The sequence below is a fragment of the Pseudomonas macauensis genome (assembly GCF_047902425.1).
Taxonomy (GTDB): Bacteria; Pseudomonadota; Gammaproteobacteria; order Pseudomonadales; family Pseudomonadaceae; genus Pseudomonas.
In genome coordinates, this window is record NZ_CP138377.1 from 5,368,658 (window position 1) to 5,484,000 (window position 115,343).

Genomic DNA, 115,343 nt, shown 5'->3' on the forward strand with positions numbered 1-115,343 from the left:
AGAGCATTTCCCGCCCACAACAAGAGGGTGGCATCAAACCGGCGAGGCGAGATGCCTGGCGAAGCACTCCCCCAGCCAGTTCGCCGCCGGCCCCAGGGGCTCGTCGCGGCGCCAGACCAGTTCCACCACCAGCGGCGGCGGCGTCCAGTCGCTGGCCAGCTCCACCAGCAGCGGTTGGTAGGCCGGGTACTGGGCGACGTGGGTCGGCAACCAGGCCCAGCCGAGGTCGCGCATCAGGAGTTCAGCCATGGCGTAGAAGCTGTCGGCGCGCCACACCAGCGGGCTGATCTGCTCGCCGCCGGGGTAATGGCTGTCCTGCGGCGCCATCAGCAATTGGCGATGGCGGGCCAATTCGCGGCGGTCGGCGTAATCCAGCTTCGCCAGTTCATGCCCGGCGCCGCACACCGTGACCATCTCGATGGTGCCAAGCCGCTGCCGCTCCAGCGCTTCCGGCATGCCCTCATGGTGGAACAGCAGGCCCAGGTCGGCGCGCCGCTCCAGCAGCTTGCGCGCCACATCGCCCTGGGCGCCGCTGGCCAGCTGCACCTCCAGGGTGGGGAATTCCTGCGCCAGCGCCTGCAACCCAGAGAGTACCGGCTGATAGGGCATCGCCTCGTCCTGCGCCAGCCGCAGCAACGGCTCGGTGCCGCGAACCAGCGACAGTGCACGGCTCTCCAGCCGCTCGCACTGGCGCAGCACTTCCCTCGCCTCATCCAGCAGCGCCCGGCCCTCAGCGGTGAGCACGGGCTGGCGGCCGCTGCTGCGGTCGAACAGGGTCACGCCCAGGTCGCTTTCCAGCAGCGCGATGGACGAACTCACCGCCGACTGCACGCGCTTGAGCTGCCGCGCCGCCGCCGAGAAGGAAGATTGATCGGCGACGCTGACGAACAGTCGCAACTGATCCAGGTTCCACTGCATGACCTATCTCCACAACCTATCTTTAAAGCAGATAGGTAATGACTTTATCCCATCATCCGAATGACTAGAATGCCCACCAGACCGAACACAACCCACGCGCCGCACACCGCGGCGCGTCGCTTCAGGGGAGGACCTGTCATGCCCGGCTATCTCTACCTCGCCATCGCCATCGTCGCCGAAGTCATCGCCACCGCCTCGCTGAAGTCGGTGAAGGGCCTGTCCACTCCCCTGCCGCTGCTGCTGGTGATCGTCGGCTACGCCATCTCCTTCTGGATGCTGACGATCGTGGTACGCAGCATCCCGGTGGGCATCGCCTACGCCATCTGGGCGGGCCTGGGCATCGTGCTGGTCAGCATTGCAGCCCTGGTGCTCTACCAGCAGAAACTCGATACCGCCGCGCTGCTAGGCATGGGGCTGATCGTCAGCGGGGTCGTGGTGATCCAGTTGTTCTCCGGCAACGCGGGCCACTGATGCGGCGCCCTCGGCATTCTGTAGGGGCGAGCTTGCTCGCGAACGCCTTCCGCTGCGGTGGCTGGTTCGCGGGCAAGCTCGCTCCTACAAAAGCAGCCTGAGCCAACGGGCGTTTGCCGCCGCCCTCAAGCGTTATACTGCGCGCTTCGTTTTCCCCTCGAGGCGCTTTCATGTCCGAATCCCTGAGCACCGACATCCTCATCGTCGGCGGCGGCATCGCCGGTCTCTGGCTCAACGCTCGCCTGCGGCGCGCCGGCTTCTCCACCGTGCTGGTGGAGAACACCGCGCTGGGCGGCGTGCAGAGCATGCGCTCGCAAGGGATCATCCATGGCGGCACCAAGTACGCCCTGCATGGCGCGCTGACCGGCGCCTCGGAAGCCATCGCCGACATGCCGGCGCTGTGGCGCGACTGCCTGGCCGGTACCGGCGAAGTGGACCTGCGCGGCGTACGCGTGCTCTCCGACGCCCACTACCTCTGGTCGCCCGGCGGCCTGGCCGGCAACCTCACCAGCTTCTTCGCCAGCAAGGCGGTGCGCAGCCGCGTCGCCCAGGTGAAAGGCGCCGACCTGCCGCCGGCGCTGCAGGACAAGGCCTTCAAGGGCAAGGCCTATCGCCTCACCGAACTGGTGCTGGACGTACCCAGCCTGATCGCCCGCCTCGCCGAGCTGGCCGGCGACAGCCTGCTGGCCGGCGAGCGCATCGAAGCGCTGCGCGAGGGCGACAAGCTCGTCGGCCTGCGCGTGGACAGCCGCGAGATCCGCGCCCAGCGCGTGGTGCTCAGCGCCGGCGCCGGCAACGAAGCCCTGCTGCGTGAGCTGGGCGTGGAACGCCCGGAGATGCAGCGCCGCCCGTTGCACATGGTGCTGGTCACCGCGCCGACCCTCAAACCCCTGTACGCCCATTGCGTGGGCGGCGGGCCGAAGCCGCGCGTCACCGTCACCACCCATCCGCTGAGCAATGGCGACTGGGTCTGGTACCTGGGCGGCGACATCGCCGAAGCCGCAGGCGTGGCCCGCAACGAAGCCGAGCAGATCGCCGAGGCGCAGCACGAGCTGCACAAGCTGGTGCCCTGGATCGACCTCTCCGCCGCGCGCTGGGCCACCCTGCGCGTGGACCGCGCGGAGCCCGCGCAGAACAACCTGCTGCGCCCGGACAGCGCCTTCCTCGCCGAAGACGACGCGCTGCTGGTCGGCTGGCCAACCAAGCTGGCCCTGGCGCCGAACTTCGCCGATCGCGTGCTGGAATCCCTGGAAAAGAACGGCATCCGCCCACAGACGAGCGCCGCGCTGCCCGAGCTGCCGCGCCCGGCCATGGCCCGTCCGGTGTGGGAGGAACTGCTCGGATGAAGACCCTGCACCACCTGCACCGCCCGCTGGGCAGCACCGGCCTCTCCGTCTCGCCGCTGGGTCTGGGCACCGTGAAACTCGGCCGCGACCAGGGCGTGAAATACCCCGAAGGCTTCCGCATTCCCGATGACCGCGAAGCCGCCGACCTGATCGCGCTGGCCCGCGACCTGGGCATCAACCTGATCGACACCGCGCCGGCCTACGGCCGCAGCGAGGAACGCCTCGGCCCGCTGCTGCGCGGCCAGCGCGACCAATGGGTGATCGTCAGCAAGACCGGCGAGGAGTTCGTCGACGGCCAGTCGCACTTCGACTTCAGCGCCGCCCACACCCGCCGCTCGGTGGAGCGCAGCCTCAAGCGCCTGGAGACCGACTACATCGACCTGGTGCTGGTGCACTCGGACGGCAACGATCTGGACATCCTGCAAGGCACCGAGGTCTACACGACCCTGGAGCGTCTCAAGGCAGACGGCCTGATCCGTGGTTTCGGCTTCTCCGGCAAGACCGTCGATGGCGGCCTGCTGGCCCTGGAACGCGGCGACTGCGCGATGGTGACCTACAACCTCAAGGAACAGGCGGAAAAGGCCGTGATCGACCACGCCCAGGCCCATGCTCGCGGAATCCTGATCAAGAAGGCCCTGGCCAGCGGCCATGCCGCCCTCGCCCCCGGCGTCGACCCGGTGCGCGCCAGCTTCGAACTGGTGCTGGGGCACCCGGGCGTGGCCAGCGCCATCGTCGGGACCATCAATCCGCTGCACCTCGCCCACAACGTGAGCATCGCCGCCGAGGTCCTCGACCGCTGATCGGCGGTCATGTGGATTACCTTTTCCTGTGCCATGCTCAAACTCCCCGGCAAAAACCGGGGACGTAGAAAATGTCGCCAACCGGTGATCCACACGCAATAACCTCGGAATCACCCAGCCTTTCAGGGAAAAACCCGGAAATCCCCTGGATTTTCGATGACGCCAGGAGCGGCGCCAGGCTGTCTGCATTCCAGCGACCCCCGAAATCGATCGGCCGGACCGTTCCCACAGACGGTCAGTGTTCACGTCGGCGCGCCCTGATGGGCCCGCCCGGCGCCCTGTACGAGAAGGAGCCCACATGCCCCGTACGCTCGCCCGCAAGGACCCGACCGCCTTCAAGACCCTGCCCCTGCTGGTGGAAGCCGGCACGGACAGCCTCGCCTACCAGACCCTCGGCAAGCCCCTGAACTTCGCCCAGGTGCTGGAACGCCGCCGTCCCATCCAGATCAACGACAGCGGGCGCTTCGTCGCCGAGCTGGCGAATCTGGGGGTCTCGGTGCGCCTGACCCTGAACTTCCAGGGCCGCGACCACTGGATTCTGGTGCGCCAGCGCCGCCTGGACCGTGGCGACACCGTGCTCAAGCTGATTTCCGGTTACGTACCGGCGCACGAACTGAACCTGCCGCTACTCACCGCGATCCAGGAAGTGGCCGAGGAATGCCTGGTGGAAACCGCCGACGGTTGGCTCGGCGGGCGCTTCGGCGACACCTGGCTGCCGACGCCCTATGAAGGTGCCCTGCGCTACCGCGAAGACAGCCACTTCTCCCTGACCCCGCTGTCCGGCGCCTCGCGCCCGGTCCAGGCCGGCGCCCTGCGCCTGCTGGAGCGTCCGCAGGCCTATGTGCACCTGCCGACCGCCTCGCTGCAGCTGGTCTATGACCTGCGCATGGAACTGCCCAAGGACGCCCGCGATGTCAGCCTGTTCCACGTCGACGAAAAACTCGAAAGCGGCCCGCTGGTGGCGCGCCTCGACCGTCGGCGTCCGGATCTCTACCTGCTGCCGCTGGAGCATGGCCGGCCCACCGGCGAGCTCTACACCCTGAGCAAGGGCGAGCTGTGCAAGGCCGGCACCCGAGGCCTGTGGCTGTCGGAAAGTTTCGCCGAGCAGGACGGCTGGCTGGTGCGCGAAGAGCGCATCCGATTCCGCGAATGGATGGAGCAGTGGCCGCCCGCCGCCGGCAATGCCGGCAGCGGGCGGCGCACGGCCTGACTCCACCGACCTGAACCGGCCATGCTGACTCTCGGATCACCCCTACAGAAAAGCGCCCCTCCTCACTTCAGCTGGCTCGAACTCTTGCCCAGGAGCCGCCGCGCCACGATCAGCAACTGGATCTGCTGGGTGCCCTCGAAGATGTCGAGAATCTTCGAATCCCGCGCCCACTTCTCCAGCAGCTCTTCCTCGCCGTAACCCAACGCTCCCGCCAGCTCCACGCATTTGAGCGTCACCTCGTTGGCCACGCGCCCGGCCTTGGCCTTGGCGATGGAGGCCTCCTTGGAGTTGGGCAAACGGTTGTCGGCCATCCACGCGGCCTTCAGGGTCAGCAGGCGCGCCGCTTCCCATTCGGCTTCCAGGCGATACAGCGTGGCCTCGGCATGGCTGGCGGTCAGCAGCGGCTGGCGATAGTCGAAGCGGCACCCTGCTTTCTTCAGTAGCTCGCCGGTGCGATCCAGCGAGGCCTTGGCCACGCCGATAGCCATGGCGGCCACCAGCGGGCGGGTGTTGTCGAAGGTTTCCATCACCCCGGCGAAGCCTTTCTGCACGTCGATCTCGGCGTTGCCCAGCAGGTTCGCCGCCGGCACGCGACAGTCGCTGAAGCTGATGGACGCCGTGTCCGACGCCTTGATGCCGAGTTTCTTCTCCAGGCGGGTGACGGTCATGCCCGGCGTGCCCTTCTCCACCACGAAGGACTTGATCGCCGCGCGGCCCAGGCTCTTGTCCAGGGTCGCCCAGACCACCACGGCGTCGGCGCGGGCGCCGGAGGTGACGAAGATCTTCTCGCCATTGAGCACGTAGTGATCGCCATCGCGGGTGGCGGTGGTGCGGATAGCCGCCGAATCGGAACCGCAGCCCGGCTCGGTGATGGCCATGGCCGCCCAAGTGCCGGAGAAGCGCTTGAGCTGTTCTTCATTGGCCACAGCGGCGATGGCCGCGTTGCCCAATCCCTGGCGCGGCATGGCCAGCAGCAGGCCAGTGTCGCCCCAGCACATTTCCATCACACCCAGGCAGGCGGAGAGGTTGCCGCCATTCTTCACGCCCTCCTCCGCGCCACTCTTGCGCTTACTGGCGGAAGTGGCGCCAACGGCGTCCGGCGAGCCGGCGTTCATACCGTCCAGCAGCGCGGCCAGCAGGTCCAGCTCCTTGGGATAGGCGTGCTCGGCCTTGTCGTACTTGCGGGAGATCGGTCGCAGGTAGTTCTCCGCCACCTGGCGGGCCTGGTTCTGCAGCGTACGGAATTTCTTCGGTGTTTCGAGATACATGGATAACTCCTACAGATGCAGACCGCCGGCCATCAGACTGATCGCGCGCAGGTCGCGGTACCAGCGCTCGGCTGGGTGTTCCTGGGTGAATCCGTGTCCACCGAGCAGTTGCACGGCGTCAGTGCCGATCTTCATGGCCTTCTCCGCGCAGAGCAGCTTCGCGAGATAGGCCTCGCGGTGGAACGCCTGGCCGCGTTCGGCCAGCGCGCAGGCGCGCCAGACCATCAGGCGCATGGCGTCCAGCTCGATGGCGATGTCCGCGACCATGAAGGCCACGCCCTGGCGATGGCTGATCGGCTCGCCGAACGCCTCGCGCTCGTTGCAGTAGGTGATCACATAGTCCAGCGCAGCCTGCCCGGTACCCACGGCCAGCGCGCACCAGGCCAGCGCGGTGTAGTCGAGGAAGGCCTGGTAGTCGAAGCGCTCCGCCGCCAGCCGCTGTTCGGCCGGCACCTTCACGCCCTTGAAGCGAACCCGCGCCGTGCCGGTGGCCTTCAGGCCCATGGCAGGCTCAGTACGCACCTCGACACCCTTGGCGCGGGTGTCGACAAGGAACAGCGCCGGACCATCGCCCGCGTCGGCCGCGACTATCAATTTCTGTGCATCCACGCCGTGCACGACCAGGCACTTTTCGCCGGACAGCATGTAGTTCGATCCGCGCTTGCGCGCCTTGGTGGACAAGCGTTGCGGATCGCCCAGCAGTTGCGGCTCGGTCACCGCGATGGCAATCAGCGGCGCCGCGTCTTCCGCAACGAAGGCCGGCAACCAGCGCGCCTGCTGCTCGGACGACGCCCAGCGGCGAATGCAGTTGGCTGCCGACAGCGGCACCAGCAGCGCGGCGGCCAGACTCAGGTCGCCTTGGGCGAGGGATTCGGCGATCAGCGCGTTGGTCACCGCGGTGCGCTCGCCAGCCATGCCGCCATGCACTTCGCTGACACCGTAATGGGTCAGGCCCAGCTCCTGCGCCTGGGCGAGCAGCTCCAGGCTGAGGCTGGCCTTGGCATCCGCGTCGTGGGCGGCGGGGCGCAGCACTTCGACGGCGAAACCTTCGAGCATTTCCACCAGCATCTGCTGCTCGTCGGACAGGGACAGGTCGAACAGGCCATCCGGGTCGACCTTGCGCGGGGTCTTGGTCTGCTTGGCGGCGCGCTCGCTGACCATGCGAAAGCCCGTGCGGCTGCCGCTGTAGAGCAGTTTCTCGAAGGGTTTGCGCAGCTTCAGGCGATCCGGCCAGTCGGCCTGGGCGACGCGGTTCAGCACGGCCAGGGCGCGGCCCTGCACATCGGTGGTCATGGCATCTCGCTCCGCGGAGGGTGGATGCCATCGATCATGCGCCGGGAATCGGCGGGGGAACCATGACCGCTTTGCCGTCGGTCGCTGGCAGAGCGGTCAGTGGGAGGTCCGCGCGAAGGCGAGTATCTGTAGGAGCGAGCTTGCTCGCGAACGAGTCCGCAGCGGGTTTTGTTCGCGAGCAAGCTCGCTCCTACAGAAAGTGAGGGATCAGCCCTGGTGCAGGATCTTCTCGACGATAGCGGTGGTGGAGCTGTTTTCCACCAGGCCCAGCACGCGGACGTCGCCGCCGTATGCCTTGACGATGTCAGCGCCGACCACCTGGTCCACGCCGTAGTCGCCGCCCTTCACCAGCACGTCAGGGCGGACTTCGGTCAGCAGGCGCTCGGGGGTGTCTTCGCCGAAGCTGACGACCCAGTCCACCGCGCCGAGGCCGGCCAGTACGGCCATCCGGCGGTCGACACTGTTGATCGGGCGGCCCGGGCCTTTCAGACGGGTCACCGAACCGTCGTCGTTGACCGCGACGATCAGACGGTCGCCCTGGGCGCGGGCCTGCTCCAGGTAGGTCACGTGGCCGGCGTGGAGGATGTCGAAGCAGCCATTGGTGAAGACGATCTTCTCGCCGTGAGCGCGGGCGTCCTCGATAGCCAGCAGCAGTTGATCGAGGCTCAGCACGCCACGCTCGGAGCCCTGCTCGCGCTGCACGGCGCGGCGCAGTTCCGGGGCGCTGATGGCGGCGGTACCGAGCTTGCCGACCACGATGCCGGCGGCCAGGTTGGCCAGGGCCACGGCTTGCGGCAGGTCTTCACCGGCAGCCAGGGCACCGGCCAGGGTGGAAATCACGGTGTCGCCGGCGCCGGTGACGTCGAACACTTCACGGGCACGGGCCGGCAGGTGCAGGGCGTTGTGGCCGGGGCGCAGCAGGGTCATGCCGTGCTCGCCACGGGTGACCAGCAGCGCGCCGAGTTCCAGCTCGGTCATCAGTTGCTGGCCCTTGGCGACCAGCTCGGCCTCGTCGGCGCAGCGGCCGACGATGGCTTCGAATTCGGAGAGGTTCGGGGTGATCAGGCTGGCGCCACGGTAGATGGCGAAGTCCTTGCCCTTGGGATCGGCCAGCACCGGGATGTTGCGCTGGCGGGCAGCCTGGATCAGTTGCTGATGGTTCTTCAGCGCACCCTTGCCGTAGTCGGAGAGCACCAGCACGCGGACGTTATCCAGCAACGCCTCGACGTCGACGGAGAGGGCCACGGCGTCGGTGCGGAAGGCTTCCTCGAAGTCCACGCGCAGCAGTTGCTGGTGGCGGCTCATGACTCGCAGCTTGACGATGGTCGGCTGACCGGCGATGCGCTGGAAACGGGTGGTCACGCCCACGGCCTTGAGGCTGTCGGTGAGACTGTCGGCGGCTTCGTCGACGCCGGTGACGCCGACCAGGAAGGCCGGGGCGCCGAGGGCGGCAAGGTTGAGCGCGACGTTGGCGGCGCCACCGGGACGGTCCTCATGCTGCTCGACCCGCACCACGGGCACCGGCGCCTCGGGCGAGATGCGCGAGGTCGCGCCGTGCCAGTAGCGGTCGAGCATAACGTCGCCAACCACCAGCACGGGGGCCTGATCGAATCGGGGCATGGTCAGTTTCATGGGAACTCCGCAGGTCGAAATCGCCGCGGATAATACCATAGCCGCCCAGTGCGACTTGCGCCGAGCACCGGGCAGTCACTGTATTGACTAGGGGACTTTGCGAACCCAGAACAGCTCGTGGCGGCGCACCGCCTTGCGGAAGAACTCGTCCTCGCCGGCCACCGGCCACTGGCGCCCGGCGAGCAGGCGCTGGATCAGGCGGCGCAGGCGCTTCTTGCCGCTGAGCGGGGTCTGCAGGTCGTGCTGCAGGGCGAGCGCCTGGGCCTTGTCGATGCGAGTAGCCGCATCGAGCACCGGGCTCCACAACGGGTCAGCCGGTAATGCTTCGATACAAGGAGGCAGGGCGATGCCGCCGTCGGCCGGGCCCATCGGCCAGCGGTCATTGTCGTGCAGGTGGTTGGCGTAGAGCAGCAGGGTCTGCGGCTTCCAGTTGCTGCGGCCAAGGGCTTCCAGCACGGCGCGGGTGGCGTGGACGTGGTCGGCGTGGGGGTCCAGTTCCGGATGGGCGGTGAGAATGACATCGGGGCGGACATGCTCGATCAGCGCGGTCAGGTCAGCCACCAGGTTCAACCAGGTCGGCGCGCCGTCACGGTCGGCGGGCAACTGCAGCGGGTTGAAGCTACGCGCGCTGCGCACATCGCTTTCGCCGGATTCCCGCGAGCCGAAGGCCTGGCTGGGCTCGGCCGCCATCGCCGGCAGTTGCAGGCAGTAGTAGCCCAGTTGCACGCAGCGCTCAGCGGGCACACCTCCCCAGAGCGGCGCAGCAATGCTGTCCCAGATACGCAGGCGGCCCTTCAGACGGGCGGCGGCGGCCTTGTCCAGGCCCAGGCGCTGGTAGTGCTCGGCCTCGATTTCGCCCTGGGTCAGGGTAACGATCCAGGCCTCCGGGCAGCGGCTGTACTGGCCAAAGGCGGCCAGTTCGGCGTCATCGGCATGGGGCGCGACGATCAGCAGGCGCTGACGGGCGTAATCGGGATTGTTGAAGGCGTGCAGCACAGCGTGTTGCGCCAGGCGGCAATGGCGGCCGCGGAGGCGCAGATGGCCGGCGCGCAGGGCATCGCCCTGGCCGGAGAGGTTGATGTAGCGCTTGCCGCTGACACCACGCTCGAAGTCCTGGCGGTCGCTCTCGCCGCCTTCGATCAGCACCTGCGGGTCGAGCCAGCGTCCAAGCAGGGAAGCCTTGACCTCGACTTCCAGCACAAGGGTTTCCGCGTCCGCCGGCAATGCGCCGTCGGCGAGGTGCAGGCCACGCGGGCCGAGGGAGACCGGCAAGGCCACGCTGCCTTGCGGGAAGTCGTAGCGGTAGTCGTCGCGTGGCGAGTAGAACAGGTGGTCGGCGAACCAGGCTTCGTGGGCGACCCAGCCGAGGATCACGGCCAGCGGCACGCTCCACCAGGGCGCGAAGATGCCGAGCAGAATCAGCGCCAGCAGGGCAATGAGCAGGACCACGCGTTTCTTGCGGCGGTGCTGTTTGAGCAGTTGCTGCTTGCGGGCGGTCATGGTGGTTCTCCGTTAAGTCGGCTGGAGCTGTAGGAGCGAGCTTGCTCGCGAACCCACCGGCGCGGCGGGGCTGTTCGCGAGCAAGCTCGCTCCTACGAAAAGCGGGATCAGACCTGGAATACCGGCACGCGGTGGCACCAACGGTCCTTGTACTCGCGGTCGGCGCGGCCGAACGAGTAGCGCAGCGGCTTGCCCAGCGCCTCGGCGTCGGCCCAGGCCTCCTGCGTGTTGACGAAGCTGAGCACGCTGCCAGGGCTGAAGTCGCGATTCTCCGGGGCGACGCCACCGTTGATGTATTCCACGCTGACCCATTTCGGCGCCTCGACCCGGTAGAGAATCTGGATCGCCACCGGCTCGCCGTCCAGGCGCACCAGGGAGCCGCGCATGAATTCACGCATCAGGCTGAAGACTTCGGCCAGCCGCGCCTTGCCCGGCACCTCGAACTCCCAGCGGCGCTGGAACAGGTCGGCATAGATGCGCGCCTGCTCCTCGGGGCTCAGCTCACTCATGGGCTGCAGCACGCCCCCCGCCTCTTCCAGCAGGCGCTGCTCGCGGCGCTGGTTGTAGCGGAACTTCTTGGAGAAATCGGCCGGCGCACGGTTCATCGCCAGCTGTTCGGGCTGCTCGCGGGCATCGCTCACCTGCTCGCGGTTCAGCTCGGAGAGGTAGCGAACCCGGTGGCGCAGCTCGATCCGCGCACCTTCGGCGATGGGCAGGATGATTTCGGCGTTGCCCAGGTCGAACAGCGCCTTCTTGCCCTCGCGCTTGAGCACGTCCTTGGACAGCGCCAGATTGCGCCCCCAGGTCGGTACGGCGGCGCGCAGTTCGTCGCCCTCGAACCAGCCAAGGTAGCGCACCGGGATACCGGCCAGGCTGGCGAGACGCTCGACCACGTCGGGATGGGTGGCGACGCTGCCACCGAAGGTCTGCCAGGCGACGGCATAATCAGCCGCCGCAATGGGCGTCCAGCCGCGTTCGCGGAAAAGGCGCAGTCGGTTCAGCATGTCAGGAACGTCAAACCGACTGCTCGGCGTTGGAACCTGCCTCGGCCGGCTCGTCGGCAAACTGTCGCGCATGCAGACGGGCGTAGTAGCCATTCTGCGCGATCAGCTGGTCGTGGCTGCCGCGCTCGACGATGTGACCCTGGTCCATCACCAGGATCAGGTCCGCCGCCTCGATGGTGCTCAGGCGGTGGGCGATCACCAGGGTGGTGCGGCCTTCCATGACCTTCTCCAGGGCGGCCTGGATGTGCCGCTCGGACTCGGTGTCCAGCGCCGAGGTGGCCTCGTCGAGGATCAGCACCGGCGCATCCTTGAGCAACGCACGGGCAATCGCCAGGCGCTGGCGCTGGCCGCCGGAGAGCATCACGCCGTTCTCGCCGACTTCGGTCTCGAATCCTTCAGGCAGACGATCGATGAACTCGCGGGCGAAGGCATCGTCGGCGGCCTTTTCCACCGCCTCGCGCGGCTTGCTGGCCAGGTCGCCGTAGGCGATGTTGTTCAGCACGCTGTCATTGAACAGGTTGACCTGCTGGGTCACCAGCGAGATGTGCTTGCGCAGGTTGGTCAGCTTGTAGTCTTCGACGTCCACGCCATCGAGCAGGATCTGCCCGTCGCTGTGGTCGTAGAAGCGCGGAATCAGGTTGGCCAGGGTCGACTTGCCGCTGCCGGAGCGGCCGACCAGCGCCACCATCTGGCCCGGCTCGACGCTGAAGTTCAGGTCCTTGAGCACCTGCTTCTCGGTGCCCGGGTAGGTGAAGCTGAGGTTCTTCACTTCCAGGCGGCCGTTCACGCGCTCGCGCTCGACGGTGCCATGATCCACTTCGGGTTGCTCGTCGAGCTGCTCGAAGATGCTCTCGGCGCCGGCCACGCCCTTCTGGATGGTCGAGCTGACTTCGGAGAGCTGGCGGATCGGTTTGGGCAGCAGGCCGGCCATGGAGATGTAGGCCACCAGGTCGCCGACAGTAGCGTCGCCGCGCAGCAGCAGCACCAGGTACAGCAGCACGGCCATGGCGCTGTAGATCACCAGTTGCAGCATCGGCGTGTAGATCGCCGAGGTCTTGTTCATGCGCAGGTTCTTGCTGGTGTTCTCGTCAGTCACGTTCTGGAAGCGCTGGCGCTCATAAGCCTCGCCACCGAAACTGCGAACCACGCGGTAACCCTGGATGGTCTCGGAGGACACATGGGTCACGTCGCCCATGGCCACCTGGATCTTCTTGCTCTGCTTGCGGAACTTGCGGCTGGCGCTGGTCACCATCAATGCGATGACCGGCAGGATCGCGAGCATCACCAGGGTCAGTTTCCAGTTCATGTACAGCAGCGAGAGGAACAGGAAGACCACGGTCATGCCTTCGCGGATCACTACCTTGATCGCGTCGGTGGCAGCGCCGGTGACCATGGTCACGTTGAAGGTGATGCGCGAGATCAGGTGCCCGGAGTTGTGGCTGTCGAAATAGCGGTTGGGCAGCGTCAGCAGATTGTTGAACAGTGCGATGCGCAGGTCCTGCACCAAGCCCAGGGAGACCTTGGCGATGAAGTAGTTGCCCAGGAACGAGCCGACACCCTGCCAGACCGCGATCAGTACCACCAGCAGCGGCACCGCATACAGCAGTTGCAGGTCACGCAACCAGGCCAGCGGCGCGTTGGGGAACAGCTTGGCGTCCGGATGGGCCAGGCCGTCGACGAAGTACTTGAGGATGCCCGCCAGCATTGGCTGGGTAGCGGCGAAGATCAGGAAGCCGACGATGCTGAGCAGGAACATCCCGATGTACGGGCGTACATAGGAAAGCAGTCGGAAATAAATCTTCAGGCTGGAGGGAGCCTGGGTTTCGTTGCCGGCCATGTAGGAATCGCACGCTTAAAAGGTTGGCGATTATAACACAGCGCTCTCGTTTGCCCGGCGGCTGGGCTACTATAGCCCGCTCTTGAACAGGACCACGCCATGCAAGACCTTGCCCTCCCCGCCTACGAATCGCTGCGCGCCGGCGCCCAGGTGCTGGAAGCCGACAAGCACGGCGACAAGGTCCTGCGGCTGGCGGACGGCAACTTCCTGAAACTGTTCCGGCGCAAGCGCCTGATTTCCTCGGCGGCGTTCTATCCCTACGCCCAGCGCTTCGCCGACAACACCCGGACCCTGCAACGCCTGGCGGTGCCCTGCCCCGAGATCATCGCGGTCTATCGCATCGCCGATATCGCTCGCGACGCCGTGCATTACCGGCCACTACCGGGCGATACGCTGCGTCAGGTCATCGCCGCCGGCGAGGCCGACCAGCAGCTCGCTGCGCAGTTGGGCACGCTGATCGCGGACCTGCACGATCAGGGCGTGTACTTCCGCTCGCTGCACCTGGGGAACGTGGTGAAGACGCCCGAAGGCAGGCTGGGCCTGATCGACCTCGCCGATATGAAGAAGCAGCGCCGGGCGCTGTCCCGTCTGCAGCGCAAGCGCAACTTCGCCCACATGCTGCGTTATGCCAACGACCGCCAGTGGTTGCTGGAGGGCAACACCGACAGCCTGTCGAAGGCCTACCTCGCGCGCAGCCCGGTGCGCTGGAGCCTGCCGGAGCTCAAGCAGATTCTCAGCTCGGCTCCATGACCGCCGGCCGCACCTGCGGCCAGCGCTCCAGGCACAGTCCCAGCAGGATCACGACCCAGGGCATCAGCCACATGGCGCGCGTACGCTCCCACAGGCTGAAGACGTCGAACTGCATGGCCACGCTGGAGAATACCCAGAGCAACATCACCGACAGCCCCAGCGCGCGCGTCCGGCAACGCCAGGCGTGAAGCCCTATCATTCCCCACAGCAGCAGGAACAGCAGCAGTGCCGGCACGCCGTACTGGAGGGCGGTGTGCACCAGGAAATTATGCGCGCCATTGCGGTAGATGATCGTCGCACTGGCTACCGAATAATCGCCCCCCAGCCCCACTCCCGTCCAAAGGTGCTCCTGGATCTGCGGCCAGGCATTGCGTAGCAGATCGAAGCGCTGGGCATCGCCGCGCGCCAGCAACCCCGGTTCGACCACGAAGAGAATCGCCCCCCCCAACAACAGCAAGAACGGCAGCAGCTTGGCGACCCGACCGGGCACCAGGCTCAGGCTGAAGATCGCGGTAACCATCAGGGCCAGAAGCGCCCCTCGGCTCCCACACAACACCACGTAGATCAGCGAGACGGCCAGCAGCATCGCCCAGGGTAACTGCTGCCAGCCCCGGCGAGGCAGTAACGGCACGCACATCACCGTGACGAAGGCGATCGAATAGGCCGCCGCATTGGGGTTGTCGAGGAATCCGCCAAGTCCGTTCAGGCGACCGCCGCCAAATTCCGGCTTCAGGATCAGGGCAGCCACGCTGTAGAAACCGATCACCAGTGCCAGCGAGAGCATGGCCAGGCGTAACCGCCGCTCATCCGCGCGCCCCCAGAGCACCCAACCCTGGATAAGCAGCATGAACAGCGCCGCCTCCTTGAATGAGCCCAGCGGATTGCCGCCACCCTTGGACCAGAGCAGCGACAGGACCGCCCAACCGAACAGCGCCAGCAGCACCCACATTTCCTTGTGGGCCCGAAGCAGATGTCCAAGCTCCTGTCGGCGGGCAATGCACAGCCACAGAGACGGCAGGTAGACGAACAGGATGACCATCTGAGAGTAGAACTTCATGGTCGGCGTCAGCATCACACCACCGATGCTCCAGAGCACTCCGACTCCAAGCATCGCCTCGGCGATTCGGCTACCCCGTCGCTGGCTCGCCCCCATCGGCGTCAGACGCGGGCACCAGGCCCTCCAGGCGTGCGCAATCACATCCTTCATCGAAAAACTTCTTCCTACCCGAACTTGAACAACAAATGGCGAATCCTCCGCCAGGTGACGCGATTCCAACGCCAAGGCGGCAATTGCAGCAGCAGCGACCAGGCGTAAGCCTTGTCCCCGACGACGGACTGCTTGAGCGCCTTGTTGACGATGCAGGTCATGCCCGCGAGGTATGCCGGGTGGTCACGGTAAGGGGCGACTGTCATACAGTCGTAATCGAACTGGCGCCGGTAGGCCGTCTTCGAAAAGTTGCCGTCATGACGACGGTAGCCGCTGACCACGTCCGGTAGAACTTCGACCCGATAGCCCAGGTGGGCGATCTTCAGGGTCATCTGGAAATCCTGGATACGAATCTCCGGATCGTAGCCCCCGACCCGCTCAATGGCCTCACGGCGATACATCGCCACCGTTGCGCCGATGGCAATGGCATGCCCCAGCAGGTCGTCGAAACTGTAGCTGCGTATGCCATTGCGCTGTTCGCCCTTCAGGCGCTTGCCATCAGCGTCGATATAGACGACGCGCCCTCCGAGGCAGCCGACCTCGGGGTGATCCTTCATATAGTTGGCCTGAAGGCTCAAGCGCCCCGGCATCATGATGTCATCGGAGTCCGGCGTTGCCACCAATTCGCCGCGGGCATGGCGCAAAGCCGTGTTGAGCGCGGCGCTGACACCCTGGTTGGCCTGACGGTAAAACTGGAAGTCGAAGCGTTGCTGCAGTGCCTGGATTCTCTCGACGCTGGCATCCTGCGAACCGTCGTCCACCACGATCAACTCGAAGTTCGGATAGTCCTGCTCGAGAATGCTCAGCAGCGTCTCTTCGATGTAGCGCTCTCGGTTGTAACAGGGCACCAATACGGAAATCAGCGGGTATTCCACAGTTCCCTCGGCAGCTGCCATTGGATGAGCCACGGGTCAGACCCTCAACGCCAGGCGCAGGCGTTCCAGCATGCCGGGTTGAGGCCGCTCGCGCAGGGGAGGTGTCATGGCCCGGACGATCCGAGCACCGATCTGCCCGAAACCGAAACCGTCCTGCGCCAGCTTCCGCCCCGCTTCGGCAATCCGAGCCACTCGTTGCGGGTCCTCTCGAAGCATCTTCAGCTTGCTGCGAAGCTGGGCAACGTCGCGGTACAGCACCACGTTGTGCATATCCTGCAAGCCGAGAGCGCGGTTCTCCGCCTCGCCCTGGTCGTAGGCCAGTAACACACAGCCGCAGGCCATGGCCTCGAAATTCTTGATCATGTACTCACCCATGCCGACATCCGCGCTGACGAAGAAGCGAATGCGGTTGAGGGTGTTCAGGTAGTCCTCGCCTGAATTGGTCTTGGTAACCAGCAGGTTTTCCACCTTGCCCAGCTCGTCCAGCAGCGCCTTGCGGCCACTGTAGGCAACGCTGCCAGTGCTCCCCACGAAAGCCAGCTCGATATCGCGCTCGCGACCCAAGTCACGGAGCAGGTCCTGGTCGTAGCCCTTGGGCACGAAAACCGCATCGAAACCTTCCTGGCGCAGCCGCTCGCTGACCATGAAGCCGGAACTGATCACGCGCGCCCAGGGCAGACGGCGATAGTGGGCGCTGAACTTCCCGGTGTATTTGCAGGGAATGTAGTTCTGGTAGGCGTCGTGTTCGAGGATGACCAGGTTGGGCACGCTGCGGATGAAGGCGGCCTGACGCATCTCCTTCTTGAAGCGCAGGAAGAACAGGATGCGGTCGTATTTCGAGACATCCACGTGCTCGCGGAAGTAACGGCGCAGGTTGGCCTGCTCGTCACTGGTCAGCCAGCGCAGGTCGCACTCGCAATGCTCGGCGATACCGTCATACAGCCGATCGAGGATCGCACGTTGTTCTTTTTGGACCAGGAACAGGACCTTCATACCGACTTGCCCACCTCAGGAGACAATGGTTGCGACGCTGCCAAGGCCACCAGTTCATGGACCTGGGCAAGGTTGACCTTGGGGATCAACTCGCCGGGAAGGCGGCTCTCGCGGGAAAGATTGAACACCTGGAACCCGGAGTCGATGACCTGCCGGGCCAGCAGGCTGAAATTTGGCAGGATGTGCCCGTCGAAATCATCGTCCAGGCGGCTTTTTACCTGGACGCCGGCAGGATCGTAGAACTGTCCGAGAGACGAATTCATATCTACGCCCACGAGGAACACCTTGTCGAAACCCAAGTAATACGCCAACTGAATGGCGACATAGGCAATGGTGCGAGCGGAGAAGTAACCCCGACCGAAGTTCCGGCTGAAACCCAAGCGGTTGGCGGCCTGGCTTAGCAAGGACCAGTTCATGACGAAATCCGGGTCCTTCCGGGCCGACCAGGCGAACGCGCGGTCTGAGCGTTGGGGCACATCCGCCCAACGATTGACACGCTCCATCAGCAGAAGGTTCTCCGCCTGCAGCGCCTGCGGCTCCTTTGCGTACAACCGCTTCATGGCCTCCATCCCCAGCGCCGCCCATTGCGACAGGTGAATGCCACTGGCAACGGCAGTGCTTTTCTTTTCGGCCACACCGGCATCGTCGCAAAGGTAGAAGAACGGACGCACGCCCTCCTGCTCGAAGCGGGCGATGGAGCCGTTCATCGCGATCATCGGTACATGGGCGTAGTCCTTCAGGGGAAACTCCGCCACCGATGGCCCCGAGGCGATGATGAAGACCGCCCCGCTGCGACTATTGCGCAGCAGTTGCCAGGACGGCAGACGACGCGCCTGCCCGGAAGGCAGGTGCAAGGTACGCTCGCCGGAAGGTCCGGCCTCCAGAGTCACAACCGTCATGGGGTTTCTTCTATCCCGAGCAACGCCTGGATATCACGGAGCACTGCGACGGACTTGTCGGCGAAGAAGGCGGCCGCGTCGTGGAATTCACTCCAGCCGTCAAGGAAGACGAAATCCAGTCCAGCCTCATGGGCGCACTGGTAATCGAAGCGGCTGTCCCCCAGGAACAGGGCGGGGCCGGCGATATTGCCGCTAGCCAGTTCGCGGGCAAGGATACGGTCCTTCGGCGTCGGGCTACCGAAGATGCCACCATCGAACAGGCGGTCCAGGCCGCGAGCGGAAAACACGTCGCGCAACTCGGCCTCATCACCGCCCGAAACGATCAGCCAACGGCTATCGGGCAACTGCGCTCGCAACGCCTGCAACCCCGGCGCCACGGCACAGTCCAGCAATCCTTGGCGAACGGCGGCAGCGTATTGCTCGAGGAGACCGGGGAGCAATGCCTGAACGTCCTCCGCCCTCACGATGTCCTGCAGGAAATACTCGAACTTGCGATAGCGGGATATGCCGCCGTTGGCCTGGTGATAATCAACGAAGGCCTGCGCAGCGCTGCCCCCGAACGGCAGTGCAACTTCGTGGAAAGCCCGGGTCTTCACTGCGTTGGAGTCCAACACGACGCCATCGCAATCGAACACCAGGCAGCGGTAGTCGGCGAGATTGCGCAGCATCACAGTCCCCGCGCCCGAATGGCCGCCTCGGCCGTCTCGATGTCTTCAGGGTTGTCCACGGCGATGGAGTCCTGCGACAGTTCAAGCATCCGCACCTCCCAACCCAGCTCCAGGAAACGCAGTATCTCGATGTCCTCCAGACTCTCCAGCGGTGTTTTGCTCGTGCAGGCGGCAAAGGCCTCGAGCGCGGCACGAGGGAAGGCGTACAGACAGACCTGACGCCAGGCCTTGATGAACTCGTCCGCCTTGGTGCCGGGAATAGTCGCGCGAGACATGTAGAGCAGGCGGCCATCGGGACGCATGACCACCTTGGGCGTGCTCGTACTACGGAACTGCAGTTCCTGCTCGATGGCGCAGAACCCGTTGAGCACCTCGTCCGGCCATTGGGCGCTGGCCTCGATCATGCGCAGCAGGTCGTCCGGGTTGAAGACTGGCTCGTCACCCTGCACGTTGATGAACACATCCGCATTGAGCTGCTGCGCGCATTCGGCGAGACGGTCGGTACCGGTAAGGCAGTCCCCGGAGGTCATCAGCACGGCAATGGAGTGCGCCTCGCATACCTGGCGAATCCGCTCATCGTCGGTCGCGACGTAGATTCGTTCAGCCGGACAAGCCTTCAGGCACTGCCGGTAGGTACGCACGATCATCGGAACGCCGTTCAGCTCCACCAGCGGCTTGCCCGGCAAGCGGCTGGACTGGTAGCGAGCGGGAATGATCACGGCGTAATCGAGCTGAGCGGACATAGATGACTCAAAGGGCATAGATGGAAGAACAGGGAACCTGATAGCGGGTCGGTGTTATCGCCAGCAATTCGGGCACTGCCTGCTGAGCCTGATAAGCCTCCAGCACGTCGTTGACCTCGACATTGCGCGGATCCTCGCCGGGATAGCCGTCGAAACCCGCCAGCAGAACCCGCCGGGCCTTGCCGCTGGCCGCGATTGCCAACGCATAGGCCGCCACCAGCGACGTCGGCAATGTACAGTGCCGGGCATGGAAACCAAAGCCCTGCCTGTCGATGGACAAACCAAAGTCCAGAAGCGCTTTGCCCTTCAAGGAATTCAGCACATCCTCGGGCAACATGCTCGCCGGCGTGATCAGCGGCTGCGGCAGTTGCACGTGCTCGGCACCATCGGCCATCAGGCGTAACGGATGGCAGGCCGCGCGCAAATGGATCAGCTCAGGAGAAATATCGGTCTGTGTATTGAGCGCCAGCACCACGGGGTTGGCCTTGCGGATGTAATGCTCGATGGCATCACGATGCCTGGCCACGCCGGCACCGCTGCCGAGCAGCAGCACCTCCCGGTCGGCCAGCCTCTCCTGCGGAGCCCACTCACCCCGAGGAGAGCCGTGGTAGAAGTGCCGCGATGCCTCGAGAGTGTCCGGGTTGTACTTTTTACCGCCGCTGGTGCGCAGCGCCTGGATCGCGACCAGCAGATCCGAATCGCTGTAACGCGAGTCAGCCAGCATTTCCTGGACGTAGGTGGGGTGAATGCCATGCATTCCCGCCAGGTAGTAATAAGGATTGGTACCCCAGCCGTAGCGCTGCTGCATCGGCTGGAAGCGCCTCGACACCAGTTGCAGAAGCGCCGAGAGATTGCGCTTGCCATGCTGCATGGCGAGGTATTCGATGCGCGCGTTGCCCGGACCGCGCCCCATGCCAAGCACAGTGCCGTCGACCCAGGTCGCGCCGGCCTCGATGGCTTCAAGCGTGTTGGCGTGGGCCAGTGCGCGATTATCATGCGCATGGATCCCCAGCGGGCCGTCCCATTCGCGACGCAGCAGGGCGATGATCGCGCGCACATCGGCGGGCGAAAGGCTGCCCATGCTGTCGGCGAAATAGAGCACGTCCAGCCCGAACTGCTGCGCCGATGCAGCCAATTGCAGGATGGTTTCGTCAGACTGTTCGGCGATCTGCATCAGGTTGATGCCGACCCGGTAGCCCTGCTGTTTCAACCAGCGGCAAGCTGGCAATACCGCTTGGAACTCATGGGCATGACTGGCGATGCGCACCAGGTCGATCGGGGACTCCTGCGCGCAAGCAAACAGGAGCGCCGCAGCGGCAAGCGGCCCTTCGGCATGCTGGACCAGCTCACTGGCATTGACCATCACGCCGTAGCAGACGCCCGGAACCAGCGGCAAGCTGGCGAGAAAGGCATCGCTGCTGTAGGCGTATCCGCCGCGAAAACCGTGCCGGGGAAAACCGCGCAGACCCAACTCGACATAATCGATACCCGCACTGGCCACAGCCTGCAGGTACTCGCGAACCAGATCCGCGTCGAAGTCCCAGTTGTTGTAGTAACCGCCGTCTCGCAATGTGCAATCCAGCAAGAAGACTTTCGAATCGCGCACGTCATGTCCCTCCAACGCGGTAAAGCGGCAGTCAGCGCTCGGCAACGAGCGCCTTCACCAGCGGCAAGCTCCAGAACTCCCGACGCACGGCGCCGTCGGAGAAGCGCGTCTGCAGGCGTTGCTCCATCTGTTGCGCGCAGGCCTCGCGCTGGCCGCGGTCGAGCGCCGCCATATGTCCAAGGCCTTCGGCCAGGGCTTTCTCGTCGCGCAGCGGGAACAGGATGCCAACGCCTTCGACCACTTCGCTGGCGCCGCCACCTGCGCTCGCGATCACCGGCACGCCCGCAGCCATCGCCTCCAGCAGGACCATGCCGAACGGTTCATGGTCGGAGCTCAGGGCGAACACGTCGAATGCCTTGAAATAACGCTTGGCATCGGGAACCTGGCCGAGGAACAGCACGCGCTCGGCGATACCCAGTTCGCGAGCCAGATCCTTGAGGTCTTCTTCCAGGCGGCCCTTGCCGAGGATCGCCAGCAGACTGTTGTGCGGCAGGCGCGGCAGCGCCTGGGCGAAGCCGCGCAGCAGGGTGGCCTGGTCCTTGTCCGGATGCAGACGGCCGACGTTGCCGACCACCCAGGCGTTGTCCGCCAGCCCCAGGTGCTGACGCGCAGGATAGCGATCGACCTGCTGCGCCTGCAGCGCGTCGACATCGACCCGGTTGTAGAGGGTCTCGATGCGCTCCTGCGGCCAGGCAGGCAGGCAGGCGCGGATTTCGTCGCGCACCGCGTTCGAGACGCCCAGCAGGCTCAGGCGCTCGGCGAAGATGCGCGCGAACAGCTTGCGCCCCAGGCGCTGGAAATCACCGAAGCCGTGGTGCACGCCGATGATCGGCAGCCGGGTGCCGAGCATCGCGATCCAGGTCGGTTTGAAGCGGTGCGCAATGCAGAAGCGGAAGTCCCGGGAGCGGGCGATTTCGCGTAGATCGCGGATCGCCTTGAGCTTCAACCCGCGGATGTCCCGCGAGCTGTAGTCGAGGAACAGCACCTCGTCGCTGGCGCAGCCGGAGGCCACTTCCGGGTCGGGCGCGCCGGTGAGGAACACCGTGGTGACCCGGTAGCCGGTGCCGGCGAACAGGCTGGCATATTGACGGGCGCAATCCAGGAAGGGCCCGTCATAGCCGTGGCAGAACTGCAGGACGCGCGGTTCAGCCGAGCGAGTCATAGGCCGCCGCGCCATCCTTGACCACCAGGATGTCCTGCATGATCAGGTATTGCAGGTCCGACCCGTAGAACATGTTCAGCGCGTCGGTGGGCGAGCAGATCATCGGCTCGCCACGGCGGTTCAGCGAGGTATTGAGCGCCACGCCGTTGCCGGTGAGCTTCTCCAGCTCCTTCATCATGTCGTAGTAGCGCGGGTTGAACTCGCGCTTGAGGACCTGGGCGCGGGAGGTGCCGTCCTCGTGGACGACTTCCGGCACGCGGGTCTTCCACTCTTCGTTGACTTCGAAGGTGAAGGTCATGAACGGCGCCGGGTGGTCGATCTTGAACATCTGCGGGCCGACGGTATCCAGCATCGACGGGCAGAAGGGCCTCCAGCGCTCGCGGAACTTGATCTGCGCGTTGATGCGGTCGGCGACGCCGGGAACGCTCGGGCAACCGATGATCGAGCGGCCACCGAGGGCGCGCGGGCCGAACTCCATGCGGCCCTGGAACCAGGCCACCGGGTTGCCGTCCACCAGCACCTTGGCGATCAGCTCCGGCACGTTGTCGATCTTGCGCCATACCGGCTTGGCCTCGTGGCGGGCGCAGGCGGCGATGACGTCTTCGTTGCTGTATTCCGGGCCGAGGTAGACGTGCTCCATCTTCTCGACCGGCACACCGCGTTCCCAGGACACGTACGCGGCGGCGCCAACGGCGGTGCCGGCGTCGCTGGCCGCGGGCTGCACATACAGCTCCTTGACCTCGGGACGGGCGATGATCTTCTGGTTGAGCTTGACGTTCAGCGCGCAGCCGCCGGCGAAGGCGATCTTGCCGGTTTCGCGGATGATGTCGCCCAGGTAGTAATCCATCATCTCCAGCGCCAGCTTCTCGAACAGTGCCTGGATGCTGGCGGCGTAGTGGATGTACGGATCGTCGGCGATGTCGCCTTCACGCTTGGGACCGAGCCACTCGATCAGCTTGGGCGAGAAGTAGTAGCCCTTGCCCTTTTCCTTGTAGCGACGGAAGCCGATGACGTTGGCGTAGTCGGTGTTGATGATCAGCTCGCCGTTCTCGAACTTGGCCAGGCGGGAGAAATCGTACTTGCTGGCGTCGCCGTAGGGCGCCATGCCCATGACCTTGAACTCTCCGTCGAGCATGTCGAAGCCGAGGTACTCGGTCAGCGCGCCGTACAGGCCACCCAGGGAGTCCGGATCGTAGAACTCCTTGATCTTGTGGATCTTGCCGTTCTCGCCGTAGCCGAAGAAGGTGGTGGCGTACTCGCCCTTGCCGTCGATCCCGAGGATCGCGGTCTTCTCCTTGAAGCCCGAGCAGTGGTAGGCGCTGGAGGCGTGGGCCAGGTGGTGCTCGACCGGCTGGATCTTGGTTTTCTTCAGGTCGAAGCCCAGCTGCTGCAGGCACCACTGGATGCGCTTGTAGTAGCGGTGGTAGCGGCGGTTGCCGAGCAGGATGGCGTCCAGCGCGCGGTCCGGAGCGTAGGCGTAGCGCTTGGCGTAGTGCCAGCGGGCCTTGTCGAAGATGCTGATGGGCGCGAAGGGAATGGCCACCACGTCAACGTCCGACGGCTTGATCCCGGCCTGCTCCAGGCAGAACTTGGCCGACTCGTAGGGCATGCGGTTCTTCGCGTGCTTGTCGCGGACGAAGCGCTCTTCTTCGACAGCCGCGACCAGCTTGCCGTCGATGTACAGGGCGGCGGAAGGGTCATGGCTTACGGCGCCGGACAGGCCGAGGATGGTCAATGCCACAGGGTCTAGCCTCTTTCATCTGGGCGGGTGCCGGGCACCCGCGGTAAACGTTCGTCGAGCAGCTGGTGCAGTGCGCTGCCCTCTGGCCAGTTGCGCAGGAAGCGCGCACGGTCACGGGCATAGGCGCGGGCGAAGCTCGCTTCTCGCGAGTGGCGCTGCATGGCATCGAGGTCGATCAAGGACCATTGCCCACCTTCGCCCTGCTCCTGCCAGAACAGGTTGTGCCCCTTCAGGTCGCCATGGCTGATGCGCTCACGCACCAGCGCCGCGAACAGTCTGTCCAGGGCCACAAGCTCTGTTTCCGGCGGCAGGCCGCCCCCCTCCGGTTGGTCCAGGTAGGGTTTGAAACGGGCGATTATATCCTGACCCGCCAGGTAATCGGTAATCAGGAAGGCCGGGCCACGCAGCCAGAACCAACGACGTTCGAGGACCGCCAGCGGGCGCGGGGTGGCGATGCCGAGGAAGTCCAGGCGATTGCCCTCGCGCCAGGAGCCCCAGGCGCGGCTGGGACGCCAGAAGCGCTTGAACCAGTGCAGCAGGTTCTTGATGTTGTAACGCTTGATGACCAGGGGGCGGCCATCGAGCTCGACCTTGGCGACGGTCGCCGCGCCACCGGTCTTGTAGATGTGCCCCTTGGCGATGAAAGCATCCGGATCGGCCAGCAGCGGCTGCAGGCCGGACTCTTCCTCGCGACGCACCGCGCGCAGGCCGAACGGGCCCTTGAACACGCTGAACAGGCTGCAGTCGCGGGCGATCTTCTTCATCAGGTCGCCCACGCGCCAGCGGCGCACCTTGGCGATTTCCTTCTGCAGGGCTTCCAGCGGCAGCGCGTGCTCGCCGTTGGCCAGCAGATAGTGGATCAGCAGTTCTTCGAGGTACGGATCGAGGCTGGCCGGCAATTGGGCAAAGAACACGCCGAGGTTTTCCAGCACCTGCTTGCGCGACAGCGGCTGGCCGGGCGTTTCCGCACGGATGCCAGCACCATCGATCAGGTACAGCCTGCCACCATGGCGCAGCAGATTGTCCAGGTGCAGGTCCTCCTGCCACAGGCCCTTGGCATGCATCTGGGCGATAGCGGTCAGGGCTTCGGCGATGATCGCGGCCTGTTCATCGGACAGCACCGACTGGCCTTCCACCGCGCGCCAGGCATCCCAGAGGCTCTGGGCGTTATCCAGGAACTCGAAGAGCAGCCAGCCGCCCTCGCCGTCCTTGAGGCCGTCGGCCAGCAGAGTCGGCGTGGTCAGGCCCTGCTCGGCGAGCAGGCGCACGCCTTCGCGCTCACGCTGGAAGTGCCGCGCGGCCTTGCCGCCGACCAGCAACTTGGCCAGCGCCGGGCGGCCGCGCCAATTGGCCGCGCCAACATAGCGCTGTCCAGGCAGAGTGCGAAGCAGGCTATCCAGGCGCAGCTCGGCGGCGCCGGCGCCATCCTCCAGCTCGACGCGCAGCGGCAGCGCGGGGGTGCGGCCGGCGTCGCGCAGGGCAGACAACCTCATGCGCGGCCTTCCTTCTTCTTGCGGCGAGCGCCCAGGCGGCGGTACCAGTCGTCGACCTCGCGGCCGCTGGCCGAGGTGCCGAGATAGGCCGCCAGCAGGTTGCGCACGTCGGTCTCGTTCCAGTCCGGCGCGCGGCGCAGCAGCGGTTCGAGATCGCGCACGCGGTCGCGCTGGCCGAACCACAGCGGACGGGTCTTCTCCAGGTCGATCAGGGTCGCTTCATAGGCGTCGTCCGTCTCGCGCAGGAAAATGTGCTTGGGGTAGAAGCAGCCATGCATCTGCCCGGCCTCGTGCAGGCGGCGGGCAAGCATGCCGCAGGCGTGCAGGATGGCCTGGCGCCGCTCGGCGGAGAGGTTCGACCAGCCCTGCAGCAGGCTGTCCAGGTCGCGCCAGCCATCCAGGGCACGGGTCATCAGGATCGCCCGGCGTTCGCCGCCGACCTGCCGCGCGCCAAAGAAGGCCGCCTGCATCGAGGGGATGCCAAGCTGGTGGTAGCGCTGGATATTGCGGAACTCGCGGCTGAAGGTCGGCTCGCCCATGGGCTTGCGGACGCTGCGGGTCAGGTGATTGCTCTGGCGCTTGAGATAGTAGGCGGTGCCGTCCAGCTCCAGGCGATAGACACTGCTCCAGCCACCACGCTCGGTGTTGGGTTCGTCCACGGCTTCCAGCTCAAGGTTCCACAGGGCATCGAAATCGGCCAGGGCGTTGCGCTCGAGCAGCGCCTGATCGTCGCTGGCAATGAAATCCTTCACTCGCGTCCCTCGAAGAAATGGACGATCTGCCGGACACGCTTCTTGTCCGACACGTTCAATCGTTCGCGGCGCCGGTACAGCAGGTAGAACTGCAGACGCTGCGTGTAGGAAAGATGGTGCTTGGCGACCTTGTCGAGGGTCGCCAGGTCCTTGGTGATGCGGTAGCGCAGCATGAAGCTGACCCAGTAGCCGCCGATAGGGCAATCGATGAAATACACCTTGCCGGTTTCATCCACCAGGATGTTTCGCCACTTCAGGTCGTTATGGGTGAAGTGGTGGTCATGCATGATCCGCGTGTAGCTCGCCAACTGCCTGCTGACGTGCTTGACCCAGGCGCGATCCTTCAAGCGCGGATCGTTGCGCTTGGCCAGGGCGTGCAGGTCCTCGGTGCCGACCAGCTCGCGGGTGATGATCGCGCCACGGGCGAAGGCGCCGTCCACGCGCTCAAGACCATGGGCCACCACCTGCGCCGTGGGGATGCCCCACTTGGCGAACTGCTTGAGGTTCTGCCACTCGGCCTTGACCCGGGGGCGCGGCAGATAGCGGCGAAAGCCCTTGCCCGGCTTGCGGTAGCGCTTGACGTAGTAGCGCACACCCGCGCGCTCCACGCGGATGACATCGGACATCGCATCCTTGGTGATGCGATCGCCGTCGAGGGCGAACACGGCATCCAGGCTGCCGAAGTCGGCGGCCAGGTGCTGGTAGTCGGCTTCGAGTGCCCAGCCGGCCATCAGAGCAGGTCTCCATAACGTTGCTTGCGGTCGTACAGCTTGGCCGCCTTGCGCTCCATCCACGCCAGCAGCGCGGCCTCGTCGCGCAGGATGTCACGCAGCGTCTTACCGAAGTAATCGCGCAGGAAGCGCAGTTTGTCGCGGCGCGTCAGGCCGATGTCCAGCGCGGAGAAGTACAGCGCGGCCAGGTCCTTGTTGCGCCAGCGGCGCGGTGTGGAATCACGGGTCTGGGCGCGGTGCAGGTCGATCACCGACAGGCGCAGGTCATCGGCACTGATAGGGCGATCGGTGTGCAGCAGGAAATGGCAGATGTAGCAGTCGCGGTGGTTCACCCCGGCGCGGTGCATGGTGCCAACCATCTTCGCCACTTCGGCGATCAGCGCGCGTTTGAGGCGCGGCTCCGGCGGCTGCTGCCGCCAGTCCAGCGACAGGACCTCCAGGTCGGTGGTCGGCGCCAGCTCCTCGGTGATGATGAAGGAATGCTGGGCGGCCGGGTTGCCGCCGCGCTCGCCATAGGCCACCGAGGTCATGGTCGCAACGCCGGCCTGGTGCAGGCGCTCCAGGGCGCGCTGTTCCTGGCCCGCGCCGAGCACCGGCAGCTTCACGCTGAACAGGTTCTTGACGATCTCGCCCCAGCCGATGCCACGATGAATCTTCACGAAGTAGCCGCGCCCGTCGACTTCGGTGCGCAGCGTACGGCGCCCTTCCAGCTCGCGGTAGACCTTGCCCTGCAGGCGCTCGACCTCAGTGAAGGGGTCCTTGCCGACCCAGAGGGTCTTGAACGGCTCGTGCAGTTCGAGCTTCATGCGCGCTCCCGCAGGATCAGGTCGGCGGCATGCTGCGGCATGCTGTAGAGATCGGCGGTGTCGGCGAAGCCCAGGCCATTGCGCGACCATTCGGCACGCGCGGCATCGTCCTCCAGCATGTCCTTGAGCATGGTGTTGAAAGCGTCCTGCTCGAAGGGCGACGGCACTACCCGGCCGGCCTTGGCTTCGTCGATGTAGTGGGCGTAGCCGCAGACATCGGTGACCAGCACCGGCAGCCCCGCCACCACCGCTTCCAGCAGCACGGTGCCGGTGTTTTCGTTGTACGCCGGGTGGATCAGCAGGTCGGCGCCCAGCAGGAAGCGCGGGATGTCGCTGCGCCCCTTGAGTATCTGCACGTTGTCCGACAGCCCCAGCGCCTTCACCTGCAGGAGGAAGGGCTTGGGGTCGTCCTGGCCGATGGCGATCAGCCGGGTTCGCTTGCGCAGCGAGCGCGGCAGCGCGGCCAGCGCCTTCAGGCTGCGATCCAGGCCCTTGGTCTTGAAGCCAGAGCCGATCTGCACCAGCAGCAGGTCGTCATCGGCCAGCTTGAACTCGCGACGGAACTCGGCGCGGATATCCGCGGCGTTGGCCGGCGCGCGGCGATCCTGGGCGATGCCCGGCGGCAGCAGATGGAAACGCGCTTCCGGGGTGCGGTAGTGCTTGATGAACAGCGGCTGCTGGACTTCGGAGATCATCAGGATCTCGGTCTTGGACTCGGGCGCGAACACCGCGCGCTCGTAGTCGGCGAAGTGCTTGTAGCGGCCCCAGCGACGGTAGATCGGATTGCGCAGCGTCTGCGCCTTGTCCTCGAAACAGCCGTCGGCGGCGTAGTAGAGGTCCAGACCCGGCATCTTGTTGAAGCCGATCACCCGATCCACCGGCGAGCGCGCGAGATCGGCGGCCAGCCAGGCGCTGAACTTCTCGTTGCGGCGATGGTTGAACAGCGCCTTCACCGGCGCCACGCGCACATCGAAACCGGGCGGAATCTCGCCCTCCCAGATCGGCGTGTAGACGCGAATGGCGTGGCCGCGTTTCTGGCACTCCAGGGCGATGCGCATGAAGTCGCGCTGCAGCCCGCCGAACGGGAAGTATTTATAGAGGACGAAAGCCAGGGTCATCGAAGCGTCTCCGGGGCCAGCAGCAGAGCCTCCAACTGCGTCGCCACACGCTGCGGATTGAGGCGCGTGAAGCACAGGGGCTGTTCATGCCGCAGGTCGAATTGGCGCTTGTCTTCGGCCGTCGGCTGGTAGGTGCAGGTCTTCTGCAAACAGGGCGCGCAAGACCAGTCGCTGGCCAGGTGCACCTGCGAACGCCCGTAGGCGCCGGTCAAGCCCGGATTGGTCGGGCCGAACAGCGAGAGCGTCGGCACGTCCAGCGCGGCTGCCAGGTGTCCGAGCCCGGTGTCGACCGCCACGCAGGCGGAAGCGCCGGCCAGTACCTTGGCCATGCCTGCGAGGCTTAATTTGGGGAGCACCGAGGCATTTTCCAAGCCCTGGGCCAGTCGCTCGGCGCGCTGGCGCTCGGCGTCGTTGCCCCAGGGCAGGCGCACCGACCAGCCGCGCTCGCCCATGCGCTCGGCCAGCTCGCGCCAGTAGGCCTCGGGCCAGTGCTTGGTGACCCAGGTGGTGCCGTGCAGGAAGACCAGGTAAGGCTCGGTTTCCACCGAGTCCAGCAGGCGGCTGCGGTCCAGGCCGTAGTCGCCGGTGCCGCTGGGCAGCGGGTAGTCCAGCGCCTGGGCGAACAACTGGCGCACGCGCTCGACGGCGTGCTGGCCCCAGGCGACCGGGTAGGTGCGGCGATAGAAGCGGCTGGCAGCCGGCTCACGGGCGGACTCGCGGTTCAGCCCGGCGACAGGGGTGCGGCGGCGCACGTAGCGGGTCAGCCACGCGCTCTTGAGCAGGCCCTGGGCATCGATCACCAGGTCGTAGTCGACTTCCTTCAGGCGCCGCTTGAAACGGCTCCATTCGCCGCTCTTGAGCGTCTGCCAGAGGTTCTTGCGCCAGCGGCGGATCGCCACCGGGATAACCTGGGCCACCGCCGGATGCCAGGCGGGAATCTCGGCGAAGCCCTCCTCGACTACCCAGTCGAACTGGATGCCGGGAATGGCTCGGGCGGCGTCGGTGAGCGCCGGCAGGGTATGGATGACGTCGCCCAGGGACGACGTCTTGATCAACAGCACCCTCATTCCGCGCTTTCCACGTCCACCGGGTCGGCGACCAGACGGTCCAGCGCTTCAAGCACCGGACTGGGCTTGAGTTCGCGCAGGCAGTTGTAGTGGCCGAAGCGGCACACGCGGTCGAAGCAGGGGCTGCACTCCAGGCCGAGGCGGACGATTTCCACATGTTCGGCCAGGGGCGGGGTGAACTGCGGCGAGGTGGAGCCGTAGACCGCAACCAGCGGGCGGTTCAGCGCGGCAGCCACGTGCATCAGGCCGGAATCGTTGGTGACCACGGCGCCGGCGCAGGACATCAGGTCGATGGCCTCGGCCAGGGCGGTCTCGCCGGCCAGGTTCACCGATTCCTCGCGCAGACCAGGGATCAGCCGCGAGCGGATGTCCTCGCCGCCGGGATGATCGTTCTTCGAGCCGAAGATCCAAACCTGCCAGCCGGCGCGAATCTTGGCCTCAGCCACCTTGGCGTAGTACTCGGCCGGCCAGCGCTTGGCCTCGCCGAACTCGGCGCCAGGGCACAGCGCCAGCACCGGGCGGTCCAGGCTCAGACCGAACTTGGCCAGGGCGGCATCGCGGCTCTGCGCCTCGATGGACAGGCGGGGCTGTGGATAAGGTTGCGGCAGCTCGGCGCCGGCCTCATAAGCCAGTGCCATGAAGCGCTCGATCATCAGCGGGTAGCGCTCCTTGTCGAGCGTGCGGATGTCGTTGAGCAGTCCGTAGCGCATCTCGCCTTTCCAGCCGGTGCGCCTGGGGATGCCGGCGAAGTACGGCACCAGCGCCGACTTCAGCGAGTTCGGCAGCAGGATGGCCTGGTCGTATTGCCCCTTGAGGGACTTGCCGATGCGCCGGCGCGCGGCGATGTCCAGCACGCCGTGGCCGAGCGGGAAGCTCAGCGCCTGGCGCACTTCAGGCATGCGCTCGAGGATCGGCCGGCTCCAGTCAGGCGCCAGCACGTCGATCACACAGTCGGGATGGCGCTGCTTCAGGCAGTGGAACAGCGTCTGCGCCATCACCATGTCGCCCACCCAGGAGGGGCCTACGATCAGAATTCTCATGCGTTTTCCGAAAAACGACCGGGGAGGCTCTCGCCTCCCCGTACTCCATTCATCCAGCCGTTCGGCGCGGGCCGTTACGGTCGGGTGCCGGGCATCGAATGCCGGCAGTCTAGCCCAGCCGGCGCGCCTGCCGGGCGGATTTCGTCACTCCCTGTGACCTGGCGCAATGGCATCATGCGCCCTGTTCCTGACATCAATTGCTCCCCAACCCCGGCGCTCTCCGCAACGAATGCGCGCTCACAGCGCAAGCCGCTGCGGCGATCGTCATCCCGCCGCAGGCTGGGTATTTCGTGGGAAATCCGCAGCGATTCAGGTCAGCTCGAAGGCCTTCCACATCGACATCACCATGCGCCGCTCCGCATGGAAGTGGTCACCGCTCACGACGCCCGGCTGCTTCTGCAGGGACAGTCGATGGGCCGCCGCACGATACGCCCGGTAGGCATCCTGCAGGCGAAGGACATCTTCACCGGACATCAGGCCAACCCGCTCCAGGCCATCCAGAATGCGGATGTTGTCGGTGAACTCCAGCAGCTCCGGGTGCTGCCACGACCAGGCCAGGGCCGCGTATTGCACCATAAATTCGATATCGACGATACCACCGGCGTCCTGCTTGAGATCGAACGACGACGCGGCCTCGAAGGCATTTTTCGCGGTGCCGGCGGCCGTGCCAGGGGTGCCCAGGTTGTCGCGCATCTTCGCGCGCATCTCGCTGACTTCCTTGCGCAGCTCCGCCAGGTCGCGTTGCTGGCCCAGCACTTTCGCGCGGATCGCCTCGAAGGCGCCGGCCACCCGCTTGCAGCCGGCCAGCACGCGGGCGCGCACCAACGCCTGGTGCTCCCAGGTCCAGGCTTCGCCCATCTGGTAGGCCTCGAAGGCGCGCAACGAACTGACCAGCAGGCCCGAAGCGCCACTGGGGCGCAAGCGCATATCCACCTCATAAAGCGTACCGGACGGCGTCTGCGCGGTAAGGAAGTGAATGATCTTCTGCCCCAGGCGCGTATAGAACTGCGCGCCATCGATGGACTTCTCGCCGTCAGTCTCGCTCTGCGGGTCGCCGTCGTGGATGAACACCAGGTCCAGGTCCGAGCCGTGGCCCAGCTCCAACCCGCCCGATTTGCCGTAGCCAATAATGATGAAGTCCGGATCGCAGGGCGTGCCGTCGACGCGGGTCGGGCGTCCGTGGCGCTGCACCAGTTGATCCCAGGCCAGCGCCAGCACCTGTTCGAGGATCGCCTCGGCCAGCCAGGTCAGGTAGTCGCTGACCTTCATCAGCGGCAGGGTGCCGGCGATTTCCGAGGCCACCACACGCAGGGCATGGGCCAGCTTGAAGTGACGCAGGGTTTCCATCTGCTGCTCGAGGTCATCCTCGGGGATGCGCATCAGCCGCTCGCGCAGCTCGGCGCCCAGTTCGGCGGCCTGCGGCGGACGGAACAGGCGCCCTTCGTTCAACAGCTCGTCGAGCAGGATGGGAAACTTGGCGATCTGCTCGGCCACCATAGGGCTGGCCGCGCAGAGGGTCAGCAGGCGCTCCAGGGCGCCTGGGTTCTCGGTCAGCAGCACCAGATAGGCCGAACGTCGGGCCACCGCCTCGATCAGGGGCAGCGTACGCTCCAGCAGCACGTCCGCCGGACCGCGCTCGGCGATCATGTTCAGCAGGCGCGGCATGAAGGCATCCAGCCGCTCCCGACCCAGGCGCTGCATGGCGCGCACCTGCGCACCGTGGCGCAGGTCGGTCAGACGCTTCCAGGCCGCCGCCGGCTGGGCGAACCCGGCATCGGCGAACTGCCGGCAGGCGGACTCCTCGTCCACCGCCTCTTCCCAGATCGGAATCCACTCGCCGCCGATGGTGGTGTCGACCTTGCCGTCCTCGTCTTCGTCGGGGTCGGCGATGACCTGGTGGAAGTGCCAGTCGATGCGCTCGCGCCAGTGATTGATGGCGTCGTGGAACGCCGACCAGTTGGCGTAACCCATGATGAAAGCCACGCGGATGCGTTCCAGCTCGTCCTCCGGCAGCATCTGCGTCTGCCGATCAGCGATGGCCTGCAGGGCGTGCTCGGCGTAGCGCAGGAATTCGTAGCCCTCGCGCAGCTCGGCGACTACCTGCGGCGGCAGGTAGCCCTGGCCTTCGAGGATCGCCAGCACGCGCAGCAACGGCCGCTGCTGCAGGCTGAGGTCGCGGCCACCGTGGATCAGCTGGAAGGCCTGGGCGATGAACTCCACCTCGCGGATGCCGCCGGCGCCGAGTTTGATGTTCTCGCTCATGCCCTTGCGCCGGACCTCCTGCTGGATCAGCTGCTTCATGGTGCGCAGCGCTTCGATGGCGGAGAAGTCCAGGTAACGGCGGTAAACGAAGGGACGCAGCATTTCCAGCAGGCGCTGGCCGGCATCCTGGTCGCCGCCGACCACCCGCGCCTTGATCATCGCGTAGCGTTCCCAGTCGCGGCCCTGGTCCTGGTAGTACTGCTCCAGCGCAGCGAAGCTGTACACCAGCGGGCCGCTGGAGCCGTATGGCCGCAGGCGCATGTCGACGCGGAAGGCGAAACCGTCGACGGTGATGGCGTCCAGCGCCTTGATCAGCTTCTGCCCCAGGCGGGTGAAGAACTCCTGGTTATCCAGTGCGCGCTTGGCGCCCTGGGTTTCGCCGCCTTCGGGGTAGCCGAAGATCAGGTCGATGTCCGAAGACAGGTTCAGCTCGCCCGCCCCCAGCTTGCCCATGCCCAGCACGATCAGGTGCTGCGGCAGCCCGGAACGATTGCCGATGGGCGTACCGAACTGCTGGCAATGGCGGGCGTACAGCCATTGGTAAGCCTGGTCGATGCAGGCGTCGGCGAGGTCGGACAGATCGCGGCAGGTGCCGGCCAGGTCGCAGCGACGGGTCAGGTCGCGCCAGATGATGCGCACCTGCTGGCGCCGGCGGAAACGGCGCAGACGGCGGCCCAGCTCGTCCTCATCGGCGCATTCGTGCAACAGCGCTTCCAGTTGCGCACGCATCTCGCCCGGCTGCAGGCCGCGCTCCAGCTCACCGGTCGCGGCCAGCTCCAATAGAAAGGCAGGATCGCGCTGGACCTGTTCGGCGACGAAGTCGCTGCCGGCGGTCACGCGGGCGAAATCGGCATGCCGCTCGTCGGACCAGCCGTCGAAACTGGCGATCTGCTCGGGAGAAAGCTGGGAAACGGCGGTGCGGAAATTCTGTTCCGCCCGTTCGGCGAGGGGCTTCAGGGTGGCCGGCACAGCGGCCAGGGACGGCAGGCTCATGTTCTATCCTGAGGGGTCGGCGAGGCGCCGGCATTCCTGTCTTTTCGCGCCCCTGTAGTTTTACTACTAACTTTTTCTGGCAGAGGGATGTATCTGTCAGCGATTTGTAGTAAAACTACAACCCGCCGGGCGCACCCCCGGTGTACTTCCAAGAATTCGCCGCGTCGCCCACGAGGCCGGCGCAGCTATCGGCAACGATCTACTGGCTTCCGATTCTGGAAGCCTTTCCGCCCTGGAGCAAGCCATGCAAGACCTTGATCCCGTCGAAACCCAGGAATGGCTGGACGCCCTGGAATCGGTCCTGGACCGTGAAGGTGAGGAACGCGCCCATTACCTGATGACCCGCATGGGCGAACTGGCTACCCGTACCGGTACCCAACTGCCCTACGCCATCACCACGCCGTACCGCAACACCATTCCGGTCACCCACGAAGCCCGCATGCCCGGCGACCTGTTCATGGAACGCCGCATCCGCTCGCTGGTACGCTGGAACGCCCTGGCGATGGTGATGAAGGCCAACAAGAACGACCCGGATCTGGGCGGCCACATCTCCTCCTTCGCTTCGTCCGCGACCCTGTACGACGTTGGCTTCAACTACTTCTTCCAGGCCCCGACCGACGAACACGGCGGCGACCTGGTGTTCTTCCAGGGCCACGCCTCCCCCGGCGTCTATGCCCGCGCCTTCCTCGAAGGCCGCATCAGCGAAGACCAGCTGAACAACTTCCGTCAGGAAGTGGACGGCAACGGCCTGTCCTCCTACCCGCACCCCTGGCTGATGCCGGACTTCTGGCAGTTCCCGACCGTCTCCATGGGTCTGGGCCCGATCCAGGCGATCTACCAGGCGCGCTTCATGAAGTACCTGGAAAGCCGTGGCTTCATCCCTGCCGGCAAGCAGAAGGTCTGGTGCTTCATGGGCGACGGCGAGTGCGACGAGCCCGAATCCCTGGGCGCGATCTCCCTGGCCGGCCGCGAAAAGCTGGACAACCTGATCTTCGTCATCAACTGCAACCTGCAGCGCCTCGACGGCCCGGTTCGCGGCAACGGCAAGATCATCCAGGAACTCGAAGGCGTGTTCCGTGGCGCCGAGTGGAACGTCAACAAGGTGGTCTGGGGTCGCTTCTGGGACCCGCTGTTCGCCAAGGACGAAGCCGGCCTGCTGCAGCAGCGCATGGACGAGGTCATCGACGGCGAATACCAGAACTACAAGGCAAAGGACGGCGCCTACGTGCGTGAGCACTTCTTCGGTGCGCGTCCGGAGCTGCTGGAGATGGTCAAGGACCTCTCCGACGAAGAGATCTGGAAACTCAACCGTGGCGGCCACGACCCCTACAAGGTCTATGCGGCCTACCACCAGGCGGTCAACCACAAGGGCCAGCCGACCGTCATCCTGGCCAAGACCATCAAGGGCTACGGTACCGGTTCGGGCGAAGCGAAGAACATCGCGCACAACGTCAAGAAGGTCGACGTCGAGTCCCTGAAGTCGTTCCGCGACAAGTTCGACATCCCGATCAAGGATGCCGACCTGGAAAACCTGCCGTTCTACCGCCCCGAAGAAGGCAGCGCCGAAGCCAAGTACCTGGCTTCCCGCCGTGCCGCGCTGGGTGGCGTGATGCCGGTTCGCCGCGAGAAGAGCTTCCAGGTCCCGGTTCCCCCGCTGGAAACCCTCAAGGCCATCCTCGACGGCTCGGGCGACCGCGAAATCTCCACCACCATGGCCTTCGTGCGGATCATCTCGCAACTGGTCAAGGACAAGGAACTCGGCCCGCGCATCGTCCCGATCGTGCCGGACGAAGCCCGTACCTTCGGTATGGAAGGCATGTTCCGCCAGCTGGGCATCTACTCCTCCGTCGGCCAGCTGTACGAGCCGGTGGACAAGGACCAGGTGATGTTCTACCGCGAGGACAAGAAAGGTCAGATCCTCGAGGAAGGCATCAACGAAGCCGGCGCCATGTCCAGCTGGATCGCCGCGGGTACCTCGTACTCCACGCACAACCAGCCGATGCTGCCGTTCTACATCTTCTATTCGATGTTCGGCTTCCAGCGTATCGGCGACCTGGCCTGGGCCGCTGGCGACAGCCGCGCGCACGGCTTCCTGATCGGCGGCACCGCCGGCCGTACCACCCTGAACGGTGAAGGCCTGCAGCACGAAGACGGTCACAGCCACCTGCTGGCGGCGACCATCCCGAACTGCCGCACCTACGATCCGACCTACGCCTACGAGCTGGCGGTGATCATCCGCGAAGGCTCGCGCCAGATGATCGAAGAGCAGCAGGACATCTTCTATTACATCACCGTGATGAACGAGAACTACGTTCAGCCGGCCATGCCCAAGGGCGCCGAAGAAGGCATCATCAAGGGTATGTACCTCCTCGACGAGGACAAGAAGGACGCCGCGCACCACGTGCAACTGCTGGGTTCGGGCACCATCCTGCGTGAAGTCGAGGAAGCCGCGAAGATCCTGCGCAACGACTTCGGCATCGGCGCCGACGTCTGGTCGGTACCGAGCTTCAACGAACTGCGCCGTGATGGCCTGGCCGTTGAGCGCTGGAACCGCCTGCACCCGGGTCAGAAGCCCAAGCAGAGCTACGTCGAAGAGTGCCTGGGCGGCCGCAAGGGCCCGGTCATCGCCTCCACCGACTACATGAAGCTCTACGCCGAGCAGATCCGTCAGTGGGTTCCGAGCAAGGAGTACAAGGTGCTGGGCACCGACGGCTTCGGCCGCAGCGACAGCCGCCGCAAGCTGCGCGACTTCTTCGAAGTGGACCGTCACTGGGTCGTTCTGGCCGCGCTGGAAGCCCTGGCCGATCGTGGCGATATCGAACCCAAGGTCGTGGCGGAAGCCATCGCCAAGTTCGGTATCAACCCCGAAAAACGTAACCCGCTGGACTGCTGAGGAGAGGCACGATGAGCGAACTGATTCGTGTACCCGACATCGGCAATGGTCAGGGTGAAGTCATCGAACTGCTGGTCAAGGTCGGCGACACCGTCGAGGCCGACCAGAGCCTGCTGACCCTGGAGTCGGACAAGGCCAGCATGGAAATCCCCTCGCCCAAAGCCGGCGTGGTGAAGAGCCTGAAGGTCAAGGTGGGCGACACCCTGAAGGAAGGCGACGAGATCCTCGAGCTGGAAGTCGAAGGTGGTTCGGCCGCCGCCGAAGCGCCCAAGGCCGAAGCTCCGGCTCCGGTTGCCGAGGCACCGAAGGCAGAGGCTCCGGCCGCTGCCCCGGCGCCGGCTGCCGCGCCCGCCGCCGGCGCCAGCGTCCAGGACATCCACGTCCCGGACATCGGTTCCGCCGGCAAGGCCAACGTCATCGAAGTCATGGTGAAAGCCGGCGACACGGTCGAGGCCGACCAGTCGCTGATCACCCTGGAATCGGACAAGGCCAGCATGGAAATCCCCTCGCCGGCTGCCGGCGTGGTGGAAAGCGTGTCGATCAAGATCGGTGACGAAGTCGGCACCGGCGACCTGATCCTCAAGCTCAAGGTCGCAGGCGCCGCAGCTCCGGCGGCGGCTGCTGCTCCGGCGGCTGCCCCGGCTCCGGCCGCTGCTGCCCCCGCTGCCGCTCCGGCACCGGCTGCCGCCGCGCCTGCCAAGGCTGCGGAAGTCGCTCCGGTGGGCGCGCCCAGCCGTGACGGCGCCAAGGTCCACGCCGGCCCCGCCGTGCGCATGGTTGCCCGCGAGTTCGGCGTCGAGCTGTCCGAAGTGAAAGGCACCGGTCCGAAAGGCCGCATCCTCAAGGAAGACGTGCAGGCGTTCGTCAAGGAACAACTGCAACGCGCCAAATCCGGCGCGCCGGCTGGCGCTACCGGTGGCGCGGGCATTCCGCCGATCCCGGAAGTCGACTTCAGCAAGTTCGGCGAAGTGGAAGAAGTGGCGATGACCCGCCTGATGCAGGTCGGCGCCGCCAACCTGCATCGCAGCTGGCTGAACGTGCCGCACGTGACCCAGTTCGACTCGGCGGACATCACCGAGATGGAAGCCTTCCGCGTGGCCCAGAAAGCCGTCGCGGAGAAGGCTGGCGTCAAGCTGACCGTGCTGCCGATCCTGCTGAAAGCCTGTGCTCACCTGCTCAAGGAAATGCCGGACTTCAACAGCTCGCTGGCCCCCAGCGGCAAGGCGCTGATCCGCAAGAAGTACGTGCACATCGGCTTCGCCGTGGACACGCCGGACGGTCTGCTGGTCCCGGTGATCAAGAACGTCGACCAGAAGAGCCTCCTGCAGCTCGCCGCCGAAGCCGCCGAACTGGCCGAGAAAGCGCGCACCAAGAAGCTCTCCGCCGACGCCATGCAGGGCGCCTGCTTCACCATCTCCAGCCTCGGCCACATTGGCGGCACCGGCTTCACGCCGATCGTCAACGCGCCGGAAGTGGCGATCCTGGGCGTCAGCAAGGCGGCCATGCAGCCGGTATGGGACGGCAAGGCCTTCCAGCCGCGCCTGATGCTGCCGCTGTCGCTGTCCTACGATCACCGCGTGATCAACGGGGCGGCCGCGGCGCGCTACACCAAGCGCCTGTCCGACCTGCTGGGCGATATCCGCACCCTGCTGCTGTAAGTGCTGCTCTTGTAAGTGTTGCAAGAGGCCGGCCTCGTGCCGGCCTTTCCTCTCGACGAGCACGCCACGCTCGTTCTCTCCAGCCCTGCCGGATGGCGGGGCTTCTTTTTGTCCGCACGACTCCGATCGACGCTGCCCCGCATCCGCCTCAACTTCGCTGCGTGACGGCCGATACAGTCCTGGCTTGTCAGCGCCCCACGCCTCATGCAAATCTTGCCAACGCCCATAGAATTCGGCCGAGGCAATGCACCTCGCCCGTACCTGGAAATCACACCGCGCATGAAGAGTCATCCCGATGCCGCCAGCCGTTCGGTGGCCGAGGTTGTCACGCAACTCCCGGTCCCCTCGCGGCTCGGGCTGTTGCGCTTCGAGCGCCTGAACGAATCCAGCTGGACCCTGCTGTTCCTCGACCCGGGCTGCGAACGCCAGATCGGCGTACCCGCCCAGGACCTCTGCGGCATCCTCGATGCCCCCTACGCCAGCCTGATGGAGCCCGAGGCGCGGCATCGCCTGCACGAGCAGGTCCAGCAGCAACTGCTGCAGGACGGTCGCTACCAGGTGCGCTACTGCCTGCACTCGCCGCGCGGCCCGCTGAACATCCTGGAGGTCGGCGAGGCCTTCCAGCAGCACGGCCGGCAACTGCTGCACGGCTTCCTGTTGCAGGACGAGGGCGACGCCCAGACCGCCGCGCCGGACCCACGACTGCAGGAACTGGAAGCCCAGAACCTGCGCCTGAAGATGTCCCTGGAGATGTACCAGCGTTCCCAGGACGAACACCTGCAGCACCTGGTGCGCTCGCGCACCCAGCAGAACCTGATCGTGCGCCTGGCGCGGCACCGCTACCTGTCCAGCGACCCGCTGCTGGAAGCCGCGCAGCTGATCGCCCAGGCCGCCTGCGAAGTCTATGACGTGGCCCGCGCCGGCATCTGGCGTCTGCATCCGGACAATCGTCTGGAAGCGGTCACCGTCTACCGCCGCGACATCGACCAGTACGAGAAGCCGCAGGACATCGACGCCAGCAGCTTCCCCCACTACCTCGACGCGGTGCACAGCGGCCGCGCCATCGACGCCCACAATGCCATCCAGGACCCGCGCACCCAGGAATTGGCCAAGCGCTACCTGCGCCCCCAGGGCGTCAACGCCATGCTCGACGCCACCATCCGCATCGGCGGCGAAGTGGTCGGGGTGCTGTGCCTGGAGCACGTCGGCGAAGTGCGCATGTGGCAGAGCGACGAGATCGCCTTCGCCGGCGAACTGGCCGACCAGTATGCCCAGGTGCTGATGAACCACGAGCGGCGCAACGTCTCCAGCGCCCTGCACCTGTTCCAGCGCGCCGTCGAGCAGAGCGCCAGCGCCTTCCTGCTGATCGACCGCGACGGGCTGGTGGAATACGTCAACCCCAGCTTCACCGCCATCACCCAGTACGGCGCCGATGAAGTGCGCGGCCGCCACCTGCCGGAACTGCCCGCCCTGGCCAACCTCAGCGAGCTGCTGTTCGATGCGCGCTCCACCCTGGTCACCCAGAACAGCTGGCAGGGCGAATTCCGCAGCCGGCGCAAGAACCTCGAGCCTTACTGGGGCCAGCTGTCGCTGTCGAAGGTCCACGACGACCGGGGCGAACTGACCCACTACATCGGCATCTACGAAGACATCACCCAGAGCAAGCTGGCCCAGCAGCACATCGAGAAGCTCGCCTACCGCGACAACCTCACCGGGCTGGCCAACCGGCACTTCTTCATCAGCGCCCTGGAAGAGCGCCTGCAGGCCGGCAGCCGGCACTCGCTGGGCCTGCTGCTGGTGGACATCGACAATTTCAAGCGGATCAACGACAGCCTCGGCCACCAGACCGGTGACAAGCTGCTGGCCAACCTGGCCCGGCGCCTGCGCAGCAGCCTGAGCGACAACACCACCCTGGCGCGTTTCGCCAGCAACGAATTCGCCGTGCTGCTGGAAGAATCGGTGGCCGGCCGTGGCGAGCAGATCGCCGAACAGATCCTCGACGTGCTCGACAAGCCGCTGTTCGTCGACAACCAGCTGATCAGCATCACCGGCTCCGTCGGTATCGCCTACGCGCCACAGCATGGCCACGACCCGCAGACCCTGATGAAGCACGCCGGCCTTGCGCTGCACAAGGCCAAGGCCAACGGCAAGCACCAGGTGCAGACCTTCACCGAAGCGATGACCGCCGAGGCCAGCTACAAGCTGTTCGTCGAAAGCAACCTGCGCCGCGCGCTGGTGCAGGACGAACTGGCGGTGCACTACCAACCCAAGCTGTGCCTGCGCAGCGGGCAGCTGCTGGGCCTGGAAGCGCTGCTGCGCTGGCAGCACCCGGAAAAGGGCATGATCCGCCCGGACCAGTTCATCAGCGTGGCCGAGGAAACCGGCCTGATCATCCCCATCGGCAAATGGGTGATCCGCCAGGCCTGCCGACAGGTGCGCGAACTGGCCGCCAAGGGCCTGGGCGAGCTGCACATCGCCATCAACCTGTCACCCAAGCAGTTCAGCGACCCCGACCTGGTCGGCTCCATCGCCGCGATCCTCCACGAGGAAGGCATCCCCGCCGGCCAGATGGAACTGGAACTCACCGAAAGCCTGCTGCTGGACGCCACCGATGACACCCGCCAGCAACTGGAGAGCCTGAAGGACCTCGGCCTGACCCTGGCCATGGACGACTTCGGCACCGGCTACTCGTCGCTGAGCTACCTGAAGAAATTCCCCATCGACGTGATCAAGATCGATCGCAGCTTCATCAAGGACATTCCCGACAACCAGGACGACATGGAGATCACCTCGGCGGTGATCGCCATGGCCCACAACCTCAAGCTGCAGGTGGTCGCCGAAGGCGTCGAGACCGCCGCCCAACTGGCCTTCCTGCGGCGCAACCGCTGCGACATCGGCCAGGGTTACCTGTTCGACCGGCCGATTCCCGGCGTCGATCTCTCCTCCAGCCTGCAACGCTATCCCTGCCGCCCGAATTGAGCCGCTCTGGCGCGGCGTGCCCGCAGCCATGCCCACGAATCCGCTCAAACATCCCGCAAAGCGAATCAAACGCTGTAATCTTCGGCGAGTACCCGAGTCTATTGCCGCCCCCATTCAGAGGAGACGAATGCCATGACCCTGCGCTCGCAAATACTTGCCCACAAGCTGGAACTGCCCAGCTCCGCCCAAGCCCTGCCGGGCCGGGAAAGCCCGATGCCAGTGCCGGAAGCGCATTACGTCAATGGCCGTCCGCTTACTGCTCCCTTCCCCGCCGGCCTGCAGCAGATCGTGCTGGGCCTGGGCTGCTTCTGGGGCGCCGAGCGGCGTTTCTGGCAGCAGCCGGGCGTGTGGGTGACGGCGGTGGGTTATGCCGGCGGCCTGACCCCGAACCCGACCTACGATGAAGTCTGCTCCGGCCTGACCGGCCACAGCGAAGTGGTGCTGGTGGTCTTCGACCCGCGAGAGACCAGCATCGAGGCGCTGCTCAAAGTGTTCTGGGAATCCCATGACCCGACCCAGGGCATGCGCCAGGGCAACGACACCGGCACCCAGTACCGTTCGGCGGTCTACTGGTTCGACCAGGCGCAGAAAGCTGCCATCGACGCCAGCCGCGCGGCCTTCCAGAAAGAGCTGAGCGCCAAGGGCTACGGCGAGATCACCACGGAAATCCGCGAGGTACCGCCGTTCTACTACGCCGAGGCCTACCACCAGCAGTACCTGGCGAAGAACCCCAACGGCTATTGCGGCCTGGGCGGCACCGGCGTGTGCCTGCCGGCGTAACAAAAGCCCCTCACCCTATCCCTCTCCCGCAAGCGGGAGAGGGGACCGTTCGGCGCCGGAGGAAACGACTCAGTCAGCCGGCACGGACAGCTCCCTCTCCCTTAGGGAGAGGGCTGGGGTGAGGGGACACGCCGGCACAGCGTTTCAAGAGGAATAATGGTTTCTCCCACAAAAAAGCCCCGGCATTGCCGGGGCTTTTTTCATTCCGCAATCAGCCAGTCCAACTGCCAGCTACCTTCGCTCTGCGCCAGCGTATCCGCCAGCCACGGCAGCAGGCCGCGCAGCTCCTCGTCCAGCGGCCACGGCGGATTCGCGATGACCAGGCCGGAGCCGTTCAGGCGCTCGGCCGTGTCCGCCGGATGCACGCAAAGCTCCGCGCGCAACAGCTTGGGCGCCGAGCTCTTCTCCAGGCGCTGGTAGAAGCGCTTGAGCTGGCGACGATCCTTGATCGGGTACCAGATGGCGACCACGGTCTGGCGCATGCGGCCGATGGCCTCGTCCAGCGCGGCCACGCAGCGTTCCAGATCGTCACCCTGCTCGAACGGCGGGTCGATCAGCAGCACGCCACGCTTCTCGGACACCGGCAGAAAGGCTCGAGGCAGCAGCCAGCCGTCGCCCTGGTGCACGGCGATGCGACGCTCGCCGCCCATGTTGGCCTTGAGCAGGCGGCCGTCCTCGGGATGCAGCTCGTTGAGCAGCACGCGGTCCTGCGGGCGGGTCAGGCGGCGCGCCAGCTCCGGCGAGCCGGGATAGAACTCCAGGCCGCCGTCGGGATTCAGGGTGCGCACTACCTCCAGGTAGTCCTGCAGCAGCTCCGGCAGATCATCGCGCTCCCACAGGCGGCCGATGCCCGACTCCCACTCGCCGGTGCGGCTGGCTTCGTCGCCCAGCAGGTCGTACAGGCCCACACCCGAGTGGCTGTCGAGGTAGGCGAAGGGCGTGTCCTTGCGCGCCATCAGCGCGAAGATGCGCGCCAGGGCGATGTGTTTGAACACGTCGGCGTGGTTGCCGGCGTGGTAGGCATGGCGGTAGTTCATGGATGGCAGACTCCTCAAGGCGCGCAGTGTAGCCGTAGTCGAGGTGTTTTAGCCCTTTATCACGCTCGTGGATGATTCTGTGCGAGGTTCATTCACCAGACTAGACTGCGGCCATTCCCACGGAGGTCGATCCATGTCCGAGACCCTGCTCAGCTCCCGCAACCTCGCTTTCGAACTCTACGAAGTACTCGATGCCGAGGCCCTGACCCTGCGCGAACGCTTCGCCGACCACAACCGCGAGACCTTCGACGCCGCCCTGGGTACCGCCCGTGGCATCGCCGAGGAGCTGTTCGCCCCGCACAACCGCAAGAACGACGAGAACGAACCGCAGTACGTCGATGGCGGCGCGGTGCTGATTCCGGAAGTGAAGCCAGCGGTGGACGCCTTCAACGAGGCCGGCTTCCAGAACGCCTCGCGCAGCTTCGAACAGGGTGGCATGCAACTGCCGCACCTGCTGTCGCGCGCCTGCTTCGCGCACTTCCAGTCGGCCAACATCGCCACCTCGTCCTACCCGATGCTGAGCATGGGCGCCAGCCACCTGATCGAGACCTTCGGCAGCGACGAGCAGAAGCGCCTGTTCCTCCAGCCGATGATCGAGGGCCGCTGGTTCGGCACCATGGCCCTGACCGAGCCCCACGCCGGCTCGTCCCTGGCCGACATCCGCACCCGCGCGGAACCGGCTGCCGACGGCAGCTACCGGATCAAGGGCAACAAGATCTTCATCTCCGGCGGCGACCACCCGTTGTCGGACAACATCGTGCACATGGTCCTGGCCAAGCTGCCGGACGCGCCGCCCGGCGTGAAAGGCATCAGCCTGTTCATCGTGCCGAAGTTCCTGGTCAACGCCGACGGCTCCCTCGGCGCGCGCAACGACGTGGCCCTGGCCGGGCTGTTCCACAAGATGGGCTGGCGCGGCACCACCTCCACGGCGCTGAACTTCGGCGATAAAGGCGAGTGCGTCGGCTATCTGGTCGGCAAGCCGCACCACGGCCTGGCCTACATGTTCCAGATGATGAACGAGGCGCGCATCGGCGTCGGCATGGGCGCGATCATGCTCGGCTATGCCGGCTACCTGTACTCGCTGGAATACGCCCGCGAACGCCCGCAGGGCCGCCCGGTGGACGCCAAGGACCCGACCTCCGCCCCCGTGGCGATCATCGAGCACGCCGACGTGCGGCGCATGCTGCTGACCCAGAAGGCCTACGTCGAAGGCGCCTTCGATCTCGGCCTGTACGCCGCGCGCCTGGTGGACGACTGCGAGACGCTGCCCACCGAGGAGGGGCGCAAGCAGGCCCACGAACTGCTCGACCTGCTCACCCCGATCGTCAAATCCTGGCCCTCGGAGTTCTGCCTCAAGGCCAACGAGCTGGCCATCCAGATCCTTGGCGGCCACGGCTACACCCGTGAATACCCGGTGGAGCAGTACTACCGCGACAACCGCCTGAACCCGATTCATGAAGGCACCCACGGCATCCAGTCGCTGGACCTGCTGGGGCGCAAGCTTGCACAGAACAACGGCGCCGGCCTCAAGCAACTGACCCGCCTGATCAACCAGTGCTGCGCACGCGCCCAGGCGCACCCGTCGCTGGACAAGCTGCGCGAGCCGCTGGAGCAGTTGATGGCGCGCCTGTCGGCGACCACCCTGAGCCTGCTCGGCGACCTGATGCAGGGCCGCGTGGCCCAGGGCCTGGCCAACTCCGCGCTGTACCTGAAGGTATTCGGTCACGCGGTAATCGGCTGGCGCTGGCTGGAGCAGGCGATCCGCGCCGAGGAAGGACTGGCGCTGATACAGAAAGGCGCAGGCAACGCCGCCGATACCGACTTCTACCGCGGCAAGCTGCAGGCCGCACGCTACTTCCTGACCTGGGAAGTACCTGCCTGCCACCACGAGCTGGCGTTGCTCGAAGCCCGCGACGACACCTGTTCGACCATGCAGGACACCTGGTTCTAGCCCTGCATGCCCTCCTGCCCCGGTCACGTCCGGGGCTTTTTTATGCCCGCCGTCTGGAGCGGCGCTACTGCACCCGGCGGACATTTTCCCCATCAACAACCAAAAAAACTGACAAACAGCATCAAACCATCCGACAGCGAAACCAGGGTGACCTGCCGTTGAATAGCGCCCGCGCAACTTCACGACCGTCACGCCCATGGCAATCAATCCCCCAACACGTCCTCACCTCCTGCTCGTTCTGCTGTCCCTGCTCTCCACCATCATTGGGCTGACCTGCATGGTCCAGCTGCTGAGCCCGGAGTCGGCGGACGCACTCCCCAATGAAAGCCCGTTACGCGTCCCGACGCAGTCGCTGAGCGCCGCCCCCATCTACAGCGAGCCCAGCGCCGAAGCCTTCGAGCACGCCGATCAGTACCTGAAGATCATCGACAAGGCGATGATCGACGGACTGGCCGTACTGCGCGGCGGCGATGGCCCCTCCATCGCCTCACAGAGCCGCTACTTCAATGCGCTGGTGAATGCCGGCTACGCCCAGTTCGGCTCTTCCTACCAGGAACCGCTGGGCAGTTGCGGCGTCGCCGGCAGCTCGGCACGGAGTCTTTGGCATACGCAGATTCGTACCGTCACCGGCCCCCGCCAGGAAGACCCGTCCGGCGAAGTGCACAAGGCACTTCTCACCCTGCAACAGGACCGGGAAGCCTGCCTCCTGGCCGCACGGCTCGCTCCCGACCAGCCACTGCGCTGGACACCCGCAACACTGTCCGCCCTCAACCTGATCCCCGCCTGGAGCGATGCCGCGCCCTGGCCGGAAATCGTCGCTGAACGAACCTCAACTAACCTTTGACAGCCTTGCAAATCCGCAGGTTAGAATCTCTTGGCATGCGGCCTGCATCCTGATCCCCGAGTAGCGTCGCCACTCCCCAACTCCCCTGGAGGTCGACACTTTGGATGCCGTGGCCATCAACAGCTATTTCCTGATCGCTGCTGTGCTGATCGGCATGAGCATCCTGGTCAGCTCGCTGTCCTCGCGACTGGGCATCCCGATCCTGGTCATCTTCCTCGCCGTGGGCATGGTCGCCGGCACCGACGGCCCCGGCGGCATCGGCTTCTCCAACTATCCCATCGCCTACCTGGTGGGCAACCTGGCGCTGGCCGTGATCCTTCTCGACGGCGGTTTGCGCACGCGGGTGGCGAGTTTCCGCGTGGCGCTCTGGCCGGCGCTCTCGCTGGCCACAGCCGGGGTGCTGATCACCGCCGGCCTGACCGGCATCGCCGCCGCCTGGCTGTTCAAGCTGAGCTGGATGGAGGGCCTGCTGATCGGCGCCATCGTCGGTTCCACCGACGCCGCGGCGGTGTTCTCCCTACTGGGCGGCAAGGGCCTCAACGAACGTGTCACCGCCACCCTGGAAATCGAGTCGGGCAGCAACGACCCGATGGCGGTGTTCCTCACCGTCACCCTGATCGACATGCTCGCCCACGGCGAGAGCGGCATGAGCTGGAGCTTCCTCTGGCATTTCCTGCGCGAGTTCGGCATCGGCTCGCTGCTCGGCCTGGGCGGCGGCTGGCTGCTGCTGCAGGTGATCAACCGCATCCACCTGGCCAGCGGCCTCTACCCACTGCTGGTAATCAGCGGCGGCCTGCTGATTTTCGCCGTGTCCAACGCGGTGCACGGCAGCGGCATCCTTGCCATCTACCTGTGCGGCCTGATGCTGGGCAACCAGCCGATCCGCTCCCGCCACGGCATCCTGCACATGCTCGACGGCATGGCCTGGCTGGCGCAGATCGGCATGTTCCTGGTCCTCGGCCTGCTGGTCACGCCCCACGACCTCTGGCCCATCGCCCTGCCGGCGCTGGGCCTGGCGCTGTGGATGATCCTCTTCGCCCGCCCGCTCTCGGTGCTGGTCGGCCTGATTCCATTCCGCGCCTTCCATGGCCGCGAGAAGGCCTTCATCGCCTGGGTCGGCCTGCGCGGCGCGGTGCCGATCATTCTCGCCGTGTTCCCGCTGATGGCGGGCTTGCCCAACGCGCAGCTGTTCTTCAACGTGGCCTTCTTCATCGTGCTGGTCTCGCTGCTGGTGCAAGGCACCAGCCTGCCCTGGGCCGCCAAGCTGCTGCGGGTGATTGTGCCGCCGGACCCGGCGCCGATCTCCCGTGCCGGCCTGGAGGTCCACCCGACCAGTGAATGGGAGCTGTTCGTCTATCACCTGAGCAAGGAAAAGTGGTGCATCGGCGCCGCCCTGCGCGAGCTGAAGATGCCCGACGGCACCCGTATCGCCGCCCTGTTCCGGGGCACCCAGCTGCTGCACCCGTCCGGCAGTACCATCCTCGAGGCCGACGACATCCTTTGCGTGATCGGTCACGAGCATGACCTCCCCGCCCTTGGCAAACTGTTCAGCCAGGCACCGGACCGCGGTCTGGGTGCGCGCTTCTTCGGCGATTTCGTCCTCGAAGGCGACGCCCAGCTCTCGGCCGTGTCCTCGCTGTATGGCCTGAAGCTGGAAGGCGTGGACGGCGAGCAGACGCTGGGCCGCTTCATCGCCCACGAAATCGGCGGCCAGGCGATCATCGGCGACCAGGTGGAATGGAACGGCCTGACCTGGACCGTCGCCGCCCTGGACGGGAACAAGATCCGCAAGGTGGGGGTCAAATTCCCCGAAGGCCGCCCCGGCCCCGGTCTGTTCCTCTGACCGCCTACCGGCGCTCGCTTGCGGGCGCCGGCCAGCCAGCACTAACCTCACTCCACTTTCCGCACGAGCCGCTGATCGCGACCATGTCATTCCTGCTGCGTACCCTGCTCACCGTCGTCCTCCTGGGCGGCTCGCTCACCGGCCTGCCCGCGCTGGCCGCCGACACAACCCCGCCCAGTGCCGACCAGGTACAGCAGAGCCTCGACGGCCTGGCCGAGCGCAAACTGCCGGAGGCCGACGCCAAGCTGATCAAGGCGAGCCTTGAGAACACCCTTAAGCTGCTGGCGGCCAAGAGCGACAGCGAGAAGCAACTGGCCGACCTCAAGGGCCGGCTGAGTGATGCGCCCCGGCTGATCAGCGAGAACCAGAAGACCCTGAGCCGCCTCAAGGGCAGCAGCGACAAACCGGCCACGCAGCGCTACGCCGGCTACAACGCCGTCCAGCTGGAAATGCTGCTCAACGAGCAATCCACCCAGTTGGCCACCTGGCAGAAGGAGATGGCCGACGCCAAGAGCGAGGCGCTCACCGCGCAAACCCGCCCGGAGCGCGCCCAGGCTGACCTGAGCAGGAACCAGACCCGCCTGCTGGAAATCGCCGGACTCCTCAAGGCCGGCAAGGAAAGCGGCAAGCCATTGGGTGACGAACATCGCGACGAGCTGCTGGCCGAACAGGCCGCGCTCACCGCGCAGAACCAGTTGCTGCGCCAGCAGCTGGCCGGCAACAACCTGTTGCTCGACCTCGCCTCCAGTCAGCGCGACCTGCTGGCAGAACGCATCGGTCGCGAGGAGCAGGAGACCCTCGAACTGCAGACAATGATCAGCGGCAAGCGCCGCGAACAGTCTGAGAGAACCGTCGCCGCGCTGTCCAAGGACGCCGACCAGGCCGCCGGCACCGACAGCCTGGTCAGCCAGGAAAGCGCCACCAACCTCAAGCTCTCGGACTACCTGCTGCGCACCACCGACCGCCTCAACACCCTGACCCGGCGCAACCTCGAAGCCAAGCAGCAACTCGACAACCTGACCCAGGGCGAGCAGGCGCTGGACGAGCAGATCAACGTCCTGCGCGGCAGCCTGCTGCTGGCGAAGATCCTCTACCAGCAGAAGCAATCCCTGCCGGTGATCAGGACCGACCGCGACCTGGCCGACGAAATCGCCGACCTGCGCCTGTACCAGTTCGAACTGAACCAGAAGCGCGATGAGCTGAACAGCTCCGAGGTCTACATCGACAACCTGCTGGCACAGCAGCCACAGGAAAGCATCACCCCGCAACTGCGCCGCGACCTGAACGAGCTGGTCAACACCCGCCTGGAGCTGATGGAGCGCCTCAACCATGAGTTGAATGCGCTGCTCAACGAGGCGATCACCCTGCAGCTGAACCAGAAGCAGCTCAAGGAAACCGCCGACAAGCTGCGCGACACCCTCGACGAGCAGATGTTCTGGATTCCCAGCAATCGCCCGCTGGACCTGTCGTGGTTCAAGATGACCCCGGTCCTGTTGCATCACCAGCTTTCCGAGGTGCCCTGGGGCTCGGGCGTGAAGGAGCTGGGCGAGGGCCTGATCGACCGTCCGTTCCTGTTCCTGCCGCTGCTCCTGCTGGTCGCCGGCCTGCTGTGGAAGCGCCGTTTCCTCTACGACAAGCTGGAATCGCTGAACGACGACATCGGCCACTTCAAGCGCGACAGCCAGGCGCACACCCCACTGGCCCTGCTGCTCGCCGTGCTACTGGCGTTGCCCGGCACCCTGGCACTGGCCATCGGCGGCCTGGCCTTGCTGCTCGACGCCCGCGGACAGAACGCCACCCTCGGCAGCGCCCTGCTGGAAATGGCCCAGGTCTGGCTGGTGTTCTACACCGCACACCGCATCCTGCGTCCGGGCGGCATCGCCGAGCGGCACTTCCACTGGAGCCAGCCACAGGTGCAGTTCCTCGGCAAGCTGATGCGCCGACTGGGCCTGGTGGTGATGTCGCTGGTTGCCGTGGTCACGGTCGCCGAGCACCAGCCGGCCAGCCTGGCGGATGACGTGATCGGCATCGCTATCGTGCTGTTCGGCTATGCCGCGATGACCTGGATACTCGGCCAGCTGCTGTTCGGCAGCCCCTCCAGCGAACGCCCGTCGATGATCAAGATGATCGTCGGCCTGGGCTTCACCGTGCTGCCGGTGGCGCTGTTCCTGGCAGTGGGCTTCGGCTACTACTACACCGCGCTCAAGCTCACCGACCGCCTCATCGACACCCTCTTCCTGCTGATGTTCTGGATGGTGGTGGAAGCCACCTTCGTCCGCGGCATGGGCGTCGCCGCCCGTCGCCTGGCCTACCAGCGCGCCCTGAAGAACCGACAGAACGCGCCCAAGGAAGGCATCGAAGGCACCGAGGTGATCGAGGAGCCGACCCTGGGCATCGAGCAGATCAACGAACAGTCGATGCGACTGATCCGTCTGGGCCTGTTGATCGGCTTCGTGGTCACCCTGTACTGGGTCTGGGCCGACCTGATCAGCGTGGTCTCCTACCTCGACAACGTGACCCTCTACCAGTACACCAGCGGTACCGGTGACGCGGCGTCCACCACGCCGATCAGCCTGGGCGACTTCCTCATGGCCCTGGTGATCGCCGCAGTGACCGTCGCTCTGGCGCGCAACCTCCCCGGCCTGCTGGAGGTGCTGGTATTGCAGCGCCTGACCCTGGCCCAGGGCAGCGCCTACGCCATCACCACCCTGCTCTCCTACGCCATCAGCGGCGTCGGCTTCGTCAGCGCGCTGTCCACCCTTGGGGTGAGCTGGGACAAGCTGCAGTGGCTGGTGGCCGCGCTGTCGGTCGGCCTGGGCTTCGGCCTGCAGGCGATCTTCTCCAACTTCGTCTCCGGCCTGATCATCCTCTTCGAGCGTCCGGTGCGGATCGGCGACGTGGTGACCATCGGCAGCCTGTCCGGCACCGTCAGCCGGATTCGCATCCGCGCCACCACCATCACCGACTTCGACCGCAAGGAAATCATCGTCCCCAACCAGACCTTCATCACCGGCCAGCTGGTGAACTGGTCGTTGAGCGACACGGTGACCCGGGTCACCATAAAGATCGGCCTGGCCTACGAAAGCGACCTGCCCCTGGCGCGCAAGATCATGCTCGACGCGGCTCACGCCAACTCGCGCATCCTTCGCGACCCGGAGCCGGTGCTGTACTTCACCACCATCAGCGCCAGCACCTTCGACTACGAACTGCGTTTCCACGTGCGCGAACTGGGCGACCGCAACCCGGCGGTGGATGAAACCCTGACCCGCATCGCCCTGGCCTTCCGCGAAAAAGGCATCGACATGGCGTTCAACCAGGTCGACGTGTTCGTGAAGAACCTGCAAGGCCAGGAAGCCCAGTTGATCATTGGCCAACAGCCCTCTGCTACGCCGGTTCAGCTCAAGCCAGCGCAGGACAAGCCCGACGCCGGCAAGGCCTGAGGGTGGACGCCTCCGGATAAATCCGAGCACAATGCTCGGACTTATCCGGAGTCACCCAGTGAAAAAGCTCGACGAACTCGTCTTCGATAACCGCTTCGCCCGCCTGGGCGACGTCTTTTCCACCGAAGTCCTGCCCGACCCCATCGCCGACCCGCGCCTGGTCATCGCCAGCACCTCGGCCATGGCGCTGCTAGACCTCGACCCAAGCGAAGCGGACGACCCGGTGTTCGCCGAAATCTTCGCCGGCCACAAGCTGTGGGACGCGGCCGAGCCACGGGCGATGGTCTACTCAGGGCACCAGTTCGGCGCCTACAACCCGCGCCTGGGCGATGGTCGCGGCCTGCTGCTGGGCGAAGTGGTGAACGACGCCGGCGAACACTGGGACCTGCACCTCAAGGGCGCCGGACAGACACCCTACTCACGCATGGGCGACGGCCGCGCAGTGCTGCGCTCTTCGATCCGCGAATTCCTCGCCAGCGAATACCTCAATGCGCTGGGCATCCCCACCAGCCGCGCCCTGTGCGTCACCGGCTCCAGCACCACGGTATGGCGCGAGACCAAGGAAACCGGCGCCATGCTGCTGCGCCTGGCGCCCAGCCACGTACGCTTCGGCCACTTCGAGTATTTCTACTACACGAAGCAGGAAGAGCATCTGAAGACCCTGGGCGAGTTCGTCCTGCGCGAATACTTCCCGCAATGCCTGAGCGATGAGAAACCCTACCTCGCCCTCTTCCGCGAAGTGGTCGAACGCAACGCCGAGATGATCGCGCTCTGGCAGGCCTACGGCTTCTGCCACGGGGTGATGAACACCGACAACATGTCGATCCTCGGCATCACCTTCGACTACGGCCCCTACGCCTTCCTCGACGACTTCGACGCCAACCACATCTGCAACCACTCCGACGACATGGGCCGCTACTCCTTCAGCAACCAGGTGCCCATCGCCCACTGGAACCTCGCCGCGCTGGGCCAGGCGCTGACGCCCTTCGTCGAAGTCGACGACCTGCGCGCCACCCTGGACCTGTTCCTGCCGCTCTACCAGGCCCACTACCTCGACCTGATGCGCCGCCGCCTGGGGCTGACCACAGCGGAAGACGGCGACCTGGAACTGGTGCAAACCCTGCTGCAGGCCATGCAGAAAGGCGCGGTGGACTACTCGCTGTTCTTCCGCCGCCTCGGCGAGCAGGCACCGGAGCAGGCGCTGGCGGTGGTGCGTGAGGACTTCGTCGACCTGGCGACCTTCGACGCCTGGGCTGCCGAGTACCGCGCCCGCGCCGAGCGCGAAGGTGGCAGCCAGGAAGACAGGCGAGCGCGCATGCACGCGGTCAACCCGCTCTACGTCCTGCGCAATTACCTCGCCCAGGAAGCCATCACCGCCGCCGAACAGGGCAACTACAGCGTGGTGCGCCGCCTGCATGAAGTGTTGAGCAAGCCATTCGAAGAGCAGCCCGGTGCCGAGGCCTTCACCCGCCGTCCGCCAGACTGGGGCAAGCACCTGGAGATCAGTTGTTCCTCGTGAGCCGGTTATAAGCTCAGCGAAAAGCGATCTAGCGGCGCCCCGGCGGTATTGCTCCCGGTCATTGACCGACGCCGGACGCCGCTCGCATCCTCGGTCCTTTCTGCCACAAGGATGCTCGAACAATGAAACTGGAAACCCTCGCCATTCACGCCGGCTACAGCCCCGACCCGACCACCAAGGCCGTGGCCGTGCCGATCTACCAGACCAGCTCCTACGCCTTCGACGACACCCAGCACGGCGCCGACCTGTTCGACCTGAAAGTCGCCGGCAACATCTACACCCGAATCATGAACCCCACCAACGCGGTGCTGGAGGAGCGCGTAGCGGCGCTGGAAGGCGGGGTCGGCGCACTGGCCGTAGCCTCGGGCATGGCCGCCATCACCTACGCCATCCAGACCGTGGCCGAGGCTGGCGACAACATCGTCTCGGTGGCCAAGCTCTACGGCGGCACCTACAACCTGCTCGCCCACACCCTACCGCGCTTCGGCATCCAGACCCGCTTCGCGCCCCATGACGACATCGCCGCCCTCGAAGCGCTGATCGACGAGCGCACCAAGGCGGTGTTCTGCGAATCCATCGGCAACCCGGCGGGCAACATCGTCGACCTGCAGGCCCTGGCCGACGCCGCGCACCGCCACGGCGTGCCGCTGATCGTCGACAATACCGTCGCCACGCCGATCCTCTGCCGGCCCTTCGAGCACGGCGCGGACATCGTCGTGCATTCGCTGACCAAGTACATCGGCGGCCACGGCACCAGCATCGGCGGCATCGTCGTCGACTCCGGCAACTTCCCCTGGGCCGAGAACAAGGCGCGCTTCCCGCTGCTCAACACCCCGGACCCGTCCTACCACGGCGTGACCTACACCGAAGCCTTCGGCCCCGCCGCCTTCATCGGCCGCTGCCGCGTGGTGCCGCTGCGCAACACCGGCGCCGCGCTGTCGCCGTTCAACGCCTTCCTCATCCTGCAGGGCCTGGAAACCCTGGCGCTGCGCATGGAGCGCCACTGCGACAACGCCCTGAAAGTCGCGCGCTACCTGCAGGAACATCCGCAGGTGAACTGGGTGAAATACGCAGGCCTCGCCGACCACCCCGAGCACGCCCTGGCCCAGCGCTACATGGGCGGCCAGCCGGCGGCGATCCTCTCCTTCGGCATCCAGGGCGGACAGGAAGCCGGCGCGCGCTTCATCGACGCACTGAAGCTGGTGGTACGCCTGGTGAACATCGGCGACGCCAAGTCCCTGGCCTGCCACCCGGCCTCCACCACCCACCGCCAGCTCAACGACGAGGAACTGGAGAAGGCCGGCGTACCGCGCGACATGGTGCGCCTGTCCATCGGCATCGAGCATATCGACGACATCCTCGCCGACCTCGCCCAGGCGCTGCGGGCTGCCGAGGGTTGAAACCCGGACCGCGAGGCTCCACCTTGGCGTCATAGCCTCTGGAGCCTCGCCATGTCCGAATCCCTGATCATCCCCTGCCCGCAGTGCAACGGCCTCAACCGCGTACCCGCCGAGCGCCTGGGCGACGCGCCGCGCTGCGGCCGCTGCCAGTCGCCGGTCATCGTCGACCGCCCCTTCGAGCTGAACGAAGCCGGCTTCGCCGCCCAGGCCAAGGGCGACCTGCCGCTGCTGGTGGACGTCTGGGCCGACTGGTGCGGTCCGTGCAAGAGCTTTGCGCCGGTATTCGAGCAGGCGGCCGCGCGCCTGTCCGGAAAAGTGCGTCTGGCCAAGCTGGACAGCGATGCCAACCCGAACCTCTCCACGCGCCTGGGCATCCGTTCGATTCCCAGCCTGATCCTGCTGCGTAACGGCCAGGAAGTGGCGCGCCAGAGCGGCGCCATACCGCTGCCACAGTTGCTCGACTGGCTGGCTCGCAACGGTATCTGACGCCCTCATCCACTGAGCGATCCGGTCAATCCGCGCGGTCATTGCCAGACCGTGCGGTGCAGCTAGTCTTGGGCAGACGATAAACAGGCGAAACGGAGCGCGCCCATGTCCTACCCCGAAGCATTCATCCGCCAGGTCACCGAAGAACACATCGCCTTCGTCAAACGCACGGGCCTGAAGGCCGAAGTGCTGGAAGCAGGCCATGTGCGCCTGCGTATGCCGCTCAAGGGCAACGAGAACCACATCCACAACATGTACGCCGGCGCCCTGTTCACCGTGGCCGAACTGCCGGGCGGCGTGCTCATGATGACCAGCTTCGACGCTCGACGCTTCTACCCGATCGTCAAGGAAGCCGGACTGCGCTTCCTGCGCCCCGCCGCCAGCGACATTACTGTCGACGCCCGGCTCAGCGAGGACAAAATCCAGCGCATCGGCGAGGAAGCGACCACCAACGGCAAGGCCGACTTCGTGCTCGACCTACAACTCAAGGATGAGAACGGCGACGTTGTCGCCGAGAGCCACGCCGTCTATCAACTGCGTAGCCGCTGACGATGGGCCGTTGTCCTGTATCAAGGTGAAATTTCCTACATGGCGCGACAGTGGTGGCGTCACAGAGGGACGCCACCATGTACAGGAACCTGCTCGTCGCCCACGACCTCAGCGTGGAAGCGGACATTGCGGTACGCCGCGCCGCCCAACTGGCCCGCCAGCATGGCGCGCACGTCACCTTGCTGCATGTGATCGAGGAGTACTTCCCCGACCGCATGATGGACACCGTCCGTGAGGCCGCCGAGGTCGCGTTGCGCGATGCCGTGGCGGCCAACGCCATTGCCGACTACCAGTTGCTGATCCGCCAGGGCCGCGCCGCGACCACCGTCACCCAGGCAGCGCAGGAGCTCAAGGCCGACCTGCTGCTGATCGGTGCGCATCACCAGCAGATTCTTGAGCGCTTCGACGGCACCACACTGGAGCGGATCGCCCGCCATTGCCGCACGCCGATTCTGCTGGCAGTGGATGAATCCGCCGAACCCTACACCCGCGCACTGGCCGGACTGGACCTGTCACTGTGCTCCTGCCAGGCCTGGCGCGCCGGCTACCGGCTGCTGCCGACCGGCGCGCAGCTGCTGGCGCTCAATGCCTACCAGCCCGGCAGGACCGGGCGCGCCGACGAGCATCTGGAGACCCAGCGCGCGCTGCTGCGCCAGACACTGCAGGATGAGCGCGCACAGTTGCCGGCCGAAGGGCCGCAATTGCTCTGTGCGGTGCAACCGGGAAACTTCCAACAGGCGCTGGAGACCGCGCTGCGGGAATGGACGCCAGACCTGCTGGTGCTCGGCAGTCGCAGCCGCGGCGCCATCGAGCAGGCCATGCTCGGCAGTTCGACCCGCTACTTCCTGCGTCGGCCGCCGTGCGACATTCTCATCTCGCAGTGAGGCGCCGCCGGGCACGCCCCCTGGGCGGGAGCGTTTGATCTGCCGGGAGCTCAGGCTTCCAGCAGGTTGTGCAGCTCGACGAACTGCTGGGTCAGCTTGTGTCGCGGATCGAGGAAGATCAGCGGCGTGCACGCCTGGTGCGACTCACGCATCTTCACCGAGCTCATCAGGTACACCGGCAGCACCGGCAGCTCCTCTTCCACCAGTTCATCCAGCAACTGCTGCGGCAAGGTCGCACGCGGCTGGAACTGGTTGACCACGATGCCCTCGACTTCCAGGTCCTCATTGTGGTCCTCCTTCAGCTCCTCGATCTCCTGCAGCAGGCCGTAGAGCGCCTGGCGGGAGAAGCTGTCGCAGTCGAAGGGGATCAGGCAGCGATCAGCGGCGATCAGCGCCGAGACGGTGTAGAAGTTCAGCGCCGGCGGGGTATCCAGGTAGATCCGGTCGTAGTCTTCGGCCAGCTCGTCCAGCAGTTTGCGCAACTTGTTGATCTTGTGCTTCTGCTCGAGCTTGGGTTGCAGGTCGGCCAGCTCCGGGCTCGCCGTGACCACGTGCAGGTTGTCGAAGGGCGTCTCGTAGATATCGACCTTGCCCTTGCGGCTGAAGGGGCCGGACGAGAGGGTCTGCTTGAAGAAGTCGGCGATTCCTACCGGCAGGTCCTCACCGGTCAGCCCGGTCAGGTAGTGCGTCGAGTTGGCCTGGGCATCCAGGTCCACCAGCAGCGTGCGATACCCCTCCGCCGCACTGACCGCCGCCAGGTTGCAGGCAATGCTCGATTTGCCCACTCCACCTTTCTGATTGAACACCACGCGCCGCATGAGCCTGCCTCCGAAGCCATTCGAGTGTCCGGATTCTATGCAATGGCCATGACAACGGCGAGCCCTCCGTCGAACGGTCAGCCGTCGGCGCGCAAAGCGGCTACTTCGCGGGTCAGCAGATCGATGAAGGACTGCGCCAGCGGCGAGCGTTCGTCGCGCCGACGTACCAGCCACACCGAGCTGGTCGCCCCCGGATCGAGCAGCGTGCGGTAGACAACACCGTCCACCCGCGTGCGACGGAACGAGGCCGGCAGCATGGAGACGCCCAGCCCGGCGGCCACCAGGCCGATGATGGTCATGGCCTCGCCGGCCTCCTGGGCGATGCGCGGGCTAAAGCCGGCCTGCCGCGACAGGGCGATCAACTGGCTGTAAAGGCCGGTGCCATAGCTGCGGGGAAAGAACACGAAAGGCTCATCCGCCAGCGCGGCAAACTCCAGGCCGTCCAGGCTGGACTCGGCCAGCGGGTGGTCGGCCCGGAGCACCGCCACCAGCGGCTCGCTGAACAGCTCCACCGCCTCCAGGGTTTCCGGCAGGGCGATCGGCCGGATCAGCCCGACCTGCACCCGCTCCTCCAGCAGGGCCTGCACGGCCTGGCCGCTGCTCAGCTCCTGCAGTTCCAGGTGAACGTCCGGGTAGGCCTGGCGGAACGCCAGGATGCTGCGCGGCAGGGTCGAGGTGAAGGGTGCGGAGGCGGTGAAACCGATCTTCAACTCGCCCAGTTCGCCCTGGTGCGCGCGGCGCGCCAGCAGCACCGCGCGATCGACCTGCTGCAGCACCTGCCGCGCCTCGGTCAGGAACAGCCGCCCCGCCTCGGTCAGCGCCACCCGTCGATTGGTGCGCTCCAGCAGACGCGCGCCGATCTCCTCTTCCAGCGCCTGGATCTGCTGGCTCAAGGGCGGCTGCGAGATGCCCAGTTGCTCGGCGGCACGGCCAAAGTGCAGCTCTTCGGCCACGGCAATGAAGTAACGCAGATGCCTCAATTCCATGCCACCACCATTGAGTCGAAATACATATCAAACGTGTCGATTAATATATTGGAAATAATAAAGACTGCTCCCTATCCTTGCCAGCACAAGCCCAATAACAACTCCAAAATCTTCCGCCATCCCCGTCGTACGGGCCTTTTCCGCCCCTGCGCGAGCCGAATCGAGGTGAGTTGTGAGTCAATCTGCGTTGCGGGCTCCAGAACCAGTCGAACCCGAGTTACTCAATGCCGCGCGCCAAGCGAATGCCAGCGTCGTCAGCGCGGTCGAAGAGATCGAGCGTTATATCGAGAAAGGCACCCCGGCCTTCATGCGCACCTCCCTGGCGCTGTTCTCCGGCGGCTTCGCCACTTTCGCCCTGCTCTACTGCGTGCAACCGATGATGCCGGTGCTGTCCAAGGCCTTCGACCTGACGGCGGCACAGAGCAGCCTGGTGCTATCGATCTCCACCATCACCATGGCCTTCGGCCTGTTGGTCACCGGGCCTATTTCCGACGCCATCGGGCGCAAGTCGATCATGGTCGCCTCGCTGATCCTCGCCGCCCTGTTCACCCTCGGCAGCGCAGTCATGCCGACCTGGCATGGCGTCCTGGCGATGCGCGCGCTGCTCGGCCTGTCGCTCAGCGGCCTGGCAGCGGTGGGCATGACCTACCTCTCCGAGGAAATCCATCCGCAGCACATCGGCCTGTCCATGGGGCTGTATATCGGCGGCAATGCCATCGGCGGGATGAGCGGGCGGTTGATCAGTGGCGTGCTGGTGGACTACGTGAACTGGCACGTGGCGCTGGCCACCCTGGGCGTGCTCGCCCTGGCCGCAGCGCTGCTGTTCTGGCGCATCCTGCCCGAGTCGAAGAACTTCCGCCCGGCACCACTCAAGCCGCGCCAACTGGCCGAGGGCTTGCGCGGACACTTCCGCGATGCCGGCCTGCCCTGGCTGTTCCTTGTAGGCTTCCTGCTGATGGGGGCGTTCGTCACCCTGTTCAACTACATCGGCTACCGCCTGCTGGCAGACCCGTACCACCTGAGCCAGGCAGTGGTCGGCGTGCTCTCGGTGGTCTACCTGTCAGGCATCTACAGCTCCGCCTGGGTCGGCTCCCTGGCCGACCGCCTGGGCCGGCGCAAGGTGCTCTGGGCGATGATCGCGCTGATGCTCGGCGGCCTGCTGATCACCCTGCTGCAACCGCTGGCCCTGGTGCTGGTCGGCATGCTGGTGTTCACCTTCGGCTTCTTCGGCGCGCACTCGGTAGCCAGCAGCTGGATCGGCCGCCGCGCGCTGAAAGCCAAAGGCCAGGCGTCGTCGTTGTACCTGTTCAGCTACTACGTGGGCTCGAGCGTCGCCGGCACCGCCGGCGGGGTGTTCTGGCACCACTATGGCTGGAACGGTGTGGGGCTTTTCATCGCCGGCCTGCTGGTGATTGCGCTGCTGGTGGCATTGCACCTGGCCCGACTTGCAGTGTTACCGCGCGACCTGCCCGCACTTGCCAGACACGGGTAATTTCTACACACATCTTGCAAAACATATCCAAAAACGACACTGAACGGTCGTACAAGGATAACTTCATGCATCCCTACGACGCCCTTCATGCGGGCGTTGTAGCATTTCTTCCCACTCTACGACTAAAGTCGTAACAAAATATGGCGCGTTCCTTGCGTCAAGAAAAATGCACGACTTGTTGGAATCCTGAAACGGACCTCGGCTCCCGCAGTACGCAATTCCCTCCTGTAGTTGTAGGTAAAGCATGAGCAGTACTCCTTCTTCCGGCCTCTCCCAGGGCCTGAAAAATCGTCACGTCACGATGCTTTCGATTGCCGGGGCCATTGGCGCCGGCCTGTTCGTAGGTTCCGGCCATGCCATCGCCGAGGCCGGTCCGGCAGTCATGATTTCCTATCTGGTCGCGGGCCTGCTGGTGGTCCTGGTGATGCGCATGCTGGCCGAGATGGCCGTCGCGCAGCCGGACAGCGGCTCCTTCTCCACCTATGCCGACCGCGCCATCGGCCACTGGGCCGGCTTCACCATCGGCTGGCTGTACTGGTGGTTCTGGGTCCTGGTGATTCCGTTGGAAGCCAACGCCGCCGCGGCCATCATCCACGCCTGGTTCCCCGGCGCGCCGATCTGGGTACTGGCCTTCGTGATCACTTCCGCGCTGACCATCACCAACCTGTTCAGTGTGAAGAACTACGGTGAGTTCGAGTTCTGGCTGGCGCTGATCAAGGTCGTCTCGATCATCGCCTTCCTGATTCTGGGCTGCGCAGCCATCTTCGGCTTCTCGCCCAACAGCGAAGTCTCCGGCATCGGCCACCTGACCAGCGAAGGCTTCATGCCCAGGGGCTGGGGTGCCGTGCTCGCCGCGCTGCTGACCACCATGTTCTCCTTCATGGGTTCGGAGATCGTCACCATCGCCGCCACCGAGTCCAAGGACCCGGCGCAGCAGATCACCCGCGCCACCAACTCGGTGATCTGGCGTATCGCGCTGTTCTACCTGCTGTCGATCCTGATCGTGGTCTGCCTGGTGCCGTGGAACGATCCGCGCCTGGTGAGCATGGGCTCCTACCAGACCGTGCTGGAGCACCTGCACATCCCGTACGCCAAGCTGATCGTCGACATCATCGTCCTCGTCTCGGTGACCAGTTGCCTGAACTCGGCGCTCTACACCGCCTCGCGCATGATGTACTCCCTGAGCAAGCGCGGCGACGCGCCGAAGATCGCCCAGGTGACCAGCGTCAGCCGCACCCCGGTGTACGCCGTGCTGCTGTCCACCGCCATGGCCTTCCTGTGCACCTTCGCCAACTACCTGGCCCCGGCCGAAGTGTTCAACTTCCTGCTGGCCAGCTCCGGCGCCATCGCCCTGCTGGTGTACCTGGTGATCGCCCTGTCGCAACTGCGCATGCGCAAGAAGCTGCTCGCCCAGGGCCATCAGCTGAAGCTGAAGATGTGGCTGTTCCCCTGGCTGACCTGGGCGGTGATCATCTTCATCGTCGGCGCCCTCGCGATCATGCTGATCCGCCCGGATCACCGCATGGAAGTGGTCGCCACCACCCTGCTGACCGTCGTGGTGGTCTGCTCGGGCCTGCTGGTGTCGAACCGTCGCAAGGCCCAGAGCGCCGCCGGATTGGTGGGCGATGCTGCGTGATGCACTCTGATGGGGCTTGAAGCTCCATGAGGGAACTAAAAAGCCCCGCTTCGCAGCGGGGCTTTTTCATTGACGGTGATGCACGGAGCCAGCCCGTAGGAGCGGACCTTGTCCGCGAAATCCCTCGCGGATGAATCCCCTCCTACAGGGGTATTCCGGCAGTCTGCGCCTGCATAGTCCGCGCTCCACCCGCAGCTCCAGCGCCCAGGCTGAAGCTCGCAGCGCTCTTCGTAGGACCGAGGAGGACGTCCCGTCCTGCGCGCGCCCATACCCCGGGAAAAAAAGCCCCGCATCCGCGGGGCTTTTCAGTTCAGCGCCAGGTTCAGTGGTACTGCGCCGACAGCTCGTGCACCGCCTCGAAGAAGGCGCCGGCATGGGCCGGATCGACTTCCGGGGTGATTCCGTGGCCGAGGTTGAACACGTGCCCATTGCCGTTACCAAAGGCGCCAAGGATGCGAGCGACTTCGGCACGGATGGCTTCCGGCTTGGCATGCAGCACCGCCGGGTCCATGTTGCCCTGCAGCGCCACCTTGTCGCCAACGCGGGCGCGGGCGCTGCCAATGTCGCAGGTCCAGTCCAGGCCCAGGGCTTCGGCGCCGGTGTTGGCCATGGATTCCAGCCACAGGCCGCCACCCTTGGTGAAGAGGATCACCGGCACGCGGCGACCTTCGTGTTCGCGGATCAGGCCGTCGACGATCTTCTGCATGTAGGCCAGGGAGAACTCCTGGTACGCCGCCGCCGACAGCGCGCCGCCCCAGGAATCGAAGATCTGCACCGCCTGGGCGCCGGCGAGGATCTGGCCGTTCAGGTAGTTGGTGACCGACTGCGCCAGCTTGTCCAGCAGCGCGTGCAGGGCCTGCGGGTTGTCGTAGAGCATCGCCTTGGTCTTGCGGAAGTCACGGCTGGAGCCGCCTTCGACCATGTAGGTGGCCAGGGTCCAGGGACTGCCGGAGAAGCCGATCAGCGGCACGCGGCCGTTCAGCTCGCGGCGGATGGTGCGCACGGCGTCCATCACGTAGCCCAGGTCCTTCTCCGGATCGGGGATCGGCAGGGCATCGATGTCGGCCTGGGTGGTCACGACCCTCTTGAAACGCGGGCCTTCGCCGGTCTCGAAGTACAGGCCCTGGCCCATGGCGTCGGGGATGGTGAGGATGTCGGAGAAGAGGATCGCGGCATCCAGCTGCGGGTAACGGTCCAGCGGCTGCAGGGTCACTTCGCAGGCCATCTGCGGGTTCATGCACAGGCTCATGAAGTCACCGGCCTTGGCGCGGGTGGCGCGGTATTCCGGCAGGTAGCGGCCGGCCTGGCGCATCATCCAGACGGGGGTGACATCGACGGGCTGCTTGAGCAGGGCGCGGAGGAAGCGATCGTTCTTCAGGGCAGTCATAACGGCATCCGGAAAAAAAGTGCGGGCATTTTCGCAAAGCCCAAACGAAAAGGCACGGCGGGTGCCGTGCCTTTTGTCTTGCGCGACATTTGGTCGCTGCTGGAAGTGCTTTTCGTAGGACCGAGGGGACGCCTAGTCCTTGCTCGCGAATGCCCCGCTGCGGGGCAAGTTCGCGAGCAAGCTCGCTCCTACAAACTCCCGATCAGACGCCCAGGTAGTCCAGAATGCCTTCAGCAGCCGTACGGCCTTCGAAGATCGCGGTCACCACCAGGTCGGAACCCCGGACCATGTCTCCACCGGCGAAGATCTTCGGATTGCTGGTCTGGTGCTTGAACTGCGCGGCGGCCGGGGCGATGACGCGGCCCTGGCTGTCGATTTCCACCTGGTGCTGGTCGAACCACGGGGCCGGGCTCGGGCGGAAGCCGAAGGCGATCAGCACGGCTTCGGCCGGGATGATTTCCTCGGAGCCCGGGATCGGCTCGGGGCTGCGACGGCCACGGGCATCCGGCTCGCCGAGACGGGTCTCGACCACCTTAACGCCTTCCACCTTGTCCTCGCCGACGATGGCGATGGGCTGGCGGTTGAAGAGGAACTTCACGCCCTCTTCCTTGGCGTTCTTCACCTCTTTGCGCGAGCCAGGCATGTTCTCTTCGTCACGACGGTAGGCGCAGGTCACGCTCTTGGCCCCCTGGCGGATCGAAGTACGGTTGCAGTCCATCGCGGTGTCGCCACCGCCCAGCACCACGACACGCTTGCCCTTCATGTCGACAAAGTCTTCCGGCGACTTCTCGAAGCCCAGGTTGCGGTTCACGTTGGCGATCAGGAAGTCCAGCGCATCGTGCACGCCGGGCAGGTCCTCGCCGGGGAAGCCGCCTTTCATGTAGGTGTAGGTGCCCATGCCCATGAACACGGCATCGTACTCATCGAGCAGTTGCTCCATGGTCACGTCCTTGCCAATCTCGGTGTTCAGGCGGAACTCGATGCCCATGCCGGTGAAGACTTCTCGGCGACGGGACAGCACCTGCTTCTCCAGCTTGAACTCGGGGATGCCGAAGGTCAGCAGGCCGCCGATTTCCGGGTTCTTGTCGAACACCACCGGAGTCACGCCGTTGCGCACCAGCACATCGGCGCAGCCCAGGCCCGCCGGGCCCGCGCCGATCACGGCGACGCGCTTGCCGGTGGGCTTGACCTTGGACATGTCCGGGCGCCAGCCCATGGCGAACGCGGTGTCGGTGATGTACTTCTCCACCGAACCGATGGTGACCGCGCCGAACCCGTCGTTCAGGGTGCAGGCGCCTTCGCACAGGCGGTCCTGCGGGCACACCCGGCCGCAGACTTCCGGCAGGGTGTTGGTCTGGTGGGACAGTTCGGCGGCGGCGAGGATGTTGCCTTCGGAGACCAGCTTCAACCAGTTAGGGATGAAGTTGTGCACCGGGCACTTCCACTCGCAATACGGGTTGCCGCAGCCCAGGCAGCGGTGGGCCTGGTCGGCCGCCTGCTGCGGCTTGAACAGGTCGTAGATTTCCACGAACTCGCGCTTGCGTTGGCGCAGGAGCTTCTTCTTCGGATCCTTGCGCCCGACTTCGATGAACTGGAAGTCGTTATTCAGACGTTCAGACATTTTCAGACCTCATCAAACTTCAGGCGCTTATTGCGGGTTGGCACGGGTGCTGGTCAGCAGGGAACCGAGGCTTGCAGCCTTGGGTTTCACCAGCCAGAACCGACGCAGGTAGTCGTCGAGGTTCTCCAGCAGATGTGCGCCCCACTCACTCGCGGTTTCCGCCACGTACTCGACCAGGACCTTGCGCAGGTGGCTGCGGTAGGCCTCCATCGCTTCGCCGCTGATGCGCTGGATTTCCACCAGTTCATGGTTCACGCGGTCAACGAAGGTGTTGTCCATGTCGAGGACGTAAGCGAAGCCACCGGTCATGCCGGAGCCGAAGTTGTAGCCGGTCTTGCCCAGTACGCAGATGAAGCCGCCGGTCATGTATTCGCAGCAGTGGTCACCGGTGCCTTCCACGACGGCATGGGCACCGGAGTTGCGCACGCCGAAACGCTCGCCCGCGGTACCCGCGGCGAACAGCTTGCCGCCGGTGGCGCCGTACAGGCAGGTGTTGCCGACGATGGCCGACTCCTGCGACTTGAACGGGCTGCCCTTGGGCGGGGTGACGACCAGTTTGCCGCCGGTCATGCCCTTGCCTACGTAGTCGTTGGCGTCACCTTCCAGGTACAGGTGCAGGCCGCCGGCGTTCCATACGCCGAAGCTCTGCCCCGCAGTGCCCTTGAAGCGGAAGGTGATCGGCGCCTTGGCCATGCCCTGGTTGCCGTGGACCTTGGCGATCTCACCGGAAATCCGCGCGCCAATGGAACGGTCGCAGTTGCAGATGTCCAGCTCGTATTCGCCGCCCTTGGCGCCTGCGATGGCGTCGCGGGCCAGCTCGACCATCTTCTCGGCCAGCAGGCCTTGGTCGAACGGCGGGTTCTTCTCGACTTCGCAGAACTGCGGCTTCTCGGCCGGGATCAGGTCGCTGCCCAGCAGCGGCGTGAGGTCGAGGTTGCCCTGCTTGGGCGTCTCGCCCGGCAGGATTTCCAGCAGGTCGGTGCGGCCGATCAGCTCTTCCAGGCTGCGCACGCCAAGCTTGGCCAGCCACTCACGGGTCTCGCTGGCGATGAAGGTGAAGAAGTTCACCACCATGTCCACGGTGCCGATGAAGTGGTCCTTGCGCAGCTTGTCGTTCTGGGTGGCGACGCCGGTGGCGCAGTTGTTCAGATGGCAGATGCGCAGGTACTTGCAGCCCAGGGCGATCATCGGGGCGGTGCCGAAGCCGAAGCTCTCGGCGCCGAGGATCGCGGCCTTGATGACGTCCAGACCGGTCTTCAGGCCGCCGTCGGTCTGCACGCGGACCTTGCCGCGCAGGTCGTTGCCGCGCAGGGTCTGGTGCGCCTCGGCGAGGCCCAGCTCCCACGGCGAACCGGCGTACTTGATGGAGGTGATCGGCGAGGCGCCGGTACCGCCGTCGTAGCCGGAGATGGTGATCAGGTCGGCATAGGCCTTGGCCACGCCGGCGGCGATGGTGCCTACACCCGGTTCGGACACCAGCTTCACCGACACCAGCGCCTGCGGGTTGACCTGCTTGAGGTCGAAGATCAGCTGGGCGAGGTCTTCGATGGAGTAAATGTCGTGGTGCGGCGGCGGCGAGATCAGGGTCACGCCGGGCACGGCATAGCGCAGGCGGGCGATCAGGCCGTTGACCTTGCCGCCGGGCAGCTGGCCGCCTTCGCCGGGCTTGGCGCCCTGGGCCACCTTGATCTGCAGGACTTCGGCGTTGACCAGGTATTCCGGGGTCACACCGAAGCGGCCGGTAGCCACCTGCTTGATCTTCGAGCTTTTCAGCGTGCCGTAGCGCGCCGGGTCTTCGCCACCCTCACCGGAGTTGGAGCGGCCGCCCAGGCGGTTCATGGCCTCGGCCAGAGCCTCGTGGGCCTCCGGCGACAGCGCGCCGAGGGAGATACCGGCGGCGTCGAAGCGCTTGAAGATGGACTCCAGCGGCTCGATTTCGTCCAGGCTCAGCGGTTGCTCGGAGGTTTTCACCTTGAGCAGGTCACGCAGCATGGAGACCGGGCGCTGGTCCACCAGCGCGGTGTATTCCTTGAACTTGGCGTAGTCGCCCTGCTGCACGGCGGCCTGCAGGGTGTTCACCACGTCCGGGTTGTAGGCGTGGTACTCGCCGCCATAGACGAACTTCAGCAGGCCGCCCTGCTGGATCGGCTTGCGGTTGTTCCAGGCTTCGAACGCGAGCAGTTTCTGCTCGTTCTCGATGTCGATGAAGCGCGCGCCCTGGATGCGACTCGGGGTGCCCGGGAAGCACAGGCCGGTGACTTCGTCGGACAGGCCGATGGCTTCGAACAGTTGGGCGCCACGGTAGGAGGCGATGGTGGAGATACCCATCTTCGAGAGGATCTTCAGCATCCCCTTGGAGATGCCCTTGCGGTAGTACTTGAAGACCTCGTAGAGGTCGCCCAGCACTTCGCCGGTGCGGATCAGGTCGGCCAGCACCTCGTAGGCGAGGAACGGGTAGACCGCGGACGCACCGAAGCCCACCAGCACTGCGAAGTGGTGCGGGTCACGGGCGGTGGCGGTTTCCACCAGGATGTTGGAGTCGCAGCGCAGGCCGGTCTGCACTAGGCGGTGGTGCACGGCGCCGACGGCCAGGGCCGCGTGCACCGGCAGCTTGCCGGGGGCGATGTGACGGTCGGACAGCACCAGCAGCACCTTGCCGGCGCGCACGGCTTCCTCGGCCTGGTCGGCGATGTTGCGCACGGCCGCTTCGAGGCCGACGGACTCGTCGTAGTTCAGGTCGATGTGATGACGATCGAAGCCCGGACGCTCCAGGTTCATCAGGGTCCGCCACTTGGCCGGGGAGATCACCGGGGTGGTCAGGATCGCCTGGTTGGCGTGGTGCGGGGACTCTTCGAAGATGTTCTGCTCGATGCCCAGACAGGTTTCCAGGGACATCACGATCGCTTCGCGCAGCGGGTCGATCGGCGGGTTGGTAACCTGAGCGAAGACCTGGCGGAAGTAGTCGTAGGGCGAGCGAATGCGCTTGGACAGCACCGCCATCGGGGTGTCGTCGCCCATCGAGCCGACCGCTTCCTGGCCCTGCTCGGCGAGCGGGCGCAGCACTTGGTCACGCTCCTCGAAGGTGACCTGGAACATTTTCATGTACTGCTTGAGCTGGTCGCCGTCGTAGCTGGCAACGCCCTGATCATCGTCCAGGGTGGCCTGGATGCGCAGCGCGCTCTGGCGCAGCCACTGCTTGTACGGGTGGCGCGACTTCAGGCGATTGTCGATGTCCTCGGTCTGCAGCAGCTGGCCGGTCTCGGTGTCCACCGCGAGGATCTGGCCTGGGCCGACGCGGCCCTTGGCGATGACGTCCTCGGGCTTGTAATCCCACACGCCGATTTCCGAGGCGAGGGTGATGTAGCCGTTCTTGGTGGTAACCCAGCGCGACGGGCGAAGGCCGTTGCGGTCGAGCAGGCAGACGGCGTAGCGGCCGTCGGTCAGCACGACGCCGGCGGGGCCGTCCCACGGCTCCATGTGCAGCGAGTTGAATTCGTAGAACGCGCGCAGGTCGGCGTCCATGGTCTCGACGTTCTGCCAGGCCGGCGGAATGATCATGCGCAGGCCGCGGAACATGTCCATGCCGCCGGTGACCATCAGCTCGAGCATGTTGTCCATGCTGGAGGAGTCCGAACCCACGCGGTTGACCAGCGGGCCGAGCTCGTCCAGGTCAGGCATCCACTCGTTGGTGAACTTGCCGCGACGGGCCTGGGCCCAGTTGCGGTTGCCGGTGATGGTGTTGATCTCGCCGTTGTGCGCCAGCAGGCGGAACGGCTGGGCCAGCGGCCACTTGGGCAGGGTGTTGGTCGAGAAGCGCTGGTGGAAGACGCAGATGGCGGTCTTCAGGCGCTCGTCGGAGAGGTCCGGATAGAAGGCGGCGAGGTCCGCCGGCATCATCAGGCCCTTATAGATGATGGTCTTGTGCGAGAAGCTGCAGACGTAGTGATCGGCGTCCTCGGCGTTGGCCACGGAGGAACGGCGACGGGAGCTGAACAGCTTGACCGCGAATTCCTGGTCGGACAGGCCTTCGCCGCCGATGAATACCTGCTCGATCTGCGGCAGGCGCTCCAGCGCCAGGCGACCCAGGACGCTGGTGTCGATCGGCACCTTGCGCCAGCCGACCAGTTTCAGGCCTGCACGCTCGATCTCGCGATTCATGTTCGCGCGGGCGGCTTCGGCTTTCACCGGGTCCTGGTTGAAGAAGACCATGCCCACGGCGTACTGCGCGGGCAGCTCGACACCGAAGGTCTCCTGGGCGACGGCGCGCAGGAATTGGTCGGGCTTCTGGATCAGCAGCCCACAGCCGTCCCCGGTTTTCCCGTCCGCGTTGATCCCACCTCGGTGGGTCATGCAGGTCAGTGCTTCGATGGCGGTTTGCAGAAGCTCATGGCTTGCCTCGCCCGTCATATGGGCGATCAGGCCGAATCCGCAGTTATCCTTGAACGTCTCAGGATGGTACAGACCTGCTTTCATAGGGAACTCTCACCGGCAAAACTTTTTTAATTTCCAGGGTCTGCTGACGTTTCGCCATCACCCTGTTTCGCCTTTGCTGGCTTGTTTCCCGCGCACCTCAAAGGCACGGGCCGCATCTGACGTGCAGCGCCGTTCTAGCCCCTGGTTCACCTGGAATGACCGATCCGCGTCAGTTGCCACGTCTTACCCAACGTGGCGGCGGTTCCGGTCCTGGCCATGACGAAACGTCAGCAGACCCTCTATCAAGCGCTTTGCCTGTCTACTCGCTCAAGCGGCAAGTTTCCGATAGGCAAAGGGAGGTCATTGTACACACGGCGCGACTGACGTCACTTATTTTTTTGACGCACTGCCGACACCCGATGTCGCATTTTTATAAGAATGCAGCGAAAGAAACAACCCAATAAAAAAGCCGAGCCCCATGGCGTGGGGCTCGGCTTTTTCATTACTACGACAGTGCGACCTTTCAGCGCGCCCCGGCGATGTCCTGCTGGATGCTGGAGAAGGGACGCGCCCAGGGCTTGGAAGCCTGGATCTTTGCCGGCAGCTTCTTGATCGCCGCCTGTGCGGCCGTGCGGTCAGCGAAGCTGCCGTAAGTCACGACGTAGAACGGCTTGCCCTGCAGGTTCTTGCGGAAGTAGCGGTAGTCGCCACCACCCTGCTGGCTGATGAAGGCCTTGGCGCTGGCTTCCGAGCCGGTGCCCAGCACCTGCACGGAGTAGCGAGAACCTGCCTGGGACTGGTACCAACTACTGCTGCCGGCGCTGCCGGTGGCCGTTGCGGGTTTGCTGGCCGAGGCCGGCTTGGCGCTGGCAACGGTGGTGGCGGGCTTGGTCGCTGCCGGCTTGGCCGCCGGAGCAGGCTTGGCCGGAGCTGTGGCGGCGGGTTTGACCGGTTGCGGGGCTGCGGCCTGGGTCGGCGCGGGCTTCGGAGTCGGTTGGGCCACTGGCTGCGACTGGGTCGGCGCCGGCGGCACCGGGTTCAGCGGAGCAGGGCCATTGTTGGCCAGCGGCGTTACCGGCGGCGCGGAGGTCGTCACGGTCGGCGGAATGGCCGCGGACGGCATACCGCCTTCATCGGCATCTTCCTGGCCGCCGGCCTGGGCCATCGGTTCGCGGATCACCGGCTGGCTCTCGCCCACCAGTGGCAGCGGCAGCGGCTGATTAGAACCGGCGAACTCGACAGACGGGCCAGCACCCTGAGCATCCGGCGTCGGCTGGGCGCCCGGTTGCGGGGCGGCGCCGCCCAGCGGCAGCTGGGAAGAGGTTTGCGCAGCGGTGTTATTGGCGGACTCGGGCTTGCTGGTCTTGCCCTGCATGAACCAGGCAGCGATGACGCCGATGGCGACCACACCCAGGATCGCCAAATGCTTTTTCGGCAGCTTGAAGCCTGGGCCAGCCGCCTTGCGAGCGCCACCGCGGTCAGCCAGCATCGCCTCGATCATGGCGTCGCGAGCGCTCTGGTTGATCGCTCCCGGCCAGCCGCCGGACTGCTCGTGAATGTCGGCCAACAGGTCAGCGGAAATCAGTTCGATGCCCTGCCCGGCACCTTCCAGGCGCTGGGCCAGGTACTCGCGGGTTTCCTCTTCGCTGTAGGGCTGCAGTTCAATGGCATGAAAACGCTCCTCGCCTTCGGACAGCACTTCCAGCCGCGACAGCAGCGCCGGCTCGCCGAACAGGAAGACGTGCAGACGCGCCTCGGTGTTGCCGGCCGCCAGAAGCAGCAGCACTTCCAGTGCGTCATCGCGCAGTTGCTCGGCATCGTCCACCAGCAGGTAAACGTCCTGCCCTGTGATCGCCAGTTGGGCGACCTTGGCCAGGATGGGCTCGAGGCTGGTCTGGGTGATGCCCAGGCCCTGAGCCAGTTGGCGCAGCAGGGTGGCCTCGTCGGTTACCGAGCGGCCGGAGATGACCACGCTGGAGACCGCGTCCTTGTTGGTGCTGGCCACCAGCGCCTGGCGCAGCAGCGTCTTGCCGCTGCCCAGCGGACCGGTTACGGCCAGCAGCAGGTGGCTATAGCGCGCCAGATGGTGCAGTTGACCCAGTACGGGCTTGCGCTGCGCCGGGAAGAACTTGAAGCCGGGAACCCGCGGTGCGAACGGGTCATGGCTGAACTGGTAGTGGGCCAGGAAGGCCTCGTCGGCATGCAAACTGGACATGGGACCTCAGTGTTCTCCTGCCTGACCGACCAGTGCCTGGTAGTCAGTGCGCAGTGTTTCTTCCAGAATCTCACGGGGGAATTCGGCGGTCACGACCGCAGCCCCCAGCCCTTGGAGCAAGACCAGACGCAGACGTCCATCGAGCACTTTCTTGTCGACGGCCATATGCTCGAGAAAATGCTCGGCATTCATTTCCGTTGGCGGAACGACCGGCAGCTTCGCCGCAGCCAGCAGGCGGACGCCGCGATCGAGTTCGGCATTTGTCAGCCATCCCAGCCGATGCGACATCTCAAGTGCCATCACGGTTCCCGCGCCGACGGCTTCGCCATGCAGCCAGACGCCGTAGCCCATGTGGGTCTCGATGGCATGACCGAAGGTATGGCCGAGGTTGAGGGTGGCACGGACGCCGGTTTCCTTCTCGTCGGCGCCGACCACGCGGGCCTTGGCGGCGCAGGAGCGCTCGATGGCCTCGGTAAGCGCAGTCGGCTCCAGCGCCAGCAGGTCATCCATGTGCGCCTCCAGCCAGGTCAGGAACGGCTCGTCGCAGATGAAGCCGTACTTGATGACTTCCGCCAGACCGGCGGACAGTTCGCGTGGCGGCAGTGTGCGCAAGGTGGTGGTGTCGATGACCACGGCCTGAGGCTGGTAGAACGCGCCGATCATGTTCTTGCCCAGCGGGTGGTTGATGCCGGTCTTGCCGCCCACCGAGGAATCCACCTGGGACAGCAGGGTGGTCGGCACCTGGATGAAGTCGACGCCGCGCTGGTAACAGGCAGCGGCGAAGCCGGTCATGTCGCCGATGACGCCGCCGCCCAGGGCGATCAGGGTGGTCTTGCGGTCGTGGCGCACCTTGAGCAGCTCATCGAAGATCAGCTGCAGGGTTTCCCACTGTTTATAGGCCTCACCGTCAGGCAGCACGACCGAGGTGATCTTGTAGCCAGCCAGGGTTTTCTGCAGTCGATCCAAGTACAGCGGCGCGATGGTTTCGTTGGTGACGATGGCTACCTGACGGCCGCGGATATGCGGCTCGAAGTAGCGCGGATCATCCAGCAGCCCCTCACCGATGTAGATCGGGTAGCTGCGATCGGCCAGATCGACATTGAGTGTGCGCATGAAACCCCCAGGCAAGAAAGGGGACTAGGATACCGCAGATTGGAGCGCCGTTAATGGCGCTCCAACTCACGCAAGCGCTCCAGAATCTCCAGAACCACGAGGCGCGGCGGCCGCTCGTCGGTTTCGATGATCACATCGGCGATTTCGCGATACAGCGGATCGCGCAGCTGCATGAGGTCACGGAGGATCTGGTCCGGATTGGGCTTCTGCAGCAGCGGACGGTTCTTGTCGCGTGCAGTTCGGGAAATCTGCTGCTCGACCGAGGCGTGCAGGTAGATGACCTGGCCGCCAGCCTTGAGTATCTGGCGATTGGCATCGCGCATGACAGCGCCGCCGCCGGTGGCGATCACCATGCCACCGGCGGCGCACAGCTCGGCAAGCATCGACTGCTCACGCTCGCGGAAGCCTGCCTCGCCCTCGACATCGAATATCCAGGGGATGTTGGCTCCGCAGCGCTGCTCGATCTCTTTATCCGAATCCTTGAAAACGAGGTGAAGCTCTTTGGCGAGAAGACGCCCGATGGTGCTTTTCCCAGCCCCCATCGGGCCTACCAGAATCAAATTGGACACGACATTGATCAACGGCCGGCTGCAAAGGCCTGATTATTCATGATCCGCGGGGTAAGGAAAACCAGCAGCTCATTCTTGCTGTCGGTTATCGAGTCACGACGGAACAGGCGTCCAATGAACGGAACATCACCCAGGAACGGAACCTTGTCGGTCGCCTTGGTCTGGGTATTGGAGAACACACCGCCGATCACGATGGTTTCACCGTCGTTGACCAGCACCTTGGCGTTCACCTCGTTCTTCTTGATCGGCGGGATGCCATTCAGTGCGTTGGCGTAGTCCGGCTCGTCCTTGTTGACCTTCACTTCCATGATGATGCGGTTGTCTGGAGTGATCTGTGGGGTCACTTCCAGAGCCAGCGCAGCTTCCTTGAAGGACACCGAGGTAGCACCGCTGGAGCTCGCTTCCTGATAAGGAATCTCCGAGCCCTTGAGGATCTTCGCGGTCTCCTTGTCGGAGGTAACGACCTTCGGCTGGGAGACTACTTCGCCGTTACCGCTCTTCTCCATGGCGGACAGTTGCAGGTCGAGCATGGCGTGATCACTCAGGAAGCCGATACCGATACCCGAGGTGCTGTTGGCCACCCCCATATCAACGAACGGAACCGGCGCCACGCCATCCTGTGAAGTAAAGTTACCGACTGTATCGGTGCCGGGCAGGAACAGTTTGCCGTCGCTGATCGTACGCGCGCCATCCTTGCCGTAGAAGTCCCAGTTACCGGAACTGAACGCACCACCCCAACGAACCCCCAGGCTCTTGCTGTAGTCCACAGCAGCCTCAACGATGCGCGCCTCGATCATCACCTGGCGCACCGGGATGTCCAGTTGAGCGACGATACGGCGCAACTCATCCAGGCGGTCCTGGGTTTGGTAGGCAATGATCGCGTTGGTGCGATCATCAACGGTGAGCGAGCCACGATTATCCGCACCCGCCGCCTGCGGCGCACCGGGAGCACCCACTCCGGTTACCGACTGGAACAACTTGGCAATGTCAGCGGCCTTCGCGTAGTTCACCTGAATCAGCTCGCGACGCAGGGGAGCCAGTTCGGAAATCTGCTTCTGGGCCTCCAGCTCCTGACGCTCGCGCGCGGCAATCTCTTCCGCCGGGGCAACCAGCAGAACGTTACCCACCTTGCGCTTGTCCAGCCCCTTGGTCTTCAGCACCAGGTCCAGCGCCTGATCCCACGGCACATTCTGCAGACGCAGGGTGATGTTGCCCTGGACGGTATCGGACGCCACCAGGTTCAGGTCAGTGAAGTCGGCGATCAGCTGCAGCACCGACCGTACATCGATGTCCTGGAAGTTCAGCGACAGCTTCTCACCGGTGTAGGCAAAGGTATCCTTCTTGCGCTTCTCGGCATCGTCCTGGGTCAGCGGCTTGATGCTGACGGTCATTCGGTTGTCGGTCTGATAGACGAGATAGTCGTAAATGCCGGTCGGCTCGATCGTGATGCTGGCCTTGTCACCCGCTGCAGAGGCATTTACGAACTGTACTGGCGTGGCAAAGTCCTTCACGTCAAGGCGCACGCGCAGGTTGTCGGGCAACTGGGTACGCGGGAACTCCAGGCGAATCTTGCCGCCCTGTTCCTGGATATCCGGGCTGACGGTCGGATCGGACAGGTCGATCACGACATTGCCCTCACCCTGGTCGCCACGCTGGAAGTCGATATTGCGAATCGCCTTGCCGGCCGGAACGTAAGGCTTGGGCTGAGCGGGCTTGGCAACCGGAGCGGGAGCCGGCGCGGCAGAAGCATAGGAGCTCGAAGCAGCCCCCGCCCCACCGACCACAACGTACAGATTCGAACCTTCCGACCGAGTGGTATAAGGCACCAGGGTGGACAGGTTGACGATCAGGCGGGTGCGATCTTTCGCCTCAACCACCGTCAGGCTGCGGGCATTGCCTACACCCAGTTCGCGGTTCTTGCTGCCCAGCTTGTTCTGCACACCCGGCAAGTCCAGCGCGATGCGCGCCGGCTGCTCGATGGTGTAACCGCGCGGCGTCGCCACCGGGCCGTCGAAGCCCAGTTTCAGCTCGACCCGGTCGCCCGGCAGGGCTGCGACATCGACGCTCTGCAGGTTGGCCGCCAGCAAAGCCGGCGCAAAGACTGCCGCGAGCAAGGAGATGCTCAGGCGGGAAAGCATTTTGTTCATCGTCTGAATCCGTCGTGCAGACTGCAGTTTGTTATCCATGTTCATCCCCGCCCTTAGGAGCGTTCCTTGAGGGTCAGGCTGCGCGGACGCTCGAGCCAGCCCCCCTCGCCATCAGGAACGATTTCAATCACGTCGATCTTGCCTTCGCTGATGGCAACGATCTTGCCGTCGTTGCGCCCCAGATAGTCGCCGATCCGTACCCGGTGCACCCCTCCTGCACCTTTCACGAGAGCGAACATCTGGTTATCCCTGGACAAGGTTCCCACCATCTCGAAGGTCTCGATATTGAAACCTTCCAGGAACTGCTTGACCCGGGTTTCGTCAGGCTTGACCACCTTGTTGCCCTTCTGCTTCACCGCCAGATCGATCTTGACCGGGGGCTGGAACGGGCTACGCAACGCCGAAGCACTGTAGGTGAATGCTTCATACGGCTGGAACTTGGGCAGTGGCTCGATCGCCCCCTTGGGGCGCGCGCGGACTTCGTCCATATAGGCCTGCAGATCGCTGAAGTCGCCTCCAGCACCACACCCGTTCAAACTCAGCAGCAGACAACCGCAAATGATCAGGCGCCCCCTCATTTCTTGGCTCCCGCGCTCGGGGCATTGACCTTCGTGCCCTTGTCGTTATAGCGATAGGTCTTGGCCAGGATGGTCATCCTGAGCCTGGACGTACTGTCGGCGCTGGCCGGTTTGATCTCGAAGTCGTGCAAGGTGACGATGCGCGGAAGGCTGGACACACCACTGACGAAAGTCGCCAGGTCGTGATAACCGCCCACGACACTGATCTGGATGGGCAACTCGATATAGAACTGCTGGGTCACCTCCGGCAGCAGCTTGATCTCCTCGAACTCGAGCCCACTCCCCAGGCCGGTACGGGTGATGTCTTCGAGCAGGCCGGGCACTTCGGTGTCACTGGGCAGCTGCCGCAGCAAGGCGCCGAAGGACTCCTCCATTTCCTTCATCTGAGTTTTGTAGGCTTCCAGATTGGCCGCCTGGAACGCCTTGGCGGAAAACTGCTGCTTGAGCGTCTCCTCTTCGGCGCGCTGCCGATCCAGTTGTTCCTGCATGTCCTTCAGATGGAAGTTGTAGCCAAGCGCGAGTACCACGGCCGTGAGCAGGATACAGGCGATGACCTTGACCGCCGCCGGCCAGGAGCCAAGGTTGTTCAGGTCAAGGTCGTTGATGTCGATCTTGCGCAAGCTCTCGAGGGAACTGGCCAGACTCATTTCTTGGCTCCTTGCGCGACGTTCTTCTGCTCCGCCTCTTCCGCTCCGGGCTGGGTCTGCTGAACCGTCAGCTGGAAGATGTTCGCCTGGTCCACAGCGCCCTGGGTCACCGCCTTCACTTCGGTCAGGTTCGGTGCCTTCAGCCACTCGGAAGCATCCAGGTTACGCATCAGGTTGGACACCCGGTTGTTCGACTCGGCCGCCCCTGCGATGGCAATGGACTTCCCGGTCATCTTCAGGTCGGTGAAATAGACGCCGTCGGGCAACGTGCGGACCAACTGATCGAACACCCGGCCAATGATCGGTCGGTTGCCCTGCAGGTCAGAGATGATCTTCATGCGCTCCAGCAACTGCTGGCGGCGAGTCTTCAGCTCGCTGATTTCCTTGATCCGCGCATCGAGTACGGTGATTTCCTTGCGCAGGAAATCATTGCGCGCGTTCTGGTTCTCGATGGCCGCATTGAAGTACTGGTCCCCCAGGAAGACCAGCGCCCCCGAGGCCAGCAGCACCGCCCCCAGAGTCACGAGGAAGCGCTGCTTGCGCTCCTCGCGCAGCTGTTCCCGCCACGGCAATAGGTTGATGCGAGTCATCAGTCGAAACTCCTCATCGCCAGACCGCAGGCAATCATCAACGCCGGCGCGTCACTGGCCAGCGCCCCCGCATTGACCTTCCCGCTCAGCACCATGTCGGTAAAGGGGTTGGCCACGAGTGTCGGAGTACCGATCTTCTGCTGGATCAATCTGTCCAGGTCCGGAATGGAAGCCGTTCCGCCTGCCAGCAGGATGTAGTCCACGTCGTTGAACTGACCGGCGGCGAAGAAGAACTGCAGCGAACGGGAGACTTGTTGAACGACCGCATCCTTGAACGGTTGCAAAACTTCGCTGTCATAGTCATCCGGAAGACCGCCCTGCTTCTTGGCAAGCCCAGCTTCTTCCACCGACAGGCCATAGCGACGCTGAATCTCCTCGGTGAGCTGGCGCCCGCCGAACAGCTGTTCGCGCGTATAGATGGTGCGACCGTGGTGCAGCACGCTCAGCGTGGTCATGGTGGCGCCGATGTCGACCACCGCAACTGTGAGCTCGTCGGCATTGCCGCCCAACTGATCGCCGAGCAGACTGAACGCTCGCTCCAGCGCGTAGGCCTCGACGTCGACGACCTTGGCGGTCAGCCCCGACAGCGCCAGAGCTGCCTCACGCACTTCAACGTTTTCCTTCCGACAGGCGGCGAGGAGTACGTCAACGCGCTCGGCGTTCCGTGCGGATGCGCCCTGGACTTCAAAGTCGATCGCGACTTCTTCGAGGGGATAGGGAATGTACTGGTCGGCCTCGATCTTGAGCTGGTTCTCCAGCTCGTCTTCCGAGAGACCGCCGTCCATCTCGATGGTCTTGGTGATGACCGCCGAGCCAGCGACCGCGACCGCAGCCGTCTTCACGCCGGTGCGCGCCTTGGCGACCACACGTGACAACGCCTGGCCGACACCCTCCAGTTCAGCGATGTTCTTTTCTACCACTGCATTGGGAGGGAGCGGCTCCACGGCGTAGGCCTCTACCTTGTAGCGGCCTCCCGAGCGGCTCAGTTCGAGGAGTTTGACCGAAGTCGAACTGATGTCTATCCCCAGCAGCGTGTTCGCTTTCTTATTGAATAGCCCTAGCACGACTGATTTCCTATCAGCATCCGAGACTTACGGACGATTTATGTTTTTTCACATTAGATACCAGACTTGACACCTGCGCAAATGGCTCGCCGGGAAAAAAACTGCTTATAATGTGATCAGCTTTTCCCTTTTTACCGCGCCATCCGCTTAACTCTTTCTTTTCTCTGGAAATCCAAGACCTTCCAATGCGCCTGCTGAAGTTTCTGTGGTGGACCTGCGTCACCATAATCTGTGGATTGCTGCTCAGTTTCAGCGGCGCCTACCTCTACCTCAGCCCTAACCTCCCGTCCGTGGAGGCCTTACGCAACGTGCGTTTGCAGATGCCGTTGCGGGTGTACAGCAGCGATAACAAATTGATAGCAGAGTTTGGCGAGATGCGCCGCACGCCAATTCGTTTTGCTGAAATCCCCCAGGATTTCACCCACGCACTGCTATCGGCCGAGGATGACAACTTCGCCAACCATTATGGCGTGGACGTAAAAAGCCTGATGCGTGCTGCCGCGCAATTATTGAAGACCGGGCACATCCAGACGGGTGGCAGCACCATCACCATGCAGGTGGCGAAGAACTACTTCCTCACCAACGAACGCAGTTTCTCCCGAAAGATCAATGAGATATTGTTGGCATTACAGATCGAGCGGTCACTGACCAAAGATGAGATCCTCGAGCTGTACGTCAACAAGATCTATCTGGGCAACCGCGCCTACGGCGTGGAGGCCGCTGCCCAGGTCTATTACGGCAAGTCGATCAAGGACCTGAGCCTGGCGCAGATGGCGATGATCGCCGGCCTGCCGAAGGCACCGTCGCGCTATAACCCGCTGGCCAACCCCGCACGCAGCCTGGAACGCCGCAACTGGATCCTCGAGCGCATGCTCAAGCTGGGCTTCATCGATCAGCCGCGCTATGAAGCCGCGGTCAAGGAGCCCATTGCAGCCTCCTATCACGTACAGAGCCCCGAACTGGCCGCCCCCTACATCGCCGAAATGGCGCGCGCCGAACTGGTCGGTCGCTTTGGTGGCGATGCCTATACCGAGGGCTACCGCGTCTACACCACCGTGCGCAGCGACCTGCAGGAGGATGCCAACAACGCGCTGCGCGACGGCCTGCAGGAATACGACCAACGTCATGGCTATCGCGGCCCGGAAACCCGCCTGCCGGGCAAGACCCGTGATGCCTGGCGCCAGGCGATCGCTCAGCAACGCCCGCTCGGAGGCCTGGAGCCGGCCATCGTTGTCCAGGTGGAAAAGAGCGGCGCCCTGGTGATGACCCGCGATGGCAAGGAAGAAGCCCTCGGCTGGGACGGCATGAAGTGGGCACGCCCCTATCTCAGCAACAACAGCATGGGCCCGATGCCTCGCCAGCCCAGCGACGTGGTCCAACCTGGCGACGTGATCCGCGTTCAGCGCCGCGACGACGGCTCGCTGCGCCTGAGCCAAGTGCCGGCTGCACAGAGCGCGCTGGTCTCGCTGAACCCACAGGATGGCGCGATCATGGCGCTGGTCGGCGGCTTCTCCTTCGAGCAGAGCAACTACAATCGCGCGACCCAGGCCAAGCGCCAGCCCGGTTCCAGCTTCAAGCCGTTCATCTACAGCGCCGCGCTGGACAACGGCTTCACCGCCGCCTCGCTGATCAACGACGCCCCCGTGGTGTTCTACGACGAGTACCTGGACAAGGTCTGGCGGCCGAAGAACGACACCAACACCTTCCTCGGCCCGATCCCGATGCGCGAGGCGCTGTACAAGTCGCGCAACATGGTGTCGATCCGCATTCTCCAGGGGTTGGGCGTCGAGCGAGCGCGCACCTACATCAGCCGCTTCGGTTTCAACAAGGACGAGCTGCCGCCGAACCTGTCGATGGCCCTCGGCACCGCCACCCTGACACCGCTGGAAATCGCCTCCGCCTGGAGCACCTTCGCCAATGGCGGCTTCAAGGTTTCGCCCTACGTGGTCGAGCGCATCGAAAGCCGCGACGGCCAGGTGGTCTACCAGGCCAATCCGCCGCGGGTACCCAATGACGAGGCGCAAACCGAACAAGCCCAGGCCCCGGCTCAGCCCAGCGGAACCAACGAGCTGGGTAACGACGACCCGAGCCTGGCCAAGACCACCATCGAACCGGCTGCCGCCGAGCGCATCATTGATGCCCGCACCGCCTACATCATGACCAGCATGCTGCAGGACGTGATCAAACGCGGCACCGGCCGCCGTGCCCTGGCGCTCAAGCGTGATGACCTGGCGGGCAAGACCGGCACCACCAACGAGTCCAAGGACGCCTGGTTCTCCGGCTTCAACGCCGACTACATGACCACCGTCTGGGTCGGTTTCGACCAGCCGGACAGCCTCGGCCGCGCCGAATACGGCGGCAACGTCGCCCTGCCGATCTGGATGCGTTACATGGGCGCCGCGCTGAAGGACAAGCCGTCGCACCTGCTGCCCGAGCCCGCCGGCATGGTCAGCCTGCGTATCGACCCGATTACCGGTCGCGCGGCGGCACCGGGCACGCCGGGCGCCTACTTCGAGCTGTTCAAGAACGAAGACACGCCGCCTTCGATGAGCGAACTGGCACCGGGAAGCGCGCCGGGAAGCGGTATGCCGGCGGAAGAAGAAGCGCCTATCGACCTGTTCTGACAGGCAAGTGAAAGCCCCTCGCAAGAGGGGCCTTTACATTGAAAGAATGATTCTCAAAGAATCATGGCATTTCGCCAAGGCATTGATTAATCTGCACTTGCGGCGGCGAACAACCCCGGACGGCCGACCCCATCTGGCGCGTCAGGGGCTTCCCGCAGCAACGAAAACAGGACGCTCACATGCTGCGCAACCTGCTTGGCTGGCTGTTCTGCCTGATCGCGCTGCTACTGGGGGCGCCGCTACTACGCCTGCTGGCCACTCCCCGCGCCCTCGCTCCCGCCCCTGATCTCGTCTATCTGGACCAGCTGTTCACAGCGCTGATTGTCTGCGCGGGACTGGCCGGCCTGCTGATCGCCTTCCTGCTCCGCCTGCCAGGCCGCTTGGTCACTGCCGCCGCACTGATGATGCCTGCAGGAGCGCTCTGCATCTGGCACCTCACCCACGTCGCACTCGAACCCAGCTCCCCCACGCCGGAGCACTACCGGCTGGTCCTGATCGGGCAGGTGGTTTTCCTACTGGCGCTCGCCGGCATCGGCTGGCTGGGTGGCCGGGAGGGCTCGGGGCGAACGGCACTGCGCTATCTGGGCCTGGCCTTGCTGCTCCCCTGGTGCCTCGGTCTGTTCTACCTGGCGCGCCTGTACTACTGAAGCAGATCGCGCCAGGTCAGGTAGACGCGCAAATCGAATTCAAGCTGGTGGTAGCCCGGCAGCATGTGCTCGCACAACTGGTAGAAGGCCTTGCTGTGGTCGCGCTCCTTCAGATGCGCCAGTTCATGGACCACGATCATCTGCAGGAACTCCGGCGCCGCCTCCTTGAAAAGCGAGGCCACGCGGATCTCCTTCTTCGCCTTGAGCTTGCCACCCTGCACCCGCGAAATCGCGGTATTCAGGCCGAGGGCGCGCTGCACCACATCCAGCTTGTTGTCATAGAGCACCTTGTCCACCGCAGGCGCGGTGCGCATGTACTGCTGCTTGAGGTCCATGGCATAGCCATACAGCGCCTTGTCGCTCTGCACGTCATGACGACCGGGATAGCGGCGCTCCAGATACTGGCCGAGGCGGTCCTGCTCGATGAGCTGGCGCACCTGGTCCTGGAGCTGTTGCGGGTAGGCCTGGAGATAGCGGAGCGGTTGCATGGGCGGGCGACTGGCGGGAAATCCGGCCACCAGTCTACCTCATTCCCCACTCAGCCCAGCGCGCGGGTGCTGTAGGCCTCGGTGCGGTAGGGGAATGCCACCTCTGCGCGATCCTTCAAGGCCGGATGGGTGGCAATCAACTCCCGCAGTTGCTCGGCGACCCGCTGCTTCTGCTCGTCCGGCAACGCGGCAATGAAACTGACCGAGAGGATGCGCGCGACGATCACCTGTTCCGGTGGGCCGATGTGCTGGTGGCTGAACTCACGCAGACGCAGCGGTGCGAACCGCGCCCCAGCGAAGGCCCGACGCCATTCGCCAGTGTGGAAGCGTGGCGTGCTGCCCTCGTAGCGCTCGACGATGCGCGTCACCTCGGCCACCCAGTCTACCCGCTCGTCACGCACGTTCCAGACCAGACCGAGACGCCCACCCGGACGCAGCACCCGATGGATTTCGGTCAGCGACCGCCCATCAGCGAACCAGTGGAAGGCCTGGGCGCAGGTCAGCGCATCCAGGCTCCCCGCGACCAGGGGGATCGCCTGGGCGGTGCCATTGAGCGCCCTCACCGCAGGCAGAGTCGCGCTCAGTTGCTCGCGCATCGCTGCCACCGGCTCGATCGCTGTGACCTGCGCGCCCGTACGCTGCAGCAAGGCGGTGAACTTGCCGGTGCCCGCGCCAAGGTCGACCACCTCCTTGCCCGGACCGATCTCCAGTTCCTCGCCGAGCCATCCTACCAGCGCCTCCGGATAGTCCGGGCGCCCATGGGCATAGGCTTTCGCTTCGCGGGCATAACCCTCCCGCGCACTGCCATGTACATCCGTCATCGCGCCTCCAGAGCCTGCCGGCCCGAGCACAAGCGCTCAGCGGAACCGACAGGCCTTGCCATCGAGATAACTACGGTAGCAGCTGAGCAGGCGCGCAGCCTTGATCCGGCAACGTTTCTGCCGGCATTCGCTGGAAAACTGGAAGCGGCCACCATCGGGATCGGGCAACTGGATGCGGATCGCCGGCCAGCCCTTCTTCGGCGCCTTCTCCGGCGTGCTGAGCACGCGGTTCTCGTTCTCCACCAGTGCAGCGCCAGCCTCGGCGTAGTCGAAGACGAACAGCAGGGTGCGCGAAGTCTTCAGCGTGCATTCCTGGTGGGTCAGGCAGTTCTGCGCGTCCGCCGGCAGATCCACTGGCGGTTTGGGTGGCGGCGCTGGAGGTTGCGCCGGGCGCAGCGAACAGCCGGCCAGCAGTGCCAGCGACAGGGCGGCGAGCCCGGCACGCAGCATCGACATGCCATCAATCTCCTTCTGGCGGATACGAAAGAGCCCCGCAATGCGGGGCTCTTGGCGAGCAGGCCGGGATCAGTTGACCTTCGCTTCCAGCTCACCCTTGGCGTAGCGCTGGAACATGCCTTCCAGGGAGATCGGCTTGATCTTGGAGGCGTGGCCGGCGGTGCCGAAGGCTTCGTAGCGGGCAATGCAGACGTCGCGCATGGCTTCGACGGTCTTGGCGAAGTACTTGCGCGGGTCGAACTCGCTCGGGTTCTTCGCCAGGAAGCGACGGATGGCGCCAGTGGAGGCCAGGCGCAGGTCGGTGTCGATGTTCACCTTGCGCACGCCGTACTTGATGCCTTCGACGATTTCCTCGACCGGAACGCCGTAGGTTTCCGGAATTTCGCCGCCGAATTCGTTGATGATCGCCAGCCAGTCCTGCGGGACGGAGGACGAACCGTGCATCACCAGGTGGGTGCCCGGAATGCGCGCGTGGATCGCCTTGATGCGGTCGATGGCAAGGATGTCGCCGGTCGGCGGCTTGGTGAACTTGTAGGCGCCGTGGCTGGTGCCGATGGCAATCGCCAGGGCGTCGACCTGGGTCTTCTTCACGAAGTCGGCGGCTTCTTCCGGATCGGTCAGCAGCTGGCTGTGGTCCAGCACGCCTTCGGCGCCAACACCGTCTTCTTCGCCGGCCATGCCGGTTTCCAGGGAGCCCAGGCAGCCCAGCTCACCTTCAACGGACACGCCGCAGGCATGGGCGAAGGCAACGGTCTGCTGGGTTACGCGGACGTTGTACTCGTAGTCGGCCGGGGTCTTGCCGTCTTCCTTCAGCGAACCGTCCATCATCACCGAGCTGAAGCCCAGCTGGATGGAGCGCTGGCAGACGTCAGGGCTGGTGCCGTGGTCCTGGTGCATGCACACCGGGATATGCGGGAATTCTTCGATGGCCGCGAGGATCAGGTGGCGCAGGAAGGGCGCACCGGCGTATTTGCGAGCGCCGGCGGAGGCCTGCACGATCACCGGGGAGTCGGTCTTGTCGGCCGCTTCCATGATGGCGCGCATCTGCTCGAGGTTGTTGACGTTGAAGGCCGGAACGCCGTAGCCGAACTCGGCGGCGTGATCCAGCATTTGGCGCATGCTGATGAGTGCCATGGTTTTCGCTTCTCCCAGAAGTCGGGCTCGTTCAGTTATTCAAAAGCCTGCCCCAGGGGCAGGCGGTGTTCAAGTATCCAGGCCGCGGCCGGGACAGTCGGCGCGTCAGCGCGCCTTGCAACCTCGGCCGATGAGATCGTTGCTTTCGACCCAGTAGATCAGTCCCTGCTCGCCGGTAATGCTGAATCCGACCAGTCCGTCACTATAGAAAGCGCCAGCACCGCCGGGTTCCTCCTCCAGGTGATGAACCACGTCATCCTCGCCCAGGCGCAGGTCGACTACAGACTTGCTGACATCCACGTAACGCCAGATGACTTCGGCCTGGCTATCGCAGGTCCAGCGATTCCAGCCGGCCTCTTTGCCGCCGGCACCATCGGACGGATGGCTGGAGCATCCGGCGACCAGTGACAGCGCGAGGGCCGGGACAACATAACGCAGCATCGGGCAACTCTCCCTTCAGGCGGCATACCCGCCGAGCATCCAATGTGCCAGCTTGCCCGGCCCACAACAGGAACGCCAGCGCCGCCCACGATCACCCGAGGGCGGCGCTGTACGGATGGGAGCGAGTCGACTGATCGATTCGCTACCGTCGGCTAAGGCCTCAGGCCTTGGCGCGCTGCTCCAGTACTTCGACGGCCGGCAGGACCTTGCCCTCGACGAATTCGAGGAAGGCGCCGCCACCGGTGGAAATGTAGGAGATCTGCTCGCCAATGCCGTACTTGTCGATGGCGGCCAGGGTGTCGCCACCGCCGGCGATGGAGAACGCCGGGCTTTCGGCGATCGCCTTGGCCAGGGTCTTGGTGCCTTCGCCAAACTGGTCGAACTCGAACACCCCCACCGGGCCGTTCCACAGGATGGTCTTGGAGGTCTTCAGCAGCTCGGCGAACTGGGCGGCGGTCTTCGGGCCGATGTCCAGAATCATGTCGTCGTCGGCCACGTCAGCGATGTCCTTGACGGTAGCAACGGCGGTCTCGGCGAACTCCTTGGCAACCACCACGTCCACCGGCAACGGCACGCTGACCTTGGCGGCGATGGCCTTGGCGGTGTCGACCAGGTCGGCTTCGTACAGCGACTTGCCGACCTTGTGGCCCGCCGCGGCGAGGAAGGTGTTAGCGATGCCGCCACCGACGATCAGTTGGTCGCAGATCTGCGCCAGGCTGTTGAGCACGTCGAGCTTGGTCGAAACCTTGGAGCCGGCAACGATGGCAGCCATCGGGCGCGCCGGGTTGCCCAGGGCCTTGCCCAGGGCTTCCAGTTCGGCGGCCAGCAGCGGGCCGGCGGCGGCAACCTTGGCGAACTTGGCTACGCCGTGGGTCGAACCCTCGGCGCGGTGGGCGGTGCCGAAGGCGTCCATGACGAACACGTCGCACAGGGCGGCGTATTTCTGCGCCAGTTCGTCGGCGTTCTTCTTCTCGCCCTTGTTGAAGCGCACGTTCTCGAACAGCACGACTTCACCGGCCTTCACGTCGACGCCGCCCAGGTAGTCCCTGACCAGCGGCACGGCGCGGCCCAGGGCCTTGGACAGGTAGTCGGCGACCGGCTGCAGGCTGTTCTCTTCGGAGTATTCGCCTTCGGTCGGGCGGCCCAGGTGCGAGCAGACCATCACCGCCGCGCCCTTCTCCAGGGCCAGCTTGATGGTCGGCAGCGAGGCCAGGATGCGCGCGTCGCTCTTGACCACACCGTCCTTCACCGGAACGTTGAGGTCTTCGCGGATCAGTACGCGCTTACCTTGGAGGTCGAGGTCGGTCATCTTCAACACGGTCATGACAGTCAGTCCTGTTGGGGCTGTTTGATTAACGTTCGGTAGCGGCGACGCGCAGGTAGTGGCCTGCGGTGTCGAGCATGCGGTTGGCGAACCCCCACTCGTTATCGAACCAGGCCAGCACGTTCACCAGGCGGGGGCCGGAAACGCGGGTCTGGCTGCCATCGACGATGGCCGAGTGCGGGTCATGGTTGAAATCGCAGCTAGCGTGGGGCAGCTCTGTGTACGCCAGCAGGCCTTTCAGCGGGCCTTCGGTGGCGGCCTGGCGCAGCACCCGGTTGATCTCCTCGGCGGTGGTATCGCGAGAGACCTGCAAGGTGATGTCCAGGGCCGAGACGTTCACCGTCGGCACCCGAATGGCTTTGGCCTGGATTCGCCCGGCGAGTTCCGGCAGCAGGCGTTCGATGCCACGCGCCAGACCAGTGGACACTGGAATCACCGACTGGAAGGCCGAGCGCGTGCGGCGCAGGTCTTCATGGTGGTAGGCATCGATCACCGGCTGGTCGTTCATCGCCGAGTGGATGGTGGTGATCGAGACGTACTCGATGCCCAGCGCTTCGTTCAGCAGCTTGAGCAGCGGCACGCTGCAGTTGGTGGTGCAGGAGGCGTTGGACACCAGCTTCTCGGTACCGGTCAGGCCCTGCTGGTTGATGCCGAAGACCACCGTGGCGTCGATGTCCGTCTCGCTGGCCATGGGCTGGGAGAACAGCACGCGCGGCGCGCCGGCAGCCAGGAAGCGCTCGCCATCGGCACGGGTGTGGTAGACGCCGGAGCACTCCAGCACCAGGTCAACGTCCAGCGCGCGCCAGTCGATGGCCTCGGGCGTCGCTTCGCGGACCACCTTCACGCAGTCGCCGCCGACGTGCAGGCAGCCGTCGTCCACGCTCACCTCGCCGGGGAAGCGGCCGTGGGTGGAGTCGAAGCGGGTCAGGTATTCCAGGCTGGCCAGGTCCGCCAGGTCATTCAGGGCGACGATGGAGAAATCAGCCTTGGCGCGGCGCTCGTGCAGGGCACGGAACACGCAGCGGCCGATACGGCCGTAGCCGTTGAGGGCAACTCGGTAAGGGCGCTTGGACATTGTTATCCCTTGTCGATCTTCGTAGGAGCGAGCTTGCTCGCGAACCGAGCAAAACCCTTCGCGAGCAAGCTCGCTCCTACAAGAGCCGGATCAGGCGTCGAGCAGCTCGGCGGCCACTTCCAGCAGGTTATCGACGGTGAAGCCGAAGTGCTCGAAGAGGGCGGCGGCCGGAGCCGACTCGCCGAAGGTGGTCATGCCGATCACGCGGCCTTCCAGGCCCACGTACTTGTACCAGTAGTCGGCGTGGGCAGCTTCGATGGCGATGCGCGCGCCGACCTGCACCGGCAGTACGGCCTGCTTGTAGCCGGCGTCCTGCTGGTCGAACACGCTGGTGGACGGCATGGAGACCACGCGCACCTTGCGGCCTTCGGCGCTGAGCTTGTCGAACGCCTGCACGGCCAGGCCGACTTCCGAGCCGGTGGCGATCAGGATCAGCTCCGGCTCGCCGTCGCAGTCCTTGAGCACGTAGCCACCACGGGCCACGTCGGCCAGCTGGGCGGCGTCACGGGCCTGGTGCGGCAGGTTCTGGCGGGAGAACACCAGGGCGGACGGGCCGTCGGCGCGCTCGATGGCGTACTTCCAGGCCACCGCGGATTCCACGGCATCGGCCGGACGCCAGGTGTCCAGGTTCGGAGTCAGGCGCAGGCTGGCCAACTGCTCGATCGGCTGGTGGGTCGGGCCGTCTTCGCCCAGACCGATGGAGTCGTGGGTGAACACGTACAGCACGCGCTGCTTCATCAGGGCGGACATGCGCACCGCGTTGCGGGCGTATTCCATGAAGATCAGGAAGGTCGCGCCGTAGGGGATGAAGCCACCGTGCAGGGCCACGCCGTTCATGATGGCGCTCATGCCGAACTCGCGCACGCCATAGAACATGTAGTTGCCGCTGGCGTCATCGGCGCTCACGCCCTTGCAGCCCTTCCACAGGGTCAGGTTGGAGCCGGCCAGGTCAGCCGAACCGCCAAGGAATTCCGGCAGCAGCGGGCCGAAGGCGTTCAGCGCGTTCTGGCTGGCCTTGCGGCTGGCGATGGTTTCGCCCTTGCTGGCGACTTCGGCGACGTAGGCGGCGGCCTTCTCGGCGAAATCGGCCGGCAGCTCACCGGCGATGCGGCGCAGGAACTCGGCAGCCAGTTCCGGATGCGCGGCCTGGTAGGCGGCGAAGCGCTGGTTCCACTCGTTCTCGTGGCTGGCGCCGGCTTCCTTGGCGCTCCACTCGGCGTAGATCTCGGCCGGGACTTCGAACGGGCCGTGGTTCCAGCCCAGCGCGGCGCGGGTGGCGGCGATTTCGTCGTTGCCCAGCGGAGCGCCGTGGCACTCTTCCTTGCCCTGCTTGTTCGGCGAGCCGAAGCCGATCACAGTCTTGCAGCAGATCAGGGTCGGGGCGTCGCTTTTGCGAGCGGTGTCGATGGCGGTCTTGATCTCGTCGGCATCATGGCCGTCGACGTTGCGGATCACCTGCCAGCCGTAGGCTTCGAAGCGCTTCGGGGTGTCGTCGGTGAACCAACCCTCGACTTCGCCATCAATGGAGATGCCATTGTCGTCGTAGAAGGCGATCAGCTTGTTCAGGCGCAGGGTGCCGGCCAGCGAAGCCACCTCGTGGGAGATGCCTTCCATCATGCAGCCGTCGCCCAGGAAGGCGTAGGTGAAGTGGTCGACGATGGTGTGGCCGTCGCGGTTGAACTGCGCGCCCAGTACCTTCTCGGCCAGCGCCATGCCCACGGCGTTGGCGATACCCTGGCCCAGCGGACCGGTGGTGGTCTCGACGCCGGCGGTGTAGCCGTATTCCGGGTGGCCCGGAGTACGCGAGTTGAGCTGGCGGAAGTTCTTCAGGTCGTCGACGGTGACGTCGTAGCCGGTCAGGTGCAGCAGCGAATAGATCAGCATCGAGCCGTGGCCGTTGGACAGCACGAAGCGGTCGCGGTCGGCCCACTGCGGGTTGCTCGGGTTGTGCTTGAGGTAGTCGCGCCAGAGCACTTCGGCGATATCCGCCATGCCCATGGGGGCGCCGGGATGGCCGCTGTTGGCTTTCTGGACGGCGTCCATGCTCAGTGCGCGGATGGCATTGGCTCGCTCACGACGGCTGGGCATCGCTGAATCTCCTGCGGGGGCTGCTTCGAAAGTTCGAAGGGATGAAAAAGGCCAGCATTTTCGCCCAGCCAGGCCCCGCGGGGCAATGACAGATCGGCAGAAGCCTGATGCAAAGCAGCCGGCCGGGGCGGCCAACTGATCAAAAACCGCTCATCCGCCAATATCAAAACTTTTTGATACAGCTATTGCCCACCCTGTAGCCCGCGACTAGACTGCGCGACCTATGAGTCTGCGCCTGCCCGAAATCCGCCACGACGACTGCGACCAGCTGGCTGCCCTGTGCAAGGCTGGTGGCGATCCGCTGCGGCTGAACGTGCTGCGCGCCTTGGCCAACGACTCGTTCGGCGTGCTGGAGCTTGCACATATCTTCGGCGTCCGCCAGTCGGGCATGAGCCACCACCTGAAGGTGCTGGCCCAGGCCGGGCTGGTCGCCACGCGGCGCGAAGGCAACGCGATCTTCTATCGCCGCGCCCTGCCCCAGGCCGACAGCCTTGGCGGCACGCTGCACGCCGCGCTGCTCGACGAGGTCGACAGCCTGGTGCTGCCGGAGGACGTCAGTGCGCGCATCGTCGGTGTGCATGCCCAGCGTGCCGCTGTGAGCCGCACCTACTTCGCCCGTAGCGCGGAGAAGTTCCAGGCCACGCAGGACCTGATCGCAGGACTGCCGCAATACCGCGAAAGCGTGCTGGCGCTGCTCGATGCACTGAGCTTCGCCCCCGGCGCCACGGCGCTGGAAGTCGGCCCCGGCGACGGTGGATTCCTCCCCGAGCTGGCCCGGCGCTTCGACGAGGTCACCGCGCTGGACAACAGCGAGGCGATGCTCGACATGGCGCGGCAACGCTGCGCCAGCGAAGGTTTGAACAACGTCCGGCTACGGCTGGCCGACGCCCTGCAGGACGCCGATGACGCGGCGGACTGCGTGGTACTGAACATGGTGCTGCATCACTTCGCCGCACCGGCGGAGGCCCTGAAGCAGCTGGCGCACCTGGTGAAGCCCGGTGGCAGCCTGCTGGTGACGGAGCTCTGCAGCCACGACCAGAGTTGGGCCCGCGAGGCCTGCGGTGATCTGTGGCTTGGGTTCGAACAGGAAGACCTGGCCCGTTGGGCCGATTCCGCGGGGCTCGCGCCCGGCGAAAGTGTGTACATCGGTTTACGTAATGGCTTTCAGATCCAGGTGCGGCACTTCGCCAAACCGGATTCGCGAAGCGTCCTCACCCACCGGTAAATGATAGGAACCGTTAGATGAGCGAATACTCTGTTTTCACCTCTGAGTCCGTCTCCGAAGGCCATCCCGACAAGATCGCGGACCAGATCTCCGATGCGGTGCTCGACGCCATCATCGCCAAGGACAAATACGCCCGCGTGGCCTGCGAAACCCTGGTGAAGACCGGTGTCGCGATCATCGCCGGCGAAGTCACCACCTCCGCCTGGGTCGACCTGGAAGAGCTGGTGCGCAAGGTCATCATCGACATCGGCTACAACAGCTCCGACGTCGGCTTCGACGGCGCCACCTGCGGCGTGCTGAACATCATCGGCAAGCAGTCGGTGGACATCAACCAGGGCGTGGACCGCGCCAAGCCTGAAGACCAGGGCGCCGGCGACCAGGGCCTGATGTTCGGCTACGCCAGCAACGAAACCGACGTGCTGATGCCCGCGCCGATCTGCTTCTCCCACCGTCTGGTGGAGCGCCAGGCCGAAGCCCGCAAGTCTGGCCTGCTGCCGTGGCTGCGTCCGGACGCCAAGTCCCAGGTCACCTGCCGCTACGAGAACGGCAAGGTGGTCGGCATCGACGCCATCGTGCTGTCCACCCAGCACAACCCGGAAGTCAGCTACAAGGACCTGCGCGAAGGCGTGATGGAGCTGATCATCAAGCACGTCCTGCCGGCCGAACTGCTGCACAAGGACACCCAGTTCCACATCAACCCGACCGGCAACTTCGTGATCGGCGGCCCGGTGGGCGACTGCGGCCTGACCGGCCGCAAGATCATCGTCGACTCCTACGGCGGCATGGCCCGTCACGGCGGCGGCGCCTTCTCCGGCAAGGACCCGTCCAAGGTGGACCGTTCCGCTGCCTACGCCGGCCGCTACGTGGCCAAGAACATCGTTGCCGCAGGCCTGGCCGAGCGTTGCGAGATCCAGGTGTCCTACGCCATCGGCGTGGCCCAGCCGACCTCCATCTCGATCAACACCTTCGGCACCGGCAAGATCAGCGACGAGAAGATCGTCCAGCTGGTTCGCGAGCACTTCGACCTGCGTCCGTACGCGATCACCAAGATGCTCGACCTGCTGCACCCGATGTATCAGCCGACCGCGGCCTATGGCCACTTCGGCCGCAACCCGTTCGAAATGACCTACGGCGACGACACCTTCACCGCCTTCACCTGGGAGCGCACCGACAAGGCTGCCGCCCTGCGTGACGCTGCCGGCCTGTAAGGTCCGTCTTCGGAAAAGCCCCGCCTCGGCGGGGCTTTTTCGTTTCTGGCGTCCGACACAGCGCGCCGAATAATCCGCGCCCTCTTCGGCATCGTCTCCCTCGTGCGGTCTCTAGGCTGACGGTCTCCCCGCAGCACGGACGCTCGCCATGCCACGCCTGATCCTCGCCCTACTGCTCTGCCTGCCTCTGGCCACCCTCGGCTGCCCGCAATGGACGCCCGAACAGGCCGCCAGTGAAGTACAGGCCCTGCAGACCCAACTGGCACAGTGGGACGACGCCTATCACCGTCAGGGAAACTCCCCCGTCGCCGATGAGCTGTATGACCAGGCACGCGAACGGCTGCGGGAATGGCAGTCCTGCTTTCCGCAGATCCCAACGGCCGCCGATGCGCCCCTGGCCAGCAGCGCCGGTGAAGCCCGTCACCCGGTCGTCCATACCGGCCTCGACAAGCTCCCGGATGCCGCCGCCGTGCGCGGGTGGCTGACGAACCGCAGCGACCTATGGGTGCAACCCAAGGTCGACGGCGTCGCAGTCACCCTGGTCTATCAAGATGGGCGGCTGCACCAGGCGATCAGCCGTGGCAATGGCATCGCGGGGCAGGACTGGACGGCCAACGCACGACAGATTCCCGCGATTCCCCAGCAGTTGCCCGGCGAGCGCGGCCGCCTGGTGCTGCAAGGCGAGCTCTACTGGCGTCTGCCGCAGCACGTGCAGGAGCGTCAGGGTGGACTGGGTGCACGCGGGAAAGCCGCCGGACTGATGGCGCGTACCTCGCTCGGCGGCGAAGGCGAGCGGATCGGCCTGTTCGTCTGGGAGCTACCGGAGGGCCCGCTGGACATGCCGGAGCGCCTGCAACGTCTACGGCAACTGGGCTTTTCCGACAGCGCCGATCTGACGAAGCCTGTCGCCAGATTCAGCGAGATCGAAGCCTGGCGCGAAGGCTGGTACCGCCAGCCACTGCCCTTCGCCAGCGATGGCATCGTCATCCGCCAGGGCCGGCGCCCGCCGGGCAGGAGCTGGAGCGCACAGACACCGGGCTGGGCAGTCGCCTGGAAATACCCCCATCAGCAGGCGCTGGCCGAAGTCCGCCGGGTCGAATTCAAGGTCGGGCGCAGCGGCCGGGTAACGCCCGTGCTGCACCTGGCACCGGTGGAGCTGGACGGGCGCACCCTCCAGCGCGTCAGCGTCGGCTCCCTGAAGCGCTGGCGCAGCCTCGACATCCGGCCAGGCGACCAGGTTGCCATCGCCCTCGCCGGCCTGACCATTCCACGTCTGGACGGTGTGGTCTGGCGCTCGCTCTCGCGCAGCGACGTTGCAGCGCCAGCGGATGGGCAGTACGGCGCCCTGACCTGCTGGCAACCGACGGAGGGCTGCGAAGAGCAGTTTCTAGCTCGACTGGAATGGCTGGGCGGCAAACAGGGACTCGCGCTTTCCGGCGTGGGGCCGGGCACCTGGCGGCGCCTGCACGAAGCCGAACTGCTACCGGGTATGCTCGACTGGCTGGAGTTGACGCCCGATCAGCTGTCGCAGGTGTCTGGCCTGGGCGAGCGCAGCGCGGCGAAGCTGCACCAGCAGTTCCAACTGGCCCGCCAGCGCTCATTCAGCACCTGGTTGCGTGCGCTCGGTGCGCCCTCTGTCGACGCCTTGCCGCCGGGAGAGGGCTGGACCGCCCTGGCCGCCCGCAGTGCGGAGCAATGGCAGGCGCAACCGGGCATCGGCAAGGTGCGCGCCGTCCAGCTGGAAAGCTTCTTCAACGCGCCGGACGTCATGCAGCTGCGGCAACGACTGCATGACGTCGGCATCGCCGGTTTCTGACGGCCTCAACGCATCCGGAACGCTTCCTGATGGAAGCGGTTGCGCGGCATGCCCTGGCGGCGCAAATCACGCTGCAGCAGTTCGGCCAGCCCCTGCGGGCCGCAGAACCAGACGCTCGGCCAGCGCCCCTGGGGGCCGGGCTGCAGTTCGAGATCACTCGCCTGCAGGCGACCTTCGCTCTCGCTGTAGTGGATGCGCAGGTCGATGCGCGGCAGCCCACCGCACAGGTCACGCAGGCGCCCCGCGTAGATCGCGTCCGAGGGGGCACGCACGCAGTACAGCAACGTCACCTCCGGGCAGTCCTCGGGCTTGCCCTGCAAGGACTCCAGCCAGGCGAGGAACGGCGTGATGCCGATCCCGCCTGCAATCCACACCTGGCGCTCCCCCTTGTCGCGGCGGAAGTCGAAGCGGCCGTAGGGCCCTTCCACTTTCACCGGGTCGCCGACCCTCAGGCTGTCCTGCAAGCGCTGCGTATAGTCGCCCAGCGCCTTGATGCTGAAGCGCACCTCGCCGTTGCCGAGGTCGGCGGACGACAGGGTGAAGGGATGCTGTCCTTCCAGGCGATCGCAAGTCAGGAAGGCAAATTGTCCGGCACGATGCCGCCAGCGCCCCTGCAGCTTGCAGGTGACCTCAAGCATCCGCTCGCCGGGCCGCTCGACCGCCACCACGACACCCTCATGGGTGCGCTTGCGGCCAATCCGCCCGCTCAGCGACCAGAGCGCGCAAAGGCTGCCCACGGCCGCACAGACCGCCACCAGCCAGCCGATCGGCTGCGCCCAGTAACCCGCCGGCGCCAGCACCACGGCGTGGAAGGCCAGCACCAGGTAAACGACCGCAAGGGTTTTGTGCACGTAGCGCCACAGGTGGTAGGGGAAGCGCTGCCAGAGCGTGATCACCAGCATGGCCGCCAGCAGCCAGGCCGACCATTCGCCCAGGTCCTTGGCCGAGCCACGGAAGACGTCGAGGAAGGTCTCCACCCGCGGCCCCTTGGCCGGCTTGGTGAAGAACTCCGCGAGCAGCGGCCCGCCCAGCTCCAGCAGGTAGTGCAACAGACCGAGCACGATGGCGAGGATGCCCGCCCACTTGTGCGCCTGGTACATGCGGTCCAAGCCATCCAGCGGCCGCTCCAGCCAGGCGGGGCGCACCGCCAGCAACATGATCAGCGACATCAGGGCGAAGGCCGCGACGCCGGTGAACAGGATGGCCTGCTTGCGGACGACCCAGACGTCCAGGGTGGCCGGAGGGTCGATCAGCAAAGCCAGGCCGAAGACCGCCGCGACGGCGGCCAGGATGATCCAGATGAGTTTCATGGAGGTCCTCCCAGACTGCTTTTCCAAGCGAAAACTGAAGGATTCCTCTGAATCATCCCTTAATTTCGTGCGGGATCTATCCCATGACTGGCCATGCCATGACTCAAGTCAAGGGCTGGGCAATCCAGGCAAGCCGCGCGCAGAATGAACACCCCCGGATGCTCCGTGACCGACCATGCGCCTGCGTATCCTCTCCGACCTTCACCACGAACACTTCCCAGGTGGCCGCGTGCTGCCGGATGCGGCTGCCGATGTGGTGATCCTCGCCGGCGACATCCACGAGCACCTGCAGGGGCTGCACTGGGCGCGCGAGGCGTTTCCCGATACCGAGATCGTCTATGTCGCCGGCAACCACGAGTTCTACCACTCCGACCTGCCGGAGCTGACCCAGGCCATGCGCAACCTGGCCCGCGCGCTGGAAATCCACTTCCTGGAGAACGATGCCGTCGTGCTGGGCGATGTGCGCGTGCTCGGCGCAACCCTGTGGACCGACTTCCAGCTCTATGGCGAACGCGGCGCGGAGCTTGCCGTCGAACAGGCGCTGCAACTGATGCCGGACTTCCGTTGCGTGGACTATCTCACCCAGCCGTTCACACCGGAAATGAGCCGAGACCTTTGCGAAGCCTCCTGCGAATGGCTGACGGCCGAATTGGCGCAGCCTTTCACCGGACGCACCGTGGTGGTCACCCACCACGCCCCCTGCGGCCGTTCGATTCCCGAGCCCTATGTCGGCGACAGCCTGTCGCCAGCCTTCGCCTCGAACCTCGAATCGCTGGTGAAGCGCTGCGATTTGTGGGTGCACGGGCATGTCCACGAGCGCCAGGACTACCACATCGGCAATGCCCGGGTGGTGGCCAATCCCGGCGCCTATCCGGGCGAGGACAGCGGCTTCGACCCCTGCTGGGTGATCGACCTCTGAGCCTCAGCGCGGCAGTTCGCTGAAGAACCGCCAGATCTCCGCCGGGCCGTCCAGATCCGGGTCCGCCAGCCCCAGCAGGCGCGGCGGGCGATACACCGGTTGTGACAGCAGGTGCCCGCCGCCGTGCACCGTCACCAGCTCCACCGGTGCCGCGCCAGTCACGTTCCAGCGTTGCCGCTCCGTCCAGATCGGCCCGACCGAGGTCAACCGGTCCTGGGTTGGCTGGCCGCTCTGGCCGTTACGTCGTGCCAGCGCCAGCGCGGATTCCTCCGCGGACAGCACTCGCCCCCGGTTGCCGAAGCCGAACAGCGTCACCACGCCGCCTGTGTAGGGATTGATCGGGTCGCGCGTGCCATTCATCAGCAAGGTTGCCTTGGGCTGCTGGGCGGGCTGACAGGCATCGTTGTCCGCGCTCGGCAAACTGGCAGCGATGGCGGCCACGCCATCGACCTTGTCGGCGGCTTCGGCCGCCATGCGCAGCGCCATCTGCCCGCCATTGGAATAACCGGCGATGAAGACGCGCGCGGGATCGACACCACGTTGGCGCTGCAGGCGCTCGATCATCGTTGAAAGGAAACCGACGTCATCGATATTCAGGCGACGCGCGCTGTAGGTGGCGGCCTTGCGGCAGTCATTCCAGTGCCCCTCGACGCCATCGGGATAGAGCACCAGGAAGCCCTCGCGGTCTGCCAGGGCATCGAAGCGATAGCCACTGTCACGACGCATTCGCTCGCCATTGCTCATGGAGCCGTGCAACACCACCAGCAAGGCCGGCCGCTCGGCGAGCTGCCGCGGCGCATAGAGCACGTAGCTGCGCCGCCGCTCAGCGAGGCGGATCGAGGAGTCCTCGCTGGTCCCACTCAGCGTCGGTCGTTGCCGCAGTTCCCCCGGCAGGTACCACCAGACTCCCACCAGCAGCAACATCACGAGCAACAGGATGAGTCCCTGCACGACGCGAATTGCGATACGCATGGCGTCTCTCCTCGCCCGCTCCACGGGCTTCGTGAACGTCGGCCTTGGTCCAGGACAACACGCGCGGCGCCACTCCATGACAAACTCTAGCCGTCACATTCGAACGTCTTAGTCTTTGGTAACCCAGGAATCCGAAAATGTTCCGAAGCTCTGTCCTGATGGCCGCCCTCCTCACCCTCGGCTGCACTACGCCGCTGCTGGCTGCCGAAGCCCTGACCGGCTGCGCCGCCAAGCAGGACGCCATCGAACGCCAGCTCGAAGAGGCCAAGGCCCACGGCAACGACAACCGGGTCGCCGGTCTGCAGACGGCGCTGGAGAAGGTGAAAACCTACTGCACCGACGCCGGCCTGACGCAGGAGCGCAAGCAACGGGTGCTGGATGCGGAGCAGGAGGTCAGCCGGCGCGAGAAGGACCTGCGCAAGGCGATGGACAAAGGCGATGCGCAGAAGATCGAGAAGCGCAAGAACAAGCTGGCCGAGGCCCGCGCCGAGCTGGAGCAGGCCAAGCGCGAACTGGAGGAGTGATGCGTACGGGCGCGGTTGTAGGCCGTTGCACCCCGCCCCGTCGTCAGCTCCGGAGCTGAGTTCGGAGCGTTCCGGGACCAAGGCCAAACGGCGTATAACGTTGAACGTTACACGCCCTACGTTCCGGATATTCGCAGGACCCAGTCAGCGCTCCGCAGGGTAATCCGACCCTGGTCCGGGTTCGCGAGCAAGCTCGCTCCTACAGGGGCGCGCCGTGCTTTTCGTAGGAGCGAGCTTGCTCGCGAACCGCACGGCACGGCACGGCACCGAGCGCGAATCAGGCGCGCCCGCTATCGACTCAGAGCGCGCGGAATTTCTTGTGGCAGGCTTCGCAGGCGTCTTCCACCGCGGCGAAGTCCTTGCGCACGCCCTCGGGCGTCGGCGCGGCATTGCGGGTGTTCTCGCCCAGGGCTCGGACGGCCTGCTGGAAGGTCTTGGCGTCGGCCTGGAACTCCAACTGGCGCTGCCAGATTTCCGCCTTGGCGCGGGTATCCTCGTTTTCCACCTGATCAGCCGGCGGCTGGGTGCTGGGGAAGTATTGCCAGGGCTTGTCCGCCAGCTCGCCCAGCTTGGTCGAGCCTGCGCGGAACTTGTCCGCATCGAAGGGGATGCGACCGCGCAGCATGCCGCCCATGTCCTCACTGGTCTTGAGCATCTCCTTGAACACCACCTGGCGCTTGGCCTCCGGCGAGTTGGGATCCAGGCGATGGCAACCGGCGAGCGCCGTGCCGGCGAGCAGCAGAACGAGCAGGGTCTTCAGCTTCATGGGAGAACTCTTGTAGGACGGCGAAACACGGAAGCGCCGGATTATCCGCCCCGATTTCCGAATGATCCAGAGCATGGGGAAGCGGCTGCGGCTATCCGCCGCAGCCGCCTGGATTTCGTTCAGCCGCCGTTCAGCCACCCATCAGAGCTTCATCACCAGCATCCCCGCCAGCACCAGACTGCACGCCGCCAGGCGCGGCAAGCCGAAGGGCTCCTTGAGGAAGCGCATGCCGAACAGTACCACCAGCAGCACGCTGGTCTCGCGCAGGGCCGCGGCCTCGGCGATGGAGCCCAGTTGCATGGCCCAGAGCACCAGCCCGTAGCTGAGCAGGACACAGAGACCGACGCTGATACCGAGCTTCCAGTCGTTGATCCAGAATTTGGCGAAAGCGCGGGTGCGGCCGACCATGGCCATCACCGGGAACGGCAGGCCGGAGAGCAGCGACAGCCAGACCAGGTAGTCCAGCGGACGTGGCCAGAGTTTCAGCGCGTTGCCGTCGATCCAGGTGTAGCTGCCGATGCACAGCCCCATCAGCAACACGGTGGGATAGGCGATCCAGGGCAGCTTCGAACCGCCGCCGCCCTTGAGCAGGAACAGCATGCCCAGCGGGATCAGCAGGATGCCGAGGATCTGCTTGCCGGTCAGGTGCTCGCCGCCGAAATACAGGGTCAGCGCCAGCACCACCAGCGGCGAGAGGCCGCGCATCAGCGGATAGACCAGCCCCAGGTCGCCGACCTTGTAGGCCTGGATCAGCAACACCCGGTAGACCAGCTGCAACGACACGGCGGCCAGCAGCCAGGGCCAGACCTCGGCGGGCGGAATCGCGATCCAGGGCAGCAGGGCCAGCGCGGCGCCCAGGCCGACCATGTCCATGCAGGCGACCACCAGCAGGCGGTCGTTGCTGAATTTGACGAGGGTGTTCCAGGTGGCGTGCAGCAGGGCGGCCAGCAGCACCAGGGTAGTGGCGAGCACGGAATGACTCCTGGTATATACCAGATCGATTCTACCCTGAGCGCCCCTACCGCCGGCAAGCGCCCGCGCTTTCGGACATTTCCCGCTGCGTACTCGGCCGGAACTGGCCTAGACTGGGCATTTCCGCCTGCACGAGCCCTTGCCATGCCACGTCTGATCAAGTTCCTGACCTGCTACATCCTCGTCACCCTGCTCTCCGGCTGCGGCTACAACGCCATGCAGGCCGGCGACGAACAGGTGAAGGCCGCCTGGTCGGAAGTCCTCAACCAGTACCAGCGCCGCGCCGACCTGGTGCCCAACCTGGTCAGCACCGTGAAGGGCTACGCCGCCCACGAAGCCAGCGTGCTGACCCAGGTGACCGAGGCCCGCGCCAAGGTCGGCAGCACCACGCTCAATGCCGATCAGTTGGGCGACGAAGCGGCGGTCAGGCGCTTCCAGCAGGCCCAGGGCGAGCTCAGCTCGGCGCTCTCACGCCTGCTGGTGGTCTCCGAGAACTACCCACAACTCAAGGCCGACGGCCTGTTCAAGGACCTGCTGACCCAGCTCGAAGGCACCGAGAACCGCATCACCGTCGCCCGCGGCCGCTATGTGAAAGCCGTGCAGGCGTACAACGTGCTGATCCGCCAGTTCCCGGAGGTCATCACCGCGAAAGTGCTCGGCTACCAGCCCAAGGCCAACTTCAGCGTGGAGAACGAAGCCGCCATCTCTACCGCGCCTAAAGTCGACTTCGGCAACGCCCCGGCGCAGCCCGCACAATGATCCTGGCGCGCGGGCTGCTGGCCGCCCTGCTGCTGTGCTGGGCGGCCCTGTTGCAGGCCACGCCAGTCGCCATCCCGCCGCTCAGCGCGCGCGTCACCGACCTCACCCAGACCCTCGACGCGAGCCAGCGCACTCAGCTCGAAAGCCAGCTCGCTGGCCTGGAGCAACGCAACGGCGCGCAGATCGCCGTGCTGCTGATTCCCTCCACCGGCGAGGACAGCATCGAGGATTACGCGGTACGCGCTTTCGAGCAGTGGAAGCTGGGCCGCAAAGGTGTGGATGATGGTGTGCTGCTGGTGATCGCCAAGAACGACCGCACGCTGCGCATCGAAGTTGGCTACGGGCTGGAAGGCACCATCACTGACGTGCAGGCCGGACGGATCATTCGCGAACAGATCGTCCCCTTCTTCCAGAAAGGCGACTTCGCAGGAGGCGTCCAGGCCGGCGTGAACAGCCTGGTCGCCCTGATCGAACCTCCGGCCAACGCTGCCGCACCGGACAGCACCGATGACGAGCTGCCGCGCACCGGCCCTGCCGAGAACTACAGCGATACCTACTCCAACCGCAATGCCGCGGCCAGCGAGGAAATCCCGCCCACGCGCCTGGCGGCGATGTTCGGCCTGCTGATCGGCGTACCGCTGCTGGGCATGCTGCTGCCGGTGTCGTGGATGCGCCAGCGCAGCATGGGCCGTTATCTGCTGTGCAGCGCCGTAGTGGGTGCGGCGGCCTCCGGCGTGCTGCTGCTCAGCGAGGCGAACCCCGCGGCGCTGCAACAGCAGATGATCGGCGCCTTCTCGATCCCGCTGGTGCTGTACATCTTCTTCCTGCCGCCGATGTGGCTGACCATGGGCGTGCTGCAGCTGCTGATGAGCATCCTCAGCTCCATCGGCCGAGGTGGTCGCGGTGGCGGTGGAGGGGGCGGCGGCTTTCGGGGCGGCGGTGGTTCCAGCGGCGGCGGCGGTACCTCCGGCCGCTGGTAACGACCGCTGAGAATTACAGGGCGGCGACGCCCTGTTCTTCCTCGCGGATCGAGCGCAGCACCTGGCGCTGCAAGTCGATGAACTCGGCGCTGGCGGCCATGTCCTCGTGGCGCGGGCGGCCGAGCTTCACATCGAAGGTGGTCTTGATCCGTCCCGGCCCCAGGCCCATCACCACGATGCGATCGGACAGGTAAACCGCCTCTTCCACATCGTGGGTGACGAACATCACCGTAAGGCGATGGGTTTCCCAGATCCGCGTCAGCAGTTCCTGCATCTGGTGGCGGGTCATGGCATCCAGCGCGCCGAAGGGCTCGTCCATCAGCAGGATCTTCGGCCGGTAGGACAGCGCGCGGGCAATCGCCACGCGCTGCTTCATGCCGCCGGACAGCTCGTTCGGATAGGCCTCGGCAAACTTCGTCAGCTTCACCAGTTCCAGGTGCTCATCGGCGATCTCGCGGCATTGCGCGCGGGACAGGCCGGCCGCCTTGAGGGCGAACTCGACGTTCTGCCGGGCGGTGAGCCAGGGCAGCAGGGTATAGGACTGGAACACTACGCCGCGGTCCAGCCCCGGCCCGGTGATCGGCACGCCGTCGACCTTCACGCTGCCGCTGTCGAATTCCTCCAGGCCCGCGGCGATGGACAACAGCGTGCTCTTGCCGCAACCCGAGGTGCCGACGATGGAAACGAACTCGTTGTCCGCCAGCGTCAGGTCGATGTTGCGCAGCACCTCGCGGCGTGACTGGCCGACCGCGAAACTCTTGTTCAGGCCGGAAATTTCCAAAGTCGCCATCAGCTGCGCCTCCGGTTGTAGCGGAACAGGACCTTCTCGCCGGCGCGCATGGCCTGGTCGGTGACCAGCCCGAGGAAGCCGAGCAGGAGGATGTAGCCGATGATGGTGTCGGTCTGGAAGAAGCGCTGGGACACGGTGATGCGGTAGCCCAGGCCCGAAGTCGCGGCCACGAGCTCCGCCAGCACCAGCCAGGTCCAGGCCCAGCCGAGACTGATCCGCAGGGCATCCCAGATGCCTGGCAGCGCACTGGGCAGGACGATCTTCAGGAGAATGCGGCGATCCGGCATGCCGAGGGTACGACCCAGGCCAACGAAGTCCGCCGGCACGCGCTTGATCGCGTCCATCACCATCAGCACCTGCTGGAAGAAGGTGCCGATCCAGATGATGAGGAATTTCTGGAAGTCGCTGGTGCCCGCCCAGAGGATGGTCAGCGGGACGAAGGCGACCACCGGCATGTAGCGCACGAAGTCCACCAGCGGCTCGGTGGCGGCCTTCCAGAAGCCGTAGCAGCCGGCGAACACGCCGATCACGATGGACATCGCCGAGGACACCAGGAAGGCCACGGCGATGCGGTACACGCTGACCTTCAGGTCTGCCCAGAGGGTGCCGTCGGCGGCCAGCTTGAGCATGCGTGCCCAGACATCGCCGGGCGCCGGCAGGAATATCTTCGGCACCGCGCCGCTGGCGCCGGCCAGCCACCAGAGCAGCGCCAGCAGCACGAATACGGCGCCGCCGATGAGCAGGAAATGACGCTGCGCGATCGGCTTGCCGATGGTGAACAGCGGGTTGGATTTACGGGCTTTCATGTCGGGCTCGTCGAACGGAGAAAGACGCGCGCCGGCTCAGGGGCCGGCGCACGATGTATCAGAGCGTCAGAGTGCCTCGATGAAGCGTGTGTCGATGGCCTGCGCCGGGGTGACCGGCTGCTGCAGGATGCCGGCCTCACTGGCAGCTTTCTGGATGTGCTCCAAGGAACCCTTCTGGAACGAGCCCTTCAGCTCGGCTTGGTTCTCCTTCACCGAGTAGAAGTGCACGCCGTCGAAGGCAGTGCTCAGCTCGGACTCCTCGGCGCCCACACCCTTGGCGATGGCGGCGCGGCCTTCGGCGGTTTTCTCCTGGTAGTGCTTCAGGCCCGCTTCCCAGCTCCTGATCAGCGCCAGCACCTGGCCGGGACGCTCCTTGAGCACCTCGTCGCGGACCACGAACACGTCGCTGATGATGCCCGGATCATCCGAGCCCTTGTACAGCAGGTTGACCTTGGGGTTCTGCTGCTTGGCGGCGGACAGGTAAGGCTCGTAGGTCACCGCGGCCGGTACCTGGCCGGCGATCAGCGCGCTGCCGGCGTTGGCGGCGGGCATCGGCACCGGCTGCACGTCGGCGATGGTCAGGCCGGCCTTGCGCAGGGCGCTGTGCAGGAGGATGTCGCTGGTGGTGCCTTCCTCGTAGGCGACCTGCTTGCCCTTGAGGTCGGTCAGGGTCTTGATCGACGGATCGACGATCAGCGCATCGGCGCTGGTGCTCTGGTCCAGCAGCAGGACGATCTTCACTGGCAGGCCGGCGGCGACCATGGCCATGGCGGTGTGGGTGGCAAGGTTGCCGCCGTCGATCTGGCCGCTGGCCAGGGCGGCGTTCATGTCCTTGTCTTCGGTGAAGTTGACCAGTTCGACCTGCTCCAGGCCATTGGCCTTGAAGGCGCCAGCCTGCTCGGCGACATACCACTGGCCGTAGCCCAGCCAGGGCTGCATGCCCATCTTGAAGGTGCCGGCCTCGGGCTTGGTGTCGGCCTTGATCGCTGCGGCGTGCGCGGCGCCGGCCAGCAGCAGGCTGGCACAGGTGGCCACGGCCAGTTGGCGCAGCGCGGATGCGAAGGTGGTGTGCATGGTCTCTCCCCGGTCATTGTTCTGCAGGCTGAAAGCTGCTGGAGCGGCGGGGAGGCAACGTCGGCCCATGCCCGCCGTGGGCGGGCACAGGCTCACACTCAATCAATGCAAATGCAAAGGTTTCGCCGTAGTCCGGCTTGGCTCCGGGCACGCAGGCAATCACCGTTGCGCATCAGCCGTCAGGGCTGGGGAATGGCGTCGTCCTTGAACTGGTCCTTGATGTACTTGATCTCGGTGCGACCGTGGGGCGCCGGCTGGCCGTCCGGACCGATGTTCACGAAGACCATCTTGTCGACCGTGAGGATGCTCTTGCGGGTGATCTTGTTGCGCACTTCGCAGGTCAGGGTGATCGAGGTGCGGCCGAACTCGGTGGCGGTGATGCCCAGCTCGATGATGTCGCCCTGGCGCGCGGAACTGACGAAGTTGATCTCGGAGATGAACTTGGTGACCACGCGCTGGTTGCCCAGCTGGACGATGGCGTAGATCGCCGCTTCTTCGTCGATCCATTTCAGAAGGCTGCCGCCGAACAGGGTGCCGTTCGGGTTGAGGTCTTCAGGCTTGACCCATTTGCGGGTGTGGAAATTCATGGAAGCTCCTTCTTGGGAGGTTGCGCCTCGTGAGCGCGATGACGGGCAAAGCCCCGCCGGCTATGCAAGTCTGGCCCCGGCCGACACCAGGCACCTTGCCATGACTCAAAGCATCTTCAACATCTTGCGAGCTAGAGCAGAACAAGGCGGAAACAGGCTGAAAAAGCGGAGTTTACGTTCTGTAAATGAGCATTTTTCAGCCTGTTTCCAACGCAGTTATGCCGACGCGCAGCAGATGTTCAGCCGAGCCCGGCTTCGGCGCGGTACCTGGCAGCTTCGTCCACCAACCAGTCGCGGAAAGCGCCCAGGGTCGCCGATTCCACCTTGCGTTCGGGAATCATCAGGTAATAGGCATTTTCGCTCAAATAGGCATGTTGCATCGGCACGATAAGCCGCCCGTCGGCCAGCTCGCGCTGGATCAGCATCGGCGGGATCAGCGCCACGCCCATGCCGTGCATGGCCGCCTGGGCCAGCATGGAGAACAGCTCGTAGCGGGTGCCGCTCATGTCGTGGGCGACGCTCATGCCCAGCGAACCGAACCACTGACGCCAGGCGTAGGGCCGGGTGGTCTGCTGCATCAGCGGCAGCTCGGCGATCTGTGCGGCGGACAGCTCGGTTCGCCCACCCAGCAGTTCGGGGCTGCAGACCGGTACCGGGTTCTCGTGCATGAGGAAGTTGGCCACCGTACCGGACCACACGCCGTCGCCGAAATACAGCGCCGCATCGAACTCGGTGTCGGCGAACAGGAACGGTCGGGTGCGGTTGGTCATGTTGACCGTGACGTCCGGATGCAGGCGCTTGAAGTCCTTGAGCCGTGGCAGCAGCCACTGGGTGGCGAAGGTCGGTACCACCGCCAGCTCCAGCGCACCACCGCCCTGCTGGCCCATCACCGCCAGGGTGTCGCGCTCCACCGCGTCCAGGCGCGCGGCGACGCGGCGGCTGTAGTTGAGCCCGGCCTCGGTGAGCTTCACCCCGCGCCGCGAACGGCGGAACAGCTCGACGCCGAGGAACTCTTCCAGCGCGGCGATCTGCCGACAGATGGCGCTCTGGGTCAGCGACAGCTCCTCGGCAGCCTTGGTGAAACTTTCGTGGCGGGCGGCGGATTCGAAGGCGACCAGCGCAGCGGTGGTCGGGATCTTGCGTCGCATCGAATGCCTCTTCGGAATCTCGTGATGCGAGCGAGCCACGCAAAACGCCTTAAATAGAGGCGGCAAGGCATAAGCACGCATCAGCAATGCAATGACGGAGTGAAAAAATAGCACAACAGCGTGCGAATTAGTCAGTTGCCCGGCTTCCCGACGGCTGACTAGGATGGCCCACACCGTACCCGCCTAGACTTGTCGGGTCCTTCACTGTCTGTTCCGAGGTTTCTCCATGGCCACCAAAGCAAGCTTCAACTGGGAAGATCCGCTGCTGCTGGATCAGCAACTCACCGAAGAAGAGCGCATGGTGCGCGACAGCGCCTACCAGTTCGCCCAGGACAAGCTGGCCCCGCGCGTACTGGAAGCCTTCCGCCACGAGCAGACCGACCCGGCGATCTTCCGCGAGATGGGCGAAACCGGCCTGCTCGGCGCGACGATCCCCGAACAGTACGGCGGCAGCGGCCTGAACTACGTGTGCTACGGCCTGATCGCCCGTGAAGTCGAGCGCATCGACTCCGGCTACCGCTCCATGATGAGCGTGCAGTCCTCCCTGGTGATGGTGCCGATCAACGAATTCGGCAACGAAGCCACCAAGCAGAAATACCTGCCGAAACTGGCCAGCGGCGAATACATCGGCTGCTTCGGCCTGACCGAGCCTGACCACGGTTCCGACCCGGGCTCGATGATCACCCGCGCCAAGAAAGTCGACGGCGGCTACCGCCTGACCGGCGCCAAGATGTGGATCACCAACAGCCCGATCGCCGACGTCTTCGTGGTCTGGGCCAAGGATGACGAAGGCCAGATCCGTGGCTTCGTCCTGGAAAAAGGCTGGGAAGGCCTGTCCGCCCCGGCGATCCACGGCAAGGTCGGCCTGCGCGCCTCGATCACCGGTGAGATCGTGATGAACAACGTGTTCGTCCCCGAAGAAAACGCCTTCCCCGAAGTGCGCGGCCTGCGCGGCCCGTTCACCTGCCTGAACTCCGCCCGCTACGGCATCTCCTGGGGCGCCCTGGGTGCCGCCGAAGCCTGCTGGCACACCGCCCGCCAGTACACCCTGGACCGCAAGCAGTTCGGCCGCCCGCTGGCCGCCAACCAGCTGATCCAGAAGAAGCTGGCCGACATGCAGACCGAAATCACCCTCGCCCTGCAAGGCTGCCTGCGCCTGGGCCGCATGAAGGATGAAGGCACCGCTGCGGTGGAAATCACTTCGATCATGAAGCGCAACAGTTGCGGCAAGGCCCTGGACATCGCCCGCATGGCCCGCGACATGCTCGGCGGCAACGGCATCTCCGACGAGTTCGGCGTAGCCCGCCACCTGGTCAACCTGGAAGTGGTGAACACCTACGAAGGTACCCACGATGTCCATGCGCTGATCCTCGGCCGCGCCCAGACCGGCATCCAGGCGTTCTTCTAAGCGCCTCGCGCCGGCCCGCCCAGCTATTCGCAAAAGCAGGCCGGCGCACGTTCCACCTCTCGTCCGAGAGGCCCCGGGAAGGGACGTGGAGTCCCCGCACTGCGCCCTCCCCGCCCCACTTCACGATGCAGGTGATTCCATGTCCGGCGCCCTTTCGCACATCCGTGTCCTCGACCTCTCCCGCGTTCTCGCCGGCCCCTGGGCCGGGCAGATCCTCGCCGACCTCGGCGCGGAAGTGATCAAGATCGAGCGTCCCGGCAGCGGCGACGACACCCGCGCCTGGGGCCCGCCGTTCCTCAAGGACGCCGAGGGCCGGGACACCAGCGAAGCGGCGTATTACCTGTCAGCCAACCGCAACAAGAAATCCCTGACCATCGACTTCACCCAGCCCGAGGGCCAGCGCCTGGTGCGCGAGCTGGCGACCAAGGCCGATATCCTGCTGGAGAACTTCAAGGTCGGAGGGCTGAAGGCTTACGGCCTGGACTACGAATCGCTCAAGGCGATCAACCCGAAGCTGATCTACTGCTCGATCACCGGCTTCGGCCAGTTCGGCCCCTACGCCAAGCGCGCCGGCTACGACTTCATGATCCAGGGCCTGGGCGGCCTGATGAGCATTACCGGCCGCTCCGACGCCGAGGAAGGCGCCGGTCCGGTGAAGGTCGGCGTGGCGCTGACCGACATCCTCACCGGCCTGTACTCGTCCACCGCGATCCTCGCCGCTCTCGCACACCGCGACGTCAGCGGTATCGGCCAGCACATCGACATGGCACTGCTGGACGTGCAGGTGGCCTGCCTGGCCAACCAGACCCTGAACTACCTGACCACCGGCAATCCGCCGCGGCGCCTGGGCAACGCGCACCCGAACATCGTGCCGTACCAGGACTTCCCCACCGCCGACGGCGACTTCATCCTCACCGTCGGCAACGACGGGCAGTTCCGCAAGTTCGCCGAACTGGCGGGCCACCCGGAATGGGCCACCGACGAGCGCTTCGCCACCAACAAGGCCCGCGTAGCGCACCGCGACGTGCTGATCCCGCTGATCCGCCAGTCCACCGTGATGCGCACCACCGCCGAGTGGATCGCCGTACTGGAGCAGGCCAGCGTGCCGTGCGGCCCGATCAACGACCTGTCGCAGGTCTTCGCCGATCCGCAGGTGATCGCCCGCGGCCTGCGCGTGGACCTGCCGCACCCCCTGGCCGGCAGCGTGCCGCAGGTGGCCAGCCCGATCCGCCTGTCCGAGACGCCCGTCGAGTACCGCAACGCTCCGCCGACCCTCGGCCAGCACACCCAGGAGATTCTCGAAGGCGTGCTCGGCCTGGACGAAGCGGCCATCGGCAAGCTGCGCGAAAGCGGCGTCATCTGATTGCACGGCCCGCCAGGCGGGCCGCTACCGAGCATCTCCTGACTGGCTTCCAGCGCCGGGTTTTCACGGCCCCGTCGCTGAAAGCCAGCGGAGATCACCTTTGGCAGACCGGCGGCGCACGCCGGACTTGGGCGATGCCCAAGGCGCCGCTATAATCGCCCGCTCAAGCGACTTCCCGGTCGCTCCCGCCTTCCGTCCGAGGGGCGCTGCAGCAGGTCACACTCCATGACTTGTCAGGCTCGAACGGAGCGCGCGCGCAACACTGATATCCGGTGTTGTAAACGCATCAACGGCGCCCATTCGCAGACAACGAATGGAGAGTTACGCATGAGCGCTGTCATGACGCCTGCCGGTTTCACCGATTACAAAGTCGCCGACATTTCCCTGGCCGCCTGGGGCCGCCGCGAGCTGATCATCGCCGAGTCCGAAATGCCGGCACTGATGGGCCTGCGCCGCAAATACGCCGGCCAGCTGCCGCTCAAGGGCGCGAAGATCCTGGGCTGCATCCACATGACCATCCAGACTGGCGTGCTCATCGAGACCCTGACCGCGCTGGGCGCCGAAGTGCGCTGGTCGTCCTGCAACATCTTCTCCACCCAGGACCAGGCCGCCGCCGCCATCGCCGCCGCCGGCATCCCGGTGTTCGCCTGGAAAGGCGAGACCGAGGAAGAATACGAGTGGTGCATCGAGCAGACCATCCTCAAGGATGGCCAGCCGTGGGACGCCAACATGGTGCTGGACGACGGCGGTGACCTGACCGAGATCCTGCACAAGAAATACCCGGCGATGCTGGAGAAGATCCACGGCATCACCGAAGAGACCACCACCGGTGTGCACCGCCTGCTCGACATGCTCAAGGCCGGAACCCTGAAAGTCCCGGCGATCAACGTCAACGACTCGGTCACCAAGAGCAAGAACGACAACAAGTACGGCTGCCGTCACAGCCTGAACGACGCCATCAAGCGCGGTACCGACCACCTGCTGTCGGGCAAGCAGGCCCTGGTGATCGGCTACGGCGACGTGGGCAAGGGCTCGGCCCAGTCCCTGCGTCAGGAAGGCATGATCGTGAAGGTCTCCGAAGTCGACCCGATCTGCGCCATGCAGGCCTGCATGGACGGCTTCGAAGTCGTATCCCCGTACAAGAACGGCCTGAACGACGGCAGCGAAGCCAGCGTTGATGCCGCCCTGCTGGGCAAGATCGATCTGATCGTCACCACCACCGGCAACGTCAACGTCTGCGACGCCAACATGCTCAAGGCGCTGAAGAAGCGCGCCGTGGTGTGCAACATCGGTCACTTCGACAACGAGATCGACACTGCCTTCATGCGCAAGACCTGGGCCTGGGAAGAGGTCAAGCCGCAGGTGCACAAGATCCACCGTACCGGCAAGGACGGCTTCGATCCGCACAACGACGACTACCTGATCCTGCTGGCCGAAGGCCGCCTGGTGAACCTGGGCAACGCCACCGGCCACCCGTCGCGCATCATGGACGGCTCCTTCGCCAACCAGGTGCTGGCGCAGATCCACCTGTTCGAGCAGAAGTTCGCCAACCTCTCCGCCGCCGAGAAGGCCCAGCGCCTGACCGTCGAAGTGCTGCCCAAGAAGCTCGACGAAGAAGTGGCGCTGGAGATGGTCAAAGGCTTCGGTGGCGTGGTCACCCAGCTGACCAAGCAGCAGGCCGACTACATCGGCGTGACCGTGGAAGGCCCGTTCAAGCCGGACACCTACCGTTACTAAGAGCAGCCGCAAGCTGCACGCCACAAGCTGCAAGCCGGGCCTGCCCGGCTTGCAGCTTGAAGGCTGACGCTTGACGCTGGGAAGGGAACCTTCTCCATATGTCTCAAGAACGCCGTTTCAGCTTCGAATTCTTCCCCGCCAAGACCGAAGCCGGACACGAAAAACTGATGGCCACCGCGCGCCAGCTGGCCGCGTACAAGCCTGACTTCTTCTCCTGCACCTACGGCGCCGGCGGCTCGACCCGCGACCGCACCCTGAGCACCGTGCTGCAGCTCGACGGTGAAGTGCAGATCTCCACCGCCCCGCACCTGTCCTGCGTTGGCGACACCAAGGCCGAACTGCGCGCCCTGCTCGCCCATTACAAGGACGCCGGCATCCGCCGCATCGTCGCCCTGCGCGGCGACCTGCCCTCGGGCATGGGCATGGCCAGCGGCGAACTGCGCTACGCCAACGAGCTGGTGGAGTTCATCCGCGCCGAAACCGGCGATCATTTCCACATCGAAGTTGCCGCCTATCCGGAAGTTCACCCGCAAGCGCGCAATTTCGAGGATGATCTTGCGAATTTCGTGCGCAAGGTCAAAGCCGGCGCCGACTCCGCCATCACACAATACTTCTTCAACGCCGACAGCTACTTCCATTTTGTCGAGCGTGCGGAGAAACTTGGTGTCAGCATTCCGGTCGTACCGGGTATCATGCCGATCACCAACTACACCAAATTGGCCCGCTTCTCCGACGCCTGTGGCGCAGAAATCCCCCGCTGGATTCGCAAGCAGCTGGAAGCCTACGGCGACGATATCGCCAGCATCCAGGCCTTTGGTGAGCAGGTCATCACCGAAATGTGCGAACGCCTCCTCGAAGGCGGCGCACCCGGTCTGCACTTCTACACCCTGAACCAGGCTGAACCCAGTCTGGCGCTCTGGAACAACCTCAAGCTCCCCCGCTGAGGATCATTGCTCCGGGCTTACCGTCCGCGATCCCGGCCAGCGCAAAGCCGGCGTATCGTGGACGGAGTGCTCCCAGCCCACGGCTGAGCGCTCGCCCCGAGCTTGAAATCACGCGCCCTCGAGCCGGCAGGTCGCCGGCCTACAGGAACCCCGCATGTCCTTCTCTTCCCTCGGTCTCTCCGAGGCCCTGGCTGGCGCCGTTGAAGCCGCCGGCTACGCGCGCCCCACCCCCGTTCAGGAACGCGCCATCCCCGCCGTTCTGCAAGGCCGCGACCTGATGGTTGCCGCCCAGACCGGCACCGGCAAGACCGGCGGCTTCGCCCTCCCGGTGCTCGAGCGCCTGTTCCCCGAAGGTCACCCCGACCGCGAACACCGCCACGGCCCGCGCCAGGCGCGCGTCCTGGTTCTGACTCCGACCCGCGAGCTGGCCGCCCAGGTGCATGACAGCTTCAAGGTCTACGCTCGCGACCTGCCCCTGAAAAGCGCCTGCATCTTCGGCGGCGTCGGCATGAACCCGCAGGTCCAGGCCGTCTCCAAGGGCGTCGACGTGCTCGTCGCCTGCCCCGGTCGCCTGCTCGACCTGTGCGGCCAGGGCAGCATCGACCTGTCCCATGTGGAAATCCTGGTTCTCGATGAAGCCGACCGCATGCTCGACATGGGCTTCATCCACGACGTGAAGAAGGTCCTCGCCAAGCTGCCGCCCAAGCGCCAGAACCTGCTGTTCTCGGCGACCTTCTCGAAAGACATCGTCGACCTCGCCAACAAGCTCCTGCACAACCCGGAGCGCATCGAGGTCACCCCGCCGAACACCACCGTCGAGCGCATCGAACAGCGCGTGTTCCGCATTCCCGCCGTACAGAAGCGCGTTCTGCTGGCGCACCTGGTGACCGTAGGCGCCTGGGAACAGGTGCTGGTGTTCACCCGCACCAAACACGGCGCCAACCGCCTGGCCGAATACCTGACCAAGCACGGCCTGCCGGCCGCCGCGATCCACGGCAACAAGAGCCAGAACGCGCGCACCAAAGCCCTGGCCGACTTCAAGGCCAATGACGTGCGCATTCTGGTCGCCACCGACATCGCCGCCCGCGGCCTGGACATCGACCAGCTGCCCCACGTGGTCAACTACGAGTTGCCGAACGTCGAGGAAGACTACGTCCACCGTATCGGCCGTACCGGCCGCGCGGGTCGTACCGGTGAGGCCATCTCCCTGGTGGCGCCGGACGAAGACAAGCTGCTCAAGGCCATCGAGCGCCTGACCAAGCAGCGCATCCCCGACGGCGATATGCAGGGCTTCGACCCCGACGCCGTGCTGCCGGAAGTCCAGCTGCCCGAACCCAAGGAAGCCACCCAGCGCCAGCCGCGCAAGGACAAGGCCAAGCGTGGCGAGCGCAAGGACCGCAGCAAGGAAAAGCCCCAGCAACCGCAGGCCGAGGAGCAGCAGAACGCCGCCGCTCCCGCTGCCGGCGAAGCCGCTGAAGGCGACAAGCCCGCCGGCAAGCGCCGCCGCCGTGGTGGACGTGGCAAGAAGAAGGGTGAAGGCCAGGGCAGCGACGCCCAGTCCAACACCAATGCTCAGCCGCGCCAGCAGGGACAGGGCCGCCAACAGCAGCAGCCCAAGCCCCCGCGCGCGCCGAAGGTCGATCCGGACCGCGACCCGGAAGAATTCCTCGACGACGATTTCGACAACTTCGGCAACCGCGCCGACTACGTCAGCCCCTTCCCGGACAAGGACCAGCCGCGCGGACAGCGCCGCCGTGGCGGACAGGGCCAAGGCCAGAACCAGGGTCAGGGCCAACAGCGCGCCCGCGGCCAGGGTGGTCAGGGCGGCGGCCAGGGCAACGGTCAGAACCGTGGCCAGGGTCAAGGTCAGGGCCGGGCCGCGAAGAAGCCCAATGGCAGCGGTCGCGGTCAGGGCCAAGGCCAGAGCGGCAACGGCCAGGGTAAGCCAGGTCAGCGCAAGCGCGGCGGCAAGGCTCCGGCCTCGCGGATGAACGATGCCCCGCTGCGCGAGCCGAGCGAGTACGGCGCCGCCAAGCCTACCCGCCAGCCGGTGGTGATCAACAAGCGCGACCTGGTCCGCAGCGACCGCTTCCCCACTGCCGAGCAGTTGGAAGAACTGGAACCGCGCCGCAAGACCGAGCGTCCGGCGCTGCTGACCCGCAACCGCGACTGATGCTGATTAGAGAGACCGCCCTTCGGGGCGGTTTCTTTTTGCCCGGGAGTTATGGGGCTCCCTGGATACCGGAAGGCTTTTCGTAGGAGCGAGATTGCCCGCGAACTGAGTCCGCAGCGGAGCTTGTTCGCGAGCAAGCTCGCTCCTACAAGAGCCGCGCCCTCGCACACCGAACAAGCACAAAAAAGCCGCCCGAAGGCGGCTTTTTGCCCAACGGCACCGAACCTCAGAGCACCTGCCGCAGGAAAGTCTGCGCACGCGGGTCCTGGGGCTGGGCGAAGAACTGCGCGGGCGGCGCGTCCTCCAGCAGCTTGCCGTGATCGAAGAACAGCACGCGGTCGGCAACTTCGCGGGCGAATCCCATTTCGTGGGTGACGCAGACCATGGTCATGCCTTCCACGGCCAGGGTTTTCATCACATCCAGCACCTCGCCGACCATCTCCGGGTCGAGCGCCGAGGTCGGCTCGTCGAACAGCATCACCTTCGGATCCATGCACAGCGCACGGGCAATGGCCACGCGCTGCTGCTGGCCACCGGAGAGGCGCGAGGGGTACTCGTTGGCCTTCTGGCCGATGCCGACCTTGGCCAGTAGCGCCTTGGCCTTCTCCTCACGCTCGGCCTTGCCGCGCTTGCGCACGACTTTCTGCGCCAGGCACAGGTTCTCCAGCACGGTCATGTGCGGGAACAGGTTGAAGTGCTGGAACACCATGCCGACTTCGCGGCGGTAGGCATTGATGTCGGTCTTGGGGTTGGCCAGGTCGACGCCGTCGATGCTCACCGAGCCGGAATCGAACTCCTCCAGACCATTCAGGCAGCGCAGGAAGGTGGACTTGCCCGAGCCGGACGGGCCGATCACCACCACTACTTCACCCCTGGTCACGCCAGTAGTCACGTCATCGACCGCGCGAACAACTTGGCCGCGGGTATCGAAGACCTTGGTCAGGTTACGAACTTCAATCACTTTGGCCGAGCCTCCGTTCCAGACGGCCTGCCAGGTGCGACAGCGGCAGGTTGATCACAAGGTAGAGCGCCGCGACGCAGAACCAGATTTCGAAGGTGGAGAACGAGGTGGTGATCGCCTCGCGGCCGCTCTTGGTCAGTTCGGTGATGGCGATTACCGAGACCAGCGAGGTGTCCTTCACCAGACTGATGAACTGCCCGGCCAGCGGTGGCAGCACGCGCTTGAAGGCCTGCGGCAGGATCACATGGCGCATCGACTGCGCGGCGTTCAGGCCCAGGGATCGCGCCGCCTCGTCCTGGCCACGGGCGATGGACTGCACGCCGGCACGGACGATCTCGGCCACATAGGCACCGGTGAACAGCGCCAGCGCGGCCACACCCGCGAACTCGCGGGACAGGTTCAGCACCGTGCCGATGAAGAAGTAGAAGATGAAAATCTGCACCAGTAGCGGCGTGCCACGCACCAGCTCGACGTAGAGGGTCGACAGGTCGTGCAGGGTCGGGTTCTTCGACAGGCGGCAGAGACCAGCCAGCAGGCCGATCAGCAGGCCGATGGCGCCGGAGATGAAGGAGATCCACAGCGTGGTCCACAGGCCCCAGGCCAACGGCCCGGCCGCCCAATGGCGCTGCACGCCGACCACATCGCCCTCGGCGACATCGTCATTCTCGGCGAACTGCAGGCTGTCGGCGGCCACGCTCAGCACCTGCTGCTGGCCATCCTCGCCCTGCAGGGTGACGCGCGCGTCGTGCCCGGTCTGTTCGATCTTCTCCACCCGCGAGATGCCCTCGGCCCGCTGCGGCTCCTCCGCCTGGTAGGCGAAGTACTGCGGGACGCGATTCCAGCGCCACTCGTAGGAAATCAGCGAAGTGGAGTACCAAAGCCCGAAGCCGATCAGCAGGATGATCAGGCCGGTCAGCCCATGCCAGGGCCAGGTTGCGCGTTTCGTTCTAGCCACGAATCTCTACCGTGAAAATGCGAACGCGCAGGCCGGGGCCTGCGCGTCGGGTGAACCAGCGTCAGACGCGGATTACTCCATGTCCTTCAGCCAGTCGGTGCTCTTGAACCACTTGTCATGCAGACGATCGTAGGTGCCGTCTTCGTGGATCTGCTTGAGGAAGTTGTTGATGAAGTTGATCGAGTCGTAATCGCCCTTCTTCAGGCCGAAAGCCAGCGGCTCGTAGGTGAACGGCTGGTCCAGGAAGACCAGCTTGCCGGCGCCGAACTTGTTGACGGCCACGACGTTGTAGGGCGAATCGTAGATGAAGGCGTCGGCCTTGCCGTTGACCACGTCCATGACCGCTTCGGGCTCGTTGTCGAAGCCGTGGTACTGGGCCTTGGAGAGCTGCTTCTTGGCGACGAACTCACCGGTGGTGCCGATCTTGGAGGTGATGCGGTACTTCGCATCGTTCAGGTCCTTGTAGGACTTGATGGTGCCTTCCAGGTCCTTGCGGATCAGCAGGGTCTGGCCAACCACGATGAAGGGATCGGAGAAGTTCAGGCGCAGGTTGCGTTCCTGGGTCAGGGTCATGCCCGAGCCGATCATGTCGAACTTGTCGGTCAGCAGGGCCGGGATGATGCCGTCGTAGCTGGTGGAAACCAGTTCCAGCTTGACGTTCATGGCCTTGGCCATGGCCTTGAGCAGGTCCACTTCGAAGCCGACGATCTGACCGCGCTTGTTGGTCATCTCGAACGGCATGTAGGTCGGGTCCATGCCCACGCGCAGGGTGCCGCGCTTGGCCGCTTCATCGATGGCGCCAGCCTGCGCCGAGGCCACGCCCACCAGGGCGCAAACGCCCATGACCAGCGATGCCAGGTACTTTTTCATCCCCAAACTCCCAAGCAAATAGAAAGGTCTTCTTGTTGTTCCAGAAATCGAATCGCGCATCCATGACGGCGGGCAATACAGCGCACTGTGCATCGGAAGGGTGCGAAGCCTACCCCATGCGCCTGATATCTCAATCTTTTCTGGATAGCTGGCGCAGGGTACCAGCAGCGCCGCACGGGGAAAACAGGGAAACTCGCCGGCCGCCCTCGTCCGCAGCGGGACGAGGGCGAGCGAGCGTCAGGACTGCGCAGCGG

93 protein-coding genes and 1 riboswitch (1 of these 94 cut by a window edge) are annotated in these 115,343 nt (G+C 65.2%); of the genes, 34 read left to right on the forward strand and 59 right to left on the reverse strand.

Annotated elements, in window-relative coordinates; genetic code table 11:
- Window positions 1-33: 33 nt before the first annotated feature.
- Window positions 34-918, reverse strand: a complete 885-nt coding sequence (locus tag SD196_RS24655; protein WP_275608939.1) for a LysR family transcriptional regulator — start codon at window positions 916-918, stop codon at window positions 34-36.
- A 138-nt stretch (window positions 919-1,056) separates the two neighbouring features.
- Here SD196_RS24655 and SD196_RS24660 point away from each other — a divergent pair, with 138 nt between their 5' ends.
- The 4 genes from SD196_RS24660 (at window position 1,057) to SD196_RS24675 (ending at window position 4,745) form a co-directional block, all read left to right on the forward strand.
- On the forward strand, window positions 1,057-1,389 hold the full coding sequence (locus SD196_RS24660; RefSeq protein WP_275608940.1) for a DMT family transporter: 333 nt from the start codon (window positions 1,057-1,059) through the stop codon (window positions 1,387-1,389).
- 170 nt (window positions 1,390-1,559) lie between these two features.
- Window positions 1,560-2,735, forward strand: coding sequence for an NAD(P)/FAD-dependent oxidoreductase (locus tag SD196_RS24665; protein ID WP_275608941.1), 1,176 nt, complete (start codon window positions 1,560-1,562; stop codon window positions 2,733-2,735).
- Window positions 2,732-3,535, forward strand: a complete 804-nt coding sequence (locus tag SD196_RS24670) for an aldo/keto reductase (RefSeq protein WP_275608942.1) — start codon at window positions 2,732-2,734, stop codon at window positions 3,533-3,535. The genes SD196_RS24665 and SD196_RS24670 overlap by 4 nt, the downstream gene beginning before the upstream one ends.
- 298 nt (window positions 3,536-3,833) lie before the next feature.
- Window positions 3,834-4,745, forward strand: coding sequence for a metal ABC transporter ATPase (locus tag SD196_RS24675; RefSeq protein WP_275608943.1), 912 nt, complete (start codon window positions 3,834-3,836; stop codon window positions 4,743-4,745).
- A 62-nt stretch (window positions 4,746-4,807) separates the two neighbouring features.
- Here the strand turns inward: SD196_RS24675 and SD196_RS24680 are convergent, their stop codons facing one another.
- The 6 genes from SD196_RS24680 to msbA form a co-directional block, all read right to left on the reverse strand.
- Window positions 4,808-6,013 (reverse strand): acyl-CoA dehydrogenase family protein, encoded by a 1,206-nt coding sequence (locus SD196_RS24680; RefSeq protein ID WP_275608944.1) that lies wholly within the window; start codon window positions 6,011-6,013, stop codon window positions 4,808-4,810.
- A gap of 9 nt (window positions 6,014-6,022) precedes the next feature.
- Window positions 6,023-7,306 (reverse strand): acyl-CoA dehydrogenase family protein, encoded by a 1,284-nt coding sequence (locus tag SD196_RS24685; protein WP_416310784.1) that lies wholly within the window; start codon window positions 7,304-7,306, stop codon window positions 6,023-6,025.
- Window positions 7,307-7,513: 207 nt separating this feature from the next.
- A complete protein-coding gene (hldE, locus tag SD196_RS24690; protein WP_343576729.1) occupies window positions 7,514-8,938 on the reverse strand; it encodes a bifunctional D-glycero-beta-D-manno-heptose-7-phosphate kinase/D-glycero-beta-D-manno-heptose 1-phosphate adenylyltransferase HldE in 1,425 nt (474 codons plus the stop codon).
- An 87-nt stretch (window positions 8,939-9,025) separates the two neighbouring features.
- Window positions 9,026-10,438 carry a PIG-L deacetylase family protein gene (locus SD196_RS24695; RefSeq protein WP_416310785.1) on the reverse strand — a complete coding sequence of 471 codons (1,413 nt, stop codon included), beginning with the start codon at window positions 10,436-10,438 and terminating at the stop codon, window positions 9,026-9,028.
- Window positions 10,439-10,545: 107 nt separating this feature from the next.
- Window positions 10,546-11,442, reverse strand: coding sequence for a GNAT family N-acetyltransferase (locus tag SD196_RS24700; protein WP_343576722.1), 897 nt, complete (start codon window positions 11,440-11,442; stop codon window positions 10,546-10,548).
- 10 nt (window positions 11,443-11,452) lie between these two features.
- Complete coding sequence (gene msbA / locus SD196_RS24705) at window positions 11,453-13,279, reverse strand: lipid A export permease/ATP-binding protein MsbA (protein WP_275608949.1); 1,827 nt, start codon at window positions 13,277-13,279, stop codon at window positions 11,453-11,455.
- Between the two features lie 99 nt (window positions 13,280-13,378).
- Here msbA and SD196_RS24710 point away from each other — a divergent pair, with 99 nt between their 5' ends.
- On the forward strand, window positions 13,379-14,029 hold the full coding sequence (locus SD196_RS24710; protein ID WP_275608950.1) for a lipopolysaccharide kinase InaA family protein: 651 nt from the start codon (window positions 13,379-13,381) through the stop codon (window positions 14,027-14,029).
- Here SD196_RS24710 and SD196_RS24715 read toward each other — a convergent pair.
- From SD196_RS24715 to glnE, 17 genes are all read right to left on the reverse strand, one after another.
- Window positions 14,013-15,236, reverse strand: coding sequence for an O-antigen ligase family protein (locus SD196_RS24715; protein WP_275608951.1), 1,224 nt, complete (start codon window positions 15,234-15,236; stop codon window positions 14,013-14,015). The two genes, SD196_RS24710 and SD196_RS24715, sit on opposite strands and share 17 nt — an antisense overlap.
- A gap of 14 nt (window positions 15,237-15,250) precedes the next feature.
- Window positions 15,251-16,132, reverse strand: a complete 882-nt coding sequence (locus tag SD196_RS24720; RefSeq protein WP_331317795.1) for a glycosyltransferase family 2 protein — start codon at window positions 16,130-16,132, stop codon at window positions 15,251-15,253.
- A 15-nt stretch (window positions 16,133-16,147) separates the two neighbouring features.
- A complete protein-coding gene (locus SD196_RS24725; protein WP_416310786.1) occupies window positions 16,148-17,104 on the reverse strand; it encodes a glycosyltransferase family protein in 957 nt (318 codons plus the stop codon).
- Window positions 17,101-18,003, reverse strand: coding sequence for a lipopolysaccharide core biosynthesis protein (locus SD196_RS24730; RefSeq protein ID WP_331317799.1), 903 nt, complete (start codon window positions 18,001-18,003; stop codon window positions 17,101-17,103). The genes SD196_RS24725 and SD196_RS24730 overlap by 4 nt, the downstream gene beginning before the upstream one ends.
- The gene (locus tag SD196_RS24735; protein ID WP_331317801.1) at window positions 18,000-18,671 is read right to left on the reverse strand and encodes an HAD family hydrolase; all 672 of its coding nucleotides are present in this window, start codon (window positions 18,669-18,671) and stop codon (window positions 18,000-18,002) included. The genes SD196_RS24730 and SD196_RS24735 overlap by 4 nt, the downstream gene beginning before the upstream one ends.
- Window positions 18,671-19,414: a 3-deoxy-manno-octulosonate cytidylyltransferase gene (locus SD196_RS24740; protein WP_331317803.1), complete on the reverse strand. Its 744-nt coding sequence runs from the start codon at window positions 19,412-19,414 to the stop codon at window positions 18,671-18,673. The genes SD196_RS24735 and SD196_RS24740 overlap by 1 nt, the downstream gene beginning before the upstream one ends.
- 7 nt (window positions 19,415-19,421) lie before the next feature.
- The gene (locus tag SD196_RS24745) at window positions 19,422-21,020 is read right to left on the reverse strand and encodes an aldolase catalytic domain-containing protein (RefSeq protein ID WP_416310787.1); all 1,599 of its coding nucleotides are present in this window, start codon (window positions 21,018-21,020) and stop codon (window positions 19,422-19,424) included.
- Window positions 21,021-21,051: 31 nt separating this feature from the next.
- Window positions 21,052-22,182, reverse strand: a complete 1,131-nt coding sequence (locus SD196_RS24750) for a glycosyltransferase (RefSeq protein WP_416310788.1) — start codon at window positions 22,180-22,182, stop codon at window positions 21,052-21,054.
- A complete protein-coding gene (locus SD196_RS24755) occupies window positions 22,166-23,923 on the reverse strand; it encodes a carbamoyltransferase (protein WP_017520455.1) in 1,758 nt (585 codons plus the stop codon). Before SD196_RS24755 ends, SD196_RS24750 begins: the two co-directional genes overlap by 17 nt.
- 5 nt (window positions 23,924-23,928) lie before the next feature.
- Window positions 23,929-25,416 carry a lipopolysaccharide kinase InaA family protein gene (locus tag SD196_RS24760; RefSeq protein ID WP_343576700.1) on the reverse strand — a complete coding sequence of 496 codons (1,488 nt, stop codon included), beginning with the start codon at window positions 25,414-25,416 and terminating at the stop codon, window positions 23,929-23,931.
- A complete protein-coding gene (locus SD196_RS24765; RefSeq protein ID WP_275608957.1) occupies window positions 25,413-26,168 on the reverse strand; it encodes a lipopolysaccharide kinase InaA family protein in 756 nt (251 codons plus the stop codon). The genes SD196_RS24760 and SD196_RS24765 overlap by 4 nt, the downstream gene beginning before the upstream one ends.
- Window positions 26,165-26,899: a lipopolysaccharide kinase InaA family protein gene (locus SD196_RS24770; RefSeq protein ID WP_343576694.1), complete on the reverse strand. Its 735-nt coding sequence runs from the start codon at window positions 26,897-26,899 to the stop codon at window positions 26,165-26,167. The genes SD196_RS24765 and SD196_RS24770 overlap by 4 nt, the downstream gene beginning before the upstream one ends.
- Window positions 26,899-27,705 carry a lipopolysaccharide core heptose(I) kinase RfaP gene (rfaP, locus tag SD196_RS24775; RefSeq protein WP_275608959.1) on the reverse strand — a complete coding sequence of 269 codons (807 nt, stop codon included), beginning with the start codon at window positions 27,703-27,705 and terminating at the stop codon, window positions 26,899-26,901. Before rfaP ends, SD196_RS24770 begins: the two co-directional genes overlap by 1 nt.
- The gene (locus SD196_RS24780) at window positions 27,702-28,823 is read right to left on the reverse strand and encodes a glycosyltransferase family 4 protein (RefSeq protein WP_343576691.1); all 1,122 of its coding nucleotides are present in this window, start codon (window positions 28,821-28,823) and stop codon (window positions 27,702-27,704) included. Before SD196_RS24780 ends, rfaP begins: the two co-directional genes overlap by 4 nt.
- On the reverse strand, window positions 28,820-29,890 hold the full coding sequence (gene waaC, locus SD196_RS24785; RefSeq protein ID WP_275608961.1) for a lipopolysaccharide heptosyltransferase I: 1,071 nt from the start codon (window positions 29,888-29,890) through the stop codon (window positions 28,820-28,822). Before waaC ends, SD196_RS24780 begins: the two co-directional genes overlap by 4 nt.
- Window positions 29,887-30,930: a lipopolysaccharide heptosyltransferase II gene (waaF, locus tag SD196_RS24790; RefSeq protein ID WP_343576684.1), complete on the reverse strand. Its 1,044-nt coding sequence runs from the start codon at window positions 30,928-30,930 to the stop codon at window positions 29,887-29,889. Before waaF ends, waaC begins: the two co-directional genes overlap by 4 nt.
- Before the next feature lie 309 nt (window positions 30,931-31,239).
- On the reverse strand, window positions 31,240-34,185 hold the full coding sequence (glnE, locus tag SD196_RS24795; RefSeq protein WP_275608963.1) for a bifunctional [glutamate--ammonia ligase]-adenylyl-L-tyrosine phosphorylase/[glutamate--ammonia-ligase] adenylyltransferase: 2,946 nt from the start codon (window positions 34,183-34,185) through the stop codon (window positions 31,240-31,242).
- A 244-nt stretch (window positions 34,186-34,429) separates the two neighbouring features.
- On the opposite strand from glnE, the gene aceE reads away from it, so the two are divergent.
- From aceE to msrA, 4 genes are all read left to right on the forward strand, one after another.
- Window positions 34,430-37,078, forward strand: coding sequence for a pyruvate dehydrogenase (acetyl-transferring), homodimeric type (gene aceE / locus SD196_RS24800; protein ID WP_275608964.1), 2,649 nt, complete (start codon window positions 34,430-34,432; stop codon window positions 37,076-37,078).
- A gap of 11 nt (window positions 37,079-37,089) precedes the next feature.
- Window positions 37,090-38,736 (forward strand): dihydrolipoyllysine-residue acetyltransferase, encoded by a 1,647-nt coding sequence (aceF, locus tag SD196_RS24805; protein WP_331317824.1) that lies wholly within the window; start codon window positions 37,090-37,092, stop codon window positions 38,734-38,736.
- 279 nt (window positions 38,737-39,015) lie between these two features.
- Window positions 39,016-41,715, forward strand: coding sequence for a putative bifunctional diguanylate cyclase/phosphodiesterase (locus SD196_RS24810; protein WP_331317826.1), 2,700 nt, complete (start codon window positions 39,016-39,018; stop codon window positions 41,713-41,715).
- A gap of 132 nt (window positions 41,716-41,847) precedes the next feature.
- Window positions 41,848-42,495 carry a peptide-methionine (S)-S-oxide reductase MsrA gene (msrA, locus tag SD196_RS24815; protein WP_343576677.1) on the forward strand — a complete coding sequence of 216 codons (648 nt, stop codon included), beginning with the start codon at window positions 41,848-41,850 and terminating at the stop codon, window positions 42,493-42,495.
- Window positions 42,496-42,695: 200 nt separating this feature from the next.
- Here the strand turns inward: msrA and SD196_RS24820 are convergent, their stop codons facing one another.
- Window positions 42,696-43,532: a 23S rRNA (adenine(2030)-N(6))-methyltransferase RlmJ gene (locus tag SD196_RS24820; RefSeq protein WP_343576674.1), complete on the reverse strand. Its 837-nt coding sequence runs from the start codon at window positions 43,530-43,532 to the stop codon at window positions 42,696-42,698.
- A 133-nt stretch (window positions 43,533-43,665) separates the two neighbouring features.
- Between SD196_RS24820 and SD196_RS24825 the strand changes: the two genes are divergently transcribed.
- The 9 genes from SD196_RS24825 (at window position 43,666) to SD196_RS24865 (ending at window position 56,448) form a co-directional block, all read left to right on the forward strand.
- Complete coding sequence (locus SD196_RS24825) at window positions 43,666-45,483, forward strand: acyl-CoA dehydrogenase (RefSeq protein WP_343576671.1); 1,818 nt, start codon at window positions 43,666-43,668, stop codon at window positions 45,481-45,483.
- 196 nt (window positions 45,484-45,679) lie between these two features.
- Window positions 45,680-46,327, forward strand: coding sequence for a hypothetical protein (locus SD196_RS24830; protein WP_343576669.1), 648 nt, complete (start codon window positions 45,680-45,682; stop codon window positions 46,325-46,327).
- A 100-nt stretch (window positions 46,328-46,427) separates the two neighbouring features.
- Window positions 46,428-48,170: a potassium/proton antiporter gene (locus SD196_RS24835; protein WP_275608971.1), complete on the forward strand. Its 1,743-nt coding sequence runs from the start codon at window positions 46,428-46,430 to the stop codon at window positions 48,168-48,170.
- 83 nt (window positions 48,171-48,253) lie between these two features.
- On the forward strand, window positions 48,254-51,610 hold the full coding sequence (mscK, locus tag SD196_RS24840; protein ID WP_331317836.1) for a mechanosensitive channel MscK: 3,357 nt from the start codon (window positions 48,254-48,256) through the stop codon (window positions 51,608-51,610).
- A gap of 58 nt (window positions 51,611-51,668) precedes the next feature.
- Window positions 51,669-53,129 carry a protein adenylyltransferase SelO gene (gene selO / locus SD196_RS24845; RefSeq protein WP_370600180.1) on the forward strand — a complete coding sequence of 487 codons (1,461 nt, stop codon included), beginning with the start codon at window positions 51,669-51,671 and terminating at the stop codon, window positions 53,127-53,129.
- Window positions 53,130-53,251: 122 nt separating this feature from the next.
- The gene (locus SD196_RS24850) at window positions 53,252-54,529 is read left to right on the forward strand and encodes a bifunctional O-acetylhomoserine aminocarboxypropyltransferase/cysteine synthase (protein WP_275608974.1); all 1,278 of its coding nucleotides are present in this window, start codon (window positions 53,252-53,254) and stop codon (window positions 54,527-54,529) included.
- 51 nt (window positions 54,530-54,580) lie between these two features.
- Window positions 54,581-55,015 carry a thioredoxin TrxC gene (gene trxC / locus SD196_RS24855; RefSeq protein ID WP_416310789.1) on the forward strand — a complete coding sequence of 145 codons (435 nt, stop codon included), beginning with the start codon at window positions 54,581-54,583 and terminating at the stop codon, window positions 55,013-55,015.
- Between the two features lie 105 nt (window positions 55,016-55,120).
- Window positions 55,121-55,564, forward strand: a complete 444-nt coding sequence (locus SD196_RS24860; RefSeq protein WP_416310790.1) for a YiiD C-terminal domain-containing protein — start codon at window positions 55,121-55,123, stop codon at window positions 55,562-55,564.
- A gap of 77 nt (window positions 55,565-55,641) precedes the next feature.
- Entirely contained in the window at window positions 55,642-56,448 is an 807-nt protein-coding gene (locus SD196_RS24865; RefSeq protein WP_343576658.1) for a universal stress protein, read from the forward strand.
- 50 nt (window positions 56,449-56,498) lie between these two features.
- On the opposite strand, the gene SD196_RS24870 is transcribed toward SD196_RS24865, so the two are convergent.
- Window positions 56,499-57,266, reverse strand: a complete 768-nt coding sequence (locus SD196_RS24870; protein WP_275608978.1) for a ParA family protein — start codon at window positions 57,264-57,266, stop codon at window positions 56,499-56,501.
- A gap of 77 nt (window positions 57,267-57,343) precedes the next feature.
- A complete protein-coding gene (locus SD196_RS24875; protein WP_275608979.1) occupies window positions 57,344-58,252 on the reverse strand; it encodes a LysR family transcriptional regulator in 909 nt (302 codons plus the stop codon).
- Between the two features lie 172 nt (window positions 58,253-58,424).
- Here SD196_RS24875 and SD196_RS24880 point away from each other — a divergent pair, with 172 nt between their 5' ends.
- The gene (locus SD196_RS24880) at window positions 58,425-59,744 is read left to right on the forward strand and encodes an MFS transporter (protein ID WP_331317850.1); all 1,320 of its coding nucleotides are present in this window, start codon (window positions 58,425-58,427) and stop codon (window positions 59,742-59,744) included.
- A gap of 244 nt (window positions 59,745-59,988) precedes the next feature.
- Window positions 59,989-61,380 carry a GABA permease gene (gabP, locus tag SD196_RS24885; protein WP_416310791.1) on the forward strand — a complete coding sequence of 464 codons (1,392 nt, stop codon included), beginning with the start codon at window positions 59,989-59,991 and terminating at the stop codon, window positions 61,378-61,380.
- 322 nt (window positions 61,381-61,702) lie between these two features.
- On the opposite strand, the gene hemE is transcribed toward gabP, so the two are convergent.
- The 11 genes from hemE to SD196_RS24940 form a co-directional block, all read right to left on the reverse strand.
- On the reverse strand, window positions 61,703-62,767 hold the full coding sequence (hemE, locus tag SD196_RS24890) for a uroporphyrinogen decarboxylase (protein WP_416310792.1): 1,065 nt from the start codon (window positions 62,765-62,767) through the stop codon (window positions 61,703-61,705).
- A gap of 202 nt (window positions 62,768-62,969) precedes the next feature.
- Complete coding sequence (locus SD196_RS24895; protein ID WP_017520506.1) at window positions 62,970-64,388, reverse strand: FAD-dependent oxidoreductase; 1,419 nt, start codon at window positions 64,386-64,388, stop codon at window positions 62,970-62,972.
- Between the two features lie 27 nt (window positions 64,389-64,415).
- The gene (gltB, locus tag SD196_RS24900) at window positions 64,416-68,861 is read right to left on the reverse strand and encodes a glutamate synthase large subunit (protein ID WP_416310793.1); all 4,446 of its coding nucleotides are present in this window, start codon (window positions 68,859-68,861) and stop codon (window positions 64,416-64,418) included.
- 463 nt (window positions 68,862-69,324) lie between these two features.
- Complete coding sequence (locus SD196_RS24905; RefSeq protein WP_416310794.1) at window positions 69,325-71,016, reverse strand: AAA family ATPase; 1,692 nt, start codon at window positions 71,014-71,016, stop codon at window positions 69,325-69,327.
- Window positions 71,017-71,022: 6 nt separating this feature from the next.
- Entirely contained in the window at window positions 71,023-72,129 is a 1,107-nt protein-coding gene (aroB, locus tag SD196_RS24910) for a 3-dehydroquinate synthase (RefSeq protein ID WP_343576642.1), read from the reverse strand.
- 50 nt (window positions 72,130-72,179) lie between these two features.
- Window positions 72,180-72,671 carry a shikimate kinase AroK gene (gene aroK / locus SD196_RS24915; RefSeq protein ID WP_416311778.1) on the reverse strand — a complete coding sequence of 164 codons (492 nt, stop codon included), beginning with the start codon at window positions 72,669-72,671 and terminating at the stop codon, window positions 72,180-72,182.
- 35 nt (window positions 72,672-72,706) lie between these two features.
- Window positions 72,707-74,845, reverse strand: a complete 2,139-nt coding sequence (pilQ, locus tag SD196_RS24920; RefSeq protein WP_343576639.1) for a type IV pilus secretin PilQ — start codon at window positions 74,843-74,845, stop codon at window positions 72,707-72,709.
- Between the two features lie 53 nt (window positions 74,846-74,898).
- The gene (gene pilP, locus SD196_RS24925) at window positions 74,899-75,423 is read right to left on the reverse strand and encodes a type 4a pilus biogenesis lipoprotein PilP (RefSeq protein WP_275608988.1); all 525 of its coding nucleotides are present in this window, start codon (window positions 75,421-75,423) and stop codon (window positions 74,899-74,901) included.
- On the reverse strand, window positions 75,420-76,070 hold the full coding sequence (gene pilO / locus SD196_RS24930) for a type 4a pilus biogenesis protein PilO (protein WP_343576636.1): 651 nt from the start codon (window positions 76,068-76,070) through the stop codon (window positions 75,420-75,422). Before pilO ends, pilP begins: the two co-directional genes overlap by 4 nt.
- Window positions 76,067-76,660, reverse strand: coding sequence for a type 4a pilus biogenesis protein PilN (pilN, locus tag SD196_RS24935; protein ID WP_275608990.1), 594 nt, complete (start codon window positions 76,658-76,660; stop codon window positions 76,067-76,069). Before pilN ends, pilO begins: the two co-directional genes overlap by 4 nt.
- Complete coding sequence (locus SD196_RS24940; RefSeq protein ID WP_207882126.1) at window positions 76,660-77,724, reverse strand: pilus assembly protein PilM; 1,065 nt, start codon at window positions 77,722-77,724, stop codon at window positions 76,660-76,662. Before SD196_RS24940 ends, pilN begins: the two co-directional genes overlap by 1 nt.
- Window positions 77,725-77,909: 185 nt before the next feature.
- On the opposite strand from SD196_RS24940, the gene SD196_RS24945 reads away from it, so the two are divergent.
- Complete coding sequence (locus SD196_RS24945; RefSeq protein ID WP_343576632.1) at window positions 77,910-80,348, forward strand: penicillin-binding protein 1A; 2,439 nt, start codon at window positions 77,910-77,912, stop codon at window positions 80,346-80,348.
- A 179-nt stretch (window positions 80,349-80,527) separates the two neighbouring features.
- Complete coding sequence (locus tag SD196_RS24950) at window positions 80,528-80,995, forward strand: hypothetical protein (RefSeq protein ID WP_416310795.1); 468 nt, start codon at window positions 80,528-80,530, stop codon at window positions 80,993-80,995.
- Here the strand turns inward: SD196_RS24950 and SD196_RS24955 are convergent.
- The 8 genes from SD196_RS24955 to tkt all read right to left on the reverse strand — a co-directional run bounded on the left by SD196_RS24955 (window position 80,989) and on the right by tkt (window position 88,822).
- Entirely contained in the window at window positions 80,989-81,483 is a 495-nt protein-coding gene (locus SD196_RS24955; RefSeq protein ID WP_275608993.1) for a YgjP-like metallopeptidase domain-containing protein, read from the reverse strand. The genes SD196_RS24950 and SD196_RS24955 overlap by 7 nt on opposite strands.
- A gap of 50 nt (window positions 81,484-81,533) precedes the next feature.
- Window positions 81,534-82,304 (reverse strand): class I SAM-dependent methyltransferase, encoded by a 771-nt coding sequence (locus tag SD196_RS24960; protein WP_275608994.1) that lies wholly within the window; start codon window positions 82,302-82,304, stop codon window positions 81,534-81,536.
- Between the two features lie 36 nt (window positions 82,305-82,340).
- Entirely contained in the window at window positions 82,341-82,760 is a 420-nt protein-coding gene (locus tag SD196_RS24965; RefSeq protein ID WP_331317877.1) for a hypothetical protein, read from the reverse strand.
- A gap of 69 nt (window positions 82,761-82,829) precedes the next feature.
- Window positions 82,830-83,894 (reverse strand): class II fructose-bisphosphate aldolase, encoded by a 1,065-nt coding sequence (gene fba, locus SD196_RS24970; RefSeq protein WP_152226796.1) that lies wholly within the window; start codon window positions 83,892-83,894, stop codon window positions 82,830-82,832.
- 105 nt (window positions 83,895-83,999) lie between these two features.
- Entirely contained in the window at window positions 84,000-84,335 is a 336-nt protein-coding gene (locus SD196_RS24975; RefSeq protein ID WP_275608996.1) for an MliC family protein, read from the reverse strand.
- A gap of 160 nt (window positions 84,336-84,495) precedes the next feature.
- Window positions 84,496-85,659: a phosphoglycerate kinase gene (locus SD196_RS24980; protein WP_275608997.1), complete on the reverse strand. Its 1,164-nt coding sequence runs from the start codon at window positions 85,657-85,659 to the stop codon at window positions 84,496-84,498.
- Window positions 85,660-85,687: 28 nt separating this feature from the next.
- On the reverse strand, window positions 85,688-86,734 hold the full coding sequence (epd, locus tag SD196_RS24985) for an erythrose-4-phosphate dehydrogenase (RefSeq protein ID WP_343576617.1): 1,047 nt from the start codon (window positions 86,732-86,734) through the stop codon (window positions 85,688-85,690).
- Between the two features lie 90 nt (window positions 86,735-86,824).
- Window positions 86,825-88,822, reverse strand: a complete 1,998-nt coding sequence (tkt, locus tag SD196_RS24990) for a transketolase (RefSeq protein WP_343576614.1) — start codon at window positions 88,820-88,822, stop codon at window positions 86,825-86,827.
- A gap of 223 nt (window positions 88,823-89,045) precedes the next feature.
- Here tkt and SD196_RS24995 point away from each other — a divergent pair, with 223 nt between their 5' ends.
- From SD196_RS24995 to ligB, 3 genes are all read left to right on the forward strand, one after another.
- Window positions 89,046-90,047: a metalloregulator ArsR/SmtB family transcription factor gene (locus SD196_RS24995; RefSeq protein ID WP_343576611.1), complete on the forward strand. Its 1,002-nt coding sequence runs from the start codon at window positions 89,046-89,048 to the stop codon at window positions 90,045-90,047.
- Between the two features lie 17 nt (window positions 90,048-90,064).
- The gene (gene metK, locus SD196_RS25000; protein WP_275609001.1) at window positions 90,065-91,255 is read left to right on the forward strand and encodes a methionine adenosyltransferase; all 1,191 of its coding nucleotides are present in this window, start codon (window positions 90,065-90,067) and stop codon (window positions 91,253-91,255) included.
- Window positions 91,256-91,403: 148 nt separating this feature from the next.
- Window positions 91,404-93,071, forward strand: coding sequence for an NAD-dependent DNA ligase LigB (ligB, locus tag SD196_RS25005; RefSeq protein WP_343576607.1), 1,668 nt, complete (start codon window positions 91,404-91,406; stop codon window positions 93,069-93,071).
- Window positions 93,072-93,076: 5 nt separating this feature from the next.
- Here the strand turns inward: ligB and SD196_RS25010 are convergent, their stop codons facing one another.
- The gene (locus tag SD196_RS25010; RefSeq protein ID WP_343576605.1) at window positions 93,077-94,381 is read right to left on the reverse strand and encodes a ferric reductase-like transmembrane domain-containing protein; all 1,305 of its coding nucleotides are present in this window, start codon (window positions 94,379-94,381) and stop codon (window positions 93,077-93,079) included.
- A gap of 175 nt (window positions 94,382-94,556) precedes the next feature.
- Here SD196_RS25010 and SD196_RS25015 point away from each other — a divergent pair, with 175 nt between their 5' ends.
- Window positions 94,557-95,300, forward strand: coding sequence for a metallophosphoesterase family protein (locus tag SD196_RS25015; RefSeq protein WP_343576602.1), 744 nt, complete (start codon window positions 94,557-94,559; stop codon window positions 95,298-95,300).
- A 3-nt stretch (window positions 95,301-95,303) separates the two neighbouring features.
- On the opposite strand, the gene SD196_RS25020 is transcribed toward SD196_RS25015, so the two are convergent.
- Window positions 95,304-96,272 carry an alpha/beta hydrolase family esterase gene (locus tag SD196_RS25020; protein ID WP_275609005.1) on the reverse strand — a complete coding sequence of 323 codons (969 nt, stop codon included), beginning with the start codon at window positions 96,270-96,272 and terminating at the stop codon, window positions 95,304-95,306.
- Between the two features lie 137 nt (window positions 96,273-96,409).
- Between SD196_RS25020 and SD196_RS25025 the strand changes: the two genes are divergently transcribed.
- Window positions 96,410-96,796: a DUF1090 domain-containing protein gene (locus SD196_RS25025; RefSeq protein WP_275609006.1), complete on the forward strand. Its 387-nt coding sequence runs from the start codon at window positions 96,410-96,412 to the stop codon at window positions 96,794-96,796.
- Between the two features lie 298 nt (window positions 96,797-97,094).
- On the opposite strand, the gene SD196_RS25030 is transcribed toward SD196_RS25025, so the two are convergent.
- On the reverse strand, window positions 97,095-97,562 hold the full coding sequence (locus tag SD196_RS25030) for a c-type cytochrome (RefSeq protein ID WP_275609007.1): 468 nt from the start codon (window positions 97,560-97,562) through the stop codon (window positions 97,095-97,097).
- A gap of 141 nt (window positions 97,563-97,703) precedes the next feature.
- Window positions 97,704-98,534 (reverse strand): EamA family transporter, encoded by an 831-nt coding sequence (locus SD196_RS25035; protein WP_275609008.1) that lies wholly within the window; start codon window positions 98,532-98,534, stop codon window positions 97,704-97,706.
- Window positions 98,535-98,678: 144 nt separating this feature from the next.
- Between SD196_RS25035 and SD196_RS25040 the strand changes: the two genes are divergently transcribed.
- Both SD196_RS25040 and SD196_RS25045 read left to right on the forward strand, forming a co-directional pair.
- The gene (locus SD196_RS25040) at window positions 98,679-99,293 is read left to right on the forward strand and encodes a LemA family protein (protein WP_275609009.1); all 615 of its coding nucleotides are present in this window, start codon (window positions 98,679-98,681) and stop codon (window positions 99,291-99,293) included.
- Entirely contained in the window at window positions 99,290-100,273 is a 984-nt protein-coding gene (locus SD196_RS25045; RefSeq protein ID WP_416310796.1) for a TPM domain-containing protein, read from the forward strand. Before SD196_RS25040 ends, SD196_RS25045 begins: the two co-directional genes overlap by 4 nt.
- Before the next feature lie 13 nt (window positions 100,274-100,286).
- On the opposite strand, the gene SD196_RS25050 is transcribed toward SD196_RS25045, so the two are convergent.
- From SD196_RS25050 to SD196_RS25070, 5 genes are all read right to left on the reverse strand, one after another.
- Window positions 100,287-101,063 (reverse strand): ABC transporter ATP-binding protein, encoded by a 777-nt coding sequence (locus tag SD196_RS25050; RefSeq protein WP_416310797.1) that lies wholly within the window; start codon window positions 101,061-101,063, stop codon window positions 100,287-100,289.
- Entirely contained in the window at window positions 101,063-101,869 is an 807-nt protein-coding gene (locus SD196_RS25055; protein WP_275609012.1) for an ABC transporter permease, read from the reverse strand. The genes SD196_RS25050 and SD196_RS25055 overlap by 1 nt, the downstream gene beginning before the upstream one ends.
- A gap of 66 nt (window positions 101,870-101,935) precedes the next feature.
- Entirely contained in the window at window positions 101,936-102,943 is a 1,008-nt protein-coding gene (locus SD196_RS25060) for an ABC transporter substrate-binding protein (RefSeq protein WP_275609013.1), read from the reverse strand.
- A gap of 179 nt (window positions 102,944-103,122) precedes the next feature.
- The gene (locus SD196_RS25065; protein WP_015479269.1) at window positions 103,123-103,530 is read right to left on the reverse strand and encodes an acyl-CoA thioesterase; all 408 of its coding nucleotides are present in this window, start codon (window positions 103,528-103,530) and stop codon (window positions 103,123-103,125) included.
- Window positions 103,531-103,769: 239 nt separating this feature from the next.
- Window positions 103,770-104,678, reverse strand: coding sequence for a LysR family transcriptional regulator (locus SD196_RS25070; RefSeq protein ID WP_275609014.1), 909 nt, complete (start codon window positions 104,676-104,678; stop codon window positions 103,770-103,772).
- Window positions 104,679-104,904: 226 nt separating this feature from the next.
- Here SD196_RS25070 and SD196_RS25075 point away from each other — a divergent pair, with 226 nt between their 5' ends.
- The 5 genes from SD196_RS25075 (at window position 104,905) to SD196_RS25095 (ending at window position 112,303) form a co-directional block, all read left to right on the forward strand.
- Window positions 104,905-106,086, forward strand: a complete 1,182-nt coding sequence (locus tag SD196_RS25075; protein WP_043255976.1) for an acyl-CoA dehydrogenase — start codon at window positions 104,905-104,907, stop codon at window positions 106,084-106,086.
- Window positions 106,087-106,225: 139 nt separating this feature from the next.
- A complete protein-coding gene (locus tag SD196_RS25080; protein ID WP_275609015.1) occupies window positions 106,226-107,449 on the forward strand; it encodes a CaiB/BaiF CoA transferase family protein in 1,224 nt (407 codons plus the stop codon).
- Window positions 107,450-107,641: 192 nt separating this feature from the next.
- Window positions 107,642-107,754: riboswitch (S-adenosyl-L-homocysteine riboswitch) on the forward strand.
- Window positions 107,755-107,776: 22 nt separating this feature from the next.
- Window positions 107,777-109,186, forward strand: a complete 1,410-nt coding sequence (ahcY, locus tag SD196_RS25085) for an adenosylhomocysteinase (protein ID WP_275609016.1) — start codon at window positions 107,777-107,779, stop codon at window positions 109,184-109,186.
- Between the two features lie 98 nt (window positions 109,187-109,284).
- Window positions 109,285-110,130 (forward strand): methylenetetrahydrofolate reductase [NAD(P)H], encoded by an 846-nt coding sequence (gene metF, locus SD196_RS25090; RefSeq protein ID WP_331317923.1) that lies wholly within the window; start codon window positions 109,285-109,287, stop codon window positions 110,128-110,130.
- Between the two features lie 154 nt (window positions 110,131-110,284).
- A complete protein-coding gene (locus SD196_RS25095; protein WP_275609018.1) occupies window positions 110,285-112,303 on the forward strand; it encodes a DEAD/DEAH box helicase in 2,019 nt (672 codons plus the stop codon).
- A gap of 226 nt (window positions 112,304-112,529) precedes the next feature.
- Here SD196_RS25095 and SD196_RS25100 read toward each other — a convergent pair whose 3' ends face one another.
- From SD196_RS25100 to mdoH, 4 genes are all read right to left on the reverse strand, one after another.
- Entirely contained in the window at window positions 112,530-113,264 is a 735-nt protein-coding gene (locus tag SD196_RS25100) for an amino acid ABC transporter ATP-binding protein (protein ID WP_331317927.1), read from the reverse strand.
- The gene (locus SD196_RS25105; RefSeq protein ID WP_275609020.1) at window positions 113,257-114,219 is read right to left on the reverse strand and encodes an amino acid ABC transporter permease; all 963 of its coding nucleotides are present in this window, start codon (window positions 114,217-114,219) and stop codon (window positions 113,257-113,259) included. Before SD196_RS25105 ends, SD196_RS25100 begins: the two co-directional genes overlap by 8 nt.
- Window positions 114,220-114,291: 72 nt before the next feature.
- The gene (locus SD196_RS25110; RefSeq protein WP_207882066.1) at window positions 114,292-115,089 is read right to left on the reverse strand and encodes a transporter substrate-binding domain-containing protein; all 798 of its coding nucleotides are present in this window, start codon (window positions 115,087-115,089) and stop codon (window positions 114,292-114,294) included.
- 237 nt (window positions 115,090-115,326) lie between these two features.
- On the reverse strand, window positions 115,327-115,343 hold the 3' end of the coding sequence (gene mdoH, locus SD196_RS25115) for a glucans biosynthesis glucosyltransferase MdoH (protein WP_275609022.1). 2,560 nt of this gene lie beyond the right edge of the window; the window shows 17 of its 2,577 coding nt (coding positions 2,561-2,577); its start codon lies off the right edge, out of view; it ends in the stop codon at window positions 115,327-115,329.

Bases quoted from the DNA above. Each gene is read 5' to 3' on its own strand.
- ahcY (WP_275609016.1), top strand. From the start codon at position 107,777: ATGAGCGCTGTCATGACGCCTGCCGGTTTCACCGATTACAAAGTCGCC.
- SD196_RS24685 (WP_416310784.1), bottom strand. From the start codon at position 7,306: ATGACCACCGATGTGCAGGGCCGCGCCCTGGCCGTGCTGAACCGCGTC.
- hldE (WP_343576729.1), bottom strand. From the start codon at position 8,938: ATGAAACTGACCATGCCCCGATTCGATCAGGCCCCCGTGCTGGTGGTT.
- pilP (WP_275608988.1), bottom strand. From the start codon at position 75,423: ATGAGGGGGCGCCTGATCATTTGCGGTTGTCTGCTGCTGAGTTTGAAC.
- SD196_RS25030 (WP_275609007.1), bottom strand. From the start codon at position 97,562: ATGAAGCTGAAGACCCTGCTCGTTCTGCTGCTCGCCGGCACGGCGCTC.
- SD196_RS24750 (WP_416310788.1), bottom strand. From the start codon at position 22,182: ATGACTCGCTCGGCTGAACCGCGCGTCCTGCAGTTCTGCCACGGCTAT.
- aroB (WP_343576642.1), bottom strand. From the start codon at position 72,129: ATGCGCACACTCAATGTCGATCTGGCCGATCGCAGCTACCCGATCTAC.
- ligB (WP_343576607.1), top strand. From the start codon at position 91,404: ATGCCACGCCTGATCCTCGCCCTACTGCTCTGCCTGCCTCTGGCCACC.
- SD196_RS24770 (WP_343576694.1), bottom strand. From the start codon at position 26,899: ATGGCCGGCTGGGCACTCGAAGCCGACTACCAGCACCTGGCCGCCGAC.
- SD196_RS25015 (WP_343576602.1), top strand. From the start codon at position 94,557: ATGCGCCTGCGTATCCTCTCCGACCTTCACCACGAACACTTCCCAGGT.
- SD196_RS24945 (WP_343576632.1), top strand. From the start codon at position 77,910: ATGCGCCTGCTGAAGTTTCTGTGGTGGACCTGCGTCACCATAATCTGT.
- SD196_RS24715 (WP_275608951.1), bottom strand. From the start codon at position 15,236: ATGAAGGATGTGATTGCGCACGCCTGGAGGGCCTGGTGCCCGCGTCTG.
- SD196_RS24905 (WP_416310794.1), bottom strand. From the start codon at position 71,016: ATGTCCAGTTTGCATGCCGACGAGGCCTTCCTGGCCCACTACCAGTTC.
- glnE (WP_275608963.1), bottom strand. From the start codon at position 34,185: ATGAGCCTGCCGTCCCTGGCCGCTGTGCCGGCCACCCTGAAGCCCCTC.
- SD196_RS24700 (WP_343576722.1), bottom strand. From the start codon at position 11,442: ATGCTGAACCGACTGCGCCTTTTCCGCGAACGCGGCTGGACGCCCATT.
- SD196_RS24760 (WP_343576700.1), bottom strand. From the start codon at position 25,416: ATGAGGTTGTCTGCCCTGCGCGACGCCGGCCGCACCCCCGCGCTGCCG.
- SD196_RS24995 (WP_343576611.1), top strand. From the start codon at position 89,046: ATGAGTCTGCGCCTGCCCGAAATCCGCCACGACGACTGCGACCAGCTG.
- metF (WP_331317923.1), top strand. From the start codon at position 109,285: ATGTCTCAAGAACGCCGTTTCAGCTTCGAATTCTTCCCCGCCAAGACC.
- SD196_RS24725 (WP_416310786.1), bottom strand. From the start codon at position 17,104: ATGAAGGTCCTGTTCCTGGTCCAAAAAGAACAACGTGCGATCCTCGAT.
- SD196_RS24675 (WP_275608943.1), top strand. From the start codon at position 3,834: ATGCCCCGTACGCTCGCCCGCAAGGACCCGACCGCCTTCAAGACCCTG.
- SD196_RS25040 (WP_275609009.1), top strand. From the start codon at position 98,679: ATGCCACGTCTGATCAAGTTCCTGACCTGCTACATCCTCGTCACCCTG.
- SD196_RS24810 (WP_331317826.1), top strand. From the start codon at position 39,016: ATGAAGAGTCATCCCGATGCCGCCAGCCGTTCGGTGGCCGAGGTTGTC.
- SD196_RS25070 (WP_275609014.1), bottom strand. From the start codon at position 104,678: ATGCGACGCAAGATCCCGACCACCGCTGCGCTGGTCGCCTTCGAATCC.
- SD196_RS25045 (WP_416310796.1), top strand. From the start codon at position 99,290: ATGATCCTGGCGCGCGGGCTGCTGGCCGCCCTGCTGCTGTGCTGGGCG.
- metK (WP_275609001.1), top strand. From the start codon at position 90,065: ATGAGCGAATACTCTGTTTTCACCTCTGAGTCCGTCTCCGAAGGCCAT.
- SD196_RS25095 (WP_275609018.1), top strand. From the start codon at position 110,285: ATGTCCTTCTCTTCCCTCGGTCTCTCCGAGGCCCTGGCTGGCGCCGTT.
- gabP (WP_416310791.1), top strand. From the start codon at position 59,989: ATGAGCAGTACTCCTTCTTCCGGCCTCTCCCAGGGCCTGAAAAATCGT.
- SD196_RS24740 (WP_331317803.1), bottom strand. From the start codon at position 19,414: ATGTCCGCTCAGCTCGATTACGCCGTGATCATTCCCGCTCGCTACCAG.
- SD196_RS24830 (WP_343576669.1), top strand. From the start codon at position 45,680: ATGGCAATCAATCCCCCAACACGTCCTCACCTCCTGCTCGTTCTGCTG.
- SD196_RS25055 (WP_275609012.1), bottom strand. From the start codon at position 101,869: ATGAAAGCCCGTAAATCCAACCCGCTGTTCACCATCGGCAAGCCGATC.
- SD196_RS24730 (WP_331317799.1), bottom strand. From the start codon at position 18,003: ATGACGGTTGTGACTCTGGAGGCCGGACCTTCCGGCGAGCGTACCTTG.
- SD196_RS25065 (WP_015479269.1), bottom strand. From the start codon at position 103,530: ATGAATTTCCACACCCGCAAATGGGTCAAGCCTGAAGACCTCAACCCG.
- SD196_RS24680 (WP_275608944.1), bottom strand. From the start codon at position 6,013: ATGTATCTCGAAACACCGAAGAAATTCCGTACGCTGCAGAACCAGGCC.
- rfaP (WP_275608959.1), bottom strand. From the start codon at position 27,705: ATGAAGCTCGAACTGCACGAGCCGTTCAAGACCCTCTGGGTCGGCAAG.
- msrA (WP_343576677.1), top strand. From the start codon at position 41,848: ATGACCCTGCGCTCGCAAATACTTGCCCACAAGCTGGAACTGCCCAGC.
- SD196_RS24975 (WP_275608996.1), bottom strand. From the start codon at position 84,335: ATGCTGCGTTATGTTGTCCCGGCCCTCGCGCTGTCACTGGTCGCCGGA.
- epd (WP_343576617.1), bottom strand. From the start codon at position 86,734: ATGTCCAAGCGCCCTTACCGAGTTGCCCTCAACGGCTACGGCCGTATC.
- gltB (WP_416310793.1), bottom strand. From the start codon at position 68,861: ATGAAAGCAGGTCTGTACCATCCTGAGACGTTCAAGGATAACTGCGGA.
- mscK (WP_331317836.1), top strand. From the start codon at position 48,254: ATGTCATTCCTGCTGCGTACCCTGCTCACCGTCGTCCTCCTGGGCGGC.
- SD196_RS25075 (WP_043255976.1), top strand. From the start codon at position 104,905: ATGGCCACCAAAGCAAGCTTCAACTGGGAAGATCCGCTGCTGCTGGAT.
- pilN (WP_275608990.1), bottom strand. From the start codon at position 76,660: ATGACTCGCATCAACCTATTGCCGTGGCGGGAACAGCTGCGCGAGGAG.
- waaF (WP_343576684.1), bottom strand. From the start codon at position 30,930: ATGAGAATTCTGATCGTAGGCCCCTCCTGGGTGGGCGACATGGTGATG.
- SD196_RS24950 (WP_416310795.1), top strand. From the start codon at position 80,528: ATGCTGCGCAACCTGCTTGGCTGGCTGTTCTGCCTGATCGCGCTGCTA.
- SD196_RS25060 (WP_275609013.1), bottom strand. From the start codon at position 102,943: ATGCACACCACCTTCGCATCCGCGCTGCGCCAACTGGCCGTGGCCACC.
- msbA (WP_275608949.1), bottom strand. From the start codon at position 13,279: ATGGCCGGCAACGAAACCCAGGCTCCCTCCAGCCTGAAGATTTATTTC.
- SD196_RS25025 (WP_275609006.1), top strand. From the start codon at position 96,410: ATGTTCCGAAGCTCTGTCCTGATGGCCGCCCTCCTCACCCTCGGCTGC.
- SD196_RS24960 (WP_275608994.1), bottom strand. From the start codon at position 82,304: ATGACGGATGTACATGGCAGTGCGCGGGAGGGTTATGCCCGCGAAGCG.
- SD196_RS24865 (WP_343576658.1), top strand. From the start codon at position 55,642: ATGTACAGGAACCTGCTCGTCGCCCACGACCTCAGCGTGGAAGCGGAC.
- SD196_RS24895 (WP_017520506.1), bottom strand. From the start codon at position 64,388: ATGTCTGAACGTCTGAATAACGACTTCCAGTTCATCGAAGTCGGGCGC.
- aceE (WP_275608964.1), top strand. From the start codon at position 34,430: ATGCAAGACCTTGATCCCGTCGAAACCCAGGAATGGCTGGACGCCCTG.
- SD196_RS24875 (WP_275608979.1), bottom strand. From the start codon at position 58,252: ATGGAATTGAGGCATCTGCGTTACTTCATTGCCGTGGCCGAAGAGCTG.
- SD196_RS24780 (WP_343576691.1), bottom strand. From the start codon at position 28,823: ATGACCCTGGCTTTCGTCCTCTATAAATACTTCCCGTTCGGCGGGCTG.
- aceF (WP_331317824.1), top strand. From the start codon at position 37,090: ATGAGCGAACTGATTCGTGTACCCGACATCGGCAATGGTCAGGGTGAA.
- SD196_RS24825 (WP_343576671.1), top strand. From the start codon at position 43,666: ATGTCCGAGACCCTGCTCAGCTCCCGCAACCTCGCTTTCGAACTCTAC.
- waaC (WP_275608961.1), bottom strand. From the start codon at position 29,890: ATGAGGGTGCTGTTGATCAAGACGTCGTCCCTGGGCGACGTCATCCAT.
- SD196_RS24820 (WP_343576674.1), bottom strand. From the start codon at position 43,532: ATGAACTACCGCCATGCCTACCACGCCGGCAACCACGCCGACGTGTTC.
- SD196_RS24660 (WP_275608940.1), top strand. From the start codon at position 1,057: ATGCCCGGCTATCTCTACCTCGCCATCGCCATCGTCGCCGAAGTCATC.
- SD196_RS24655 (WP_275608939.1), bottom strand. From the start codon at position 918: ATGCAGTGGAACCTGGATCAGTTGCGACTGTTCGTCAGCGTCGCCGAT.
- fba (WP_152226796.1), bottom strand. From the start codon at position 83,894: ATGGCACTCATCAGCATGCGCCAAATGCTGGATCACGCCGCCGAGTTC.
- pilO (WP_343576636.1), bottom strand. From the start codon at position 76,070: ATGAGTCTGGCCAGTTCCCTCGAGAGCTTGCGCAAGATCGACATCAAC.
- SD196_RS25010 (WP_343576605.1), bottom strand. From the start codon at position 94,381: ATGAAACTCATCTGGATCATCCTGGCCGCCGTCGCGGCGGTCTTCGGC.
- SD196_RS24980 (WP_275608997.1), bottom strand. From the start codon at position 85,659: ATGACCGTGTTGAAGATGACCGACCTCGACCTCCAAGGTAAGCGCGTA.
- pilQ (WP_343576639.1), bottom strand. From the start codon at position 74,845: ATGAACAAAATGCTTTCCCGCCTGAGCATCTCCTTGCTCGCGGCAGTC.
- SD196_RS24695 (WP_416310785.1), bottom strand. From the start codon at position 10,438: ATGACCGCCCGCAAGCAGCAACTGCTCAAACAGCACCGCCGCAAGAAA.
- SD196_RS25050 (WP_416310797.1), bottom strand. From the start codon at position 101,063: ATGGCGACTTTGGAAATTTCCGGCCTGAACAAGAGTTTCGCGGTCGGC.
- tkt (WP_343576614.1), bottom strand. From the start codon at position 88,822: ATGCCCAGCCGTCGTGAGCGAGCCAATGCCATCCGCGCACTGAGCATG.
- trxC (WP_416310789.1), top strand. From the start codon at position 54,581: ATGTCCGAATCCCTGATCATCCCCTGCCCGCAGTGCAACGGCCTCAAC.
- SD196_RS24955 (WP_275608993.1), bottom strand. From the start codon at position 81,483: ATGCAACCGCTCCGCTATCTCCAGGCCTACCCGCAACAGCTCCAGGAC.
- SD196_RS25110 (WP_207882066.1), bottom strand. From the start codon at position 115,089: ATGAAAAAGTACCTGGCATCGCTGGTCATGGGCGTTTGCGCCCTGGTG.
- SD196_RS24735 (WP_331317801.1), bottom strand. From the start codon at position 18,671: ATGCTGCGCAATCTCGCCGACTACCGCTGCCTGGTGTTCGATTGCGAT.
- SD196_RS24860 (WP_416310790.1), top strand. From the start codon at position 55,121: ATGTCCTACCCCGAAGCATTCATCCGCCAGGTCACCGAAGAACACATC.
- SD196_RS24965 (WP_331317877.1), bottom strand. From the start codon at position 82,760: ATGTCGATGCTGCGTGCCGGGCTCGCCGCCCTGTCGCTGGCACTGCTG.
- SD196_RS25020 (WP_275609005.1), bottom strand. From the start codon at position 96,272: ATGCGTATCGCAATTCGCGTCGTGCAGGGACTCATCCTGTTGCTCGTG.
- hemE (WP_416310792.1), bottom strand. From the start codon at position 62,767: ATGACTGCCCTGAAGAACGATCGCTTCCTCCGCGCCCTGCTCAAGCAG.
- SD196_RS24720 (WP_331317795.1), bottom strand. From the start codon at position 16,132: ATGGCAGCTGCCGAGGGAACTGTGGAATACCCGCTGATTTCCGTATTG.
- SD196_RS25080 (WP_275609015.1), top strand. From the start codon at position 106,226: ATGTCCGGCGCCCTTTCGCACATCCGTGTCCTCGACCTCTCCCGCGTT.
- SD196_RS24665 (WP_275608941.1), top strand. From the start codon at position 1,560: ATGTCCGAATCCCTGAGCACCGACATCCTCATCGTCGGCGGCGGCATC.
- SD196_RS24870 (WP_275608978.1), bottom strand. From the start codon at position 57,266: ATGCGGCGCGTGGTGTTCAATCAGAAAGGTGGAGTGGGCAAATCGAGC.
- aroK (WP_416311778.1), bottom strand. From the start codon at position 72,671: ATGGGGGCTGGGAAAAGCACCATCGGGCGTCTTCTCGCCAAAGAGCTT.
- SD196_RS24670 (WP_275608942.1), top strand. From the start codon at position 2,732: ATGAAGACCCTGCACCACCTGCACCGCCCGCTGGGCAGCACCGGCCTC.
- SD196_RS24710 (WP_275608950.1), top strand. From the start codon at position 13,379: ATGCAAGACCTTGCCCTCCCCGCCTACGAATCGCTGCGCGCCGGCGCC.
- SD196_RS24850 (WP_275608974.1), top strand. From the start codon at position 53,252: ATGAAACTGGAAACCCTCGCCATTCACGCCGGCTACAGCCCCGACCCG.